Origin of the sequence: Arsenicicoccus cauae, from assembly GCF_043162025.1 — a bacterium.
Taxonomy (GTDB): Bacteria; Actinomycetota; Actinomycetes; order Actinomycetales; family Dermatophilaceae; genus Arsenicicoccus; species Arsenicicoccus cauae.
Genome location: NZ_CP171001.1, coordinates 1624733 through 1739173 on the forward strand (window position 1 = coordinate 1624733; position 114441 = coordinate 1739173).

The following is a 114441-nucleotide window of genomic DNA, read 5'->3' on the forward strand; positions in this document are numbered from 1 at the left end:
CTGGCGCCGGGACCGGGCTGGGGCCTGCTCGACGTCACCGGCACGCCCAAGGCGCCGCTGGCGGCCCTGACCGCGGTGCTCGCCCCCGTCGCGCTGCTGCTGCTCGACCGCGGGCTCGACGGGCTGCTGCTCGAGGCGGTCAACGACACGCCGCTCCCGGTGCGGGGGGCGCTGCGCCTGCAGGCCCTGGACCTCGAGGGCGACCCCGTCCTCGACGCCGAGCTCGAGCTCGTCGTCCCGGCGCGCGGGCACGCCCAGGTCGAGGTCGAGGAGGCGCTCGGCGGCTTCCGGGACCTCGGCTGGGCCTGGCGCTTCGCGCCCGCCCCCGCCTACTCGGCGGTCCGGGCCCGGTGGGACACCGACGGGGCCGGCGAGGTCCGCGCCGAGCGCTGGCTGGTCCCGCCGGTCGTGGCTCACACGACCACCGACTAGGCTGTGACCGCGTCCCCGAGGCGGACGGTGCAGACCCCTTCCCGAAAGGACTTGATGGTGTTGGCTTCCAAGCGCGTGCTCACCGGGACCCTGGCGGCCGTGGTCGCCGCCACCGGGCTCCTCGCGGGGTGCGACCAGGGCTCCCAGTCCCGCGCCGCCGCGATCGTCGACGGCCAGCCGATCCTCGAGTCCGACGTGCAGACCGCGGCCCGCGAGTTCAACGGCGGATCGTCCCAGGTCACGCAGCCGGTGCAGCCGGCCAACGTCGTCGGCCTGCTGACCTTCGGGCGCTATGTCCTGCCCGCGATGCAGCAGTCGGGCAAGGGGATCTCCGACGACGCCGCCAAGAAGATCCTGGACAAGGTCGACAACCCCTCCCGGCCCACCATCGACTTCGTGCGCACGGCCCTCGCCCTCAACAGCATGGACCCGGCCACCGAGCAGCGGGTCGTCCAGCAGCTCAAGCAGGCCGACATCGAGCTCAACCCGCGCTACGGCTCGCTCGACCGCACCACGCTGCAGATCGGTGACGAGAAGCGCAACTGGCTCGTGGCCGACGCGGCCGGCGCGCCCACCCCCTCGCCCACGCCCTGACATGACGACGAACGGCGATCTCGGGCGGCCCCGCCGCGGCGAGCGGCTGCTCGACCTCGTCGCCGTCATGGACCGGCTGCGGTCCCCGGGCGGGTGCCCGTGGGACGCCGAGCAGACCCACGACAGCCTCGCGCCGTATGCCGTCGAGGAGGCGCACGAGCTGGCCGAGGCCATCGCCTCGGGCGACCGTCAGCACCTCGTGGAGGAGCTGGGGGATGTGTTGCTCCAGGTCGCCTTCCACGCCCGGGTGGGCGAGGAGCACCCCACCGACCCCTTCGACGTCGACGACGTCGCCGGGGCCATCATCAGCAAGCTCGAGCGACGCCACCCCCACGTCTTCGCGGACGCCGTGGTGCGAGATGCCGCCGAGGTCGAGGCCGGCTGGGAGGCCATCAAAGCCCTCGAGAAGCCCGACCGGTCCGGTCTGCTCGACGGCGTCCCCGCGTCGCTTCCGGCGCTCGCCCTCGCCGCCAAGGCGGCCTCGCGGCTCGAGCGGGCCGGACGCGGCGAGCTCCTCGCCGAGGCCGTGGCACCCGTCCCCGTCGGCGAGGCGGGGACGGACGACGTCGGGGCCGCCCTGCTCTCCCTCGTCCTCGAGGCACGCACGCGGGGGATCGACGCCGAGCAGGCCTTGCGGAGCACGGTCCGGCGGCTGGCGGCGCGCGCCGACGGCGACGCTTGAGCGGCCGGGCGGACGGCATACGGCCGCCTCCTGTCCACCGCTCGGACGGCGGCACGGTTGGCCGCACCCCGGCGCGCCCCCTGCGGCGCTCGGGATAGGCTCGAGCCGCACCGATCACCATCGATCAGGAGAGTTCTTGTGGCCAACATCGAAGCAGTAGGCGCACGCGAGATCCTCGACTCGCGTGGAAACCCCACCGTCGAGGTCGAGGTCGCCCTGGAGGACGGCACCATCGCGCGGGCCGCGGTCCCGTCCGGGGCCTCCACCGGGGCGTTCGAGGCCGTGGAGCGTCGCGACGGCGACAAGGGTCGCTACCTCGGCAAGGGTGTCGAGGACGCCGTCAACGCCGTGCTCGACGAGATCGCGCCGCGGGTCCTCGGCTACGAGGCCACCGAGCAGCGCCTCGTCGACAACGAGATGCTCGCCCTCGACGGCACCGACAACAAGGGATCGCTCGGCGCCAACGCGATCCTCGGCGTCTCGCTCGCCGTCGCCAAGGCCGCCGCCGAGTCGGCCGGCCTGCCGCTGTTCCGCTACGTCGGCGGCCCCAACGCCCACGTCCTGCCCGTCCCGATGATGAACATCCTCAACGGTGGGTCGCACGCCGACTCCAACGTCGACATCCAGGAGTTCATGATCGCCCCCATCGGTGCGCCCTCCTTCAAGGAGGCCCTGCGCTGGGGCGCCGAGGTCTACCACGCCCTCAAGTCCGTGCTCAAGGAGCGCGGCCTGGCCACGGGCCTCGGCGACGAGGGCGGCTTCGCCCCCAACCTCGAGTCCAACCGCGCCGCGCTGGACCTGATCCTGGACGCGATCCGCGCCGCAGGCTACGAGCCCGGCACGGACATCGCCCTGGCCCTCGACGTCGCGGCGTCCGAGTTCTACCAGGACGGCTCCTACGCCTTCGAGGGCGGCACCAAGTCGGCGGACGAGATGATCGCCTACTACGCCGAGCTCGTCGGGGCCTACCCGCTGGTCTCGATCGAGGACCCGCTCAACGAGGACGACTGGGACGGCTGGAAGTCCATCACCGAGCAGCTCGGCGACAAGGTCCAGCTGGTCGGCGACGACCTGTTCGTGACCAACCCCGAGCGCCTGCAGCGTGGCATCTCCAGCGACACCGCCAACGCCCTGCTCGTCAAGGTCAACCAGATCGGCTCGCTCACCGAGACGCTCGACGCCGTCGACCTGGCGCACCGCAACGGCTACCGCTGCATGATGTCGCACCGCTCCGGCGAGACCGAGGACGTCACCATCGCCGACCTGGCCGTCGCCACCAACTGCGGCCAGATCAAGACCGGTGCCCCGGCCCGCTCCGAGCGCGTCGCGAAGTACAACCAGCTCCTGCGCATCGAGGAGGAGCTCGACGACGCGGCCGTCTACGCCGGCGCGGGCGCGTTCCCGCGCTACCGGGGCGCGGGCGCCTAGTCTGGGGCCCATGCCGTCCAGCAGCTCCCGAGGAGGGACGTCGCGCCCCGCGCGACGTCCCTCCTCCGGTGCAGCCGCGGGGTCGTCCCGACGCCCTGCCGGCGCCGGCGACCGGCAGCGGCGGCCCGCCGGGAGCACCCGTCGGCGAGCCGGTGACGACGGTGGCGCGGGCCGTGGTGGTGGTCCGGGTGGTGCGAGCGGGCCGGGTGGGTCGCGTGGATCGGGCGGGCGGCTGCGGCCCGCGACGCTGCGACGGCTGCTCGGCCTGGCCGCCATCGTGGTGATGCTCGCGATCATGCTCGTCCCCACGCTGCGCCGCTATCTCGAGCAGCGCGACCAGATCGCCACCCTCGAACGCTCCATCGTCGAGCAGCAGCGCCAGGTCGACGCCCTCGTCCGCGAGCGCGCCCGGTGGGACGACCAGGCCTTCCTCGAGCAGCAGATCCGGTCCCGACTGCACTTCGTCAAGCCCGGCGAGACGTCCTACACCGTGCTGGACCCGCAGTCGGGCCGGCGCACGTCCGTCGATGCCCAGGTGGTCGGCGTGGACCTCGACGCCGAGCAGCTCCCGTGGTACTCCAAGGTCTGGACCTCGTTGTCCAGCGCCGACCGGCTCGGCCTCGACCCCACCGTGGCCCCCGCCGAGGGCGGCTCGACGCCCACACCGCGGCCGACGATCTCGGACACGCCACGCCCCGGCGCCACCCCGTCCGGCAGCGCCACCAGCGGTCGCACCACGCCTGGTGCCTCGCCCACGCGCTGACGCCGGGCGCCCGACATACCTCCTCTCCCGAAGGCCGAGGCCACCGTATGAGCACCGAGTCCACCACGCCCGCCGCGGGTCTCGCCGACGACGACGCGGCCGCCGTGCACGCCCAGCTGGGGCGCGAGGCGCGCGGCGTCGTCGAGGTCGCGCACCGTTGCCCGTGCGGGCGCCCGGACGTCCTGCGCACGCGGCCGAGGCTGGCCGACGGGACGCCCTTCCCGACCACCTACTACGCCACGTGTCCTCGGCTGACCGGCGCGCTGTCGACCCTCGAGGCCCATGGCGTCATGCGCGAGATGACCGAGAGGCTGCAGGACGACGAGGCGCTGGCCGAGGCCTACCGCCGCGCGCACGAGGCCTACCTCGCGGACCGGGCCGAGCTGGGCGCGGTGCCCGAGATCGACGGGATCTCCGCTGGGGGCATGCCTACCCGCGTCAAGTGCCTCCACGTGCTCGCGGGCCACGCGCTCGCCGCCGGCCCGGGGGTCAACCCGCTCGGCGACGAGGCCGTCGAGGCCGTGGGGCAGTGGTGGGCGCCCGGACCGTGCGTCGTGCCGACCGAGGACGGCTGGGAACGCCGGTGAGCCCCGTTGCCGGGACGGCCGGCGAGGTGCGCCGCGTCGCGGCCGTGGACTGCGGCACCAACTCGATCCGGCTGCTCGTCGCGGACGTCGACCTCACCGCGCCGACCGCACCCGTCCTGCACGACGTCGTGCGCCGCATGGAGGTCGTCCGCCTCGGCGAGGGCGTCGACCGGACCGGCCGCATCTGCGAGGCCGCCCTGGCCCGCGCCCTCGGACGGTCGCGGGAGTATGCCGAGCAGTGCGCCGAGCTCGGCGTGGCGGACGTGCGCTTCGTGGCGACCTCGGCCGCCCGGGACGCCGGCAACGCCGAGGACTTCGCGGCCGGGGTGGTCGCAGCCTTCGCCGAGCACGGGCACGACGGCGTCGCTCCCGAGGTGATCAGCGGCGCCGAGGAGGCCGAGCTGTCCTTCCTCGGCGCGACCGGCGACCTCGGGGCGGCGGACGTCCCCGGCCCCTACCTCGTCGTCGATCTCGGCGGCGGGTCCACGGAGCTCGTGCGCGGCACGGCGGACGGCGTCGTCGAGGCGGCGATCTCGGCGGACATGGGGTGCGTGCGGCACGTCGAGCGCTACCTGCACCACGACCCGCCCACCGCCGAGGAGCTGGCCGTCGCCCTCGCCGAGGTGGACCGGCAGCTGGACCTGGCCGCCGCCACCGTCGAGCTCGCCGGGGTCCGCACCCTCGTCGGCGTCGCCGGCACCGTCACGACCGTGACCGCACACGCGATGGGGCTGACGGCATACGACCCCGAGGCCATCCACCTGTCGAGGCTCCCCGCCGACCAGGTCCGCGCGGCCTGTGCGGACCTGCTCCACCTCGACCGCCGCCGCCGCGCGGCGCTGCCGTTCATGCACCCGGGGCGGGTCGACGTCATCGGGGCCGGCGCGCTGATCTGGGGCCGGGTCGTCGACCGAGTGCTCGCCGCCGGTGCGGACGACCTCGTCGTGACCTCCGAGCACGACATCCTCGACGGCGTCTGCCTGCGCCTGGCGGCCGACACCGACTGACGGTGGCACCTCGCCGCCGGGCCTACACTGGGGGGACCACGTGCTCCGGGGTCGGTGCAATTCCGAGCCGGCGGTGACAGTCCGCGACCCGACCACCTCTCCGAGGTGGGCGGTTGACCTGGTGGAACTCCAGGACCGACGGTGAAAGTCCGGATGGGAGGCAGCACGCGGCGCCCTGTCTGCGCCCGCTCCGGTCCAGGGACCGGCGCGGATCCGGACCTGGCGCACGTCCGTCGACCGACGGTGACCCCGGCGCAGCCACGCAGCATCGGCACGGGAGTCGACCGGAGGTGAGGATGACCCGACACGCGAGGCACACCTGGCTGGCGCCGCTGGCGCTCGGCGCCGTCCTGCTCGCCGTCTGGGCGCTGGTCGCGGCGTTCGCCGGGCTGCCGGCCTTCCTGCTGCCCGGTCCGCTCGACGTGGCGACACGTCTGGTGGGCATGCTGGGCGGCCCCGTGGTGTGGCCCTACGTCGCGCTCACCCTCGCCGAGGCGCTCGGCGGCTGCGCGCTCGGCGCCGCTGTCGCCCTGCCCCTGGCCGTGCTGGTCCACCGGTCGCGCTGGGTCGGCGCCGCCGTGACCCCCTTCCTCGGGGCCACCCAGGCGATCCCCGCCATCGCCCTCGCCCCGCTGCTCGTGCTCTGGGTCGGCTACGGCCTGACCGCGATCATGGGCCTGTGCTCGCTGATGGTGTTCTTTCCGATCCTCATCTCCTCCGTCGTCGGCCTGACCCACGTCCCGCGCGAGGTCGTGGACGCCGCCCGCATCGACGGCGCCGGCAGCTGGGACCTGCTCCGGCACGTCGAGGCGCCCCTGGCCCTGCCCAACGTCCTCGCCGGCCTGCGCAACGGCTTCACCCTGTCCGTGACCGGGGCCGTCGTGGGCGAGATGGTCATGGGCGGCGAGGGGCTCGGCACCCTGCTCACGCTGCAGCGGGACGCGGTCGACACGGCGGGCATGGTCGCCGTCATCGTGATGCTCTGCGTGATCGCAGCCTCGGCATACACCCTGCTCCTGGTCGTCGAGCGACGCTCCACGATCGTCGCCGACGTCCGTGAGACCCCTCGCGGCTGACCGGACCTCACCCACCCGCACTCCCGCACCCCCGCATCCCCGAGAGGACCACTCCCCGTGACCATCACCCGCCGATCCCTGCTCACCGCCGTCGGACTCACCTCGGTGCTGGCGCTGGCCGCGTGCGGCGGCAGCGGCGACCCGGTGGTCCGCTCGTCCACCGCCGGTGCGCCGACCGGCACGCCCGCGAGCAGCAGCACCGGGGGAGGGAGGGCCACGGTCGGCCTCACCTACATCCCCAACATCCAGTTCGCGCCGTTCTACGTGGGGATCGAGCAGGGCTCCTTCCGGCGTCGTGGCACCGACGTCACCGTCCGCCACCACGGCGCGCAGGAGGGGCTGTTCACGGCCATCGCCTCCGGGCAGGAGGACCTGGTCATCGCGGGCGGCGACGAGATGGTCGAGGCCCGCGCCAAGGGTCTGGACCTGGTGGCCGTCGCTTCCTACTACCGGAGGTACCCCGTCGAGCTGATCGTCCCGGCCGACTCCCCGATCAAGACACCCGCCGACCTCGAGGGTCGGTCCCTCGGGGTGCCCGGGCGGTATGGCGAGAGCTGGCTCGGGGCCCTGGCGATGTTCAAGGCCGCGGGCATCACCGAGCGGGACGTGCGGGTCACCGAGATCGGATACACCAGCCAGGCCGCGCTCGCGACCCGCAAGGTGGACGCCGTCATGGGCTACGCCAACAACGACACGGTGCAGATGCGGCTCGCCGGGCTCGACGTGCGCTCGATCCCGCTCACGGCGACGGGCGAGGTGCCGCTCGTGTCCATCTCGCTCGTGACCACCCGGGACTACCTGCGCGCCAACCCGGACCGTGTCCGCGCGGTGGCCGACGGGATGCTGGACGGCATCCAGATGATGGTCTCCGACCCGGAGCAGGCCATCAAGGACTCGGCGCGGCACGTGCCCAACCTCGCCGAGGCCAAGGCCGCCGCCGCGGCCCGAGCCACCCTGGACGCGACGGTCACGGTCATGCGCACCAAGGACGGGGCGGTCAGCGGCAGGCTGGACCCGGCACAGTGGAAGGCCATGTCGACGTTCATGCGCTCGCAGGGCCTGATCCCCAAGGACGTCCCCGCGGGTGACGCGGTGGCGACGGGCTACGTCTCGCGCTGACGCGAGCCTGCTGCCGGTCCTGCTGCCGCTCATCCTCCCCGGCCGGCTCCTCGCTAGCTCTCGGACCAGGTCCACCGGATGCCGTGCACGCCCGGCGGTGCGGGATGGCATCCTGCCGGCATGGACCTGCTCCCGCACCCCGGCACCGGCGACCTGCATCCCTCGCCCGTGCCGCCGGGCACGGGCTGGCCCGGGGATCCCGCGCGGCCCCGCACCCCGCGTGCCGCAGCCGCGACGGACGTCATACGGCTGGCGGGGTCGGCCCGGTCCCTCGATCAGCTCGACGCGAGAGTGGCCGTCTGCCAGGCCTGCCCACGCCTGGTCGGGTGGCGCGAGCAGGTCGCCCGCGCCAAGCGGGCCGCGTTCGCCGACCAGCCCTACTGGGGCCGCCCGGCGCCGGGGTGGGGAGACCCGCACCCGCGCGCGCTGATCGTCGGGCTCGCCCCCGCGGCGCACGGCGCCAACCGGACCGGCCGGATCTTCACCGGGGACCGCAGCGGGGACTGGCTGTATGCCGCCCTCCACCGCGCGGGCCTGGCCAGCCAGCCCACCAGCGTGCACGCGGCCGACGGCCTCGAGCTGCATGGCGTGCGCATCACGGCCCCGGTGCACTGCGCGCCCCCGGACAACCAGCCCTCGACCCTGGAGAAGGCCACCTGCGCACCGTGGCTGGATCGTGAGATCACCCTCGTGGAGCGCGATCTCGAGAGCCTGCTCGCCCTCGGCGGCATCGGCTGGGCGCAGGCGATCGGCGCCGCGAGACGGCTCGGCTGGGCCGTCCCGCGTCCCGCGCCGAAGTTCGGCCACGGCGCCGAGGCCACCCTGATCACCGCGCGGGGCAAGGAGATCCGCCTCGTCGGGTGCTACCACGTCAGCCAGCAGAACACCTTCACCGGCCGCCTCACCGACGCGATGCTCGACGAGGTGATCGCGCGGCTGTGAGCCGGGGCCGGTTGTGCTCGCCGGCCTTGGTGCGCCCGGCCGAGACGATGCCGGGACGTTAAATCGTTCAAGCGCTTCATCGGCCCCGGCCGTGCGGCGTGGACCTGCGGCGGGATCCCCGGGGACGGACTCCTGGAGGCACAGAGGTGATTAGATGCAAGAGGTGCGTGGCCGAGGTCACGCGACGCACAGCGATGACAACGGCGTCCTCGCACGACAACCCGACGTCCGCCATCACCGCAAGGAAGGCACCCATGCCCCATCCTGTCGACCCGACGACGACCGACGCCTGGCGTGAGCTCTCCGACGCCCGCGACGACCTGGAGCCCGACCTGCGCGGGTGGTTCGCCTCCGACCCGGACCGGGCGCGCCGGATGAGCCTGGACGCCGGCGACCTGCACGTGGACCTGTCCAAGAACCTCGTCGACGACCAGATCCTCGCCGAGCTGGTCCGGCTGGGCGAGCAGGTGGGGCTGGCCGAGCGGCGCGCCGCGATGTTCGGCGGGGAGCGGATCAACGTCACCGAGAAGCGGGCCGTCCTGCACACCGCGCTCCGGGCTCCCCGCGGCACGGTCGTCGAGGTGGACGGCACCGACGTCGTGCCCGAGGTGCACGAGGTTCTCGACCAGATCTACGCCTTCGCCGACAAGGTGCGCTCGGGGGCGTGGACCGGCGTGACCGGACGGCGCATCAAGAACGTCGTCAACATCGGCATCGGCGGCTCGGACCTCGGCCCCGTCATGGCCTACGAGGCGCTCAAGCCCTACGGCCAGGAGGGGCTGGAGCTGCGCTTCATCTCCAACATCGACCCCACCGACGTCCACGAGAAGACCGCCTACCTCGACCCCGAGGAGACGTTGTTCATCGTCGCGTCCAAGACCTTCACGACGCTCGAGACGCTCACCAACGCCCGCCTCGCCAAGAAGTGGCTCCTGGACGGTCTGGCCGAGCGCGGCGCCATCCGCGAGGGTGACAGCGACCAGGCGCTCGCCGCGATCGCGCAGCACTTCGTCGCTGTCTCGACGGCGCTGGACAAGGTCAGCGAGTTCGGCATCGACCCGGCCAACGCGTTCGGGTTCTGGGACTGGGTGGGCGGGCGCTACTCCGTCGACTCGGCCATCGGCACCTCGCTGGTCGTCGCCATCGGGCCCGAGCGGTTCGCCGAGCTGCTCGCCGGTATGCACACGATGGACGAGCACTTCCGCACCGCGCCGCTGGAGCGCAACGTCCCCGCCCTCATGGGTCTGCTCAACGTCTGGAACTCCAACTTCCTCGGTGCCCACACCCACGCCGTGCTGCCCTACGCGCAGTACCTCCACCGCTTCCCGGCCTACCTGCAGCAGCTCACCATGGAGTCCAACGGCAAGGGCGTGCGGTATGACGGGACGCCCGTCACGACCGAGACCGGCGAGATCTGGTGGGGCGAGCCCGGCACCAACGGCCAGCACGCCTTCTACCAGCTCATCCACCAGGGCACCCGCCTGGTGCCGGCCGACTTCATCGCGTTCGCCAACCCCTCGCACCCGCTGAAGGACGGCGCCCAGGACGTCCACGAGCTGTTCCTGGCCAACTTCCTCGCCCAGACCGCGGCGCTGGCCTTCGGCAAGACCGCCGAGGAGGTCCGCGCCGAGGGCACCGAGGAGTCCCTTGTCAGCGCGCGCGTCTTCGAGGGCAACCGGCCGACGACCTCGATCATGGCGCCGGCCCTCACCCCGTCCACGCTGGGTCAGCTGATCGCGCTCTACGAGCACATCACCTTCGTCGAGGGCGTCGTGTGGGGCATCGACTCGTTCGACCAATGGGGCGTCGAGCTCGGCAAGAAGCTCGCCAAGGAGGTCGGCCCCGCCATCGAGGGCGACGCCGACGCCCTGGCCGCCCAGGACCCGTCCACGCGGGGGCTCATCGAGTACTACCGCGACCACCGCGGCAGCTGACGCGCTCGGCATACGTCCGGGCGAGCCCTAGTCTGGACCCGCCCTCGTAGCCCAACGGCAGAGGCAGGCGACTTAAAATCGCTCGAGTGCGGGTTCGACTCCCGTCGGGGGCACCATGGCCGGCACAGCGGGCCCTGCAGGCCGCCTGTCGGGAACTTTTCCGGTCGCTGTGACGTCATGGTGAGGGAGACCGTCGCCCCGAGCGTGACGGCCCGATCATTGGGAGACATCACGATGAGCAACCCGATCTTTGATCGCGTCGACCGGGAGGCGCAGCGCGGCTACGCCGGGTTCGGCCAGCAGGAGCGCACGCCCGACCTGTCCGCAGGCCAGCTCCAGGACATGTATGCCGCCCCGTCGGTCACCCCCGTTCACGAGCGCCGGGTGACCCTCGACGACGTGATGATGAAGTCGCTGCTGTTGTTCGGCATCGTCGTCGGCGTGGGCGCGGTGTCGTGGTTCGCCGCGGCGGCCGCCCCCGCGACCGGCATGGCGCTGTGGATGGGTGGCATGTTCGGCACCCTGATCCTGGGCCTGGTCATCGCCTTCAAGAAGGTCATCAGCGTCCCGCTCATCGTGGGCTACGCCGTGCTCGAGGGCCTGTTCGTCGGGGCCATCAGCCAGTTCTTCAACGCGCAGTGGGAGGGCGTGGTCCCGACCGCCGTCCTCGCCACGCTCTGCGTCTTCGGCGCGATGTTCGCCGGCTGGAAGGCCGGCTTCATCAAGGTCACCGACAAGTTCCGTCGCATGATGGGCATGGCCCTGATCGGCTACGCGATCTTTGCCCTGATCAACCTCGTCGCCGCCTTCATGGGCGTCGGCGGCGGCTGGGGCTTCGGCGGCAGCGGCATGCTCGGTATCGGCATCTCGCTGTTCGCGACCGGTCTCGCGGCTTTCACCCTCGCGCTGGACTTCGACTCGATCGACAACGCCGTCCGCTCCGGGATGCCCGAGAAGTACTCCTGGCTGCTCGCCCACGGCCTGGTCGTGACCGTCATCTGGCTCTACATCGAGATGCTGCGCCTCCTGGCGCGCCTGCGCGACTGAGCATGACGCCCGCCCGTCTGCCTGACGAGGTCCGGGTCGAGCTGGAGCGCGTGGTCCGGCGGTGGCAGCAGCTGCCGCTGGACCACGCGCTCCGCGCGTCCGGGCCGGTGCGCGCCCTCGCCCAGGCGCTGGCCGACGAGGTCGCCGACGCCGAGGCCCGACCCCGCGTGACGCTGCCCGAGCTGGGGCCGGCGACCCTGCTGCACCAGTTGCAGGTCTGCGTGTACGACGCGAGCCGGTATGCCGCCGCCCGCCTGCATCCCGAGGAGCGGCAGGCGGGCGGCATACGCGATCTCGCGGAGCGTCTCGCGCAGGTGAGGCGCCAGATCAGCTGAGGCGCTCGTAGATGATGGCCATGCCCTGGCCACCACCCACGCACATGGTCTCCAGGCCGTAGGTCAGGTCGCGGGCCTGCAGCGAGTGCAGCAGGGTCGTGGTGATGCGGGCGCCCGTCGAGCCGAAGGGGTGGCCCAGCGCGATCGCCCCGCCGTTGACGTTGAGCTTGTCGAGGTCCATGCCGAGGTCGTCGGCGCTCGGCAGCACCTGCGCCGCGAAGGCCTCGTTGATCTCGTAGAGGTCGAGGTCGCCGATGGTCATGCCGGCACGGGCGAGGGCCTGGCGGGAGGCCTCGACCGGGCCGAGGCCCATGATCTCGGGGGACAGGGCGCTGACGCCCGTAGAGAGGATGCGGGCCAGCGGCGTGAGGCCGAGCTCCTTGGCCTTGTCCGCGGCCATGACCACGACGGCGGCGGCGCCGTCGTTGAGGGGGCAGCAGTTGCCCGCCGTGATGGTGCCGTCCTCGCGGAAGACGGGCTGCAGGGTCTGCATCTTGTCGAGGGTGACGCCCGCGCGGGGGCCGTCGTCGGTGTCGACCACGGTGCCGTCCGGCAGGGTGACGGGGGTGATCTCCTCCGCGAAAAAGCCGCTCTTGATGGCCTGCTCCGCGAGGTTCTGGGAGCGGACGCCCCACTCGTCCTGGCGCTCGCGGGAGACGCCGCGAAGCGTCGCGACGTTCTCGGCGGTCTGGCCCATCGAGAGGTAGATGTCGGGCAGCAGACCCTCCTCGCGCGGGTCCGTCCAGGTCGTGTTGTCGGCCGCGATGCGCTCCATGCGCTCCTGGGCGGCCGCGAAGCGGGGGTTCTTGGTGTCGTCGGCGGAGCCGCCCGCCCCCGCGAAGTCCCGGTAGCGCGAGACGCACTCGACGCCCCCGGACACGAAGACCTCGCCCTCCCCGGCCCGGATCGCGTGGAAGGCCATGCGCGTGGTCTGCACGGAGCTGGCGCAGAACCGGTTGACGGTGGCGGCGGGCACGTGGTCGAGGTCGGCGAGGATGGCCACGACCCGCGCCATGTTGGCGCCGTGCTCCCCGGACGGCTCGGCGCAGCCGAGGTAGAGGTCGTCGATGAGCGATCGGTCCAGGCCGGGGACCTTGTCGAGCGCAGCGCGCACGACGTGGGCCGCGAGGTCGTCCGGGCGGACGTCCTTGAGCGAGCCCTTGAAGGCCCGGCCGATGGGGGTCCGTGCGGTCGAGACGATGACAGCGTCCTGCATGCGGCACTCCTTCGTGTCGTGCGGGTGCCTTACCCGCAGGTATGCCGAGAGGTTAGCCCGGCTGCGGCTCGTCGGTCACGCTCGCGCCAGGCGGGGTGGCCGACGTCACCTGGGCCTTGCGGAGCCGACCCACGTCGGGGCGGCGCAGCCGTCGCAGGACGGCACGTCGGGTCCGGGTGGTCCGCGACGTCCCACCGCCGGTGGCGTCCGAGGCGGCCTCGGCGCTGACCTCGGTGCCCGGGTGGGCCACGGCATGGACGGCGGCCACGTGCAACGGTCCCACGCCCTCGCCGCGCGCGACCTCCGGGGGGCGCTCCGACTCGGGCCACAGACCGAGGGCGGCGGCGACGGACGGCAGGATCGCCGACGCGGCCCGCGCGTAGCCGGCCGCCGAGGGGTGGAACTGGTCCTTGGAGAACATCAGGGCGGGCTCGGCGAGGAAGTCCGGACCGATGAGATCCCCGAGCGAGACCGTGCGGGCGCCCGCTTCGACGGCGGCCACCGTCTGGGCGGCCGCGAAGTCCCGGGACCACCGGCTCACCAGCCACCGCAGCGGCTGGGGGAGCGGCTCCACCGTGCCGAGGTCCGGGCAGGTCCCGACGATGACGGTGGTGCCGAGGGCCCGCAGCGCCGTGATGGTCTCGGCCAGGTGCGCCATCGCCTCGGGGACGTCCTTGCGGTGGGTCACGTCGTTGCCCCCCACCACGACGACCACGACGTGCGGCCGCGGTGCGCGAGCCAGCAGGTCCTCCAGCTGGGCGGGCAGGTCGGTCGACTCGGCGCCCACGACGGCGGCGTTGGTGAGGCGGACGGGCTGCCCGGCGATCGCGGAGATGCCGTGCGCGAGCGTGGCGCCGATGGTCTGGCGCCGGTGGTCGACCCCCAGGCCCGCGGCCAGCGAGTCGCCCAGCACACCGAGCTCGATGGGGTCGCCGAGGCCGGCGCCGTAGACGTCGGAGTCCGGCGGCGCGGACTCGAAGGGCTTGCCCACGACCCGCCGCACCATGCGCGCCTCGACCTTGAGGATGCCGTAGCCAACCGCCCCTACGCCGGCCACCCCGGCCAGGCCGTAGCTCCCGCCGCGCGCGATCCTCGTGCCCAGACCCAGCGTCCCCACCCCGTTCAGCCCGTCGATGTCCCGTCCAGGCTAAGCAAACTCGGTTACCGGTGCGTAATGCCCGACGCGCATCACCTGGCTTCTCCGAGTTCGGCTCCCGTTCACGTCGGGGTGGCCCCCGTGATGCTCGGCGCGAGTCGAATGGTCGTCTGGCGCCGGCGACTCCCGCCGTTGCGGCCACGACGGGCAGGGGGCTCGATGGACAGCGCAGGACCTCCGCGGCGCGCCGACGAGCACGTCACCGCCCTGCCGGGGTGGTGGACCACCGTGCAGCAGGCCGAGCAGCAGGCCCTGCAGCTCACGCGGGGGACCGACGTGCTCACCGCCGCGACCCACGTCGTCGACGGCATCGCCCTCGTGACCGCGCAGGTCCTCGGGCCGCACCGCTGGGCCGGCGCCGGGCTGCGTGACCACGACCGCTGGGCCGTGATGGCGCGCGACGCCGTCGCCGACCACGAGGCGCGGTATGGCGGGCGGCTGTTCGTCTTCCCCGGCCAGTGCGCCCTCGCCGGCGCGATGACGGCGCGCGAGGTCCTGGACAGCACCGTGATCGACGAGCTCGTCGTCCCCGGCCACCCCAGCCGCATCGACCCGCAGGCCCGGATCGAGGGCCTGGACTTCGTGCGGCCGGTCTACCGCCAGGGGCAGGTCGTCCTGACGCTGCGCCCGATCGGGCCGGGTCTGTTCACGCCGTTCGAGCGGCCGCGGACGGCCGGGGCGCTGCGCCCGAGCATCTGACGCGCCCGAGCATCTGACGCGCCGGAGCGTCTGACGCACCCGACCGCTCGGCGCGCGGGAGGGGCCGACGGTCGACGTAGGGCCACGGGGCCTATCCAGGTTCGTCCCCCTTTGCCAGACTGCCAGGACACGCCCGATCGAGGAGGATCCATGGCAGACGTGCTCGTCTGCGTCGACTGCACCGGCGACGTCACGACGGTGACGATGACCAGCCCGAGGCAGCGCAACGCCCTGTCGTCGACATGATGGGCGCGCTGCGCGACGCCCTCGCCGAGGCGGGCAGCACCGACACCCTCGCGGTGGTGCTGGCCGCGGAGGGCCCGGTGTTCAGCGCCGGCCACAGCTTCCTCGACATGGTGGGAGCCAGGTCGGAGGACGTGACCGAGCTGTTCGAGCTCTGCACGTCGCTGATGGACACGGTCCAGGCGATGCCGCAGCCCGTGATCGCCCGCGTGCACGCCCTCGCCACGGCCGCCGGCTGCCAGCTCGTCGCGACCTGCGACCTGGCGGTGGCGGCCGAGACGGCGGGCTTCGCGCTGCCGGGAGGCCGCGGCGGGTTGTTCTGCCACACCCCGCTGGTGGCGGTGGCGCGCAACGTCGGTCGCAAGCGCGCCCTCGAGATGGCCTTGTCCGGCGACGTCGTGGACGCGGGCACCGCCCTGGAGTGGGGTCTGGTCAACGCGGTCGTCCCCGAGGACGAGCTGGACGAGGCGGTGGCCGCCCTGGTCGCTCGCGTGACCCGTGGCAGCGCCGCCCAGCGTGCCGCCGGCAAGCGGCTCTTCTACGCCCAGGTCGGCCGGGACCAGTCCGAGGCCTACGCGATGGCGATTGCCGCGATGGCAGACGGCGCGGTGGGGGTCGACGGCCAGGAGGGGATGACCGCCTTCCTGGAGAAGCGGCACCCTCGCTTCACCAGCACCCCGCAGGGCTGATCGGCCGCCTGGGTCTGGACACGTCAGGCCGGACCCCTCAGGCCCGACGGCTCAGACGCGCAGGTCGAGGAGCATGGTCTCGGCCGTGCCGTCGTGCCCCACCGTGCGATAGCCGAGCCGGCCATACAGGTTGACCGCCTCGTTGCCGTCCTCCACCGACAGGCTGGCGCCGGCATACCCCGCGGCCCGCAGCCGGTCGGCGAGCCGCTCCATCAGGGCCTGCCCGACCCCCTCGCGGCGGTAGTCCTCGAACACCGTGACGCTCACCTCGGGCATGGTGTCGGCGACGTAGCCGTAGCCCGGGTCCTGCGCCGAGAACGTCCGGGCCCACGCGACGCCGACGGTCTCGGTGCGCGTCTGGGCGACCACGCCGAGGTCGCCGCCGCGGTGCCCGAAACCGGCGAAGTAGTGCGCCATCCGGGGGTTCTCGCGGACCTCCGCACGGCTGGTGCGGTGCCGCAGCCAGTTGACGTTGACCCACGTGGCGACCTCGAGGAGCTCCTCGTCGGCGGTCGTGGCGTCGCGCCACTCCAGCTCGTCCAGCAGGGAGGTCGGGTCAGGCTGCGGGGCGTCGTCCATGGCGCGCACGATAGCCGAGGGCTCAGGCCCCTCCGCGCTGCAGCGTCACGAACTCCCGTGGCGAGTAGCCCGTCGCCGTGCGGAAGTCGCGCGAGAAGTGCGCCTGGTCGGCGTACCCCAGGTCTGCGGCCACGTCGGCGAGGCTGCCCTCGTGGTGCCGCAACCGGTCGGCGGCCTCGTGCAGCCGGCGACGACGGACGAGCCACAGCGGGGTGAGCCCCAGCCGGCGCTCGGTGAGGCGCTGCAGCGTCCGCTCGGACAGGCCCACCCGCTCGCACAGCTGGGTGACCGTGAGGACCGAGCCGTCCTCCTCGACGGTGCGCACGACGTCGTTCACCAACCGGTCCTCGACGCCCGGGGGGCACAGGCGGGCGACCCGGTCCTCCACCAGCCGGCGGCCGACGGCGTGGGCTGCCTCGTCGCTCGGGTCCTCGCTCATCACGGCTCGCAGCGCCTCGGGCAGGTCCCCGAGCAACGGGACGGTGGCGAGGTCGACATACCGGTCGGTGATCCCGCTGACCGGCCCGCCCAGGAGCGGCGCGCCGGCGGCGGGTGCGAGCATCACGCCGAAGGCCCACCCGCGTCCCTCCAGGACGGTGATCGACAGGCCTCGCCGCGGGCCGACGAACCGTGCGTAGACCGACGACACGACGGCCAGGGTGACGGGGTACTGCAGGACCTTCTGCTCCCGGCGCCCTCGCTCGGGCCGCTCGGGCTGGTCGGAGTGGTCGGGCTGGTCGGGATCCTCCGGCACGTCCCACACCGGCACCCAGTAGCGCCTGATCCAGCCCTGCAGCTCGTCCGGCGGGAGGTAGCGGCTGATCACGAAGCTGTCGTCCGCCGGGTCGCGCAGGTGCGCCCGGTCGATGTCGTCGGTCGCCCGGCCCGGCTGTCGGGAATCGTCAAGACGGCCCATGCCCGCCGAGCCTAGCGTCGGGGTGCCCGGTCCAGACGTGCCCCGCCGTCTCGACTCCCCATCTGCCGAGGAGACCCTCATGACCACCACCACCCACCCGACCACCAGGACCGACGACAACCCCACCCTCGCGAGCTGGCGGCAGCACGCCGAGCCCTTCACGGCGGTCGTCGTGGCGGTGACCGACTGGGACGCCGCCAGCCCGTGCGAGGGATGGACCGCCACCGACGTGGTAGACCACGTCGTCCAGACGGAGCGGGACTTCGTCGAGGGATGCGGCCTGGCCCTGCCGGTCACCGCCGAGGGATCCCCGTCCCACCGGTGGGCCGCGCACGAGACGGCCGTGGCCGCCCTGCTGGCGGACCCGGCCGTGGGGGACCAGGCGTTCGACGGCCATTTCGGCCCCACGACCGTGGGCGCCACCCTCACCCGCTTCTACGGCTTCGACCTGCTGGTGCACCGCTGGGACATCGCCCGCTCCCAGGGCCGTGACGAGGTCCTCACGGACGCCGAGCTCGACGAGATCGACGCCGCCGTGGACGGATTCGGCGAGCACGCCTACGCACCCGGCATCTTCGCCCGACCCGTCGAGGTTCCCGAGGGGGCGGACCGGCGTGCCCGCGTCCTGGCGCGGACGGGCCGCCGAGCCTGACGTCCGTCCACAAGGGCATGGTGAGGCGCCCGCCGAGGCGCCCCACCTGTGGATGAGCCGGAGCCCTCCCGGGGTCACCGGTGCAGGCTGTCCGGCATGCCTACCTGTGACGACTCGGCCGCGTGGACCTACCGGACCCTTCGTGGCTACTCGGACCCTCCGCTGCACGACGTCGCGCGGTTGCTCGACCTGGCGGCGCGCTGGGTGGAGGACGTCGTCGCCGACGCCCTGCGCTCCGAGAAGGTCGAGCAGGCGCTCACGATGCGGGAGGTCCGCGTCCTGCTCGTATGTCGCCCCGCCGGCACCTCGATCGGCGAGCTGCGCGAGCGGGAGCCGCTGAGTCGTCAGGGCCTGCATTCTGTGGTGCGGCGGCTCGTCGACGCCGGTCTGCTCGTACGTGACTGGCACGACACGACGGGGGACCCCATCGTGCGTCCGACCGGATCTGGGGCACGCCTTGCCAGACGTCTCAGGATCGCCCTCTCCATGGCGCTCGAGGACGCGGGGCCCGGGCTGCATCACGGTTCCCGGGGCCTCCTCGAGGACCTGCAGACCCTGGTGGACGACCGTCCTCTGCACGTGGCGCCGCCCAGGCCGCGGCGGGCGCGGCGCGGCCCCGGCGGCCCGAACTCCCGCCTACGACCCGCACCGTGACCCGGCGACTCGATGTAGGCCTCTGAGCCTGTGACCGAGGGTTGGGTGGTGTCACGCTGCGGAGGGGGAGTGGGGGCTGTGCGGCGACGAAATCGTCAGGAGCGTTGACGCGTGTGGTCAGGGCTCCTGACGATGCGTGAGCGGAGCAGCAATTCCTGCGCTCACGGGGAGTGTGGTCTGCGTGCACTCCGTGTCCGGCTGCTGGTCAGGCGCGTGGCGGCTCGACGGACGTCTGGGCGGGCAGGTCGTCGGAGGAGACCAGACCCACGGGGCAGGTGTAGCCGTTGGGTCCGTGGTTGCAGTAGCCGCCGGGGTTCTTGTGGAGGTACTGCTGGTGGTAGTCCTCGGCGAAGTAGAAGGGCCCCGCGTCGTCGGCCGACCGCAGCTCGGTGGTGACGTGGCCGTGGCCGCGCGAGGTCAGCAGCTCGTCGAAGGCTCGCACGGCAGCGCGGGCCTGGGCCTCCTGCAGGGGCGTGGTCCAGTAGATCGCCGAGCGGTACTGCGTGCCGACGTCGTTGCCCTGGCGGTTGGCGGTCGTCGGGTCGTGGTTCTCCATCAGCGTGGCGACGAGGCGGTCGGCGCCGACCTGGCCCGGGTCGTAGGCCACGAGAACCATCTCGGTGTGCCCGGTGCGACCGGTGCACGCCTCCTCGTAGGTCGGGTTGGGGGTGAACCCGCCCATGTAGCCCACCGCCGTGCCGACCACGCCGGGCATCTGCCAGAAGATCCGCTCCAGCCCCCAGAAGCAGCCGCCTGCGACATACAGGATCTCGGCGGGGGAGCCGTCGGTGGTGGTCCAGGGGCCAGCGAGTGGGGCATCGAGGACCGTATGCCGCGCCGCCAGCCCGCCCATGGGGGTGTCGCGCCCGGGCAGTGCCTCGGCGGGGGTGACCATGACGGGGGTGGGGCGACCAAAGATCATGCGTCCAGTCTCGCACGCTCACTGCGGGGCGTCGGGCGCTGCCGCGGGGATGGGGCGGCGCAGCCGCTCACGGATGTCGATCAGCGCCTTGGCGTGCTCCTGCAGCGCGAGGTCCTCGGGTCGCTGGGGGTTCCAGGAGCGCACGTGCTGCTTGTGGCCGTGCTCGTCGAGCGCCACGAGGACCATGGTGCAGTGCGTCGTCGTGCGCATCTCACCGGTGCGGGGGTTGCCGGAGCGGACGTGCACCGAGACGTGCATCGAGGAGTGGCCGGTGTAGATCAGGCGCGCCTCCACCTCGACGAGGTCCCCGATGAGCAGCGGGCGGTAGAACCGGACGCCGCCGGCGTAGACCGCGATGACGCTGCCCTGGTGCCAGCGCTCGGCGACCAGCGTGGCCGCCTCGTCGATCCAGCGCATGACGATGCCGCCGTGCACCTTGCCGCCCCAGTTGACGTCGGTCGGCGCCGCCATGAACCGCAGCGTCTCGCGGCAGGCGTCCGTGTCGTCGGTGTAGCGCTGCCGCTCCATGTCGGCCTCGATGGCACGCCTCCCCTCGATGCGGCTCACCGCCAAGGCCTGCTGCTCGCGCTCCCAGTCGTCCTGCGGCACGAACTCCGGCACCGCGGCGGGCCGCCCGTCCTCGCCCATGGACACGAAGACGAGCAGGCACTGCGTGTTGATGGTGAGCCGGCCGTCGCGAGGGTCGCCGGAGGAGACGGTCGCCACGATGTGCATCGACGAGCGCCCGGTGTGGACCACGCGGGACTGCACCTCGACCAGGTCCCCGACCTCGACCGGGCGGGTGAAGTGGATGTTGCCGACATACGCGGTCACGCAGTAGGTGCCGGACCACCCTGCGGCACAGGCATATCCGGACTTGTCGATCCACTCGAGCATGCGCCCGCCCCCCACCCGGCGCCGGACGTTGCCGTCCGTCGGGGCCGCCATGAATCGGAGGGTCACGCTGCGCTGGGTGCCGGGCATGGCCCCCAGGCTAGTGACGCGGAGCCGGAGGGGCCGCGCGACGTCCACCAGGGCCGGGGTGGATAGCCTGCGGGCATGTCTCGCGTGCTGTGCGTCGATGTCGGCTCGACCTTCACCAAGGCGGTGGTGGTCGAGACGCAGACCGGTGAGCTGGTGGCGCGGGCCGATACGCTGACCACCGTGACCACCGACGTGCTCGACGGCTACCGGACCGCGCGCGGGCTGGTCGAGGCGCAACTCGTCGACCCGGCGCTGGGCGGGGCGGGGTCGATCGACGACGTGCTGCTGTGCTCCAGCGCGGGTGGGGGGCTGCGGCTCGCGGTGGTGGGCTACGAGCGGACGGTGACCGCCGAGGCGGGGCACCGCGTGGGCCTGTCGGCCGGCGCCAAGGTCGTCCACGTGAGCGCGGGCGAGCTCGACGCGCAGGGCATCCGCGACCTGCGGGCCAGCCGTCCGGACGTGGTCCTGCTCGTCGGCGGCACCGACGGGGGCAACGCAGAGGTGCTGCGGCACAACGCGACTCGCCTGGCGCGGGCCCGCGTGACCATGCCCGTCGTGGTCGCCGGCAATGCCGCGGCGCGCGACGAGGTCGTGGCGATCCTGCAGGAGACCGGCCGCCGCGTGGTCGCCACGGACAACGTCGTCCCTCGCATCGGCGTCATCGCGCCGGAAGGGGCGCGGGCCGCCATCCGGGAGGTGTTCCTGGAGCACGTGATCGGGGGCAAGGGGCTGTCGCGGGGGCCGGAGCTGGCGCGGCTGGTGCGCGCCGCGACGCCCGACGCGGTGCTGAGCGGCGTCGAGGTGCTGGCGGCGCTGCACGACGGCGACGTCCTGGTCGTCGACGTGGGCGGCGCAACGACCGACGTCTACTCCGTCATCGAGCCGCAGGGGGAGGACGCGACGCTGCGCAAGCACGTCGTCGGCACGCTCTGGGCGATGCGCACCGTCGAGGGGGACCTCGGGATGCGCTGGAACGCCCCCACCATCGTCGAGGCGGCCCCCGGCGAGGGGCTCGCCGTGAGCGAGAGCCTGAGCGCGTATGCCGACCGCGTCCACGCCGACACCGGGCACCTGCCGGTCGACGCGACCGAGCGCAGGCACGACGCCGAGCTGGCCCGCCTCGCGGCCACGATCGCGGTGCGCCGCCACGCCCGCCCGGACCGTCCCACCGGCGACATCGCCCTCGTGCTGGGGTCGGGCGGCGCGCTGCGGCACGGCGGCCAGCCGGGGGGGAGCACAGCGGGGGATAGCACAGCAGGGGAGGTGCTCGGCGCGGTCACGAGCGACTGGGCCGGCGGCTGGCGGGTGCCCGACCAGGCCCGGACGGCCGTGGACGTGGACTACGTGCTGTGCGCGGTGGGGCTGCTCGCGGGGGTCGACGAGGCGGCGGCCCGCCGGGTGGCAGCGCGGCTGCTGCGGTAGGGCGGTCGGCATACGGCCCGGAGAACCCGAAGATCGTGAGGGTCTGGTCCAAGAATCGTGGACCAGACCCTCACGATCGTGGGAGAACGAGGAGGTCAGGCTGTCATACAGTCATACAGTCACGCCTGATAGGGCTTGGCGTCCTTGATCTTGACCGAGATGGTCTTGCCGTTGGGGGCCTCGTACGAGGCCGAGTCGCCCTTCCTCTTGCCGTTGATGGCGGCGCCGAGGGGGGACTTCTCGGAGTAGACCTCGAGGTCCTCGTCGCCGGCCATCTCGCGGCTGCCGAGCAGGAACGTCAGGTCGTCGCCGAACAGGTCGACGGTGACGACCATGCCCGGCTCGACGATGCCGTCGTCCGCAGGGGCCTCGCCGACCTTGGCGGTCTCCAGCAGCTGCTTGAGCTGGCGGATGCGGGCCTCCATCTTGCCCTGCTCCTCCTTGGCCGCGTGGTATCCGCCGTTCTCCTTGAGGTCGCCCTCGTCACGGGCGGCCTCGATGCGCTTGGCGATGTCGGTGCGGCCGGGGCCCGACAGCTGCTCGAGCTCACCCTTGAGGCGGTCGTAGGCCTCCTGGGTCAGGAAGCTCTGCTGAGCGGTCGTCTCGGTCACGATGATGTCTCCTGGTCGGTATAAGTCAGGGTCCGGACCACGCGACGAGGCTCCGGGGAGCCGCGCGTCAGGTCCAGACCCGCACGAGTAAGCGACCAGTGTACCAACTGGGCCCAGACCGTGCTCGAACCGGCCCGGACGGCCCTGATCAGACGGCGTCGAAGGGTGGCTCACACGCGCGTGCAGAGCTTGACGGTGCCGGTCACGGCTCGCGAGGTCGTGCGCAGGGTGGTGCGGGTGCGCGTCGTGTCCTGCCGGTCGTCCGCGGTCACCCGCACGTGGGCCGTCCCGACCGGCGCGAAGCGCACGTCGAGCGCCTCGACCTCGCAGGACACCGTCCAGCCCCGCGGCCGGGTCACCTCGAAGTCCACCATCACCGACCGGTCGTCCGCGACGCGGTAGTTGATGACCCGGTGGGTGATGACGTCGGTGGCGTTCTGCACACCGATCCAGGCGAGGAGCGCGACCGCCGGGACGAGGACGGCCGCCGCGATCCACCACCACCGGCGGGAGCCGAGCCGGGGCACGACGGGCTGCTCGAGCTCCTCGTCGTAGTCCCGCTCGTCCACGTCCGGGTAGGCGTCGTCAGGCACGTCGGCTCCTGCAGGTGGTTCGGGGCACAATGGGGGTCACCCACCACCGTAGTCCCGCCGGAAGGACCCCTCGTGACCGACACCGCCCGTGGCCCGCTGCGGCTCATGTGCGTGCACGCCCACCCCGACGACGAGTCCAGCAAGGGCGCGGCGACCATGGCGCGCTACCGCGCGGAGGGGCACGAGGTCCTCGTCGTCACCTGCACCGGCGGCGAGCGCGGGGACGTGCTCAACGACAAGCTCAAGGACGACCCGCACATCCAGCGCAACCTCCCGGAGGTGCGCCGCCAGGAGATGGCCAAGGCGCGCGAGATCCTCGACGTGCAGCAGGTGTGGCTGGGCTTCGTCGACTCGGGGCTGCCCGAGGGGGACCCGTTGCCGCCGCTGCCGGACGGGTGCTTCGCCCTCGAGTCCCTGGACGTCACGACCGAGGCGCTGGTCCGGGTCGTCCGGGAGTTCCGTCCGCACGTCATGACGACCTATGACGAGAAGGGCGGCTACCCGCACCCCGACCACGTCATGACCCACGTGGTGGCGATGGCGGCGTTCGAGGCGGCCGGGGACGCCGACCGCTACCCGCACGCGGGCGAGCCCTGGCAGCCGCTCAAGATCTACTACAACCAGACCTTCTCCAAGGCGCGCATCACGGCCTTCCACGAGGCCATGCTGGCGGGCGGGCACAAGAGTCCGTACGACGACTGGCTCAAGGGGTGGCGCGACCGCCCCGAGCGGACGGTGACCACCAAGGTCCACGTCGCGCAGTACTTCCCGATCCGGGACGCCGCCCTCATGGCCCACGCCACCCAGGTCGACCCGGACGGCACGTGGTTCCAGGTGCCGCTCGCGATCCAGGAGCAGTCCTGGCCCTACGACGACTTCGAGGCCGCCCTGTCGTACGTCCCGGTCGAGGCCGGTGAGGACGACCTGTTCGCCGGCCTGGGCACGCTCGAGGAGGCGGACGCGCTGGCTCGTCGCAGCGACCTGTCCATCGCCTACGACGGCCGCGTGGCCCTCGAGAGCGAGCACGAGCACGAGCACGAGGAGCAGGACTCATGAACCCCGGTGGCGGCGGCAACGACCTCTACAACCAGATCGGACCGGGCTTCGCAGCCTTCGTCGTGATCTTCTTGCTGGCGCTGGCGATCTGGCTGCTCGCCCGGAGCATGAACGGCCACCTGCGCCGGGTGCGCTACCGCGAGGCCGCGGAGCAGCAGGCCGAGCGCGACCGGCAGGCCGAGCGCGAGCAAGGGGCCGAGGGCGGGCGGCAGGAGTAGCCTCGGCACCGTTCGTGCCGCGCCGCCCTCCAGCACGCCGTGCGCGCCGAGCTGGCACAGCCCGCCGAGTCACCGGTCAAGGAGGTTCCCGTGCGCAGCGCCGTCGGCAACCCGCTGTACTCCGCCTACGAGCGTCGGCTGCTCAGCCAGCTGCCCACCGCGGGGCTGCCGCGGCACGTCGGCGTGATGCTCGACGGCAACCGTCGCTGGGCCCGCGCCAAGGGCGCCGACACGGCCGAGGGGCACCAGGCCGGGGCGGACCGGATCGAGCACCTGCTGGAGTGGTGCGACGAGGTGGGCATCGAGTTCGTCACCCTGTGGCTGCTGTCCACCGACAACCTCAGCCGTCCCGAGGCCGAGCTCGCACCGCTGCTGCGCATCATCGAGACCACCGTCGCCGCGCTCGCCGAGCAGCAGCGCTGGCGCATCCGGCTGGTCGGGGCGCTGGACCTCCTGCCCGCCGAGACCTCGACCGCGCTGCGCAGCGCCGAGCAGGCCACGGCCGAGCTCGACGGACTCGTCTGCAACATCGCCGTGGGCTACGGCGGGCGCCGCGAGATCGCTGACGCCGTCAAGGATCTCCTGCGTGCGCAGGCCGCCCGGGGCCGCACGCTGGAGCAGATCATCGAGTCGCTGGACGTCGACCAGATCGCCGACCACCTCTACACCAAGGGGCAGCCCGACCCGGACCTCGTGATCCGCACCTCGGGCGAGCAGCGCATCGGCGGCTTCCTGCTGTGGCAGTCGATCCACAGCGAGTTCTACTTCTGCGAGGCCTACTGGCCCGACTTCCGTCGGGTGGACTTCCTGCGGGCCCTGCGGTCGTATGCCGACCGCGAACGGCGCTACGGCTCCTGATGGTTCGCGCGAGACTGGGGTGTCCCCATACGGCGGTCCCCGACGACGCCAGGGGTCTGCGCGGGTGAACTTCCGCTGAACCCGGGCGCGCCGCGGCGAGATCTCCCGCGCGACCTCGGCGAGCCGCACGTACCGTGGCGGGCATCCGGCGCATCCAGCGCACGGATGGGAAGGCCTTGACGTTGAGGGAGCCACACGTGCTCCGGACGGGGGCCGGACCCGGCGCCCCGGCGTCAGGGTCGGCCTCCGGACCGAGAGCGAGCGCGACGGCACCGTCGCGCGTGGGGAGTCAGCGTGACGCAGACCAGCCATGACGAGACGTCCGCGGACCAGCGGGGCGAGGGCGGCGCCGACGTCCGGGGCGAGGGGGTCGCCGAGGTCGCCGGGGATCTGGCCGCCGTCCAGGGCGCGGTGGCGAAGGGTTGCCGCACCTACGTGATCGACACCTCCGTGCTCCTGTCCGACCCCCGGGCGATGCTCCGCTTCGCCGAGCACGAGGTGGTGCTGCCGGTCGTCGTCGTGACCGAGCTCGAGGCCAAGCGGCACCACCCGGAGCTGGGCTACTTCGCCCGGCAGGCGCTGCGGCTGCTCGACGACCTGCGGGTCAAGGAGGGGCGGCTGGATCACGCGGTGTCCGTCGGCGAGGACGGCGGCACCCTGCGGGTCGAGCTCAACCACACCGACCCGCGCGTCCTGCCGGACGGGTTCCGGCTGGGCGACAACGACACGCGCATCCTCGCGGTCGCCAAGCACCTGGCAGACTCCGGCCGGCACGTGACGATCGTCAGCAAGGACCTGCCCATGCGGGTCAAGGCCTCGGCGGTCGGCCTGGACGCCGAGGAGTACCGCCACGAGTGGAAGGTCGACTCGGGCTGGACGGGGATCGTCGAGCTGGAGGTCGCCCCGGAGCAGCTGGACGCGCTCTACGAGAACGGTCGCGCCGAGATGCCCGAGGCCAAGGACCTGCCCGTGCACACCGGTCTGGTGCTGTCCTCAGCCCGCGGCAGCGGCCTCGGCCGGGTCGGGGCGGACGGTGCGGTGCGCCAGGTGCGTGGCGACCGGGACGCCTTCGGGCTGCACGGCCGTTCCGCGGAGCAGCGGATCGCCCTGGACCTGCTGCTCGACCCGGACGTCGGCATCATCTCCCTCGGCGGCCGGGCCGGCACCGGCAAGAGCGCCCTTGCCCTGTGCGCCGGGCTCGAGGCCGTGATGGAGCGCCGTCAGCACCGCAAGGTCATCGTCTTCCGCCCGCTCTACGCCGTCGGCGGCCAGGAGCTCGGCTATCTCCCCGGGACCGAGAACGAGAAGATGGGGCCCTGGGCGCAGGCGGTCTTCGACACCCTGGGCGCCGTGGTGTCCACGGAGGTCGTGGAGGAGGTCATCGACCGCGGCCTGCTCGAGGTGCTGCCGCTCACGCACATCCGCGGGCGCTCGCTGCACGACGCCTTCGTCATCGTCGACGAGGCCCAGTCGCTCGAGCGCAACGTCCTGCTCACGGTCCTGTCTCGCGTCGGCCAGAACTCCCGCGTCGTCCTCACCCACGACGTCGCGCAGCGCGACAACCTCCGGGTGGGGCGCCACGACGGCGTCGCCGCGGTCATCGAGACCCTGAAGGGGCACCCGCTCTTTGCCCACGTCACCTTGACCCGCAGCGAGCGCAGCCCCATCGCCGCGCTCGTCACGGACCTGCTGGAGGGCCTGGACATCTGAGCGCGAGCCGCCCGACCCGACGTCCCCTCACGGGGAACCCGTGCAAGGCGTGCCTAACCTCAGGCGTACCGTGGGCGGCATGAGGCCCACCGACACGCTTCAGTCCGTCCCCCTCCGGCGACCGGTGCGCCTCACCCTGGTCGGGCTGCCCCTCGGGGCGCGTCGTCGGCTGGCCGAGCTGGGCCTGCGCACCGGCGCGACGGTCGAGGTGGTCCACCGCACGGCCGGGGGTGGTCGGGTCGTGGCGGTGGCCGGCGCCCGCATCGCTCTGGACCGGGAGACGGCGCGCGGCATACAGGTCCTCGGGGAGCAGGAGGTGCCGGTCGTATGACGCAGGCCCCGCCCCACGCCGGGGCCGCCACCTCCGGGCACGGCGCGGCCGCCGCCGGGCACGACGTGGTCACTCCGGAGCACATCACGGCCGCCGGCGTGCCCAGCTGCCACAGCGACGCCGGTGGACCGGCCGCGGCCCCCGGGGCGCCGGTCGTCGCCCTGGCCGGCTCGCCCAACGTGGGCAAGTCGACGTTGTTCAACGCCCTCACGGGCGCCCGCCGCCACGTGGGCAACTGGCCCGGCACCTCGGTGGAGGTGGGACGCGGGGCGTGGCGGGTCGGCCCGTCCGCGGCCCCACGCCGCGCCGCGAGCGAGGGCGAGGGCGAGGGCACGGCTGGCGAGCTGGACCTCGTCGACCTGCCCGGCGCCTACAGCCTGGACCCCGCCTCCCCGGACGAGGAGCTCACGCGTGCGCTGCTCGTCGACAAGCCGCCCGCCGAGCGCCCCGACCTCGTGGTCGTCACGGTCGACGCCGCGCACCTGGCGCGCAGCCTCTACCTTGTGGCGCAGGTCCGCGAGCACGCGTTGCGGGTCGTGGTGGCCCTGACCATGGGCGACGTCGCCGAGCGGCGCGGCATCCACGTCGATGTGGACCGACTGGGGATCTCGCTGGGCGTGCCGGTCGTCCCCGTCGACCCCCGGCGTCGCACGGGGCTGGACACCCTCGCGCACGTCGTGGTCGACACCCTGGATCGCCCGGTCCCTGCCGTGCGGGCGGTGGACGGCATACGGGACCGACACGCCCACGACCAGACGGACAACCCCGACGGGGAGGACCTGGTCGGGCCCGTGGACTCGCTCGACTCCGCCGACCACGAGCTGCTGCTGGCCGACGACCGGTTCGCGTGGGTCGAGTCGGCCCTGGAGGGCGCGGTCAGCCAGGGTGACGAGGTCCGGGTCGGGTGGACCGACCGGGTCGACGGGATCGTGACGCACCGCCTCTGGGGGCCGCTGGTCTTCCTGGCGGCCATGTGGGTGGTGTTCCAGCTCACCACGACCGTCGCGGCGCCGATGCAGGACTGGCTCGACGGATTGTTCACCGGCCCCGTCAGCGACGCGGCAGGGTGGCTGCTCGGTCGTATCGGCTTGGGGGAGAGCCCGGTTCGCGGCTTCGTCGTGGACGGGCTCATCGCCGGCGTCGGGATGCTCCTGACCTTCGTGCCGCTCATGGCGCTGATGTTCGCGCTGCTGTCGCTGCTCGAGGACTCGGGCTACATGGCCCGCGCCGCCGTCGTCACCGACCGGCTGATGCGGTCGATCGGCCTGCCGGGGAGGGCCTTCCTGCCGCTGGTGGTCGGCTTCGGGTGCAACGTGCCGGCCATCGCCGCCACCCGCACCCTGCCCAACGCGCACCACCGCGTCATGACCTCGCTGCTCGTGCCGCTCACGTCGTGCACCGCGCGGCTCACGGTCTACGTCCTGCTGGCGACGACCTTCTTCCCACGCCAGGCGGGCACCGTCGTCTTCGCGATGTACCTCCTGTCCATCGTGCTGGTCGTCGGGCTCGGCCTCGCGCTGCGCTCCACGGTATGGCGCCGCGTCGGCGACGAGCCGCTGATCCTCGACCTGCCGCCCTATCAGCTCCCGCACCTGCGGCTCATGGCCACGCAGACCTGGGTGCGGCTGCGGGGATTCCTGCGGACCGCCGGCGGCATCATCGTCGCCACGGTCGTCGCGATCTGGCTGCTGCAGGCCACCCCTATGCCGGGCAGGGGGTCCTTCGGCGAGGTGCAGGCCGCGGACTCCGTCTACGCCGCCGGTGCCTCCGCGGTCGCTCCCGTCTTCGCGCCCGCCGGCTACGGCGAGTGGCGGACCTCGTCCGCGCTGGTCGTGGGCTTCGTCGCCAAGGAGGCGGTCATCTCGTCGTGGGCGCAGACCTACGCGGTGTCCGAGCCCGCCAGCGAGCGTGAGCCCGGCCGGCTCGGCGAGGTCATCCGCGAGGACCTGGAGCGCTCGTCGGGCGGCCACGGGACGGCGGCCGCGCTCGCGTTCATGGTCTTCCTGCTGGCCTACACCCCCTGCGTCGCGACCCTGGCGGCGCAGCGGCGTGAGATCGGTCTGCGCTGGACGGGGTTCGGGCTGGTGGTGCAGCTGACGATGGCCTGGGCGCTGTCGGTCCTGGTGTTCCAGGTCGGGCGGCTGCTCGTATGACGGGCGGGCCGCTGCAGCAGGTGCTGGCGGCGTTCGGGTCGGGGGCGCGGTCGCTGGACGAGATCTCACGCCGGACGGGGCTCTCCCGGGCATCGGTCGACGCTGCCGTCGACCACCTCGTGCGGATGGGGAGGGTCGAGGCGCGCGAGCTGGCCGCCGGCTGCCCCGACGGCGGGTGCGGGACGTGCGCCTCCGGCTCGGCCGACGGGGCCGCCGGCTGCGGCGCGGACGGCCCGTCGCGGCGCCGGTCGGGACCGGTCCTCGTCGAGCTGACCCTGCGCCGCCCCCTTCGTTGAGCCGCCCTGCTCGTCGAGAGCCTTGGAGGCGGGGGAGGGCCGTGCGGGTGGGTTCAGAGCTTGCGCAGGAGCACCCGCCGCACCGAGTGGTCCTCGCCCTTGGTGAGGACGAGGTTGGCCCGCCCGCGGGTGGTCATCACGTTGTCCTCGAGGTTGGGGCCGTTGATCTCCTCCCAGATCCGCAGCGCGGTGGCCCGCGCCTCGGCGTCCGACAGGTCGGCGTAACGCCGGAAGTATGACGCCGGGTCGGCGAAGGCCGTCTGCCGCAGCTTGAGGAAGCGGTCGACGTACCAGGTCTTGATGTGGTCGATGCGGGCGTCGACGTAGACCGAGAAGTCGAAGAAGTCCGACACGGCCAGGCCCAGCCGCCCGTCACGCCTCGGCTGTGGGGCCTGCAGGACGTTGAGGCCCTCGACGATGAGGACGTCTGGCTGCTCCACGACGACCTGCTCGCCGGGGACGATGTCGTAGACGAGGTGGGAGTAGACGGGTGCGGTCACGGACGGCGCACCGCCCTTGACCGCGGCGACGAACCTCAGCAGGGCCCGGCGGTCGTAGGACTCGGGAAAGCCCTTGCGGTGCATCAGGCCCCGCTCGGCGAGGACGGCGTTGGGGTAGAGGAAGCCGTCTGTGGTGATCAGCTCGACCTTGGGGGTGGTCGGCCAGCGCCGGAGCAGGTCGCGCAGCAGGCGGGCGGTGGTGGACTTGCCGACGGCCACGGACCCGGCGACCCCGATCACGAAGGGTGTCGGTGGCGGCGTCGACTCCATGAGGAAGCTGCTCGTGACCCGGTGCAGCTGCGAGGTGGCGTCGACGTAGAAGGACAGCAGCCGCGACAGGGGGAGGTAGACCTCCTCGACCTCCTGCAGGTCCAGCGGGACACCGGTGCCCTGGATGCGGGCCAGGTCGGCGGCGTCGAGCGAGAGGGGGTGCCGGTCCCGCAGCCGGGCCCAGGCGGCTCGGTCCATCTCGACGTACGGGGTCGAGACCGGCGCGACGGCAGCATTGGACGACACCCGGACATTGTGGCCCATGAGCACGTATGACGCTCCGTCACCTCACGACCGCGGGTTTCGCGCGTGCGTGGGCCCGGGGCCGGATATCGTGGCCGGCATGTGTGGAATCGTGGGATACGTCGGCCCCCAGGTGGATGGCAAGGCTCAGCAGGTCGTCCTGGAGGGGCTGGCCCGGCTGGAGTACCGCGGCTACGACTCGGCGGGCCTCGCCCTCGTCGGTCCGGACGGGGTCTCCTCGGCCAAGAAGGCCGGCAAGCTCGTCAACCTCACGACCGAGCTGGAGGCGCACCCGCTCGGTGCCGCCAGCACCGGCATCGGCCACACCCGCTGGGCCACCCACGGCGGCCCCACCGACCAGAATGCCCACCCGCACCGCGGTGGCGAGGACCTCAAGGTCGCGGTCGTCCACAACGGCATCATCGAGAACTTTCACGCCCTCAAGACGCAGCTCGTCGCCGAGGGCGCCGAGTTCCGCTCCGAGACCGACACCGAGGTCGCCGCGCACCTGCTGGCCAGGGCCTACGACGGCGATCTGACGGCGGCCATGCTCGACGTGGTCAACCGTCTCGAGGGCGCGTTCACGCTCCTCGCCGTGCACGCGGACCACCCCGGCACCGTGGTGGCGGCCCGTCGCAACAGCCCGCTGGTCATCGGCCTCGGCGAGGGCGAGAACTTCCTCGGGTCCGACGTCGCGGCCTTCATCGGCTACACCAAGTCGGCGATGGAGGTCGACCAGGACCAGCTGGTCGTCATCACCCCCGACGACGTCCAGGTCATCGGCTTCGACGGGACGCCCGCCGAGGGCAAGAGGTTCGAGGTGACCTGGGACGCCGAGGCGGCGGAGAAGGGCGGCCACGCGTCCTTCATGGAGAAGGAGATCCTCGAGCAGCCCAAGGCCATCGCCGACACCCTGCTCGGACGCACCGACGAGGACGGCAAGCTCGTGCTCGACGAGATGAACATCGACCCCGACCGGCTCAGGGCCATCGACAAGATCATCATCGTGGCGTGCGGCACCGCCTTCTACTCGGGCCTGTCCGCCAAGTACGCCATCGAGCACTGGACCCGCATCCAGACCGAGGTCGAGCTGGCGCACGAGTTCCGCTACCGCGACCCGGTCGTCGACGACCGCACCCTGGTCGTGTCCATGTCGCAGTCGGGCGAGACCATGGACACGCTCATGGCGGTCAAGCACGCCAAGGAGCTGGGCGCGCTCACGGTCTCGATCTGCAACACCTACGGCGCCACCATCCCGCGCGAGTCCGACGCCGCGCTCTACACCCACGCCGGGCCCGAGATCGCCGTCGCCTCGACCAAGGCCTTCACCGCCCAGATCGCGGCCTGCTACCTGCTCGGCCTCTACCTCGCGCAGCTGCGCGGCGGGACCTACGCCGAGGACGCGCAGGCCGTCATGCGCGAGCTCGCCGAGATCCCCCAGCACGTCGACACCGTCCTCGGCAGCATGGACCGCGTCCGCGAGATCGCCCGCTTCATGTCCGACACCCGCTCGGTGCTCTTCCTCGGTCGCCACGTCGGCTACCCGATCGCGCTCGAGGGCGCGCTCAAGCTCAAGGAGATCGCCTACATCCACGCCGAGGGCTTCGCGGCCGGCGAGCTCAAGCACGGTCCGATCGCGCTGATCGAGCCCGGCCAGCCGGTGTTCATCGTCATGCCCGCGCAGGACAGCCCCTATGACCTGCACGCCAAGGTGGTCTCCAACATCCAGGAGATCCGCGCGCGTGGCGCCCGCACGCTGGTCATCACCGAGCGCGGCGACGAGGCGGTCCGACCGTTCGCGGACGAGGTCATCGAGGTGCCGCGCACCAGCGTGATGATGATGCCGCTGCTGTCGATCATCCCGCTGCAGGTCTTTGCCTGCGAGCTCGCCACCGCCAAGGGCCTGGACGTCGACCAGCCGCGCAACCTCGCCAAGTCCGTCACCGTCGAGTGACGGCGGGCGCCGGCATACGAGCAGGTCGTCCATGATCCTCGGCGTGGGGATCGACGTCGTCGACGTCGATCGGTTCGCGCGCACCCTCGAGCGGGCTCCCGGGCTGCTGGAGCGGTTGTTCACGCCCGAGGAGCGGGGCCTGCGCGCCGAGTCGACCGCCGCCCGGTTCGCTGCCAAGGAGGCGCTCGCCAAGGCCCTCGGCTCGCCCGGGTCGCTCAGCTGGCAGGACGCGACCGTCGTGCGGGGCGAGCACGGACGTCCCTACTGGCAGGTACGCAGGAGCGTCCAGGATCGGATGGACCTGCTCGGCGTGACTAGGCTGCACCTGTCCCTGTCCCACGACGCGGGCGTGGCCTCGGCGTTCGTCATCGCCGAGGGGTGACACCCGACCGGTCCCGCCCCGGTGCCCTGCAAGGAGGTCCGCGATGATCCAGGCCTGGTCGGTCGACGACGTCCGCGCCGCGGAGGAGCGCGCCATGGCGCAGCTCCCCGACGGTGAGCTGATGCAACGGGCCGCGACGGGTCTGGCCCAGGTCGTCGCGGCGCGCCTCCCGGACGACACGAGCACGCAGCCGCTCGTCGTCGCCCTCGTCGGCGGGGGCAACAACGGCGGCGACGCCCTGTGGGCCCTCGCCCACCTCGCGGACCTGGTGGGGGAGCCCCTCGACCTGGTCGCCGTCCTCACCTCCGAGCACCGCCACGAGGAGGGCCTGCGCGCCGCGCGCCGGGCCAAGGTCGAGATCGTCGACGCGACCAGGGGCGGGTCCAAGGGCGGGTCGAAGGCCAGGCGCCGGAGCAAGGCGCTGGACCACGCGGTCGAGGCCCTGGCCGTGGCCGACGTCGTCCTCGACGGCGTCCTCGGGATCGGTGGCCGACCCGGTCTGCCCGACCTCGTCACCGAGCTGCTCGAGGCCATCGGTGCGGACGCCCACGTCATCGCCGTCGACGTCCCGTCCGGCGTGGACCCCATGGGCGAGATCGTCGGCGGGGCCGGGGTGTTCGCCGACGAGACGGTGACCTTCGGCTGCGCCAAGCCCGTGCACGTCCTCGGCACGGCGAGCCGGTGCGGCATGCTCACCGTCGTCGACATCGGCCTGGACCTCGGACGCGACCATGCCTCCGCGTCGGCCGCGCGCACCGCGCCCGCGGCCGAGCGGGTCGACCACGACGACGTCGCCGCGCTGTGGCCCGTGCCCGGTCCCGAGGACGACAAGTACTCCCGCGGCGTGGTCGGGGTGGTCGCCGGCGGCGAGGTCTACACCGGCGCACCCCTGCTGAGCGTCACCGCGGCGGTCTGCGCGGGGGCGGGGATGGTGCGCTACGTCGGCCCGCCCGGCCCGACCCAGCTGGTCCGTGCCGAGGTGCCCGAGGCCGTGCACGGGACCGGGCGCGTCCAGGCCTGGGTCGTCGGCCCCGGCCTCGACGCCCATCCGCACTCGTGGGACCAGCTGGGCCTGGCGCAGGTCGAGGCCGCCCGCCGCGCCCTCGACAGCGAGCTGCCCTGCCTGGTCGACGCCGGCGGGCTGGACCTGCTCGACGGTCCGCGCACGCACGCCGGTGCCCGCACCCTGCTCACGCCTCACGCCGGTGAGCTGGCCCGTCTGCTCGCGCGGCTCGACCCCGAGGCGTCCGGGCTCGACCGCGAAAGGGTCGTCGTCGAGCCCTTGCGCTGGGCCCGGCGCGCCGCAGAGCTGCTGCGGGCCACGGTGCTGCTCAAGGGATCCACGACGTATGTCGTCCCGCCCCCCGCCTCCGGGCTGGCAGTCCGGGCGCAGGCCGACGCCCCGGCGTGGGCCGGCACAGCGGGGTCCGGAGACGTGCTCGCAGGGCTGGCCGGGACGCTGCTCGCGGCGGGCCTCGACCCGGTGGACGCCGGGTCCCTCGCCGCGCTCGTGCACGGGGTCGCGGCCCACGACGCCAATCCCGGCGGCCCCGTCCGCGCGCTCGAGATCGCCCAGCAGGTGCCCCGCACCGTCGCGCGCCTGCTGGCCCGCGCCGCGGAGGTGGGGTGAGCGATGGCGCCTGACATGACGCCGGTCGGCCGGTTGACCGGGCTCGGGCTCGGCCTCGGCGCCGTCGCGGCCGGAGCCCTCGCCGGCGTGCTGTCGCGGGCCCACGCGATGGCCCCGGAGACGGGGGAGACCTACGAGCACACGCCGTCGCACGAGACGGTCGTCGTCGTCGAGGACGGCACGGTGCTCCACGTCGAGATCGACGAGCCCGACCCCGCCACGGCGGTGGACGGGCGACCCACCGTCGTCATCTCGCACGGCTACACCCTGTCCACCCGGGCCTGGATCTTCGTCCGGCGCCGGCTGGTCGCGGCGGGCTACCGCGTCGTGCTGTGGGACCAGCGCGGCCACGGCCGGTCGGGGCAGGGCGCCCGCGACTCCTACCGCATCGAGACCTTGGGTGGGGACCTCAAGGCCGTGATCGACGCGACCTGCCCAGAGATGCCGTTCGCCCTCGTCGGCCACTCGATGGGCGGGATGACCCAGATGGGTCTGGCCCGCCTCTGCCCCACCCTCGTGCGCGAGCGCTGCGTCGCCGTGGCCTTCGTCGCCACGAGCGCGGGCGGGGAGGGGGAGCTGAGGGTGCAGCTGGGCGACCTGCTGGGTCGCGCTGCCCAGCGTGTCGGGCCGTTCGCCCTCGCGCCGCTGGCCGGGCGCCAGGATGCCGTCGAGCAGGCCCGCCGCCTCGCCCGCCAGGCCGAGGACTTCTTCACCTACCGCTACTCGTTCCACTCGCCCGTGCCGCCCAGCCTGCTGCGCTACGCCGCCGACATCATCATGGCGACGCCCATCGAGGTGATGCACGGCTACCTGCGCACCCTGTCCGAGCACGACGAGCGCAAGGCGCTGGCGACCTTCGCCGGGATCGAGGCGCTCGTGATCAACGGCACCCACGACCTGATGACCCCGCCACGCCACAGCGACGAGATCGTGCGGCTGCTGCCAGGAGCGGAGCACGTCCTCGTCACCGACGCCGGGCACCTGATCATGCTGGAGTACCCCGATCTCGTGACCGACGAGATCCTGGCGATGCTGGACCGGGCCGAGCGGCACCGGGCGGCCGTCGGCGGCCTCGCGTCGCGGGAGGCGGTGCCCGTCGGCACGACCGCGCAGACCCGCGGCCGACGCCGCGAGGTCACCGACCTCGTGCACAACCGCGCCACCCTGCGGCGCGAGCAGCAGGCCCGGCGCCGCGAGCAGGTCGCCCGCGCCACCGAGCAGGTCGTCCGCGCGACCGAGCAGGTCGAGCGTCAGGCCCGCAAGGTCCGGTCCGTCGCCGGCCCCATCACCTCCGCCCGCCCCGGGAAGGAACGTCGTGACCCCTGATCACGCTGAGCCGCACGCCATCTCGCTGCCCACCGCCGCGTCGACGCAGGACCTGGGGCGCCGTCTCGCGGGGCTTCTGCGGGCGGGGGACCTGCTCCTGCTCACCGGTGACCTCGGCGCCGGCAAGACCACCCTCACCCAGGGCCTGGCGGAGGGGCTCGGCGTGCGGGGCCCGATCACCTCGCCGACCTTCGTCATCGCCCGGGTCCACCCCTCGCTGGTCGGCGGGCCGCGGCTGGTCCACGTGGACGCCTACCGTCTGTCCGGGGCGCTGGACTTCGACGACCTCGACCTCGACGCCACCGTCGACGAGTCGGTGACCGTGGTCGAGTGGGGGCACGGGGTGGCGGAGCTGCTGTCCGAGGACTACCTCGAGCTCGAGCTCACGGGCGAGACCACCCGCACGGCCCGGCTCACCGGCCACGGGCAGCGGTGGGCCGGTCCGGACGTCCTCGCGGCGGTCCGGGACCTGGCCGGACCCACGCGAGGGATGGGGTGACCGCGCCGGGTGGCGTGCGCTGAGCCCGTGCCCCGTCTTGACGTGCGTGCGCCGTCTCGAGCTGCAGCACGAGACGCGCGATGGCAGCCCAGACGGGTAACGGTCGCCCAGACGGGCGACCCCTCCGGGCGCACTCTCCTCCTCGACAGGACACCCGTCAGCACCCGACGCGCCCTAGCCTGAGCCGTATGACGACCCTCACCGCCCTCGGCCACGAACGCTTCGTCTCCCTCACGACCTTTCGCCGCAACGGGAAGGGCGTGGCGACCCCCGTGTGGGTGGCTCGCGACGGCGACGCCCTCGTGGTCATCACGCCGGAGGGCACCGGCAAGCTGCGCCGCCTGCGCCGCGACGACCGGGTGACCCTGCGACCCTGCGACCGGCGGGGCCGGGTGGCGCCGGACGCCCCCACCGTGGAGGCCCGCGCCACCGTCCACGACGACCCCTGGACCGTGCAGCGGGTCATGAGCACCATGGCCGCCAAGTACGGCCTCGAGTTCAAGGCCTTCATGCTCGTCGAGCGGATCATCAAGCGCGGCAACCCATCTCGCATCGTCATCGACATCCGTTGAGGTGAAGCGGGCTTGATGTAGCAGTCTGACGTCGTGCTCGCCCGTCTCGGATTCCCGCCCATCGGCCACCATCGCCGGTTCGTCGTCGCCATGGGCGTCGACGCCGTCGGCAGCGGCGTCTTCATGCCCATCTCGGTCCTGTACTTCCTGCGCACCACCGACGTGCCGCTGGAGCAGGTCGGGCTCGCCCTGTCCGTGGCCGCGGCCGCCTCGTTGCCCGTCGTGCTGCTCGTCGGTCACCTCGTCGACCGCTACGGCGCCAAGCGGATCCTGCTGGCGGCCAACGCGATCCAGGCGGCGGGATACCTCGGCTACCTGCTCGTCGACGGCTACCTCGGCGTGCAGCTCGTGACCGCTCTCGTCGCGATGGGTCAGGCGGCGTTCTGGGCGTCCTACTCGCCCATGGTCGCGGCGATCACCCGGCCCGGCGAGCGCGAGCTGTGGTACGGCTTCCTCGGCGCGCTGCGCAACGTCGGCTTCGCGGTCGGCGGCCTGTTGGCCGGGGTCGCCATCTCCGTCGGCACCCCCACCGCCTTTCGCGCGATGGTGGCGGCCGACGCGGCGTCATACCTGCTCGCCCTCGGCCTGCTCCTCGGGGCGCCGGCGCACGATCGGCGAGCCGCCGCGGACCGCGCCGACGAGGACGGGCGCGCCGGCGCCCTTTCCGGGCTGTCGACGGTGCTGCGGGACCGGCCCTTCCACACGCTGATCGTCGTCAACACGATCTACGCCCTCGCGGGTCTCGCGCTCAACTACGCCATGCCCGTCTATGCCGTGGAGGTCCTGCGGCTGCCCGGGTGGGTGACCGGCGCGATCTTCACCCTCAACACCGTCATGGTGGGCCTCGGGCAGGGGCTGGCCGTCCGGTCCATGCGGGGGCACCGTCGGCACCGGATCGTCGCCGCGGGGCACCTTGCGTATGCCGTCGGGTTCGTCCTCATGGCCGCGGCCGGGCTGCTCGCCCCGGTCCTCGCCGCCGTGGGCGTCCTGGTGTCGGCCGGCATCTACACCGTCGGGGAGCTGCTGGCCGGGCCGGTCCTCACCACGGTGGCGGTGGACAGCCGGCCCGAGCACCTGCGAGGTCGTTACCTCGCGGCCTACCAGCTGTCGTGGAACGTCGCCTCCGTCCTCGGGCCGGTGGGGTTCTCGTGGCTGCTCGCCCGCGGATCCCTGCCCGTGTGGGTGGTCCTCACGGCCGTCGCCCTGACCGGGGTGGCGCTCGCCCCCGTGCTCGGTCGCTCTCTGCCGGTCGCCGCAGCCCGCGTCACCAACGACGCCACGTGAACCTGCCGGGGGCGAGGGCATCGGCCTGCGGTACGCAGGCCGGTCGATGCCCTCGCCCCCGGTAGGGTTGGGGGTGCTGCTGGCCATCGACACCTCCACCACCGCCATCACCGTGGCGCTGCATGACGGCGCGCGCGTGCTGGCCGAGAGCAGCGTCCTGGACGCGCGGGCGCACGGCGAGCTCGTGGCCCCGGGCATCGTGCAGGTCCTGCGACAGGCCGACCTGACCCCCCGCGACGTCGACGCCGTCGTCACCGGCACCGGCCCAGGCCCGTTCACCGGGCTGCGCGTCGGGATCGTGACGGCGCGGACCTTCGCCCTCGCCCGGGCCGTCCCGGTCCACGGCTTGTGCTCGCTGGACGCCCTGGCGCACGAGGCCGCGCACGGGCCCCTGCGCGGGGTGGAGCGGTTCGTCGTCGCCACCGACGCGCGCCGCAAGGAGGTCTACTGGGCGGGCTACCGCATCGAGGAGGGCCTGCCCGTGGCCGAGTCGGCGCCGGACGTGTGCCGCCCGGCCGACCTCGCCCCCCGGCTCGACGGACGTCCCGTCGTCGGCCGTGGCCCGGTGCTCTATCCCGACCTGCTCGGGGAGCCCGTGGCCGGCGCCCCGCTGGACGTGTCCGCCGGCTGGCTCGCCGACCTCGCCGTGCGCCGCCTGGCCGCAGGTGCGTCCCTCGACGACACCACCCCGCTCTATCTGCGGCGCCCAGACGCCGTCCCGTCCGTCGCCCCCGTCACGGTGGTCTGATGCTGCGCGAGCTGCGCTGGACCGATATCCCCCGCCTCGCCGCTCTCGAGCGCGAGGCCTTCGCCGACGACGCGTGGAGCGAGCAGACCTGGTGGGCCGAGCTCGCCGAGCGCCCGCGGCGCGACTACGTCGTCTGGGACGACCCGTCGCGTGGCGGTGTCCTCGCGTATGCCGGGATCGACGCCGCAGGTGACGTGGCGGACGTCATGACGATCGCTGTGGCGCCCGGGGCCCGGGGGCTCGGGCTCGGTCGCCGGATGCTCGACGAGCTCGTGGTGCGGGCCCGGTCCCGCGGCGCCGAGGCGCTCCTGCTCGAGGTCCGCGCCGACAACGCCCCGGCGCGAGCGCTCTACGACCGCAACGGGTTCGAGGTCATCAGCGTGCGACGTCGCTACTACCAGCCCGGTGGGGTGGACGCCCTCGTGATGCGGCGGCACCTTCCCGGCATACGACCCGACCACCTCGCCACCCAGGGAGAGCGCGCATGACCCGCACCGACGAGCCCCTCGTCCTCGGCATCGAGACCTCCTGCGACGAGACCGGGGTCGGGATCGTGCGCGGGGGCACCCTGCTCGTCGACGCGATCGCGAGCAGCGTCGACGAGCACGCGCGCTTCGGCGGGGTCGTCCCCGAGGTCGCGTCGCGCGCGCACCTGGAGGCCATGGTCCCCACCATCGAGCGCGCCTGCCGCGAGGCGGGGGTGCGGCTGGAGGACCTCGACGCCATCGCCGTGACCTCCGGGCCGGGGCTGGCGGGGGCGCTGCTCGTCGGCGTGGCCGCGGCCAAGTCGCTGGCCGTGGCGCTGGGCACGCCGCTCTACGGCGTCAACCACCTCGCCTCCCACGTGGCCGTCGACACCCTGCAGCACGGCCCGCTGCCCGAGCCGACCCTGGCGCTGCTCGTCTCCGGCGGGCACTCCAACCTCCTGCTCGTCCCCGACATCACCGACGACGTCCGGCACCTGGGGCAGACCATCGACGACGCGGCCGGCGAGGCCTTCGACAAGGTCGCGCGCGTGCTCGGGCTCGGCTTCCCCGGCGGGCCGCACATCGACCGGGCCGCCCGCGAGGGGCAGGTGGTCATCGACTTCCCGCGCGGGCTGACGGCCGCCAAGGACCTGGAGCGGCATCGCTTCGACTACTCCTTCTCCGGGCTCAAGACCGCCGTCTCGCGGTGGGTGCGCGCCAAGCAGGAGGCCGGCGAGCACGTGCCCGTCGCGGACGTGGCCGCGAGCTTCCAGGAGGCCGTGGTCGACGTGCTGACCCGCAAGGCCCTGCTCGCCTGCCGCGAGCACGGCGTGGCCGACCTGGTCGTCGGGGGTGGCGTCGCGGCCAACTCGCGTCTGCGCGCCCTCGCCCAGGAGCGGTGCGACGCGGCCGGGGTGACGCTGCGCGTGCCGCGGCCGGGGCTGTGCACGGACAACGGCGCGATGGTCGCGGCCCTCGGGGCGCAGATGGTGATGCGTGGCCGGGAGCCCTCGGACCTCGGCCTGCCGGCCGACTCGTCGATGCCGGTGACGGTGGTCTCGGCCTGACCTAGCTGTACTGATCGGACACGTTGATCGATCGCGAAAAAGGCGGCGGGTTTCCACATGCGGTCTGCGGACGGTGCTGGTTGTACTGGTGCAGTCAGCCGGGGAGGGCGTCGCGGCGATCCTGTTCGCTGGTGTAGCAGCGGGCGTAGGCCCACCCGTCGGCTATCGCCAGTGGAACGGTCGAGAGACCTGGAAGCGGGCGGCGATCAGTTGAGGGGTCTGTCCGGAACTTTGTGTAAGTGACCCTTCCGCATCAGCCCGTGTTGACGGGCAGGAGGGAGGCTGCGCGTCATGGACGAGCAGCATGTACAGGGTAGGACCGGCCGCGTGGGCCGGGAGGTAGAAGTGGCGGACGCGTCGACGCTGGTCACCCCGGAGCAGGCGGTGGCGCCGGACGTGGAGGCCTTGGCGGGTGAGCTGGTCGCGTCGGCGAGTCGGCGAGGTCTGGACCTGACCGGGGAGGGCGGGTTGTTGACGGTGTTGACCCGTCAGGTGCTCGAGGCAGAGCTGACAGCGCATCTGGGCTACGACAAGCACGAGCGTGGCCGTGGTGAGGGCAACGCCCAGGACGGGTCGACCCCGAAGACGGTCAGGACCGAGATCGGGAAGGTCACCGTGGACGTCCCGCGGGACCGGGCCGGTACGTTCGAGCCGCAGATCGTCAAGAAGGGCCTTGCGAGCGAGGGTGCGAGAAGTGCCGGTCGAGGGGTCGGCGATGGTCGTAGAGACGACGAAGCTCGTAGTCATGGGTACCTTACGATCCCCGGACCAGGGGGGCCTGACCCCGGTTCTTGGACACGCTGAATCCAGCACCTGGTGCTGGGGAAGCGAGATGATCCAGGAATCATGGCCAGGAAGAACTACTCCGAGGAGTTCCGTCGTCAGGCCGTCGACTTGTACGAGTCCACCCCAGGCGCCACGGTCCGCGGCATCGCCGAGGACCTCGGCATCGTGCGCGGCACGCTGCGGCACTGGCTCGAGGTCTACGGGACCGGCAAGAAGACCGCCGTCGATGGGACGTTGACCTCCAGCCCATTGCAGTCCAAGACGACCACGACGACGAGCCGGTCTGCGCCCGAGGGTGAGACGCCGGAGCAGAAGATCGCCCGGCTCGAGGCAAGGGTGAACGAGCTCGAGGTCGAGACCACCAAGCTGACCACCGAGCGGGAGATCCTCCAGCGGGCGGCCAAGTATTTCGCCGGGGAGACGCGCTGGTGAGTCGCTTCCAGTTCGTCGCCGACAACTCCGCCACCTTCGAGGTGAAGCGACTGTGCGAGCTCGTCGAGGTGACGCGCTCATCGTTCTACGCCTGGCTCCAAGCAGCCCCGGCACGCCGGGCGCGTGCCCAGGCCGATGCGGATCTCGCGCAACGGATCCGGACCATTCACGCCGAGGACAACACCCAGGGTGCGCCGCGGATCACCGCCGAGCTGAACGACAACGCCCCCGCCGGCGGTGAGCGGGTGAACCACAAGCGCGTCGCCCGGGTGATGCGGGCCGAGGGCATCTGCGGCTATGTGAAGAAGCGTCGGGTGCGGACCACGATCCCCGAGCCGTCGGGACACAAGTACCCCGACCTGCTCAAACGGGACTTCACCGCCGACGCGCCGAACCGGCGCTACGTCGGCGACATCACCTATCTGCCGTTGGCAGACGGGACGAACCTCTACCTGGCCACCGTCATCGACTGCTACTCCCGGCGGCTCGCGGGCTGGGCGATCGCCGACCACATGCGCACCGAGCTGGTCGAAGACGCCCTGAGGGCAGCTGCCGCGACACGGGGCAGCCTCAAGGGCGCGGTGTTTCACAGCGACCATGGGTCGGTCTACTGCTCGAAGGCCTACGCGAAGCTGTGCCGGAAGCTCGGCGTCACCCAGTCCATGGGTGCCGTCGGGTCGTCGGCCGACAACGCACTCGCGGAGTCGTTCAACGCCACGCTGAAGCGCGAGATCCTCCAAGAAGCCGCCTGCTGGACCGACGAGCTGGCCTGCCGCCGGCAGGTCTTCAAGTGGCTCACCCGCTACAACACCAAGCGACGCCACTCCTGGTGCCGCTACACCTCACCGGTCGCCTACGAGACCGACTTCACCGCTACGCTGCCGACAGCTGCGTAATCACACCCCGTGTCCAAGATCCGGGGGCAAGGCCCAGGTGACAGAGACATCCCGTCCGACACTGGCAACAGACATGTGCTTGAGCGGAGCGGTGTTCGATCCCGTGCAGGTCATGGTGACGTGCGCGTTCGCGAGGGGCCGGGCGGTCTGCTTGTCGAGGCGCCGGGCGGGCTGAATGCCGACGTGGGAGGAGGGGTCAGTGCAGGTGAGGAGCACGCGGTCACGAGGGAGATGCCGGCGATCAGTAGCCCTGATAAGTCGCGCATGATCAGATGCTCCCACCCTCGTGACCCAGCCATCCCGGGGATGCGTCGTCTCCTCGCGTCAAACGCGATGGGTCACCTTCGCTGATAGATCTCGCGGCGTCGTCTCAGCCCGGATCCACCGGCGTTGGTTCTTGATGGCGTGTTTGTGGTGATTGTTGTGGGTGTTGGCGCGTGGGCGTGACTGGTCTGCCGGTCTGCACCGGCTTTTCCACGTCGGTCCTTGGTTGCGCCGTGGTTGGCTGGGTGGTCAGGTCGTGGCTGCGGCTGGTGGTCCGGTTGCGGTGGCCCACAACGATTCCCATCCGTCCGCCCATGGCCAGTGGGTGGGCAGGTGCAGGACGAGCCGTCGTCCGGTGGCCGCGATCCGGGCGGGAATGTTGATGACCCGGGTCCGCAGGGTGGCCCAGCGGGCGGTGCGCATCGAGGCGGCGACGGCGGTGGCGCGGGCGATGTTGAACGCGATCACGGCGCAGGCGAGCCAGGCTGCGTTGGCCGTGTACTTCCCCGATGGCAGGTGTGCCAGCGGGCCGTCCTTGAGCTCGGCGATGACCTGCTCGACCAGGGCATGGTCGCGGTGACGCTGATCGGCCTCGACGATGTCCAGGGTGCTGTTGGTGATGAAGGCGTGGTGGCGGTAGGCCGCGAACAGCTCTCCTCGCTCGGTCCCATCCGATGCCAGGGGTTGAAGTCCGCTTGACCCGACGCACGCAGTCGACATTGCACGTGCTCGTGCTTGCGTCGGGAGGTGAACGCGACGAACGGGACCTCGGCAACCTCGGCGTCGGAGACCCACCGCTGCTCGGCTTCGTCGAAGACCGCGTTCGGGTACTCGATCGCCTGCCAGGCTTCCTCGCCGATGCCGGCGATCGCGGTCTTGACCTGCGGGTTCATCCGGGCGGTGACCGAGAACCACGCCCGGTGCCGGATCGCGGTCCCCACGAACGCGTGGCAGTAGTAGGCGGAATCGGCGCGGGCCAGGACGGTGCCGCCGACCCCGGCGGCCCGGGCCGTGCGCAGCGCCTGTGCCAACAGCCTGCCCGAACCGGTGTGGGACGCGACGTTCCCGCGGCGCAACCAGGCGCGGACGATCACTGGCGCCGAGGTCGCACTGCTGATGGTGGCCAGCTGCAGGTTCAACCCCCGCACCCCGCAGTAACCGAACGCCGCGGCCTGCTTGGCGTAGCCGTGGACCTCGCGGACACTGTCGTCGACATCGACGAACGCGATCTCCTCGGCATCGCTACCGGCGATCAGGCCGGGCGCCCGCGTGGCGAGCCCGGCCAGCAGCCCGGCCCCGATCCTGTCGAGCTGCTGGACGTGGCCATGGGTGAAGGAGCGCAGGAAGGTGCCCAGCGTCGAGGGCGCCCGCACCCCGACGAACAACCGGCCCATCCCGCCGTGGCGGAGCAGATCGAGGTCATCGATGCTGTCCGCACCAGCGAGCATCCCGCCGACCACACCGGCAGCCTTCATGCCAGCGTTCGGCGAGGGCACCGTCAACCCGTCCAGCAGGTCATACAGACCCCCGGACTCCGCCAGCCGCAACGCGGGGACCAACCCAGCAGCCGACACCAGGTTCGGGTCATCGAAAACCGGACGGATCGTGTGAGAAGGTTTCACTTACGAGGTGCCCTTCGTGAGGCGACTGGACAAGGAACTCGACACTCCCAATCCTGTTGCACCACAAGGGCACTCTCACGTTACGACGCGCCCAACCCCACACCCGAACGGTGGATCAGGGCTCAGGCGAGCACGAGGACCAGGGGCACGTCGTCGTTGCTCTCGTAGATGACGCGGTAGTCCCCCGTCCGGACGCGCCACTCGCCGTCGCCGCCGACCAGTTTCGTCGCTACCGGTGGGCGGGGGTCGGTGGCGAGGAGTTCGACTGCGGCTTGGACGCGGCCGCGGGGGGCGTCGAGCTTGCGTAGCTGGCGGGTCGCCGACGGGTTGGTCTCGCGGACGGCGAGCTGGGGGTGGGCACGTTGGTACTTCCCTGATTCCCCTTTCGGGATACCACGGGGCACCGCTCCCACTGACCAGACTTCTGCGGGGCTGTCCGACGTAAGCCACTGGCCTACTCCGAGTCCTGCGAAACATCCGACGCCATAGCCTGGCCATGTATGGACCAGGCTCTGGCGTCGGATATTGGAATCTAGGGGTAGTTGACGTACTCAGCATCCTGGAATCGTTGGAGGGTTTTATCCGGCACTACTCCCTGCCCGAAAACCCTCTGAACGCGATCACGGTACAGAAAAGCGCTGGAACCAGCATGATGAAACCGAACGTAGCATTCTTCATGAGGAAGGCAGCCACGGCCATTGTTGAGAAAACAATTCCCAAGGATATGGCCGTTGATTGTCTAGACCTATTCATTCCTTACCTCCTATAGGCCGTCACACATAACAGTGGCAGCCGCGGTTATGCCCAACCCGACGGCAATTCCCACACCGGTTGACGCGCCAGCGGCGGCGATGGCGAGCCCGACGTCGGCAGACAACAAGCCCATACCCATGTTGCAACCCCAGGACTCTTTTGAAGGCCAGGTACCGCTCGTGTCAGTGGCGTTGCAGGGGGCGCCGGCGGCGTAGAGGCTCTTCACAATTCGGGGTGTAGGTGTGGTCTGAATCCGCCGGCTTCGAGGAGTGCGCGGGCGATGTAGTTGGTGAGGTTGCGGAAGCCGAGGGCCAGGCCACGCAGGTGCTCGAGGCGACCGTTCACGGCTTCGGTAGGTCCGTTGCTCGTGCGCGGCCGGTCGAAGTAGGCCAGGACGTCGCAGGCGCGTCTGGTCAGGGTGCGGCCGAGCTTGCGCAGTTCTACCAACGCCTCAGGCACACTGTCGGCGAGGGCGTCGATCACGGAGCTCATCTCGACGCGGCCGGCTGCCCGGTCGGGGTGACGGTAGGCGGAGATCATGCGCTGGTAGATCCCCCAGGTGCACTCGACTTGCACGTGCCGGTCCCCAGCGAAGAGCTTGTCAAGGCGCTCGTGCTGGCGGTCGGTGAGCAGGTCAGCCCCGGTGTGCAGGGTCCGCCGCTCGGTGTAGAGCGGGTCGCCCTTGCGTCCGCGGTGTCCGTGCAGTTCCTGCTGGACTCGGCGGCGGCACTCATCGAGAGCGTCCCCGGCCAACCGGATGACGTGGAAGGGATCCATAACCGTGACGGCGTCCGGCAGCTCCTCGGTGGTGGCGGTCTTGAAGCCCGCGAACCCATCCATGGCCACGACCTCGATCCCATCGCGCCAAGCCTGGTCCCGCTCGGCCAGCCAGTCCTTGAACGCCTTCTTCGACCGACCTTCGACCACGTCCAGCAGGCGTGAGGGCCCGGTGCCGTCCCGGACCGGGGTGAGGTCGATGATCACGGTGACGTACTTGTCACCGCGCCGGGTGTGCCGCCACACGTGCTCATCGACCCCGACGACCTTGACACCGTCCAGGCGGGTCGGGTCCTCGATGAGCAGACGCCGGCCCTCAGCCAGGACCGCGTCGTTGGCGGTGTTCCACGCCACGCCCAGTCCTTCGGCAACTCGGGCCATCGACAGGTGGCCGACGACGATCCCGACCAGACCCCACCGCAGGCCGGCGCGGGAGATCTTGGCCCGCGGCGGCGCCGCAGCGGTGGTGTCCTGACGCCACACGTGCGAGCACTCCTTGCAGCGGTAGCGGCGCACGGTGAGCACCAGCGTGGTAGGGCGCCACCCGAACGGCTCGTGCGCCACCTCCCTGCTCACCGTGTCACGGGGCACGCCCTGGCAGCCGCACCGCCTGCACCAGTCGTCCGGCTCCACGACCCGGCACGCCAGCACGGACCGGTCAGGCTCGAGCAGCTGGCCGGTGACCTCCAGACCGAGGCCGTCGAGGCGGGTGAAGGTAGTCAGGTCAGGGCGCGTGAAGGTAGCGTCAGGCATGTCGAGGTCTTCCGGACGGGTTGTGTGAGAACTCCCATCATCGGAAGACCTCGACCCTCACCCCGACACCGACGCGCCGCCCCAGGTCGCACCACAGCTACACCCTCATCTGTGAAGAGCCGGCGTAGAGGTAGGGGTTGGTTTCGTAGGCTGTGGTGTCGGGTTGGGTGAAGCGGCCGGTGGTGGGGTCGTACCAGCGGGTGTCGGTGCGGTACAGGCCCGTGGCGTCGTCGTAGAGCAGGCCGTGGAACTGGATGCGGTTGGCTTTTGCTCCGTCGTAGTGCTCGTCGGCGACGCGCCATTCTCCGTAGGGGGAGTACCGGTAGATCGCGGCTTCGATGCCGTTGTCGCCGGCGGCGAGGCTGGTGACGGTGCCTTGCCGGTCGGTCAGGTAGTAGGCGCCGCCGTCGTTGGCCCAGTTCTGGCCGCTGGGTGCCCACTTGTAGCCCAGGGGCTTGCCGGAGGGGGACAGCAGGTACTTGGTCGTGCCCGAGGATCCGGTGCGGGTGGTGTCCAGCCCGATCGAGGACCGCTGCTGGGTGGCGTCGTGGTTCCACCAGAGCAGGTTGTCCTTGGTGGAGACGTTGCAGTACTGGAACTGGTAGCCGAGCTTACTTGTCAGATTCATCTGAGGGGAGGCTTTGCCTCTTTCGTTTCCGTGATTCCTGGAGACGCCTTTCCGTCTCGCCATTGAAGTCCGGATCATCTTTGAGGATGTTCTTAAATAGGCGCACGATCAGAAAAAGGCCCACAATTATGATGATCATGTTGGCCACAAGTCGAGCATCGGCCCAATCTGGCCCCCGCAGGAGGACGAGGACGGCTATGAATGCGACGATCAAAATGCCGCTCCACGCGGTCATGTAATTCCTCATGAGGCTATAGTGGCTCTCCGACTTTGAGCGGGGTGTCCTGACCTGAGGGGGCTCGTGGCCCCGGTCATGCTGTTGGTCTCTACTCCTTCAGCAGCAACGAGGCCACGAGCATGATCGACAGTACGTCAGTGCTGTTCGGGCTGGAAGACGAGTTCGTCGTCACCAGTCTCGAGCGGCTCAGCAGCAGCGACCTGAGGGTCGTGATCGAGCTGCGGGAGCGGGGGGCGCCCTGCCCGGGGTGTGGTGTCCTCACCGCGCGGGTCAAGGAGCGACCGTTGGTGCGGGTGAAGGACCTTCACGCGTGCGGGCAGGTGGTCGAGCTGTGGTGGCGCAAGCGGCGCCTGACCTGTCCCGAGCCGCTCTGCGGTACGGGTTCGTTCACGCAGCAGTCCGAGGCGATCCCCGCGAGGGCGCGGCTCACCGGCCGGCTCCGCGAGGCGATCGCGACCGAGATCGCGTCGGGGAACCGGGCGGTCGATGAGGTCGCCCGCTCCCATGGGGTGTCGTGGCCGACGGCGCACCGGGCACTGGTGGCCGCGGCAGCCAGGTGGCTACCGACGCCTGAGCCGGTGCGCGTGCTCGGGATCGACGAGACCCGCGCGAGGTCGGTGCGGTGGGTCCTGGCCGACGCCGGCTGGCGGCGCAGCGACCCGTGGCTGACCAGCTTCGTCGACGCCGACACCACCAGCCCCGGCCGGATGCTCGGGTTGACGCCGGGCCGCTCTGGGGCGTGCGTGCGCGACTGGCTCGCCGAGCAGAGCCCCGCGTTCCGCGACGCCATCGAGGTTGTCGTCATCGACACCAGCGCGCCCTACGCCTCCGGCATCCGGGCTGCTCTGCCCGACGCGAAGATCGCGGTCGACAAGTGGCACCTGGTGGCCCTGGCCAACACCGTCGTCACCGAGGTCCGGCAGCGGGTCACCCGTGAACGCTACGGGCGGCGCGGCACCACCGCCGAGAAGGTGTGGGTCAACCGGCACCTGCTCCTGACCGGGTACGAGCACCTCTCCGCCAAGCAGCGGGCCCGGCTCAAGGCGACCTTCGCGGGCGAGGACCCCACCAACGAGATCGGCGCAGCCTGGGGCGTCAAGGAACGCCTGCGACTCCTCCTGGCCGAGTCAGAGGAGCACCGGATCCGGCACCGGCTGTACGAGTTCTATCGGGACGCCGCGAGAGCGGACATGCCCGAGACCACCCGGCTCGCCACCACGATCGAGACCTGGTGGCCGGCCATCCACGTCGCGTTGACGATGGACGTCACCAACGCCCGCACCGAAGGCTTCAACCGGATCATCAAGAACACCAAGCGCGTCGCCTGCGGCTTCCGCAACTTGGACAACTACCAGCGCCGGATACTCTCAACCATCGCGCTCACCCGAGCACGACGAGACGCAGCATGACCCGGCCCGCCCCGCGGAAAGTCGAAGAGCCGCTATAGTACGCTCCTACTTCTCGATGACGTGGCCGTACTTGGCGGACGCGAATGCGCCTACGGCACAGCCCGCCATCCCACCGAGGATCCCACCTTCGAGCGCCCCCCAAACGCCTAGCCACAGGAAGTGCGTGGCTCCCCACTCCGCCCCTATGGTCCCCCCTGCAATACATCCCCCGATAGCGCCGGCCCAGTCTGAAGCGTTGTACGGGAGTGTCAGAACAACGGTGGGTGGGGGTTCGGCCTGACGCGCTGAGCGGTGCTCGGCGGGAGAGCAGGCAGCATGACGAACACGATTGGGGTCGTGGACCTCAACGATGACGACAGGCAGGCGCTGGCGCAGCGTCTGGTGGACCAGGCCCGCGCTGAAGGAGTCGACCTGGTCGGCCCCGACGGTGTGCTGACGGGCCTGACCAAGCAGGTGCTGGAGACCGCTCTGGAGGAAGAGCTGACCGAGCACCTCGGCTACGAGCACTCGGATCGGCACGCGAAGCCAGCGCCGGTCGACGGGGGCGGGAACGAGCGGAACGGCACCCGATCGAAGACGGTGCTCACGCAGATCGGGCCGGTCACGATCGACGTTCCGCGGGACCGGGACGGCACATTCGACCCGAAGATCGTCCGGAAGCGGCAACGCCGTCTGGACGGCGTCGATCAGCTCGTCCTGTCCTTGTCGGCGCGCGGGCTGACCACCGGTGAGATCGCGGCGCACTTCGCCGAGGTGTATGGCGCGTCGGTGTCCAAGGACACGATCAGTCGGATCACCGAGAAGGTCGCCGCGGAGATGTCTGAGTGGCAGCACCGGCCCCTGGACCGCGTGTACCCGGTGATCTTCATCGATGCTCTCGGGGTGAAGGTCCGTGACGGGCAGGTCACCAACAAGCCCTTCTACATCGTCATCGGCGTGACGACCGCCGGGGAGCGCGACATCCTCGGGATCTGGGCCGGCGACGGCGGGGAGGGCGCAAAGTTTTGGCTGAACGTGCTCACCGAGATCAAGAACCGCGGTGTCGAGGACGTCTGCATCGCCGTGTGCGACGGGCTGAAAGGACTGCCCGAGGCGATCACCACGACATGGGAGCTCGCAGCCGTACAGACGTGCGTCGTGCACTTGATCCGGAACACGTTCCGGTACGCGGCCCGCCAGCACTGGGACGCGATGGCCAAGGACCTGCGGCCCGTGTACACGGCCGTCAACGCCGAGCAGGCCGCCGCACGGTTCGAGGACTTCGCTGCCACGTGGGAGCCCGTCTGTCCCGCCGCGATCCGCATGTGGCGCAACGCGTGGAGCGAGTTCGTGCCCTTCCTCGACTACGACGTCGAGATCCGCAAGGTCATCTGCACGACCAACGCGATCGAGTCGTTGAACGCCCGCTACCGGCGCGCCGTCCGTGCGCGAGGGCACTTCCCGAACGACGCCGCCGCGTTGAAGTGTCTCTACCTGGTGACCCGTTCCCTGGACCCCACCGGGAGAGGCAGGGCACGATGGGTCATGCGGTGGAAGGCACCCCTGAACGCCTTCGCCATCACCTTCGAGGGACGCATCACCCCCTCTACCACCTAAGAACGCCGGGCACCCCGCCCACCGATAATCCGACAGTCCCCGCCATAGCCCAAGTTGACTAGTGATGCGGGATGGAACCTCGGCGCGCCGGGTCACCGCGACAAGCGGGGAGGATGTCGGAGGCCCTCACACGATGCATCTGGCGGGGCCTTGGGCCGAACAGCTTCGATGCGTAGCGAATCCGTGTCGACGGCGTTGAGCAATGATCAGAACCTGTGGATGGCTCTCGGCGAGGTGACGTAGAGGAGACGTACCTCCCGAGCAAGATCGAAGCCCATGCTCAAGTTCGGATCGTGGTCGGCGTTGACGCGCCGGCTCGGGAAGGTACGTCCATGTTCAAGATAGTCCACGAGGAGAACGGGTCCCAGGAGCACGTCCCGGCGGCCGTCGGTGGGTCGTTGCTCGACGAGCTCGCCCGCGACGGTGCGCGGCAGATGCTCGCGGCGGCGCTTCTGGCCGAGGTTGCCGCCTACGTCGAGGCACACCAGCACGAGGTCGATGAGGACGGGCACCGGCTGGTGGTCCGCAACGGCTTCCACGACCCGCGGGAGGTCGCGACCGCGGCTGGGGCGGTGCCGGTGCGTGCGCCGCGGGTCAACGACAAGCGCATCGACGAGGCCACCGGGGAGCGGAAGCGGTTCTCCTCGGCGATCCTGCCCGCATGGGCGAGGAAGTCCCCAGGCGTGGCCGAGGTGCTCCCGCTGCTCTACTTGCACGGCCTGTCCTCCGGCGACTTCGTGCCCGCGCTGGAGCAGTTCCTCGGCTCCGCCGCAGGCCTGTCTGCGGCCACCATCACCCGCCTCACCGTCCAGTGGCAAGACGACGCCAAGGCGTTCGGCAACCGGTCGCTCGCCGAGAGCGACTACGTCTACCTGTGGGTCGACGGCATCCACCTCAAGGTCCGCCTCGAGCAGGACAAGGTGTGTCTGCTGGTGATGATCGGCGTCCGCCTCGACGGCGCCAAGGAGCTCGTCGCCCTGTCCGATGGATTCCGCGAGTCCTCGGAGTCGTGGGCCGACCTACTCCGCGACTGCAAGCGCCGCGGGATGCGCGCACCGGTGCTGGCCGTCGGGGACGGTGCATTGGGGTTCTGGAAGGCGCTGCGCGAGGTGTTCCCCGACACCAAGGAGCAGCGCTGCTGGTGGCACAAGCTCGGCAACGTTCTCGCCGCCCTGCCGAAGTCGGCGCACCCCGGGGCGAAGGCCGCCCTGGCGGAGATCTACAACGCCGAGGACAAGGACCACGCGCGGGCCGCAGCCAAGGCGTTCGCGGCCAACTACGGCGCGAAGTGGCCCAAGGCCGTCGCGAAGGTCGTCGACGACCTCGACGTCCTACTCGCCTTCTTCGACTTCCCCGCCGAGCACTGGATCCACCTACGAACGACGAACCCGATCGAGTCGACCTTCGCCACCGTCCGGCTCCGGCAGCGGGTCACCAAGGGCCCCGGCTCCCGCGCCGCCGGCATCGCCATGGCGTTCAAGCTCATCGAGTCCGCCCAGGCCCGCTGGCGCGCCGTCAACGCACCCCACCTCGTTGCGCTCGTCCGTGCCGGCGCGGAGTTCAGCAACGGCAAGCTCGTCGAACGACCCGACGAATCAGGAGGTCACGCTCACGCCGCCTGACACATCAATCCACAGGTCTTGACTATTCCTCGACGGCGTTCGAAAACTGAGCAGTTTCGGCGGTCGAAGAGTGAGCGGTTTTAGTCTAGGGATTCTCACTCGGCCTTGATGCTGGGTAGGGTGTCGACGCCTCGGTCGCGGAGCCGGTGCCGCCGTCCTCGCGATGAAGACAATGTGCACGCGCCCGGCCATGCAGGGCGCCCCGGTCAGCCTCCGCCTGAAGCTGTTGGACAGCCGTTGCCCTCGGCCCCAGGAATACTTCTACGACGTACACCTGGACGACGCCGGACTGGTTGCGACCCGCGACTCCCAGACCTGCGATGACGTTGATTTCCGCTGCGACTCGACCCAGTGGACCCGTCATCTGCTCGGCATGCCCGCCGGGACGGCCAACGGCCAGGCGGCCGTCCCTGATCGCGTCGCAACTTTCTTCGACGCCTACCGCGCCACACTGGACTCCAGGTCTGCCTAGCCCCGATCGTTCACGGCGCGTCTGGTCGTGATGGGGCCCGGATGCGCCGAAGTGCTCCCTGACCAGGGCAGACTTGGACTTGTCTAAGGTCCCAGGTCGCCCAGCAGAAAGCACTCGGTAGGTGAAGCGTACGTCGTGGTCCGCAGGGTTGGTAGTCACCGGTGATGGTGTCGGTGTCGTCGGGCACGCCGGCGCAGCGGCGGCACGCATGGTGGCGGACAGGGTCGGTCTGACCAGCGGCTTGTCAGGGGCGATGGCGCGGCGGGACTTCCTGCCGGTGCACGACCGGGGGCGGGTGTTGGTGGACGTCGCCACGATGCTCGTCGATGGTGGTGAGGCGATCAGTGACATCGCTGTGCTGCGCGACCAGGAGGGGGTGCTGGGCCCGGTGGTGTCTGCGCCGACGGTCTGGCGGACCTTGGACGAGGTCACCCCGGGTCGGATGAAGAAGATCGCCGTGTCCAGAGCCCGCACGCGTCGGCACGTGTGGGCGAGCATCCCGGGCGGGGTGCCGGAGTCGACCGCGGCCGGGCGTGGGCTCGGTCAGGTCGTCGTGCTCGACGTGGACGCGACGATCGTGATCGCCCACTGCGAGAAGGAGAACGCGGCGGCGACGTTCAAACGGACCTTCGGGTACCACCCGATCGGGGTGTGGTGCGATAACACCTCCGAGTTCTTGGCCGCGACGCTGCGGGCGGGGAACGCGGGCTCGAACACCACCAGCGATCACGTCGAGGTCCTCACGGCGGCGATCGCTCAGGTCCCCGCCGCCCACCGCAAGCACCTGTTGATTCGTTCCGATGGGGCCGGGGCGTCACACGGCCTGATCGACTGGCCCACCTCCCAGAACGAGATCCGCGGCCGCAGCGTGGAGTACAGCCTCGGCTTCCCCATCCACACCGCAGTACGCGAGGCCATCACGAAGGTGCCCAAGACCGCGTGGACCCCTGCGGTCGAGGCCGACGGGAGCGTGCGTGAAGGCGCCGAGGTCGTCGAGATCACCGGCCTGCTCGCCAGGGACTTCGCGACACGTTGGCCGGACCGGATGCGGGTCATCGTCCGGCGTGAACGCCCCCACCCCGGCGCTCAGCTGTCCTTGCTCGAAGAAGCAGACGGGTACCGGTACCAGGCGTTCGTGACGAACACGAAGGTCGGGCAGCTCGCCCACCTGGAGGCCCGCCACCGTGCCCACGCCCGCGTCGAGGACCACATCCGCCACGCCAAGGACACCGGCTTGGGACGCTTGCCGTCGCGGGAGTTCGCGATCAACCAGGCGTGGTTGACGTGCGTGATGCTCGCCGCCGACCTGGTCGCCTGGACCCGCCTGCTCGCCCTGCACGGTGACGCCGCTGGGTTGAGAGCATGTGAGCCAAAGGCCTTGCGGTACCGGCTGTGGCACGTCCCCGCACGCCTGACCAGAGGTCAACGACGACGACGGCTACGCCTGCCGACCTCCTGGCCCTGGACCACAGCGATCGTCGCCGTGTTCGCGAACATCGCAGCCATCCCCGACCCCGCCTGACCAAGCCGCCCACCCCACGACCCGAAAGACCATCGGAGAACCGCAGCCCGGCAGCGCCAGCCGGCACCCTGCCGCGCCCCGCACCGGAATCAGAGTCGAAGCCTCACCCGAGCACCAACTCAGGAACCCGGTGAAAGACCGGGGCTAGGGCAGACGAAGCGCACCCGTGCAGCCCGACGCGGTCGATCAACGTGTCCGGTCAGCACACCTACCCGCAGCGGGCCAGGCCGCGGCGCACCTTCAGCTCGACGACCCGCTGGGCCGCGCGGCGCACCAGCCCGGCGAACGCCCGGTCCCGTCGGCTCTCCGCCAGCAGGGCGCGTGACATCACCCTGCCGTCCCGGGCGATCCCGGTCACGGCGACGTCGCCGCCGGCCCGCACGAAGCGCACCGCGCGCTCCCCGGTGGGGATGTGCTGGATGGCCTCCGCCCCGCCCAGGTCGTCGGTGGCCACCACCCCGTCGTAGCCCAGCCGCTCGCGCAGGACCCCCGTCACCACCGGGCGAGAGAACGCCGCCTGGGTGGCCGGGTCGATGCGCCGGTAGCGCGCGGTCGACATCATCACGACGTCGGCCCCGGCGGCGATCCCGTCCGCGAACGGCTGCAGGTAGGCGTCGTCGGCGGTCGTCTGGGTGTCGTCGATGCCCGTGGCGGAGTGGTCCGTGTTGGCGCGGACGCGGCCCAGCCCGGGGAAGTGCTTGAGCGTCGCGCCGACACCGGCGGCGTGCAGCCCCGCGACGACGGCCGACACCGGCGTCGAGACCGCGCCGGGCTCCGTGGCGTACTGCCGGGACAGGCCGCCGATGGGGGCATTGGCCCGGCCGAGCTCGGGGGAGACGGTGTCGGCGACGGGGGCGAGGTTGAGGTTGACGCCCGCGGCGCGCAGCTCGCGCCCGGCGTCCGTCGCCAGGGCGCGCAGCTCGTCGGGCGGCAGCGCGGCCTGCTCCACCGCGGACGGCAGGCGCCGGAAACCCTCGCCCTTGAGCTGCTGGACCCGCCCGCCCTCCTGGTCGGCGGCGACGAGCAGGTCGAGCCCGTGGCCGGACTCGTCGGCGGCGCGCTGCAGGCGGCGGCTGACCTCGGCGACCTGGCCACGGTCGCGCCACCCGCCGATGAAGAAGGCGTTGCCGATCGACCGCTCCGCGATCGCTCGGCGCGCGTCGTCCTCGCGCCCGCGCGCGATCCCGACCATGACGAGCTGCCCCACCCGCTGCTCGGGGGTGAGTCCCTCGACGATGCGGGCGGAGCAGGAGCCCTCGGCCGTATGCCGGGAGCTGCCCGCGGCCGCGGTCGGCGTGGCGGAGACGTCGGGCGTGGCTGCCCCGGAGCCCGGCGAGGCCCCGCGGCGGGGGAACCCCGTGACGTCGAGGACGGGCGCGGTGGTGCGGGCCGTGGCGGTGCCGGTCGTGCTCGGCGGCGTCGGCTTGCCGGCGGGGGCACCGGGCTGTGCCTGGACCGAGGCGGGGGTCGAGGCGGGGGTCGAGGCAGGGGTCGAGCACCCGGCGGCCAGGGCGAGGGCCGCGGCGACGAGCAGAGCCCGCGCGGGGGTGGGGGCGAGGGTGGGGGCGGCGTGCGGGGACATCGGGCCCGACGCTACCCGGGCGCGGCCGTGCCCGCCCGGCGTGGCCGGGGGACCGGCATGATGGGGGCATGAGCCGCGTCTACGTCCTCGGGTCCGTCAACGTCGACCTCACCACCACGGTCCACCGGCTGCCCCGCCCCGGCGAGACGATCGTCGGCGGGTCCACCCGGCGCACGGCGGGCGGCAAGGGCGGCAACCAGGCGGTCGCGGCGGCGGCAGCGGGCGCGGAGGTCGTCATGGTCGCGGCCATCGGTGGGGACGAGGCGGGCGCGGCATACCGTGATCGCTTGCAGGACAGGAGGATCGACGTCTCGCACGTCCGCGTCGTCGAGGGCGAGCCGACGGGTCACGCGTTCATCACCGTGGACCTCGAGGGGGAGAACGTCATCGTCGTCAGCCCCGGCGCCAACGCCGAGCTGCTGCCGCACCACATGGGGGTCCTCGACACGATGGCGGCGGGCGACGTGCTGCTGGTCAGCCTGGAGGTGCCGATCGAGACGGTGACGGCGGCGGTGCAGCGGGTGTCGACGCGGGACATCCGCGTAGTGGTCAACGCCGCGCCCTACCACCACCTGCCCCTCGACGTCGTCGAGGCGGCGGACCCGCTCGTGGTCAACGAGCACGAGGCGCTGGAGCTGGCCGACGACGGGGCCTTCCCCGCGTCGCTGCTGGTGACCTTCGGCGCGGCGGGTGCGTCCTGGATGGGGGTGGAGCACCCGGCGACGCCGGTCCCGCCGGAGGAGGTCGTGGACACGACGGGTGCGGGCGACGCGTTCTGCGGGGCGCTGGCCGCCCACCTGGCGCTGGGGGCGACCCACGAGGACGCGGTGGCCGGGGCGCTGCGGGCCGGCGCCGACGCGGTGCGGCACCGGGGGGCTCAGCGCGACGCGCTGCTGTGAGCCGAGCCGCAGCCGTCAGACCGGGGTCACGTGCAGGGCGACCGGCCGGCCGGACTGGCGGGTGAGGACCAGGGTGGCGCGGCCGTCGCCGCGCAGCTTGAGGGAGCGCCGCAGGCGGTCCGGGTCGGCGTCGACGCCGCGCTTCTTGAGCGTGAGGTCGCCGATCGAGCGCTCGCGGCACCACGCCCGGATCGCCTTGTCCTGCAACGGGATCTCGTCGAGGATCCGGTAGGTCCGGGCCCACGGCACCCCCACCTGCCCGCCGTCCGGGGACCGCACGTAGCCCACCCCCTCGTCGAGCTCCGCGCCGCCGGTCAGGGCCTCCAGCGCCCCGACCAGCCCGGCGCGGATGACCGCGCGGTCGGGCTCGTGGAGCAGCTCGCCCCGGTCGCTCCCCGGCGCGGGGCCGTCGTCGGGCAGGTCGGCCTCGGTGACCACGTGCGCGGAGCCGAGGGTGGCGGCGTCGCCGTCCATCACCAGCGCGGTGCGGCCGGCCCACCGGGCCGCGTCGCCCCACCACAGCACGCACTCGACCACCTCGCCGCGCCACGAGACCCACTGCGCCTCGGCCCCGACGGGGCGGGCGGCGTGGGGGAAGGCGGGGGACAGCTTGGCCCCGGCCGCCCGCACCCGACCGGCCACCTCCTGCACGAGCTCCCAGGAGGGGGCGAGGTCGTCCAGGCGGAAGGTCCGGCGGGTCCGCCCGGTCGCGTCGGCCACCCCCGGCGTGCGGCGGGCCGGGTCGAGCCAGACGGCCGTATGCCGGCCCGCGCCCACCCCCTCGTCGGCCACCTCCTCGGCGCGGGCGCACCGCACCTGCGGGGCGGGCGTGCCGGCAGGCAGGGGGACCTGCGCGAGGTTGTGCCCGGCCAGCTCGGCGGTCACGGGGTCGGCGTCCACGGCGAGGACCTCGAGGCCGGCCTCGGCCATGGCGGCGGCGTCCAGCCCCAGGCCGCACCCCAGGTCGTGCACGGTGCGGATCCCGGCCGCCACCAGGCGCTCCGCGTGCTGCCGGGCGACCTGGGGGCGGGTGGCCTGCTCCAGGCCGTCGGGGGTGAGCAGGAGCCGGTCGACGGCGTCGCCGAGCTTGGCGCGTCCCCGCTGCCGCAACCGGCTCTGCGTCAGCACCGCCGCCACCAGCTCCGGGGAGTGGCCGTCGCGGCGCAGGGCGGTCGACGTCGCGAGCGAGCTGGCCTCGGCATACGGCCGGAGTCCCTCGAGCAGCGCGAGCCCCTCGGGGGAGGTGAGCGCGCGGGTGGTGGCGAGGTCCATGGGGGCCATCCTCCCCCACCGGCGGGACAGCCGCTGGCACTCGACTTGACCGAGTGCCAGCGGCTTCCTAGATTGTGAGTTAGCACTCTCGGTAGGCAAGTGCTAAGGGTCGACCCCCGCGACGGCGGCCCGACGCACGACGGCACCGGAGTCCATACATCTGTCCACTCTCGACATTCCCGAAGGGGAGGTCACCACAGTGTCGGTTTCCATCAAGCCGCTCGAGGACCGCATCGTCGTCAAGGCCGTCGAGGCCGAGCAGACCACCGCGTCCGGTCTCGTCATCCCGGACACGGCCAAGGAGAAGCCCCAGGAGGGCGAGGTCCTCGCCGTGGGCCCCGGCCGCATCGACGACAAGGGCAACCGCGTCCCCGTCGACGTCGCCGTCGGCGACAAGGTCATCTACTCCAAGTACGGCGGCACCGAGGTCAAGTACGGCGGCGAGGAGCTGCTCATCCTGAGCGCCCGCGACGTCCTCGCGATCGTCGGCTGACGCTCGCACGCACGCAGCACTGACTCTGGGAGCCCCGGCCCGAGCCTTCGCGGCTGGGGGCTGGGGCTCTCGTCATACCTCTCGACTGACAAGGAAGCTCATGGCCAAGACGCTGGAGTTCAACGACGACGCGCGCAAGTCCCTGGAGCGCGGCGTGGATGCCCTCGCCAACGCGGTGAAGGTCACGCTCGGCCCCAAGGGGCGCAACGTCGTGATCGACAAGAAGTGGGGCGCCCCCACCATCACCAACGACGGGGTGACCATCGCTCGCGAGATCGAGCTGGACGACCCCTACGAGAACCTCGGCGCTCAGCTCGCCAAGGAGGTCGCCACCAAGACCAACGACATCGCCGGTGACGGCACCACCACCGCGACCGTCCTCGCCCAGGCCATGGTCAAGGAGGGCCTGCGCAACGTCGCCGCGGGGGCCGCCCCGGCCGGGGTCAAGCGCGGCATGGACAAGGCCGTCGACGCCGTGTCCGAGCGCCTGCTCGCCAACGCCCGCGAGGTCTCCGGCAAGTCCGAGATCGCCGCCGTCGCCTCCCTCTCCGCGCAGAACGACGAGGTCGGCACGCAGATCGCCGAGGCCTTCGACAAGGTCGGCAAGGACGGCGTCATCACCGTCGAGGAGTCCTCCACCGCCAGCACCGAGCTGGAGTTCACCGAGGGCATGCAGTTCGACAAGGGCTACATCTCGCCGTACTTCGTCTCCGACCCGGAGCGCATGGAGGCCGTCCTCGAGGACGCCTACGTCCTGATCAACCAGGGCAAGGTCTCGGCGATCGCCGACATCCTGCCGCTGCTCGAGAAGGTCGTGCAGGCCGGCAAGCCGCTGCTGATCATCGCCGAGGACGTCGACGGCGAGGCGCTGTCCACCCTGGTGGTCAACAAGATCCGCGGCACCTTCAACGTCGTGGCCGTCAAGGCGCCGGGCTTCGGCGACCGCCGCAAGGCCATGCTCGCCGACATCGCCATCCTCACGGGCGGCCAGGTCGTCGCGGAGGAGGTCGGCCTCAAGCTCGACCAGGTCGGCCTCGACGTCCTCGGCCAGGCCCGCCGCGTCGTGGTGTCCAAGGACGACACGACGATCATCGACGGCTCGGGCGACGCCTCGGCTGTCGACGGTCGCGTGGCCGAGATCAAGGCCGAGATCGAGCGCACCGACTCCGACTGGGACCGCGAGAAGCTCCAGGAGCGCCTCGCCAAGCTCGCCGGCGGCGTCTGCGTCATCAAGGTCGGCGCCTACACCGAGGTGGAGCTGAAGGAGAAGAAGCACCGCATCGAGGACGCGATCTCCGCGACGCGCGCCGCGATCGAGGAGGGCATCGTCGCCGGTGGCGGCTCCGCCCTGGTCCACGCGGTCCGCGCGCTCGACGACCTCCAGCTGGAGGGCGACGAGCTGACCGGCGCCAACATCGTGCGCAAGGCCGCGGCCGAGCCGCTGCGCTGGATCGCCGAGAACGCCGGGCGCGAGGGCTACGTCGCCGTGTCCAAGGTCGGCGAGCTGGAGCCCGGCAACGGTCTGGACGCCGCGACCGGGGAGTACGTCGACCTGGTCGCCGCCGGGGTGATCGACCCCGTCAAGGTCACGCGTTCCGCGCTGCGCAACGCCGCGTCCATCGCCTCGATGGTCCTGACGACCGACACCCTCGTGGTCGAGAAGCCCGAGGAGGAGCCCGCCGCTCCCGCCGGTGGCCACGGTCACGGTCACGGCCACTGAGCCGAGCAGGACGGACGCCGCGAAGGCCGCCCACCCCGAGGGGGTGGGCGGCCTTCGCGCTGTAGGTGGTGCGGGGCGGCGGGATCTCCGCCGACGAGCAGGCGCCGGGGTCAGGCGATCGCGATCGTGGTGTAGTGCGACTCGCGCTCGTCCTCGGTCATGCCACCCCACACGCCGTAGGGCTCGCGGACCCGCAGGGCGTGCTCGCGGCACTGCTCGAGGACGGGGCAGGCGACGCACACTGCCTTGGCCGCGCCGTCGCGGTTGCGCCGGGCGGGACCACGCTCGCCCTCGGGGTGGAAGAACACGTCGGGGTTCTCCCGCCGACAGGAGCCCTGCAGCTGCCAGTCCCACTGATCGGCGACGGGTCCGGGGAGTCGGCTGATCTCGGCCATGTGTGCTCCTGTGCAGGGTTGCGCCGTCGATGACCGGACTGTCACGCAGGTCACACCATGCGAGCACTTCGCACAATGATCAAACGTATGACATACTCCCGAGTAACCCGGGGTGACCCGTGAGCCCTGACCAGCGACGCCGCGTGGTGGCGGGGGCTGCTGCTGCGAAAGACCGTACCTGCGTGATTGCACCTGCGACAAGGGGCATCACGGGTAATCCGGGTCGCCTTCTCGCTCCGTGGGCGACGGTGAAGCCCGACGCAAAAGACTCGACACACGATGTGCAAACCTGGCAACTCTGTGTCAATTTCGCGCCGGTCGGGTGGACTCGGGGTGACCGGCGGGTGGACGCGGGCTGACGGGGTGACCCTGGGGATCGTTGCACCTGGTTGACAGGTCGACGGGGGTCGGCGAGCGTGACGGCGGATCGGACGGCCCCGTGGCTGCGACGAGGATGGATATTGCACATGGCTGCTAGCACCGGCGCCTCGCGGCGTCCCAGCGGGTTCGAGAGCCTGACGGTGGCCGTGGTGGCCGAGATGGTGGGAGTCGCCCCGTCCACCCTGCGCACGTGGGCGCGACGCTACGGCCTCGAGCCGTCGGGCCACCGGTCCGGTCTGCACCGCCGCTACTCCGAGACCGACGTCGCGCGGTTGCGCTTCATGAGGACCCTCACCCAGTCCGGTCTCACGTCGCGGGACGCCGCGAGACGTGCCCTGGACGCGACCACCGAGGAGCTCGCCTCCACCGCCTCGCGCGTCCACCCGCCGGAGGGGGAGCCGGCCCTCGTCCCGGGACAGGCGGAGTCGTCCGCACTGCGGGGCGGCTACCTCGGCCGGGGGGCCCAGGGCAGCGAGGTGGCGGCGCCGGTCATGACCCTCCTTGGCACGTTGGGCAACGGCGACGCGCAGGGCAGCACGGCGCTGCTGCGCCTCGCCCAGCGGGACCTCGGGGCCGCCCGCACCTGGGACGAGCGGGTGCTGCCCGCCCGCAACGCCGCGTGGATGCTGGCCCCCGCCGCCCAGGGACGCGCCGACGCGATGCTCGCGTCCGCCACCGCCGGCGCGGTCGGCGACGTCCGGCTGCGCCGCAGCCCTCGCAACCTGCGGCCGGTGCATGTGGTGTCGCTGCCCGGGTTCGACGACCCCGCCGCCCGCCTCCTGCTGCGCGCCGCCCTGGCCGAGCGCTCCATCGCGGTCAGCGACCTCCCGCCGGACGGCTCGACGGCGTCCCCGGCCTCGTCGGCGTCCTCACCCCCGTCAGCGTCCTCACCCCCGTCGGCTCAGTCGGCTCGCGCCCTGGGGGACGGTCCCCTGGGCGGTGGCGGTGGCGGTGTCGGCGGCGTCGCGGGTGCGGGGGCGGTGGAGGGGGTTCTCGTCGTCTACGTCGGGGAGGGTGCGGTCGCTGCCCAGCTCGCCGGACGACTGCGCCAGTCCGGGCGCGCGGGTGAGCAGGTCTACTGGGGGGAGGGCTGGCTGCACTGGCCGGGCCAAGAGGCCACCATGGCCGACGTCGTGCGAGCCGTGGAGAGCAGGTGCTGCGCCCCGACGGGGTGACCTTGCTGAGGGTGATGACCGGTGCGCGCACGGCCAACGGCCGGGAGCATGCGGGGGATCAGGCGCCCCGGCGGCGGACCGGGTCCGCCCGGTCTCGGTAGGGTCTGTCCTCTTGGGGAGATTGCGACGGGTTCGATGATTTCCCTGCACCTGGATGCTTTGGTGAGCCAAGATAACTCTTGGTAGTTGAATTGACCCGACCGGAGGCCCGCATGACGACCGTGATGGTGTGCGACGACGCGCCACTCACCCGCGAGGTGATGATGCGCCGCATCGGCTCGCTGCCCGGCGTGACCCGGGTCTGCGGCGCGGCCTCCGGCGAGGAGCTCCTTGCGAAGTACGCCACCGAGCAGCCTGCGCTGACGCTCACGGACCTGCGGATGCCCGGCATGGGGGGTCTGGACGCCGTCAAGCGACTGCTGGCGCTGCGCCCTAACGCCCAGATCATGATGATGACGCTGGCCGAGGACATCGACGGCGTGGCTCGCGCCCTGGCCTACGGCGCCAAGGGCTACGTCATGAAGGACTCCACGCGCGAGGAGCTGGCCGTGGCCCTGGCGCCGTTCATCGGCGAGGCGATGCCGCGCTCAGGTGGTGCCGGACGTCCCGGCGTGGCGGCGACGCTCACCGCGCGCGAGCTCGAGGTCCTGCGGGGGATGAGCCAGGGGCACAGCAATGCCGAGATCGGCGCCGAGCTGTACCTCACGGAGGACACCATCAAGACCCATGCCCGACGGCTCTTTCGCAAGCTCGACGCCTCGGACCGTGCTCACGCCGTCGCCATCGCCTATCGCACCGGGCTGATCAGCTGACCTGACGCGCTTGGTGGCTCCGGCCGGGCCGGGCGGTTACTCTGGGGGAAGGTACGCCCGCGAGGCGGCCTTCGCCGTGTCCGCGACCCGCCCGACGAGGGGTTGGTCCCTCGCTCCCGAGGAGGTGTCGATGAGCGTCCCCGACCCCCGTGACCAGCGGCGCCTACACGTCTACGCGGGGGGTCCCGCCGCCCTCGGCCGTGGCGCCGGTGCGCACGCGGCCACGCAGGAGGTAACGTCCGGGGATCCGGGGCCGATGTCACCCACGGGGCCCGCAACGCGCTCGGCCGACGTCGTGTCGGCCGCAGCGCAGGGTGAGCCCGCCGCCCTGCAGGCGCTGCTCACCGACGTCCGACGCATCGCCTTCCGCTACTGCCGCGCCCGCCTCGGGGCCCTTCCCGCCGGTGTGCAGGCAGCCGATGATGCAGCTCAGGAGGTGTGTGTCGCCGTGCTCCAGTCGTTGCCCCGCTACGAGGACCGTGGCGCCCCCTTCGAGGCCTTCGTCTACGGCATCGCCTCCAACAAGGTCGCCGACGCGATGCGGTCCAGCCTGCGCGCCCCCGAGCCGACCGACGAGCTGCCCGACGAGGTCGACCTCGACGCCGGCCCGCTCGACACGGTGCTCGTCGCTGAGCGCTCGGCCGACACCTGGGCCCTGCTCGACCGTCTGGGCGAGACCCAGCGCGAGATCCTGACGCTGCGCATCGCGGTGGGCATGTCCGCCGAGGAGGTCGCGGCCTCCCTCGACATGACTCCCGGTGCCGTGCGGGTGGCCCAGCACCGCGCCCTGACCCGGCTGCGCTCCATCATGGGCGCCCCGGCCGAGGGGGAGGATCGCGGTGACCCGACGACCGGACGGCTCGCCTCAGCCCTCCCTGCGCCTCGTCCGCGACGACGACGAGCTGGTGCAGCGGATCGCCGACCGCGACCAGCTCCCCGAGCACGACGACCCGGTGCTGGACATGCTCCAGGGCTGGGCCGCCGACATCGACGAGGACCTTCCTGCGGACCTCGTCGACGACCTGCCCCGACCTCTGCCGTCCAGGCGCACGGTCCTCGTCACCCGCGCGGGGGTCGCGGCCGGCGTGGCCGCCGTCGTCCTGTCCGGCGTGACCGTGGCCGCCGCAGCGAGCGAGGGCGGGCTGGTGGGCTTCGTCAGCAAGGTCGAGCGCGGCGTCGAGAAGGGCGTGGCCGCGCCTCGGCCGGCGGACGCCGCGGTGCTCGCAACGGCCGACGTGACCAGCCAGGGTCCGGACGGCAGGTCGGTGCGCACGGCCCTGGCCCTCGCGTCCCAGCGCCTCGGGGCAGGGGACCGAGACGGAGCCGCCGCCGTCCTGAGCCTCGTCGAGGACCAGCTCCGTCGTGACCCCTCGCTGCTCGACGACGCCGACCAGGCCCTGCTCGCCACGGTGCGCCAGGACCTCACGGCGACCGACTCCCGCGGCGACCACCTGGTGCTCGCCGACCCGCCGAGCCCCGCCTCCACCTCGGCAGCGCGTCCCGGCATCCGCTCACCGGGGCGCCCCGACGGTGCCCCCGCCGCGGCCGGGCCGGTCACGAGCCGTCCCTCCACGCGTCCGAGTACGTCGCCCACCGGCCCTGCGCCGAGCGGCACCCCCGCGACCGGCGCCCCGACGTCCCCCGCGTCCCCGACCCAGGCACCCACGTCGCCGCGGCCCACCACCCACCCGACCCAGCCGACGCCGACGCGCCCGACGTCTCCCACCACCACGCCCACCTCGCCGACGTCGCCCACCTCGATCCCGTCGACGCCGACCACGTCCCCGACTCTCACGGTCCGGCCGACCTCCACGCCCACGCCCTCGGCGACGGCCACCGGGACGGCGCGCGTCGGGTCGGTCCCGGCGACCTCCGTCCGTGCCCGCACCTCCGGCACCTCGCAGCGCCGCACGTCCGGGGAGCAGCGATCGCAGATCGCGACGCGGGAGTCCAGGACGAGCCGCGGGGGCGGCAGCGGCGGCGAGCAGCGCTGAGTCGGTGACGCACGCCCGGCCCCGGCTGACGGCATACGAGCCACCGGGTCACCGCCGATAGACTGGCGCCATGAGCCTCGAGGAAACCCGCGCCGTGCCCGACAAGTTCGCCACCCTGGGGCTCACCTATGACGACGTCCTGCTGCTGCCCGGGGAGACCGACGTCATCCCGAGCGAGGTCGACACCACGACCCGCCTGACCCGTGAGCTCACCATCCGCATCCCGCTCGTGTCCGCCGCGATGGACACGGTCACCGAGGCGCGCATGGCCATCGCCATGGCCCGTCAGGGCGGCCTCGGCATCCTGCACCGCAACCTGTCGATCGAGGACCAGGCCTACCAGGTCGACCTGGTCAAGCGCACCCAGACGGGGCGCATCAGCAACCCCGTGACCATCGGCCCCGACGCCACGCTGGAGGAGCTCGACCAGATCTGCGGGGAGTACCGCGTCTCCGGCCTGCCCGTCGTCGCCGAGGACCTGACCCTGCTCGGCATCTGCACCAACCGTGACCTGCGCTTCACCCCCGTCGCGGAGTGGGCCACCACGCTGGTGCGCGAGGTCATGTCGCCCATGCCGCTCATCACCGCGCCGGTCGACATCTCGCGCGAGGACGCCACGGCGCTGCTGCGCCAGCACAAGCGCGAGCGGCTCCCCCTGGTCGACGGGCAGGGCCGGCTTGCCGGTCTCATCACCGTCAAGGACTTCGTCAAGTCCGAGCAGTACCCCCTGGCCAGCAACGACGCCCACGGCCGGCTCCTGGTCGGCGCCGCCGTGGGCTACTTCGGCGAGTCCTGGCAGCGCGCGACCACCCTCATCGACGCCGGTGTCGACGTGCTCGTGGTGGACACGGCGCACGGCCACGCGCGCCTGCTCATCGACATGATCAAGCGCCTCAAGGGCGACAGCGCGACCCGGCACGTCCAGATCATCGGCGGCAACGTCGCCACCCGCGCCGGCGCCGCCGCGCTCGTCGACGCCGGCGTCGACGCGGTCAAGGTCGGTGTCGGCCCGGGATCCATCTGCACGACCCGCATCGTCGCCGGCGTGGGGGTCCCGCAGATCACCGCGGTCTACGAGGCGGCGCAGGCGGCCACGGCGGCCGGCGTCCCGGTCATCGCCGACGGCGGACTGCAGTACTCCGGCGACATCGCCAAGGCGCTCGTCGCAGGTGCCAGCTCGGTGATGGTCGGCTCGCTGCTCGCCGGCTGCGAGGAGAGCCCCGGCGAGCTGATCTTCGTCAACGGCAAGCAGTTCAAGACCTATCGCGGCATGGGCTCTCTCGGTGCGATGAGCTCGCGCACCAAGAAGTCCTACTCCAAGGACCGTTACTTCCAGGCCGACGTCACCAGCGACGACCAGCTCGTGCCGGAGGGGATCGAGGGCAAGGTCGCTTACCGCGGCACCCTGCAGGCCGTGGCCCACCAGCTCGTGGGCGGGCTCCACCAGTCGATGTTCTACGTCGGGGCGCGCACCGTGCCCGAGCTTCAGGCCAAGGGGCAGTTCGTGCGCATCACGTCCGCGGGGCTCAAGGAGAGCCACCCGCACGACGTGCAGATGATTGCCGAGGCACCCAACTACAGCGGCCGCTGACCTGCCCCTGCCCCTGCCCCGCACCACCCCTTCACCTCCACAGACAGGCACCAGACGTGACCGAGATCGAGATCGGACGTGGCAAGCGCGCCCGCCAGGCCTACACCTTCGACGACATCGCGATCGTCCCCTCCCGTCGCACCCGCGACCCCGAGGAGGTGTCGGTGTCGTGGCAGATCGACGCCTACCACTTCGACCTGCCGATCATGGCGGCGCCGATGGACTCGGTCGTCTCGCCGGCCTCGGCGATCGCCATCGGTCGCCTGGGTGGGCTCGGTGTCCTCGACCTCGAGGGCCTGTGGACGCGGTATGCCGACCCTCAACCCCTCCTCGACGAGATCGCCTCGCTCGGCGGGAGCGACGTCACGCGCCGCATGCAGGAGATCTATGCCGAGCCGATCAAGCCCGAGCTGATCACTGCGCGCCTCAAGGAGATCCGGGACGCCGGCGTCACCGTGGCCGGCGCCCTCTCGCCGCAGCGCACGCAGGAGCACTGGCGGACCGTCGTGGACGCCGGCTGCGACCTGTTCGTCATCCGCGGCACCACGGTCTCGGCCGAGCACGTGTCCGGCCGGGCCGAGCCGCTCAACCTCAAGCGCTTCATCTACGAGCTGGACGTGCCGGTCATCGTCGGCGGTGCCGCGACCTACACGGCGGCCCTGCACCTCATGCGCACCGGCGCGGCCGGGGTCCTCGTGGGCTTCGGCGGGGGAGCGGCCAGCACCACCCGGCAGACCCTTGGCATCCACGCCCCGATGGCCACCGCGGTGGCGGACGTGGCGGCGGCCCGGCGCGACTACCTCGACGAGTCGGGCGGTCGCTATGTCCACGTCATCGCCGACGGCTCGGTGGGCCGGGCTGGCGACATCGTCAAGGCCGTCGCGTGCGGCGCCGACGCGGTGATGATCGGTGCGGCGTTGGCGCGCGCGACCGACGCCCCCGGCCAGGGCTACCACTGGGGGTCGGAGGCGCGCCACGAGGAGCTGCCGCGCGGCGCTCGCGTGCACGTCCGCGGCGCGGCGCCGCTGAAGGAGCTGCTCTTCGGCCCCGCGCACACGGCCGACGGCACGACCAACATGATCGGTGCGCTGCGTCGCGCCATGGCCACGACGGGCTACAGCGACCTGAAGGAGTTCCAGCGGGTGGAGGTCGTGGTCAACCCGTACACGGCTCAGTGACGACGGGCGCAGCGGAGGTTGCGCCCGACGGAGGAGGGTGCGGCCGTAGCGGAGTCCGAGGAGCTGAGCCAGTAGGTATTCAGTGACGAAGGGCGCAGCGGAGGTTGCGCCCGACGGAGGAGGGTGCGGCCGTAGCGGAGTCCGAGGAGCTGAGCCAGTAGGTATTCAGTGACGAAGGGCGCAGCGGAGGTTGCGCCTAGGGGACGCTGTGGCGGACATGGGTGCGCTTGGAGCGCAGAAGTGTCACGTCTCGGCTGCCTGAATGTGCACTTTGTGCGTTGCGACCGCAGAAATGTCGCACCCGGGCCGCGTCCACGTGCACAACCTGCGCTCGGAGCGCAGAAATGTCACACGCAACCGCCCGCGCGGGGGGCGGCTGGGGCGTGAACGGGGCGCGCGGCATACGGCCCAGGTCGGTAGGGTCGGGGGCGTCGACCACCTCGAGCACCGGAGGACACTGTGAACCACCCGACCGTCGACCCGCAGCTGCTCCGAGAGGCGCGCGACCGCGCCCGCCGGGAGCACGAGGAGGCCAAGGCCTCGGGGCTCAAGCTCGACATCACGCGCGGCAAGCCCTGCTCCGCGCAGCTCGACCTCAGCGAGCGGATGCTGACCGTCCTGGCCGAGGGGGAGCACACGACGCAGGCCGAGGGTGACCTGCGCAACTACGGCGCGACGCAGGGGCTCACCGAGCTGCGCGAGATCTTTGCCCCGCTGCTCGACGTCCGCCCGGACCAGCTGGTGGTGCGGGACAACTCGTCGCTGTCGCTGATGCACCAGTGTGTGTCGGCGTCGTTCTTCCACGCGCCGCCCGGGGCGCCGGAGGGCACGGGCTGGGCGGGGCAGACGGTGCGGTTCCTGGCGCCGGTGCCGGGCTACGACCGGCACTTCACCGTGTGCTCGGAGCTGGGGGTCGAGCTGGTGACCGTCCCGATGACCCCCGACGGCCCCGACATGGACCTCGTCGAGGAGCTCGTCGCCAAGGACGCCACCCTCAAGGGCATGTGGTGCGTCCCCAAGTACTCCAACCCGACGGGCGTGACCTACTCCAGCGAGACCGTGCGGCGCCTCGCGGCGATGCAGACCGCGGCGCCGGACTTCCGCGTCTACTGGGACAACGCCTACGCCATCCACCACCTGCGCAGCAGCGAGGCGCAGCTGGACCCGATCCTCGAGGCGTGCGAGGCGGCGGGCAACCCCGACCGCGCGTTCGTCTTCGGCTCGACGTCCAAGGTGACCTTCGCCGGCGGTGGCGTGTCGTTCTTCGCCTCGTCCCCGGCCAACGTCGCGTGGTTCCTCGCGCGTGACGGCTTCCGCTCGATCGGGCCGGACAAGCTCAACCAGCTGCGCCACCTGCGGTTCTTCGAGAGCACCGAGGGCGTCAAGGCGCACATGCACAAGCACCGCGAGATCCTCGAGCCCAAGTTCGACGCCGTGCTGCGTCACCTCGAGAAGGACCTCGCCGAGCTGGGGATCGCCGAGTGGACCGACCCGGACGGCGGCTACTTCATCAGCCTCGACGTCGTGCCCGGCACGGCGGGAAGGGTCGTGGAGCTCGCCAAGGAGGCCGGGGTGGCGTTGACGCCCGCCGGCGCGACCTACCCGGGCGGCGTGGACCCGGACGACCGCAACATCCGCATCGCCCCGACCATGCCGTCGACCGATGACCTGGACACGGCGCTGCGGGTGCTCACGTCGTGCGTGGTGCTGGCCGCGGCGGAGTCGCTGCTGGCGGACGACGACGCCTGACCCGGCGCACCGTGACGAGATAGATCACGAGCAGCGCCGCGGCATACGCGACGGGGGTCGCGGGGTACGCCCCGTGGCCCCCGTACGCGCAGCAGCCCGCCACGGCGAGCGCGAGCCACTCCGGCCGCCCGACCATGACGGCCAGCGCCACGAGCGGCAGGGAGTACCACGCGAGCACGGGCGTGGTCGTGAGCAGCAGCGCGCCGTAGAGGTAGAGCGCGGGCAGCGCGGGTTCGTCCTCGCGGCCGCGGCGCCCGAGGACGGCCCAGGCCGCGACGCCGAGGCAGACCACGACCGCGACGACGTTGGCGACCGGCAGCGGCAGCACGAGGGTGAGCAGCGACGCGCGGTTCTCCCCGCCCTCCTCGGCGAGGTAGCCGTCGAGCGACCCCTTGATCGCGGGGCCGACCGCGAGGTAGTGCGGCAGATAGACCAGCACCACCAGACCGATGGCGGTCAGGCCCACCACGAGAGAGCGTCGTATGCCGCCCCAGACGCCGGCCGGGGACCCGTCCCCCCGGGTGAACCGCCACGGCGTGAACGCCGGCAGCACCACGAACGGCGTGAGCTTGACCGCCGCCGCGAGGCCGACGAGCCCCCCGACCACCAGCGCTGCCCGTCGGTGCACGGCGGCCATGACGGCGAGGACGATCAGCAGGGCGACGAGCACGTCCACGTGGCCGCCGTTGCCGGCCTCCAGCACGACGGTCGGCGACCAGGCCCAGACGAGCGCCTGGAAGGGGTCCCGGCCACGGGAGCGCAGGTAGCGCGCGACCAGCACCGACGTCGCCACGGCGAGCAGGGCCCCGCTCACCTGGAAGCCCTTGGACCCCCACGACCACGGCGTCACTGCCGACACCGCCGCGTAGTAGGCCTCGGCGACGGGCGGGTAGGGCGTGAGGAAGCGCGGGCGGCTGATGGGGGAGCGTGCGTCGTTGCGGGCGTACTCGAGCACCCCCTCGCGGTCCGCAGGCAGGGGCTCGGTGGTGATGCCGGAGGCCTCGTCGGGCCGCAGGCCCGGGAACAGGATCGGGTCGCGCAGGTGGGCGAGCCGGTCGTCGAACGGCACGTAGCGGTAGGGGTCGACGCCGTCCAGCTGCACCCGGCCGTCCCACACGTAACGGTTGAGGTCGGTCGAGCTGGCCGGGGGGAAGAACAGGCCGGGGAGCTGGACGACGAGCGCCAGGGCGGCGACGGCGAGCAGGGGCCGGCGCGCAGCGGGCGTGTCATCCGCGGGGCCGGCGTCGTCCGCGGGACCCGGGCGGCCGACGTGGAAGAACCAGCGCGCCACGAGCCCGAAGGCGATCCACGCGGACAGGGACACGAGCAGGTAGAGCCAGCGTCGCGAGTCGGTGTTGCCCACCGACAGGACGCCGAGGTAGGTCACCGTCAGGATCGCGGTGGCCCGCGCAGCTCGTCTCACGGCCCCAGCCTGCCAAACCCGGGCCGTCAACCAGGTGAGTGACGTGCGCGACAGCGGCCCGGGGGCCTGTCATGACTGCGTAGTACGGTCAGCGCATGAGCCTGTCGACGCCCGCGAAGCCCTCCTCCCTCCGCGCCGCCACCGGCAACCCCGTCGTGGGTGGGGCGCCCCGGCATACGGTCGACCAGGCGTGGATCGACCAGGTCAGCCGGGGGGTGGTCAGCGACGGGACCGTCCCCGCGGTCGAGCTGACGACGCCGCTGACGGGGGAGGTGCTGGGCACGGTGGCCCAGTCCTCGCGGGCCGACGTCGAGGCGGCGGTCCGTGCCGGTCGTATGGCGCAGGTGCGCTGGGCGCGGACCCGTCTGGGGGACCGGTCCCGCATCCTGCTGCGCTTCCACGACCTGGTCCTGGAGCACCAGTCCGAGCTGCTCGACCTCGTCCAGCTGGAGTCGGGCAAGACGCGTTTCCACGCCTTCGAGGAGGTCGCCGACACGGCCATCGTGAGCCGTCACTACGCGCGCCGCCTGCCCGGCTACCTCGCGGGCACGTCGGCGCAGGGCGGGCTGCCCTTGCTGACCACCGCTCGGGCCGCGCGCCGCCCCAAGGGCGTGGTGGGGGTCGTCGCGCCGTGGAACTACCCGCTGTCGATGTCGATCACGGACGCCATCCCCGCGCTGCTGGCCGGCAACGCGGTCGTGCTGCGCCCGGACAACCGGTCGGCCCTCAGCTGCCTGCGCGCCGTGCAGCTGCTGGAGGAGGCCGGCCTGCCCGACGGGGTCCTGCTGGTAGTGCTCGGCGACGGCCCGAGCGCCGGGCAGGCGGTCGTGGAGCTGACCGACTACGTGTGCTTCACGGGGTCGACTGCGACGGGACGCACGGTCGCCGCGACCTGCGCCGAGCGGCTGGTCGGCTGCTCGCTGGAGCTGGGTGGCAAGAATCCCCTCTACGTGGCCGCGGACGCCGACCTGGACCGGGCGGCCCGTGGCGCCGTCACCGCGTCCTTCGGCAGCGCCGGTCAGCTGTGCATCTCGGCGGAGCGGATCATCTGCCACGAGGCGATCGCCGACGACTTCGTCCGTCGACTCGTCGCGCTGGTGCGCCAGATGAGGCTCTCGGTCGACCTCGCCTACGGCGCCGACATGGGCTCGCTCGCCGGGCCGCAGCAGCTGGCCACCGTGACGGAGCACGTCGAGGACGCCCGCGCCAAGGGTGCGACGATCCTGACCGGCGGACGCACCCGCCCCGACATCGGGCCCTATGTCTACGAGCCCACGGTGCTGACGGACGTGACCGAGGACATGCTCTGCGCCCGCGGCGAGACCTTCGGGCCCGTCGTCAGCGTCTACCGCGCCCGTGACGACCGCGCCGCGATCTCCATGTGCAACGACACGGACTACGGGCTCAACGCGTCGGTGTGGACCCGTGACGTGCGACGCGGCAAGGAGCTGGCGCGCCGCATCGACGCGGGCACGGTCGGGGTCAACGACGGCTACGCCGCGGCGTGGACCGCCGTCGGTGCGCCCATGGGCGGGATGAAGCAGTCGGGTCTGGGCCGCCGCCACGGCGCGGAGGGGATCCGCAAGTACACCGAGGAGCAGAACGTCGCCGTGCAGCGGCTCGTCCCCGTGCAGGGCCCGGCCGGCGTCGACCAGGCGCTGTGGACGACCATGCTGACGAGCGGCCTGCGGTCCCTGCGCCTCACCGGCTGGCGCTGATGCCCGCGGGGTTTCTGCGCGGGACCGCGGGCTGGTCCGGCTAGGTTGAGCCGGACAGGGGACACGCCCGACCTGGGACAGTCCCGACCTGGTGCTGGAGGACGCCCCGTGAAGCTCGTCGTGCGTCGCGACCCCGTCTACGTGCGCCGTCGGCGCATCGTGGGCGTGACTGCGCTGGTGCTCCTGCTGCTGCTCGTGCTCGGCGGCGTCCGCGCCTGCCGGGCCCTCGTCGGTGGTGGGGGCGACGACCCCGCGACCGCCGCGCTGGCCGCGCAGCGCGCTGCCTATGACGTGTCGGGGACGCAGCTGGTCAGGCGGCAGACGATCACGGGCAACATCAACCCCAAGTCGGTGGCCGCGTCCCCGAGCGGCGTCGTGATCGCGCAGAACATGATGTACCGCCACACGCTCACGGCATACGGCGCCGACGGCCAGCTCAGGGCGACCGTCCCCGACGCGGTGGACCTCGGACAGTTCGGCGTCGCGGGCGCCAAGGGCGCCGTCAAGGGCGCGCCCGTCGAGGCGGCCTGGACCAGCGACGGCGCCAAGGCCTACGTGTCCAACTACTCGATGTACGGCCCGGGGTTCACCAAGAACGGCTTCGACGACTGCACCGCGACCTCGGGCGTGGACCGGTCCTATGTCTATCGCCTCGACGCGGCCTCCCTCAAGGTCGACCAGGTCATCCAGGTCGGCGCGGTCCCCAAGGTCGTCGCGCTGAGCCCCGACCAGCGGACCCTGCTCGCCACCAACTGGTGCTCGGGCACCTTGTCGATCGTCGACGTGGCGCAGGCCAAGGAGGTCGCCACCGTCAAGATCGGCGCCCACCCGCGCGGCATCGCGATCAGCCCCGACAGCACGACCGCCTACGTCGCCGAGATGGGCGGGGAGACCGTCTACCGCGTGGACCTGGCCTCGCGGACCGCCACGCCTCTGGTCAAGCCCGGCAAGGGACCGCGGGCGCTGGTCGTGTCGGCCGACGGCAAGCACCTCTACGTCACCAACAACGACGCCAACACCCTCGTGCGCGTCGACGTCGCCGCCGGCAAGGTCGACAGGTCCGTCTCCCTCGCGAGCCAGCCGCGGTCGATGGCGATGAGCCGCGACGGACGAGCGCTGTATGTCGTGAGCTACGGGGCCGCCGCCATGACCAAGGTCCGGGCCGGCGACCTCACCGTCCAGCAGGTCGTGGCCACCGATCCCAGCCCCATCGGCGTGACCTACGAGCCGACGCGCAATGCCGTGTGGGTGTCCTGCTACAGCGGGTCGATCCTGGTCCTCGACGAGGCCAAGGGCGGCACGCCCGCCCCGTCGCCCAAGGGCGGGCAGCCGACGGCGACGCCCTCCGGGCCCGCCCACGACTGAGGACCCTCGTGCACGGGGCGCCCAGCCGGGTCGCCTAGGGTAGGACGGTGATCCGCACCGCGCTCAAGCCCCGCTGGCTGGGGCTGCTCGCTCTCGTGGTGCTCGTCGTCCTCGCGTTCACCCGCCTCGGGCTGTGGCAGCTCGACGTCTCCAAGGACCAGGGAGCCAAGAAGGCCCTGGCCGAGGCCCAGGCCCAGCCCGCCGCCCCGCTGCACGAGATCGTCCGGCCGCACGCGGCGTTCGAGGGCGTCATGTCCAACCGCCGCGTCGAGGTGACGGGCGCCTACGACCCGTCCGGCCAGTTCCTCGTGCCGCAGCGACTGCTCGGGGGGCGCACCGGCTACTGGGTCGTGACGCCGCTCGACGAGCAGGGGACGCGGGCGCGTGTGGCCGTCGTGCGGGGCTTCGTGACCAGCCCGGCGGCGGCCCCGGCCGCGCCCCGCTCGACGGTGACGGTGACCGGGACGCTGGCGCCGGGCGAGTCGCCTTCCGACGCGGCCGTGCCCGCCGGCCAGCTCGGCTCCATCGACCTCGCGGTGCTGGTCAACCGGTGGCCGCAGGACCTCTACAACGCCTTCGTCCTGGCCGGGTCCGAACGCCCGGACCTCGCCGCAGGCACCGCCCTCGAGCGCATCCCCCCGCCCCAGCCGGAGTCCCAGCTCAACGTGCGCAACGTCGCCTACGCGCTGCAGTGGTGGGTCTTCGCGGCGTTCGCGGTCTACCTCTGGTGGCGGATGGTGCGTGAGGACCACCAGTCCGGCATACGACCTGATCCCACCGACGACAACGACGACCCAGCCCCCGAGGAGAGACCGACCGATGACCACCCGGCCCCAGCCCTATGACAACCCGGAGACCGTCCGCAAGGCGCTCACGCCCTTCAAGGTCATGGCCTTCGTCGTCGGCGTCGGGCTGCTGCTGCTCGTGCTCGAGATGATCCTCAAGTACGGCTTCGAGAACGATGTGCTCGACTGGTGGGCCATGCCGCACGGCTTCCTCTACATGATCTACATCGCGTGCACGGCCAACCTCGGGTTCGCCGCCCGTTGGCCGCTCGGCAAGATGGTCGGCGTCATGCTCGCCGGCGTGGTGCCCCTCCTGTCCTTCTGGGTCGAGCGCAAGGTGGCCCACGAGGTCGACGGTAGGCTGGCCGCGTGAGTGAGTCCCTCCAGGCCAAGCCGGTTCTCGTCGTCGACTTCGGCGCGCAGTACGCCCAGCTCATCGCCCGTCGGGTGCGTGAGGCCGATGCCTACTCCGAGGTCGTGCCGCACACCTGGTCCACCGAGCAGATGCTCGCCAAGGAGCCCTCGGCGATCATCCTGTCCGGTGGGCCCTCGAGCGTGTATGCCGACGGCGCCCCCCGCCTCGACCCGGCGCTGCTCGAGGCGGGGATCCCCGTGTTCGGGATGTGCTACGGCTTCCAGGCGATGGTGCAGGCGCTCGGCGGGACCGTGGCCCACACCGGCCTCGGCGAGTACGGCGCCACGCAGGCACAGGTGAGCGACACCACCTCGACGTTGTTCAACGGTCAGCCGGCCGACCAGTCGGTGTGGATGAGCCACGGCGACTCGGTGACCGAGGCCCCCGACGGCATGCGGGTGACGGCGGCGACGTCGGGCGCCCCCGTGGCGGCGTTCGAGGACGACGAGCGGCGGCTCTACGGCGTGCAGTGGCACCCGGAGGTGCTGCACTCGACCTTCGGTCAACGCGTGCTGGAGAACTTCCTGGTCAGGGGGGCCGGCATCGACACCGACTGGACCCCGGACAACGTGGCGGACGAGCTCGTCGCCGCGGTGCGCGAGCAGGTCGGCGAGGATCGCGTGCTCTGCGCCCTGTCGGGCGGGGTCGACTCGGCGGTCGCCGCGGCGATCGTGCAGAAGGCCGTCGGCGACCAGCTCACCTGCGTGCACGTCGACCACGGCCTGCTGCGCGAGGGCGAGCGGGAGCAGGTGGAGCGGGAGTTCGTCGAGGCGACCGGGGTGGACCTGATCGTCTACGACGCACGGGAGCAGTTCCTGACCGCGCTGGCGGGCGTCACCGACCCCGAGACCAAGCGCAAGATCATCGGTCGCGAGTTCATCCGGGCGTTCGAGCAGGCGGCGCGTGACGTGGTCGAGGACCGCGGCGACGAGGAGCACCCCGTCAAGTGGCTGGTGCAGGGCACTCTCTATCCCGACGTCGTCGAGTCCGGCGGCGGCGAGGGCGCGGCCAACATCAAGTCCCACCACAACGTCGGCGGCCTGCCCGACGACCTGCAGTTCGCGCTCGTCGAGCCGCTGCGCACGCTGTTCAAGGACGAGGTGCGCCAGGTGGGCCTCGAGCTGGGCGTGCCCGAGGCCATCGTGTGGCGCCAGCCCTTCCCGGGGCCGGGGCTGGGCATCCGCATCATCGGAGAGGTGACGGCCGAGCGCCTGGAGATCCTGCGCCGCGCCGACGCCATCGCCCGCGAGGAGCTGTCCGAGGCCGGGCTGGACCGCGAGATCTGGCAGTGCCCCGTCGTGCTGCTCGCCGACGTGCGCTCGGTGGGTGTGCAAGGGGACGGCCGCACCTACGGCCACCCGATCGTGCTGCGACCCGTGTCCTCGGAGGACGCCATGACCGCCGACTGGTCGCGAGTGCCGTATGACGTCCTCGCCACGATCAGCAACCGCATCACCAACGAGGTGAGCGAGGTCAACCGGGTGGTGCTCGACATCACGAGCAAGCCGCCGGGCACCATCGAGTGGGAGTGACCCCGGGCGCGCACCCACCCCGGGCGTCGAGGGGCGACGAAACGGGGTTGTTCGTGCTGGTCAACCCCCCATTTGCCTCCTCGCAACGAGAGTGAGGGCGAGGTGAGGTGAGGGCGCGGGTGGGCGGCGCCCCCGGTCAGCGGTCGAGAGCGGACGCGGCCATCTCGGAGAGGTGCTCGATCGTCTCGATCCCGTGCTGCTGGGTGCTGACCTCGCAGCTGACGGCGGCCATCAGCAGCTCGTGCCCGGCCGCGGTCTGCACGCGCCCGGCCGAGGTCACGACCCAGCCGTCGGAGCGGGGGAGCCAGCCGTTCTTGAGCTGGGCCTCCTCGTGCGGGTTGGCCGCCGAGATGCCCCAGTCCTGCTCCTCCGACACGCGTCCGAGCAGGTCGAGCGCATAGTCCCGGCTGGCCTGGTTGAGCGGTCCGTCGGTGCGGACGAGGTTGCGCAGCAGGCGGACCTGGTCGGCGGCCGTGGTCGTGGTCAGGCCCCAGCGGTAGGCCGTGCCCGGCTCGGTCTCGGTCATCCCGAACCTCTTGTTGGCGGCCCGCACGCCCTCGTGCTGCCCGACGCGTCCCCACAGCGTGGTGGTGGCGTTGTTGTCGCTGTAGACGATCATCGAGGAGGTCAGTGCGCGGTCGGAGCCGCTCAGCTCCTGGCCTGCGTCCTGGCGCTGCAGCAGCAGGGTGAGCAGCACGTCGAGCTTGACCATGCTGGCCGTCTCGCACCGCTGACCCGGGTTGTGCTGCACCTGGCGGCCGTCGCTGAGGTCCACCGCGACGATGCCGACGTGGCCCTTGCGGCCCTTGAGGTAGGCACCCGCGGCCGCGTCGAAGCCCGCCTCGGTGACGCCCTCCGCCGCCGGGGTGGAGGTGGACGATGCAGCGGGGCTCGTCGTGGGTGCGGCCGCCGAGCTCGACGGTGAGGCGGCCGTCGTGGACGATGCGGCGGTGGTGGGCGACGCGCTGGTCGAGGACGGGCTACCGGCGGGCCGCTCGTCGTCGGTCGGGGCGATGACGGTGTGGGTGACGGCGGGGGCCGTGACCGTCACCGTCGAGGGGGTGGCAGCGCCGGACCCGCCGCACCCGCTCAGCCCGGCGGCGGCGAGCCCGAGGGCCAGGACGAAGGGGGGAGTTCGGTGCGGCACCCGCTCATTGTGGGTGAATCCTGAACCAGTCCCCTCATTGCGCCCGCGTGTCGTCGCCTGCGACCGGCGCCGAGACGAGTCGGGAGTGACGGCTCAGTGGGCGTGCGCGCGCATCCGGGCTGCCGCGGGCGCCTCGGAGAGCAGCGGCCCGTCGGGCGAGACCGACGCGGGCAGGTAGGCGCACGTGGGGTCGGAGGCAAGCGGGTCCCCGGTGACGGCATACGCGTGGGAGCGCGACCCGCCGCACACCTCGCGGAACTCGCACACCCCGCACTTGCCGACGAACTGCTGCGGGGTCCGCAGCGACCGCATGATCGGCGACTCGCGATAGATCTGCGGCAGGGGGGTCTCGCGGACGTTGCCGGCGCGGTGGGGGAGGAAGCCCGACGGGTAGACCCACCCCTGGTGGTCGATGAACACGAAGCCGCGACCCGAGTTGACGTCGATCGGTGGCCGGGCGGGGCGCTCGCGCACCTCGCGGTCGCCGAGCAGCTCGGCCGTGGCGAGCGTGAGCCGGCGGTAGAGCTCGCCCCGCGCCCCGAGGTCCGCGCCGTCCCGCTCGGCCGCGAGGCGCTGCAGCACGACGCGGCGGTAGTGCGGCGCCTCGGTGGTCTTGATGCCGATGAAGCGAGAGACGTCGACGAGCCAGTGCAGCACGTCCTCGACCTCGTCGGCCGTGAGGGCCTCCAGCTGCTGCCCGCGCCCGGTGGGGACGAGGAAGAACACGCTCCACAGCTTGGCGCCGAGGTCGAGGACGGTCGTGAGCAGCCGCGGCAGCTCCAGCACCGTCGAGCGGGTGACGGTCGAGTTGATCTGCAGCCGGAAGCCCGCATCGGTGACCATCCGCGCCGACTCCAGCGTCCGCTCGAAGGTGCCCTCGAAGCCGCGGAAGGCGTCATGCGTCGGAGCCTGCGCCCCGTCGAGCGAGAGGGACACCGCCTTGCCGCCGGCGTCGCGCAGCTCGGCCAGTCGCGCGGTGGTCAGGTTGGGGGTCGCCGAGGGCGACAGGGCCATGGACAGGCCGAGGGAGGTGCCGTATGCCGTGAGCTCGGCGAGGTCAGGGCGCTCGAAGGGGTCGCCGCCGGTGAGCACGACGAGGGGGTAGGGCTTGGGGAAGGACGCGATCTGCTCCAGCAGGGCACGGCCCTCGTCGAGGGTCAGCTCGAGGGGGTCGCGGCGGGTGATCGCGTCGGCGCGGCAGTGCAGGCACGCGAGCTGGCAGGCCCGGGTGACCTCCCAGATCGTGATGAAGGGCTTGTCCGCGACGTCGTGCCGCTGGTGGCGGACGGCCTTGGCGAGGTCGGGACCGGGGGAGCTCATCGCAGGGGCCTCTCGGTGAGGGTGGTGACCGCCTGCAGGGCGGAGGTGACGCAGCCGCTGATCCCCGCGCCGTCGTGGGAGGCGCCGGCGACGACGACGCCCGGCAGGTCACGGGCCAGGGCGGCGCGGGCCGTGGCCAGCCGCTGCTGGTGCCCGACGACGAGCTGGGGTGCCGTGTCGAGCCAGCGGTGCAGCCGCGTCTCGACGGGCTGCGCGTCCAGGCCGGTGAGCTCGCGCAGGTCGGCGAGCAGCAGCTCGATCAGCTCGGCGTCGGTGTGGTCGTCGACGATCGTCGAGCCGTCGCGGCCGGCGGACAGGCGCACGAGCGTGGTGTCGCCGCCGGACAGCTGGGGCCACTTGGAGGACAGGAAGGTCGCCGCCTTGAGGCGCAGCCCGAGCCGGCTCGGGATCATGATGCCGGTGCCGTCGGCGATGGGGCGGCACCGCTGCGCCGCGGCAGCGGGTAGCGCCACGAGCACCGAGGCCAGCGACGCGGACCGCACGCGGGCGAGCGGTGCGGCGGCGTCGGGGGAGGCGTCGGCCAGGACACGGGCGGCGACGGCGGCGTTGACTGCGAGGACCACGGCGTCGGCGTGGTGGTCCTCGCCGGAGGCGGTGGTCACGGCATACGACCCCTGCTCGGTTCGTCGCACGGAGGCGACGGGTGAGGACAGGCGCACGTCGACGTCCACGCCCTGGAGGAGGTGATCGGTGAGGGTGGACAGTCCCTGCGGCCAGGTCGCGAACATCGACGGCGCCACGCTCGGACCGGCCTTGCGCGTGCGCACCGACAGGGTGAGCGAGCGGCCGTCCCGCGCGACCGCCGCGAGCATGGGCGACGCCGCCTGCAGCGACAGCTGGTCGATGTCGCCGGAGTGCAGCCCACCCAGCATGGGGTCGACGAACGAGTCGGCGATCTCGTCGCCGAACCGCTCGCGCACGAAGCGCCCCACCGACATGTCACCCTCGACGCGGTGGCGACGCGCGACGAGCGGCTCGAGGGCGGCGCGGGCCAGCCCGGGGGCCGAGACGATCCCGGAGCGGACCACGGGCATCAGCTGGGTCGGTCCGGTGGGCCCCACGCCCTGCGGCAGGCGGCGCAGCCCGCGGCGGGTCGCGAGCCAGGTGGCGCCGGGGTTGGACCGGATCATCGAGTCCTCGAGACCGAGCTCGCGCACGAGGGCCGTGACGGCGGGGGACGCGAGGTGGACCGCCTCGGCCCCCAGCTCGCAGCGCCGCCCGGCGAAGTCCACGCTCCAGACCTGCCCCCCGACGCGGTCGCCGGCCTCGAGGACGGTCACGCGGGCGCCGGCTTGGGCGAGCCGGCGGGCGGCGAGCAGGCCGGTGACCCCCGCGCCGACGACGACGGCGCGGGCGGGGACGGAGCCCCCGGGGACGGAGCCCTCAGGGACGGAGGGCGTAGGGGCGTCGGGCATGAGATCAACCCTAACGAGCGCCTCCCCGGGGCGACGCGGCGGGCTTGGCCTTTGTCCCCGCATACGTCGTGTTTTTTGGTGCCAAGGCAAGATGGTCGTATGTCGTCGACCGAGACCGCGCCTCCCGCGCCGCCCGTGGCCCAGCTGCACGGGCACGCGCGTCGCTGGGCGCTCGCCGTGGCCGCCGCCGGACTCCTCGTCCTGCTCGTCACCGTCGCGTGGAACGTCTACGCCCCCTGGGGGCAGCGGCTCGACACCCGGGCCTTCGGCTCGATCGCCATCACCGAGACCTTCCGCCACCAGCACATCGGCACGGTCCTCGCGGCGGTCGAGGTGCGCGCCCTCGCCGCCGCGCTCGCCGTCTGCGTGGTCCTCGCGGCGTGGCGACGCCGGTTCGACCTGGCCCTGGGCGCCCTCGTCGTGGTGGTCGGCGCCAACCTCATGGCCTACCTCACCCGCACCCACCTCGTGCACCGGCCCGACTACGGGCTCGACCACCTCGGCCCGCTCAACTCCTCGCCGAGCGGTCACGCCGTCGCGTCCTGCTCCATCGCCATCGCCATCGTGCTGGTGACGCCGATGACGATCCGCCTGTGGGTCACCTTCTTCGCCGCGCTGTGGGCGAGCTGGGCCGCCCTCGGGGTCGTCGTCGTGCGGATGAACCGACCCGGAGACGTCGTCGCCGCGATCGCGCTCGTGGCCCTGTGGACGGGCGTCGGGGTCGGCGTCGCGGCCCTGGTCGCCGGTCGCCCCCACCAGCGCCGGATGCTGCGGGACTACCGCACGCAGGTCCGCGGGCTCGGGTGGCAGCGGACCCGGGAGACGCGCGTGTCCAACGCCCCCTACGGCCTGACCCTGCTGGTCCTGTCCGGGCTGTCGGCCGTCGTGGTGATGGGCGTGCTGCTCGTGTCGTGGGGGGTCGGCGTGCTGTCCAACCCCCTGGGCCTCGTCCTCGGCATCGGCTCGCTGCTGCTCATCGGCGGGCTCGTGGGTGGGCTCGTCGGCGCGACCTCGCGCGCCGTGGAGAAGTACCTGCGCTGAGCGTGCCCCGCGCTGGTGGGGCGGCCCCGAGGGGGACGACCGCCCTGTCTGTATGCCGCGCGCCCGGCCCCCTCGCGAGGGGGCCGGGCGCGCGGCATACGGCCTGGTGGGGCCGCTCAGCGAGCGGGGCCGTTCTTGGGCCGGACCGTCAGGGTCACGCTCGCGGGGTAGGTCTGGCGACCGGTCAGCGTCAGCGTGTGCGCGCCGACCGCCGTGCTGGTGGGCACGGTCCAGCGCAGCGTGCCGGCGCCGGTGGCGTCGACGGTGACCGTGCCGACGACCCGGTCGCCCCAGCGCACCGTGACAACGTCCCCGGGCTTCCAGCCGGCCAGGGTCAGGGTGACCTTCTGGCCGGGCTTGCGGACGGTCTCGTCCAGCGTGACCGTGCCGGGCTGGTAGAGGTGCAGCGCGGGGCGCACGCGCGCGACCTGCGGGTCGTGGTCGGAGGTCTGCACCGCGAACTCGGCGTTGATGTGCGCGACCTGCACGGACGTCGAGTCCTTGAGGTTGGCCGAGACGAGGACGTGGTCGAGGGTCTGGCTGATCCCGTTGAAGATGTAGGAGTAGCGCTCGTTCTCGGGCAGCGTCCACATGGTGTCGTGCAGCAGCGCCCCGTCGGCCGTGAGCGTCCGCATCGGCGCCGAGAACTGGTAGTCGTTGAAGTCGCCCCCGAGGATGACGTTGGCCTGCGGGTCGACGGCCTTGACCTGCTCGACGAACGCGCGCAGCGACTGCGCCTGCTGGGTCCGCTGCACCTCCGAGGCGCGGTTGGGCGGCTGGAAGCGCCCGTCGGCCGAGTCGTCGCCCCCCTTGGAGTTGAAGTGGTTGGCGACGACGATGACCTTGCGGCCGCGGTAGACGAACTCGCCGGCCAGCGGCTTGCGGGAGGCGTTCCAGGCCGGGTTGGTCGGGTCGACGCGACCGGGGCTGGCCGACAGGGCGGGGGTGTCCTCGAGGCCAGGGGTCGTGTCCTTGGTGACGGTGGTGGCGCTGGTCGCCGTGCCGCCCGGGCGCTCGACGAAGGTCACCCGCTCGGGGTTGTAGAGCAGGCCTACGCGGATGTTGCCGCCGGGCTGCCCGCCGTCGCGACCGTCCTCGGGGTCGATGACCGCGGCCTGGTATGCCGGACCGCCCGCCGCCCGGATCGCCGCGATCAGCTTGGCCTCGGTGGTGTCGGAGGAGGTGGTGCCGTCGCTGGTGGCGCCGCTGTCGTCCTGGATCTCCTCCACCGTGATGACGTCGGGGGAGCGCAGGTTGGTGACGACGGACTGGCCGAGCGCGGCGTACTTGGCGTCGGTGTCGGTGGGCTTGAGGTTCTCGACGTTGAAGGTCGCGACGGTGAGCTGGTCGTCGGCGGCGGGGGCCACGACGGTGCGCTGCAGGCCGTTGTCGGTGTGGGTGCCGAGGCGGGTCGCGGCGATGGTGTAGCCGCCATACGTGGACCAGTCGACCGGGCCGGTCGTCGCGCCGGTGAGGACGTCGCCGACGTTGGCGGCGGGGACCTTGCCGTCGACCGGCATGACGAGCATGCGTCCCGTGGGGGTGCGGTCGTAGTCCGCGATGTAGGTGCCGCCGCGCGGGGTGCGCAGCTCGTCCGGCTTGGTCTGCACGTAGATCTCGCCGTACTGCGGCTGACCGGGGCCGACGACGCGGGCGTCGCCGACGGTGACGAGCTCCCCCTCGTGGGACTCGTACCACTCGATGGCGGAGCGCCGGGGGTCCAGGGTGAGGTCCTCGACGTTGCCGCTCGGGGGCTTCGGGGCGTAGGTGTCGGGCAGGTCCGCCGGCAGGGTGAGGGCCTGGGGGAGGGCGTTGCCCCTGGAGAGGACGTTGACGACCGGCTGGGTGATCTCGGTCATCGACAGGTTGGGGGTGGTGGCGACCGTCTCGCCGCTGGACAGGGGGTAGTAGTCGGTGACCTGCCCGCTGACGAGGACCGCGTCGCCCTCCTTGACGGTGATGGGCGCCGAGGCGGTGTAGACGAAGACGCCGGTGGAGGCGTTGGCCTTGGCCGGGTCCTTGGTGGGCTGCTGGATCCAGAATCCCTTGGTGCGGCCCGCGGCGCGCACGCCCGTGACGACGCCGGGGACGTTGGTGACCGCCTGGCCCTTGAGCGGGGAGATGAAGCCGGGGCCCTGGATGTCCTGGATGGTCGTGCTGCCCGGGGTCGGCGTCGGGGTGGGGGTGGGGGTCGGCGTGGGCGTCGGGTCGGTGGGGCCGGTGCCGACGGTGACCTCGGCGGGGGTCGGCGCGCCGGACGTGTAGTCCTTGCTGTTGTCCCAGCCGCTCGCCGGCGCGGGGAGCGCGCGCGAGATGGAGGTGGCGTTGGTCGTGGCGGGGGCGGCGGCCACGACGTAGTCCGTCGCCGAGCCCCACCCGACGTAGTCCACGACGCCGGGGGCAGCGTCGCAGTCCGCTCCGCAGGCGAGGGCCGTGGCGGTGCTGACGAGGGCGATCCGGCCCGCGGTGCCGGACATCGCGATGGTGCCCTGGACGTCGGTGCGCGGCAGGGGGGCGGCGGCGGTGTTGGCACCCGGGGCCTCGGCCACCACATACGTGCTGCGCGCGGCGATGGTGCCGGTCAGGGCCGTGCGCTGCCAGGAGGTGCCGGTGGCGGAGGCGTACTGCACCGACCACCCGTCGAGGCTGACCGACTGGTCCGAGGAGTTGTAGAGCTCCACGAAGTCGTTGCGGTAGGGGGCGCCGGTGTTGCCGCCCCCGCCGAAGACCTCCGAGATCACGACGGGGCTGGCCTGGTCGACGGCCTGGGCCACGACCGGCCCGGCGGTGGCGGTGGCGGTGGTGGCGAGCAGGGCGACGGCGCTGATGCGGCTGACGGCGCGCAGGTGGATGCGCATGGTGGGGGCTCCTGGGCTGGGACGGGCGCGACGGTGGCGTCGCGGGGGGAGTGATCGAACGGTAACCCCGTGTGACCTCCCCTAGGGGGATCGGCAGGTGACCAAGCGGTGTCGCGCGGGTGAGCACTCGGAGTCGCCCGCTCATCCCGGTAGGCAGGTGTTGGTTTGCCACTTGACTTGTCAACCGTCTACTCGCGGCTGCCGGCGGTTGTGGCCCATTAGAGTGGACAAGGGGAACTAAGGCGTGCCACCCAGGTAGTCGTCAGGTTCAATCCTTCTGGGCCGGAAAACGATTTTCTCAAGGCCAATGCAAAGATTGTATGACGCAGGGCAGTTTCGGGCTCGATACTATTAGGAGCATGCGTGATGGGTGAAAGAGTGCGAGAGCTTAGGCTGGAGTGGTGCATGCGGGGAGATTCGATAATAGTGTTCCTACAGCGATGGAATCAGTGGGCGAATGCCGCATGCCGTGCAGCGAGCATCGTCTGGATATCGGTGGATGACGGTCCTCGCATAAAGTCAGAAGACGCGTGGTCTGAGTCGTTGAGGTCATGCTCTGAGAACACAATCGTAGACTTATCTACTCGTTTGGGAGAAGGGGGTTTTGTAACAGTCCTCCCTAGTCAATACATGGTCATTCGACTCGAGGTTGCGGAAATCGATCAATGGTCCGATAGTCAATTTCAGCTATACCGCGAAGCGTTGCGCGCCTCCACGTCTTGGGCGCCGATCCTGTTTGCCTACGCATATATCGTTGAGGGCGTAATCGTGAAGAATGGAAAAGCGTACTATGATGGACGCAGTGAGTGGGTCCCGAATCCCGCACAGCGGGGGGTCTTTTATGGCTTACCAGCTGCCCCTCCTTGGCTTACTTGGTATGGCCCAAGTTATGCGCCACTCATTGATCCTCCCCGCGGAGCCGTGGTGGAAGAATTGTCTGGCGGTTTGTGGGTCGCACTATCTCCGAACCCCATGTCGCGTCGTGAAATCGTGGCATCGTTTGGCGTCCATAATCCCGATTTTCGGGCTGTGGAGTATTACGACCATCCCCAAGACGTAGGCCCTAGTCAGCGGCCCGCAACGAAGGCGCCCGACGGCGTTGTCTTAGGACTGGTCTAAAAGGGTTTACGATGTCAGAGGGTGAGGCGGCCGAGCTCAGTGCTGGCTCAGATGTAAGGAAGGTCGTAGCGTTGTACGCGGTCTATCAGGGCACTCGCCTTCGGCCAGGGGGACAGTGAGGTTTTCTCACCAGAGGCGTGTGTTTGAGGTCGGTACGAGGCTGTGACCTGGGAGGACGGCGTGTCGGATAGGACCAGGTGGTGCCTGGTGGTCAGGCTCGGTTTCACTCCTGTCCCCGCGCCTGAACCGAGCCCCGCGTGCTGTCCTATCGTGCCACCCTGCCCGTCCCGTTGTTCGTCGTGCGTCGCGTGTCGGCGTGGCTGCAGGCCCACCGCCGGGCCCATGACAAGCGGCCGTGGCAGCGGGCCGCGACGTGCTGGACCCAAGCCGTCCTGGTCCTGCGCTGGTTGATCGACGCCACCGGCGGGGGCCTTGCCCCCGGATCTTGGACACGGGGTGTGATTACGCAGCTGTCGGCAGCGTAGCGGTGAAGTCGGTCTCGTAGGCGACCGGTGAGGTGTAGCGGCACCAGGAGTGGCGTCGCTTGGTGTTGTAGCGGGTGAGCCACTTGAAGACCTGCCGGCGGCAGGCCAGCTCGTCGGTCCAGCAGGCGGCTTCTTGGAGGATCTCGCGCTTCAGCGTGGCGTTGAACGACTCCGCGAGTGCGTTGTCGGCCGACGACCCGACGGCACCCATGGACTGGGTGACGCCGAGCTTCCGGCACAGCTTCGCGTAGGCCTTCGAGCAGTAGACCGACCCATGGTCGCTGTGAAACACCGCGCCCTTGAGGCTGCCCCGTGTCGCGGCAGCTGCCCTCAGGGCGTCTTCGACCAGCTCGGTGCGCATGTGGTCGGCGATCGCCCAGCCCGCGAGCCGCCGGGAGTAGCAGTCGATGACGGTGGCCAGGTAGAGGTTCGTCCCGTCTGCCAACGGCAGATAGGTGATGTCGCCGACGTAGCGCCGGTTCGGCGCGTCGGCGGTGAAGTCCCGTTTGAGCAGGTCGGGGTACTTGTGTCCCGACGGCTCGGGGATCGTGGTCCGCACCCGACGCTTCTTCACATAGCCGCAGATGCCCTCGGCCCGCATCACCCGGGCGACGCGCTTGTGGTTCACCCGCTCACCGCCGGCGGGGGCGTTGTCGTTCAGCTCGGCGGTGATCCGCGGCGCACCCTGGGTGTTGTCCTCGGCGTGAATGGTCCGGATCCGTTGCGCGAGATCCGCATCGGCCTGGGCACGCGCCCGGCGTGCCGGGGCTGCTTGGAGCCAGGCGTAGAACGATGAGCGCGTCACCTCGACGAGCTCGCACAGTCGCTTCACCTCGAAGGTGGCGGAGTTGTCGGCGACGAACTGGAAGCGACTCACCAGCGCGTCTCCCCGGCGAAATACTTGGCCGCCCGCTGGAGGATCTCCCGCTCGGTGGTCAGCTTGGTGGTCTCGACCTCGAGCTCGTTCACCCTTGCCTCGAGCCGGGCGATCTTCTGCTCCGGCGTCTCACCCTCGGGCGCAGACCGGCTCGTCGTCGTGGTCGTCTTGGACTGCAATGGGCTGGAGGTCAACGTCCCATCGACGGCGGTCTTCTTGCCGGTCCCGTAGACCTCGAGCCAGTGCCGCAGCGTGCCGCGCACGATGCCGAGGTCCTCGGCGATGCCGCGGACCGTGGCGCCTGGGGTGGACTCGTACAAGTCGACGGCCTGACGACGGAACTCCTCGGAGTAGTTCTTCCTGGCCATGATTCCTGGATCATCTCGCTTCCCCAGCACCAGGTGCTGGATTCAGCGTGTCCAAGAACCGGGGTCAGGCCCCCGTGCACCGACTCGCGCGTGGTCACGGCCTGTCCCAGGCCACCGCGTACTGGTACCTGCACGAAGCCATCACCGTCGTCGCCGACCACGCACCGACCCTCGAGGACGTCCTGGCCGTCCAGCTCGACACGGGCGCACCGTTCGTGTGCCTGGACGGCACCCTCATCCACACCACCCGCTGCTCCGCCCGTTCCACCAGCGGCGACGGCGCCGTCAAGGGGTACGACGCCTGGTACTCGGGCAAGCACCACGCCCACGGCGGCAACGTCCAGGTCCTCACTGAGTGTGCCAGTCTGAAGTGGGGGACTGTCCGGCTAACGGTGTAAGTGGCGTTTGCATGGTCAGCGGTCCTCCGCCGCGGGCATGCGGTCGGCGAAGGTGATGGCGAACGCGTTCAGTGCTGGCTTCCACCTAGTGACCCATCTTCTCTGTCCGGTGCCCTTGGGGTCCAGTGATCGGGTGACCAGGTAGAGCGTCTTCATCGCGGACTGCTCGTTCGGGAAGTGCCCACGGGCTCGGACCGCGCGCCGGTAGCGGGCGTTGAGCGACTCGATCGCGTTGGTCGAGCACAGGACCTTGCGGATCTCCTCGTCGTAGTCCAGGAACGGGATGAACTCCTCCCACGCGTTGTCCCACAACTTCTTGATCGCCGGGTAGGGCGTGCCCCACTTCTCGGCGAACTCCTCGTACCGTGCCCGGGCCGCCTCGGGGCTGGGGGCGGTGTAGATCGGCTTCATGTCGCGGGCGATCTGGTCCCAGTACTTCCTGCTGGCGTACCGGAAGGTGTTGCGGATCAGGTGGATGATGCAGGTCTGCACGATGGCCTGGGGGAAGGCCGCGTTCACGCTGTCCGGCAGACCCTTGAGGCCGTCGCAGACGATGAAGAAGACGTCCTTGACGCCGCGGTTGCGCAGCTCGGTCAGCACCGCGAGCCAGTACTTGGCCGACTCCCCGTCACCGTCACCGGCCCACATGCCCAGGATGTCCTTGTGCCCGTCCAGGTCGACCCCGATCGCGGCGTAGAACGGGCGGTTGCGGACCTGACCGTCGCGGACCTTGACCATGATCGCGTCGATGAAGATCGCGGCGTAGACCTTCTCCAGGGGTCTGGCCCACCAGGACTGCATCTCCTCGATCACCCGGTCGGTGATCCGCGAGATCACGTCCTTGGACACCGACGCGCCGTACACCTCGGCCAGGTGCGCGGAGATCTCCCCGGTGGTCAGACCCTTGGCGTACAGGGACAGGACTAGGTCGTCCAGGTCGGACAGGCGCCGCTGCCGCTTCTTGACCAGCTGGGGTTCGAACGTGCCGTCCCGGTCCCGGGGCACGGTGATCTGCACCGGTCCGCAGTTGTCGGTCAGGACCGTCTTGGTCCGGGTGCCGTTGCGGGAGTTGCCCCGGTTACGGCCCTCGACGGCGTGCTTGTCATAGCCCAGGTGCTCGGACAGCTCCTCATCCAGCGCGGTCTCGATGACCGTCTTCGTCAACGCCTTCAGCAGCCCGTCCGGGCCGGTCAGCGCCATGCCGGCGTCCTTGGCCTGGAGCACCATCTGTTTGATCACGGCCAGCTCGGCCGGCGTCAGCTCCCGCTCCGGACCCGCGTCCGGGATCGGCCCGAACGCCTCCCCGGGCGGTGGACCGCCCGGATCGCCCGGGTCCTGGCTCTTCTTCGGTGAAGGTGGACTCACAGCCACCAGTGTCTCGGTCATGACGACCCTCCTGCCCCAACCGGGGCGCTAGGGCCACTTACACCGTTAACGCGATAGACCCCCAAGCCCAGCACGAGGTGGAGCCGTCAAGCCAGTAAGTCCCCGGACTCGCCGGGGCGGTTCATGTGCGCGGAGCCGGCACCGATGTGGTCAGCGGTTGCTGTTGAGGCGTTGCAGTGCTTGATCGAGTTGTTCTGGAGGGTGCCATACGGGCAGGCGGAGCATGGTGGTGTGTCCATTGTGGGCGGAGAAGGCGTGTCCTGGGGTGAGTCGGACATGGTGGCTGGCGGCGTGGGCTGCGAGGGCGGCGGTGTCGGTGTGGGTGTTGACCCATAGGCCGGAGCCTCCGTCGATGGGTTCCCAGGTCCAGTCGGGGCGCCACGTGGTGAGCACGTCGGTGGTGTTGGTCAGGGCTTCGCGCAGCATGTCGATGCGTTGGGTGCGGGCTTGGGTGGTGTGGGTGAGCAGGCGGCAGGCGATGAGTTGGTCGCTGATCGAGGTGCCCAGGTCGAGTGACTTTCGTAGCTCGACGAGTGTGGTGATGCGCAGCCGGGAGGCTCGAATCCATCCGATGCGCAGTCCGCCCCAGAACAGTTTTGACAGGCTGCCGATCGTGATGAGCAGGTCGGGGTCCATGGCTTGGGCCAAAGGGGCGGTTGTGGTGGGCTGCCAGGCCAGGTCTGCCATGGAGTGGTCGTCGATGATGACCAGGCCGTGGCGGTTTGCGGTCTCGGCGATTGCTTGTCGTGTGGCGGGGCTGGTGGTGTGCCCGGTGGGGTTGTGGATGCTGGTCTGGACGTAGGCGAGGGCGGGGTGTCGACCGGCGGCGTGGTCGAGGTGGTTGATGTCGATGCCGTGTCGTAGGCGGCGGATCCCGCGAATGCGGGCGCCGCGTCCTCGAAGGATGGTCAGGGCTCCGCGGTAGGTGGGTTCCTCGACCAGGGCCAGGTCGCCAGTGCCGGCAAGGGCGCTGAGCGTGATCAGCGCGGCTTGCTGTGCTCCGGAGGTGATCATGATCTCCTCGCTGCTGGTGGGCATCCCGTCGCGGGTGAGGCGGTCGGCGAGGGCTTGGCGCAGTGGGGGGATGCCGGCGGGGAAGTATCCGTCGGTGGCGAGGTAGCTGTGCGACATGCCCGAACCGGTGTGGGACAGCACCTCCACAGCTGTGGGAGATGCTGGCAGGGCGCCACTGGACAGGTCGATGACATGACCGGGGGCGCGGGTGAAGGACAACGGCCGTCCGCTGGCGTGTCCCATCGAGTAGCCCCTGGTGGGGGTCACCCGGGTTCCTGAGCCCTGTCGGGCGACGGTGCGGTGATCAGCGGTGAGGGTGTCATAGGCGGTGGTGACCACGCCGCGTGAGACGCCCAGCGCGTGGGCGAGGCTTCGCTGGGGTGGGAGGCCGGCCCCCGGGGGCAGAGCGCCCACATCGATGAGTTCGGCGAGTGCTGCGGTCAGTTGGGTAGCGAGGCTACCGGCGCCGTCACTCCAGGTGCCGAGCATCCCGGCCAGTTCCAAGGCCGGTACGCGCCAGTCGGACATGTGTCCAGTGTTGCCTGCGCCGGTGTTGAAGGGCCAATAGGGCCTGATTGGCCCTTCGCGTGGGCTGGGTGGTTTGCCTAGCGTGGCGGGCAGACATCAAGCACAAAGGAGTGACATGGCCACCGTCGCGTTGTTGGGAACACTGGACACGAAGGCTGAGGAGTACGGCTGGTTGTCGCGGGAACTGTCTCGTCATGGTGTGGAGGTCCTCACCATCGATGTGGGATCCTTCTCGACCTACCCGCACGCCCATGTCTCGGCCGACGCGGTGCTGGCGGCGGCGGGGGTGGATCCCGACCAGGTCAGGGCGCGCCGTGATCGTGGCGAGATGATGACCGCCATGGGTCAGGGTGCAGCGACGCTGGTGCGTGAGCTGGCCCAGCAGGGAAAGATCCATGCGTTGTTGTCGGTGGCCGGGTCCGGAGGGTCGTCGGTGGCCGCACCGGCGATGCAAGCCCTGCCGGTCGGCTTCCCCAAGCTGCTGGTTTCAACGATGGCCTCTGGCGATGTGCGCCCCTACGTCGGTGACGTCGACGCGATGCTGATGTATTCGGTGGTCGACGTGGCGGGCATCAACTCCATTTCCACTCAGGTCCTGGGCAATGCGGTCGCAGCCGCCGCCGGAATGGCCACTGAGTACGAACGCAGGCTCGGCGATCAGACACAGGAGCACAAGCCGTTGATCGGCGTGACGATGTTCGGCCTCACGACCCCGGCCGCCGACGAGGCTCGCAAGCGACTGACCGAGCTCGGCTACGAGGTCTTGGTCTTCCACGCCACCGGGACCGGTGGACGGGCGATGGAGAAACTCATCGATTCCGGACTGCTGGCGGGTGTGTGTGACCTGACCACCACCGAACTCGCCGACGACCTGGTCGGCGGGGTCCTCAGCGCTGGCCCCGGCCGCCTCGAAGCCGCAGGGCGGTGCGGCTTGCCGCAGGTGGTCAGCCTGGGAGCCCTCGACATGGTCAACTTCGGCCCTCGCGACAGCGTCCCCCAGCAGTTCAACGACCGTCACCTCCTGGTCCACAACCCCACCGTCACCCTGATGCGCACCACCCGCGAGGAGATGGCAGAACTGGGTCAACGCATCGCCTCGAAACTGGCCCACGCCACAGGCCCGACGGAAGTGTTCATCCCACGGCAGGGCCTCAGCGGCATCGACATCGCCGGTGGCCCCTTCCACGACGAGGACGCCGACCGGGCACTGTTCGCCGCACTCCACGACGGCCTCCACGGCACCAACGTCCCCATCCATGAGCTGGACCAAGACATCAACTCCACGGGCTTCGGACGCGCCATGGCCGAGGCGCTGGATGCCATGATCCGCACGAAGTCCTAGCTCGTCCGCCCACCACAACCCTCGCAAACACACCACATGTAAGGAGAATCCATGTCTCGCCACGAGATCCTTGATCGTTTCCGCGCCCAGGTCGCAGCTGGAACCCCCATCATCGGCGGCGGTGCCGGCACCGGGATCACGGCGAAGTCTGCCGAGGCTGGCGGCATCGATCTGCTCGTGATCTACAATTCGGGCCGGTTCCGCATGGCGGGGCGTGGTTCGTTGTCTGGGCTACTCGCCTATGGCGATGCGAATGCCATCGTGATGGAGATGGCCAATGAGGTGCTGCCCGTGGTCAACAAGACCCCCGTGCTAGCCGGCGTGAACGGGACCGACCCGTTCCGTGTCATGCCCTACTTCCTGCAGCAGATCAAGGACATTGGTTTTGCCGGGATTCAGAACTTCCCGACGGTTGGTCTGATTGATGGCGTCTTCCGGGCCAACCTTGAAGAGACCGGTATGGGGTATGGCCTGGAGGTCGACATGGTGCGTCAGGCCCACGAGCTTGACCTGATCACCTCGCCCTATGTCTTCGACGAGGAGCAGGCCAAGGACATGGCCAAGGCAGGCGCCGACATCCTCGTGCCCCACATGGGCCTGACGACTTCTGGCAGCATCGGCGCCCAGACGGCGCTGACGCTGGACCAGGCAGTGGAGAAGGTTCAGACCCTGGCGGATGCAGCTCGATCGGTGAATCCCGACATTCTGTGCCTTTGTCATGGCGGGCCGATCGCCAACCCGGAGGATGCCCAGTACGTGCTGGACCACACGGACGGAATCGTCGGGTTCTACGGTGCCTCCTCGATCGAGCGATTCCCCACCGAGACCGGCATCAAGGAGCAGACCGAGAAGTTCAAGGCCATCACCTTCACCAAGTGACGCCCCGGTGCTCGACCGGCTCGTGGGTGGCGACAGACGCCGTCGCTACCCACGAGCCCCCACAACGCGGCCACTTTGGATGGGGTAAGTGGCTGGATAGGGTTGGGGCAGGCTTAGGGGTGGCTGCCCAGCGGTAGGGTGACGGACGTGTTGAGGACGACGGCCGCGATCGCGGCAGGCAAGCTCGCCCGGACGGCCTCGCGGCTGCGGGGTGGTGGCAGTGGCGGGTCGGCGCTCCCCGGGCTGGTGGCGGAGCGGATCGATCCCGGGTTCCTGCGGTCGACGCTCGGCGGGCTGCCGCGGGGGGTCGTCGTCGTCAGCGGCACCAACGGCAAGACGACGACCACCAAGATGGTCGTCTCCCTGCTGCGCGCCCACGGTCTGCGCGTGCTGACCAACCCGACCGGGTCCAACTTCACCCGCGGCGTGATCTCTTCGATGCTCGCCGAGCTGCCGCTGACCGGCCGCGTCGACGCCGACATCGCGGTGCTCGAGCTGGACGAGGCGCACGCCCTGAAGTTCGCCGAGGTCGTGACCCCCACCCACGCGCTGCTGCTCAACGTGGCCCGGGACCAGCTCGACCGGTTCGCCGAGATCGACTACACCGCAGGCCTGCTCACTCGCCTCGCGGAGCAGACCACGCGGGGCGTGGTGCTCAACCGCGACGACTCCTTCATCTCCCGCATCGACGAGCGGGTCCGGCCCGGCGCCGAGGTGCGGTGGTTCGGCGTGGACCCGTCCATCGCCGACCGGCTGCCCGAGCTGCAGGAGGCCGACGTGCGCTTCGCCGAGGCCGACGAGGTGCCGGCGGCCGGGCCGTCAGACGGCCTGCTCAAGCCGGTCGACGACCACTCGTTCACGGTGGCCTTCGGCGACGGCCACGACGTCGGGCCGGTGACGCTGCGTCAGCGCGGCCTCGCGGCCATGATCAACGCGACCGCGGCGACCTCGCTCGTGCGGCTGCTGCTGGGGGCGGAGTTCCGGCATACGACCGCTGCGGAGGCCCTGGCCTCGGTCACCCCACCGTTCGGGAGGGGCGAGGTCGTGGACGTCGACGGCCAGCCGCTCGAGCTGGTGCTGGTCAAGAACCCCGCCGGGTTCACCGTCGCGCTCGGCACCTATGGCACGACCCCGGTCGCGTCCATGATCGCGATCAACGACAACTACGCCGACGGGCAGGACGTCTCCTGGCTGTATGACGTGAGCTTCGAGTCCCTCCGCGATCTCGGCGTCGCCGTCACGAGCGGCGTGCGGGCCTATGACATGGCCCTGCGGTTGAGGTATGACGACGTGCCCGTCACCGCGGTCGAGCCCGAGCTCGAGGCGGCGCTGGACCTGTTCCTCGCCGAGCACCGCGACGAGCCCAAGCGGATCTTCTGCACCTACACCGCGATGATGGCGCTGCGCCGCGTGCTCGCCCAGCGCTACGACCTGCCGGACTTCGGCGAGGAGGCGAAGGCCTGATGAGCGAGTTCGCGAGCGCCCGGACGGCTGGGACCAGCAAGGGCACCGTCACCCTCGTCCACCTCTACCCGCGCGAGATGAGCATCTACGGCGACCTCGGCAACACGCGCGCGCTCGCGTCCCGGCTGCGCTGGCACGGCTATGACGTCGAGGTGGTCGGGCATGCGCCCGGCGACCGGCTGCCCGACGAGCCGCACCTCGTCGTCGGCGGCGGCGGCCAGGACTCCGGCCAGGCCCGCGTCGAGTCCGACCTGGAGCGGATCGGCGATCGCCTCAAGGAGCTCGCCGCCGACGGCTGCCCGATGCTCGCGATCTGCGGGATGTACCAGCTCTTCGGCAATGCCTTCGTCACCGTCGAGGGCCAGCGGCTGCCCGGCCTGGGCATCCTCGACGTCACGACGACCGGCAACGCCAAGCGCATGATCGGCGGCATCGTCCTGGACACGGAGTTCGGCGAGGTCGTGGGCTTCGAGAACCACTCGGGCTCCACGGTGCTCGGGCCGGACCAGCAGCCCTTCGGCCGGGTGCGGGCCGGTCAGGGCAACAACGGCAACGACGGCACCGAGGGCGCCATCACCGGGCACGTCGTCGGGACCTACCTGCACGGGCCGATCCTCCCGGCCAACCCCGCGCTCGCGGACGCCCTGGTCGGGTGGGCGGCGGAGCGGGCGACCGGCCGGGCCTTCGAGCCCGAGCCGATCGACGACACGTATGCCGACCACGCCCGCACCCGCCAGGTCCGCCGCCTCGTGGCCGGGACCCGTCGGCGCTGACGCCCTCTCGGGCGGGCGACCACACGGACCCGAGAGGTCACTTCTCGGTGCTTTCGGGGACGTTGGAACGTTCTCATCGCCCCGGGGGGTCACTTTTCGTCGTCTCGGCGGGGCCTGGCGGCGTGATGTGAGCTGGGGGCTCAGCTTGGGTCGTCTGGGGGTGCGTGGGCGGGCGCGGTCAGCAGGTGGCGGGGCGGCGGCCGGCATACCGGCCCTTGGTGAGCCACCAGACCAGCCCACCCAGCGCGCCCAGCGGCAGCTCGAGCAGGTGGGTGTAGATCGTGAAGAGCACGATGCCCGCGGCAGCCGGCGCGTGCGCGGCCCCGAAGCCGACCAGCGCGATCGCGGTCCCGGCCTCGGTGACGCCGACCCCGCCGGGCGTCACGCCGACGGCGGTCAGCAGCCGGCCGATGGCGAACGCCGCGAAGAAGTGCGCCAGCGACAGGTGCACCCCGGTGGCCCGCAGGCACAGCACGAACAGCGCGTACTGGAACCCGAAGAACCCGATCATCCCGAGGGTCATCGAGACCCAGCCGGTCTCGACCACGTGGCCGATGCGGGCGCGCAGGTCGGCCACCAGGGCGTCGACGCCCTGCCCCGGGCGGCGTCGGACCCGGCGCACCAGCGGCCCGATCACGCGGTCCAGCAACCGGCCGGTGGTCGTGGCCACGCGCTCCGAGGCGATGACGGCGACGAACCAGCCCAGCAGCCCGAGCCCGACGAGCGCGCCGACCGCGGCGCCGCGCGCCACGCCGGGGGGCATGGGTTCGCCGGCGAGCAGCAGGACGCAGATGCCGAGCACGGGCAGCGCCATCCGGCCGAGGACGTTCCAGACGCCGCTGACGATGAGGGAGGTGGAGATGTCACGGGGGGTGAAGCCCCAGGAGCGATACATGCCGTATGTCGCCGCCGCCCCCATCGCCCCGCCGCCCGGCAGCAGGTTGCCGGCCGCGGAGCCGGCGACGTTGACCATGAGCGCCTGCGGGTGCGTCAGCCCGGCCAGCGATCCCGTCAGCGTGAACGTGTAGCACCACAGCGCCGCGAGCATGAGCACGAACAGGCCGATGATGTTGGCCCAGCTGAGCGCGTCGAGGTGCGCCAGCAGGGCGGCCCACGACGTCTCGGCGAAGTGCGGCAGCCCCCAGGCCAGCAGCGCGATCGCGAGCCCCGTGCCGAGGACGGCCTGCAGGGCGGTGCGCCACCATGGTCGGCGCTGGTCGATGCCCTCTCCCCCCGGAGCCATGCTCAGCCCAGCCCGTCGAAGACGTCCCGGGCGACCGGCGACCCCGGCGGTCGCGAGGCGTCCACGAACCACTCGCGCCCGAAGACCAGGCCGTAGAGCGGGCGGGGGATCCGGAGGAAGGCCGCCAGGGTGCGGTCGCCGTCGTCCGCGGCGGCCTGGGAGGCGTGGGCCCGCATCGAGGCCCGCTTGGCGGCGATGTGCCGACGGACGTCGATGCGGTGGGTGATCTCGGCGCGGGCGGAGTAGGCGCGGTCGAAGGAGGCCCGGTCGAACTCGGGCGGGAAGGGATAGACGAGCGCGGCGAGGTCCAGGGCGCGGCAGATCGTGTCGCGCGGGACGGTCGCCTGCAGCACGTGGGGCGTGCCGGCGAGCTCGGCGGCCCGCGCGCCGACGTGGTGCACCTGGACGTGGTCGCGGTGACCGTAGCCGCCGTTGCGGTCGTAGGTCAGCAGCACGTCGACCGACTCCTCGCGCAGGATCCGCGCCAGGCGCTCGGCGGCCTCGTCGACGTCGGCGCGCACGAACCTCGTCATGCCCTCGGGGTCGGGGTAGAGCTCGGAGCCGGACCCGCTGTCGGCGTAGCCCAGCCACTCGACCCGTGCCACGCCGAGCGCTGCGCACGAACGCATGAGCTCGCCGAGTCGCCGCTCCCCGAGGGACCGGGCGGCGGAGCCGGCATACGAGCTGGAGGTCAGTCCGAGGTCACCGTCCGTGGCGGTGACCACGATGACCCGGTGCCCCTCGGCGGCGGCCCGGGCCAGGGTGCCGGAGGTGAGCAGGGCCTCGTCGTCGGGGTGGGCGTGGAACGCGAGCAGTGTGTGAGCCATCGTGGTCATCCTCTCGCATGGCAGGGTGGATGTCGTGAAGGTGGCCTTGCTGTCGGACTGCTATCTGCCGCGCCTCGGCGGCATCGAGGTGCAGGTCCACGACCTCGCGGGGTGGCTGCGGCGGGCGGGCCACGAGGTCGAGGTGTTCACCGCGACGCCCGGGCGGGCGGGGGAGCGGCACGGCGCGGTCGAGCTGGTCGACGGCGTCCCGGTGCACCACCTCGCGCTACGGCTGCCCGGCGACCTGCCGGTCAACCCATGGGCGCCGCCGGAGCTGCGACGCCGGCTGCTGGCCGGTGGCTTCGACGTGGCGCACGTGCACATGGGGGTGGTGAGCCCGTTCGCGCGCGACGCGGTCGACGTCGCGCTCGCGGCCGGGGTCCCGACCGCGGTCACCTGGCACTGTGTGCTGGACGCGATGGAGCGGGTGCTCGCCGTCAGTGGGCGCGTGCGACGGTGGGCCGGGCGAGGTGTCGCGCTGTCGGCGGTGAGTCGTATGGCGGCCCGCCCGTTGCAGCGCCTCGCCCCAGACGCGCGGGTCACCGTGCTGCCCAACGGGATTGACGTAGACCGTTGGCGATCCTCCACAGCCGCAACGGTTCTCGGTCCGCAGGGTCACTGCGGCACTGACGGCGCTGGCGGCGCTGACGTCGACGGCGGTGAGCCGGTGCGGTTCGTGACCGCCATGCGGCTGGCCCGGCGCAAGCGCGCGGTCCCGCTGGCGCGCGTGGCCCGACGCGTGGACGACCTCGTCGGCGACGAGAACAACTGGGGCATCGAGGTGTTCGGCGAGGGGCCGCAACGCGGGCTGGTGCAGGCCTATCTGCGCACGCACGGCCTGACCGACCGGGTCCTGCTGCGCGGCAGGGTCTCTCGCGACGAGCTGCTCGAGTCCTACCAGGGCGCAACGGCGTACGTCTCACCGACGGTGCTGGAGGCCTTCGGCATTGCCGCGCTCGAGGCACGGGCCGCCGGGCTCCCAGTCGTCGGTCGGCGGGGCAGCGGGGTCGAGGAGTTCGTCGAGGACGGCGTGACCGGCCTGCTGGCGAGGGGTGACCGGGAGCTCGCCGCTCACCTGGCTACCCTGGTGCTGGACCCTGGTGCCCGGCACCGCCTGCGACAGGCGAGCCGGGCGGCGCCGCCCACGCAGTCGTGGCCGACGGTGGTGGGCATGGTGGAGGCGGAGTACGCGCGAGCCGGGCGGCTCGCGAGGAGGCGGAGGACATGACCGGGGACCAGCCAGGCCTGCTCAGCGAGGACGAGTACGGCCGCATCGTGCGCCACGGACGGGTGCTGGACTCGCCCGTGCAGGTCGACGGCTACGACCATGAGGGCCGGCGGCGCGTCGCCCTCGACCTGCCGCACGGCGTCGCGCCGGAGGACCTGCTGCGCAGCCACGGGTGGGAGCCCGGCGCGCCCCTCGCGGCGGAGCGCTCGCTCGGCGACCCCCACGCCGTGGTCCTGTCCTACGCGGTTCGTCCCCGCCCGGAGGGGCCCGAGCCGTTGCCCGTGGTGACCACGCCGGTGGACGCCGGCATCGAGCTGGATCCCGACGAGCCGCCGTTGGTGCGCACGAGGGTCGCGGCATACGCCGTCGTGATCGGCCCGCTCGGGGTGCTGCTGGCCGAGGCGTCGGACCGCACGAATGCCGCGGGGGCGTGGGGGCTGCCCGGCGGCGGGGTGGAGCCGGGGGAGGACCCCGCGGCCGCCGTGGTGCGCGAGGTCTGGGAGGAGACGGGGCAGGACATCATGCGGCCCCGGCTGGTCGCTGTGCGCAGCCACCACTGGATCGGGTTGTCCCCCAAGGGAGTCCTGGAGGACTTCCAAGCCGTGCGGCTCGTCTATCGGGCCGAGCTCAGGGGCGGGACGCCGGTCGTCGTGCACGACCGGGACGGCACGACGGCCTCCGCCGCGTGGGTCCCGCGGGACGCGGTGTGGGGGGAGGAGCTGCGGCTGGCGCCGGCCTGGGCCGACCTGGCCGACCTGCTGCCCCCCGACCCGCTGCCCCCCGGCTGAGGAGGCTCCGTCAGCGGCCACGACGAGCGATGCCGACGGCACCGACGAGCAGCAGGATGACGCCGACGCCCACCACGATCCATGGGCCCTGGGTGACGAGGTCGATGGTGATCACCGCCAGCTCGCGCAGCAGCACCGAGGCCGCGCACAGCAGCCCGAGCAGGCCCACGACGATCGCCGGGGCATAGGGGCCGCGCGGCTGCGTGGTCGCCTCGAGCTCGGCGAGACGGCGCGCCTCGTCGGCGTCGATCGGGTAGAAGGGCTGGTCGGTCATGGTGCGACCTCCTCGATGATCAGGTCCCCGAGGCCGATCTGGCCCCTCAGGACGAGCACGGGTGTGCCGGTGCCGATGGTGGTGTCCGTCTCGCCGAGGTCCGTCCGGGACCCGTCGGGGTGGCGGACGACGGCGTCGCCCAGCCCGATCTGGGTCTTGACCCGCACGGGCATCCCCTGCGGGACGCGTACGGTCATCTCGCCCACGCCGACCTGCAGGCTGACCTCCTGGCCGTGCAGGCTCGCGCGGTCCACGGAGGTGAGGTCCAGGACGCCGCCGCCCGCGCCCACGCGGTATGCCGACGTGCCGTCAAGCGTGGTCGGCGCCCAGCGCTGGTCCATCGGGGACGACGAGATGGTCGTGCCCCCGTCGGCGACGTCCAGGCGCAGCGGCCCCCCGAGGGCCAGCGTGACGATGGCCAGGGCGAGGACGAGGGGGACCGTGAAGCCCCCGCGACGCCCGGCGAGACCCACCACCACCAGCAGCGCCGAGACGAGAGCCAGCGCCGCCGCCGCCGCGACGGCATAGGGGTGGTCGAGGTGGATGCGGCCGGTCTGGTCGGCCGCGAGGACCGCACCGATGCCGGCGGCGGCGAGACCGATGGCCGCCGCCGTGCCGGGCCAGCCGAGGGTGGGGCGGCGACGGCGCGCCGGGACATAGGCGGCGTGCGCGTGGACCCGCGTGGCTCCCGAGATGGGGTGCTCCGACGGTGACCCCGCCGGAGCCTCCGGCGCGGCGGGCCAGCTCATGGCAGGGCTGGAGGCCGGGGACACGGCTTCACCGGTGGCCCGGACGGCGTCGAGGCTCGTCCCGCTGATGGGGAGCTGAGTGGTCTCGGCCGCCGGCTGCGCGTCCCCGCCCCCGGCGAGCGGGTGCGCGTCCGAGACGTCCGGCGCGGTCGGGGCGCCCGGGGTGTCCGGGGTGTGCAGGGTGTGCGAGGTGGCGGTGCCCGTGGGTGAGATGGCGGAGGTGCCGCCCCCACCGGGCCGGGCCTGTCCGCGGCGGGTCCACCAGACGTAGCCGCCGGCCCCCAGCAGGACCAGCAGGACGATCCCGCCCCCGCGGCCCGCCGGTGAGCCGTCGTGCAGACCGAAGGCGTCCGTCACACCCCCCACGCTCACCAGCAGGGTGAAGGCCAGCAGCACCACCGAGTCGCCGTCGCCGTGGCGCAGCGCCTTCTCTAGCGGGATCTCGTCCTTGGCGTCCGCGAGCAGCAGGAACGCGACGAAGTAGGCCGGGAAGGCGATGCCACCCATGACGAGCAGCGCGATCGAGACGAGGCGGACGACGAGCGGGTCGACGCCGATCTTGTCGGCGACGCCGCCGCACACCCCGGCCACCCAGCGGTGGGACAGCCGGCGGCGGATGCCGGTTTCGCGCACACCGCGAAAGAACCGGTCCAGCGCGTCCGGCTGGCGATCGGTGACCTCGGGCGGGCCGGGTGGTGTGGGAGGCGGCTGCTGCGTCATACGGACAATCTCTCCCCCGGCGCGGGGACGATCCATGAGGGTCGCCCCTGAGCCCACCCTGACGATCCCCTGACCTGCGGGCTCGACCCTCGCCCGGGGGCGGCCGATGGGTGAGGATGGGGTCGTGCCCACCCCCTACGAGACCCAGCGCGTCGCGCAGCCGGAGCCGACGCCCCGGCTGCTGCGCCCCGTCGACAGCGGCTGGGTGGCGGGGGTCTGCGCCGGGCTCGCCGAGCACCTGCGCGTGCAGGTGGGGGTCATCCGCATGGCGCTCGTGCTCCTCACGGTGTTCGGGATGGGCACCGGCGTGATCCTCTATCTCGCCGTGTGGGCGCTCACCCCCCAGCGCCTCGGACCCGGCGGCACCACGCGCTCGGCGCCGACGATGCCCGGGGCCGGCGTCGCGGGCGGCGCGCCCCGTTGGCCGGCGCTGCGGCAGCGCCTCCTGCACGACGAGGCAGTGGTCAACCTCCTGCTGGGCCTCGCGCTGGTCGTCGGCGGGCTGGCCGTCGTCCTCACCCGGCACGGGGTGGACCTGCGGCTCGGCGTGACGCTGCCGCTCGCGCTCATCGCGAGCGGCGCCATCGTCGTGTGGACCCAGCTGGACCGCAGCGAGCGCGACCGCTTCCTGCAGCTGTCGGCCGCCGACTCGCGGGCCGGGCTGGCCCGCGTGGTCACCGGGGTCCTGCTGACGCTCGCCGGCGTCGTCGTGCTCGCCAGCCGCGCCCAGGGCATCGGCGGGCTCGGCGACGCGGCCCTGTCGGCGCTCGCCGTCCTCGTGGGGCTCGTCGTCATCCTCGCCCCCTGGGGCATCCGGCTCTGGGACGGGCTCAAGGCCGAGCAGGCCGAGCGCGTGCGGGCCACCGAGCGCGCCGACATCGCCGCTCACCTGCACGACTCCGTCCTGCAGACCCTCGCCCTGATCCAGCGCAAGGCCGACGACCCCACCGCGGTGCAGCGGCTCGCCCGGGCCCAGGAGCGCGAGCTTCGCTCCTGGCTGTATGGCGGCGGCGGCGCCACCCCGACCACCCTCTCGGCCGCCGCGGCCTCGGTGGCCCACGACGTGGAGGACCGGCACGGCGTGCCGATCGACCTCGTCGTCACGGGCGACGTCGACCTCGACGCCGACGTGTCCGCGCTGGTCAAGGCGCTGGGTGAGGCGCTCAACAATGCCGTGCGGCACGGCGCCGCCCCGGTGTCGGCCTATGTCGAGGCGGGCCCGCTGGGCGTCGAGGCCTTCGTCCGCGACCACGGGCCGGGCTTCGACCTCGGCGAGGTGCCGCTCGACCGGCTCGGCGTGCGCGGCTCGATCGTGGACCGGATGGACCGCCACGGCGGCACCGCGCGGATCCGCCGCCTCGAGGACGGCACCGAGGTCTCGCTCACCCTCCCACCACGACCCACCACCGAGGAGTCCTGATGCTTCCCCCGACGACCCCGATCCGTCTCGTCCTCGTGGACGACCACACGATGTTCCGGGCGGGTGTGCGCACCGAGCTGGACACCTCGCTGCCGGTGGTGGGGGAGGCCTGCGACGTGGAGTCGGCCGTCGCCGTCATCAAGGCCGAGCGCCCCGACGTCGTGCTCCTGGACGTGCACCTGCCCGGCGGTGACGGGCGCGGCGGCACCGACGTGATCCTCGGGTGTGCCGGGTGCACCACGGAGGCGGGCACGCCCGTCCGCTTCCTCGCGCTGTCGGTCAGCGACGCCGCCGAGGACGTCATCTCCGTCATCCGCGCCGGGGCCCGGGGCTATGTCACCAAGACGATCAGCGGCAACGACCTGGTCACCGCCATCCGCCGGGTCGCCGAAGGCGACGCGGTGTTCAGCCCCCGGCTGGCGGGGTTCGTGCTCGACGCGTTCGGTGCGGCCGCTGGAGAGATCGCGGAGGTCGACGAGGAGCTCGACCGACTGTCGGCGCGCGAGCGCGAGGTGATGCGGCTCATCGCGCGCGGCTATCAGTACAAGGAGGTGGCCAAGGAGCTGTTCATCTCCGTCAAGACCGTCGAGACGCACGTGTCGAGCGTGCTGCGCAAGCTGCAGCTGTCGAGCCGCCACGAGCTCACCGCCTGGGCGATGAACCGCCACCTCCTCTAGACCTACCGGGGGCGGGATCATCAGCCTGGCGAACGAAGGCCGGTCGATGCCCCTACCGGGGGCGGGATCATCAGCCTGGCGAACGAAGCCCGGTCGATGCCCCTACCGGGGGCGGGATCATCAGCCTGGCGAACGAAGCCCGGCTGATGCCCTTACCCCCGGCGGGTCAGGGCAGGGCCATGCGGAAGATGGTGCGCCAGGTCTGCCCGATCTGCCGGTGCAGCGGGCCCGTGACGTAGGGCAGGCCGTAGCGGTCGCAGATCTCCCGCACCCGCACCGCGATCTCGGCATACCGGTTGCTCGGCAGGTCCGGGAACAGGTGGTGCTCGATCTGGTGCGACAGGTTGCCGGTCATCAGGTGCATCAGCTTGCTGCCGGAGATGTTGCAGGAGCCGATCATCTGGCGGATGTACCAGTCGCCGCGGGTCTCGCCCTCGATCATCTCCTCGGTGAAGAACTCGACACCGTCGGGGAAGTGCCCGCAGAAGATCACGGTGTGGGCCCACAGGTTGCGGACGCAGTTGGCGGCGAAGGTGCCCGCGAGGGCCGCCTTGCCCGAGCCGGTCAGCGACGCGAGCGCCGGCGTGGCGACGTAGTCCTTGCCGGCCTGCTTGACGGCCTTGACACCGAGGGCCTTGAGGTCGGCGTTGAGCGCCTCGCGGGACTTGCGCCCCTCCTGGACGTCGACGAGCTCGAGGTCGTAGAACGCGATGCCCCACTCGAAGAACGGCGCGAGCACCATGTTGTAGACCGGGTTGAGCACGTTGTGCGGCTTCCACGGCTGGTCGGCGCTGATGCGAAGCAGGTTGTAGCCCACGTCGTTGTCCTTGCCCACGACGTTGGTCCACGTGTGGTGCAAGTCGTTGTGGGTGTGCTTCCAGCCCTTGGCCGGAGCCACGAAGTCCCACTCCCACGTGGAGGAGTGGATGTCCGGGTCGCGCATCCAGTCCCACTGGCCGTGGATGACGTTGTGGCCGATCTCCATGTTCTCCAGGATCTTGGCGACGGACATGAGGCCGACGCCGGCGACCCAGGCGGACTTGCGCTTGCCGGCGAGCACCAGCGTGGCGCGGCCGGCGAGCTCGAGGCTGCGCTGCACGCGGATGATCCGACGGATGTATGCCGCGTCGGCGGCCCCTCGCGAGGCGACGACATCGGCGCGGATCTGGTCGAGCTCGCGCCCGAGCTCGGCGACCTGCTCGTCGGTCAGGTGCTGGGCGTGGTCGGGGCGGCGCACGGGGCGTCCGCTGTCGGCGAGGCCGGGGTTGCGAGTGGGGATCGCGGGCAGTTGCTCGCGGGTGGGGGTGGCGCCGCCGGTGGTCGTGGCGGTGGGCCGCTCGGCCGTGGTGGTCATCTGAGCCTCCTCAGATCTCGAGATGGCAGGGCCCCGCGGCTGCGGAGACACAGGTCTGGATGGATTGTCCCTCGTCGCCGTGGACCTCGCCGGTGCGCAGGTCGCGCACCTTGCCGGCCCGCAACGGGGTGAGACAGGTGTGGCAGATGCCCATGCGGCAGCCGCTGGGCATCATGACTCCGGCCGACTCGGCGGCCTCGAGCAGCGTCGTGCTGCCGTCGACCTCGATCTCCCGGTCGGAGCGCAGGAAGGTCACGACACCGCCCTCCCCGCCCTGGCCGTCGAGGACGACGGGGGCGAACCGCTCGATGACCAGCGAGTGCCTGGCGTCCGCGTCGTGCCACAGGCGCTCGGCCGCGTCGAGCATCTCGGGCGGGCCGCAGGCGTATGCCGCACGCGAGGGCCAGTCGGGGCACAGCTCGTCGAGCGTGTCGGTCGAGGTGAGGTCGATGCGACCGCGCTCGCCGGAGTACCAGTGGACCACCCGCAGGCCGGGGTGAGCGGTCGACAGCTCGGCCAGCTCCTCGGCGAACAGCGCGTCCTCGGCGCTGCGGGAGCTGTGGACGAGCACGACGTCGGCGTCGTCGCGGCGGCCGACCAGGGTGCGGATCATCGACATGACCGGGGTCAGGCCGCTGCCGGCGGTGAGCATGAGCAGGGGGCGCGGGTGCTCGGGGAGCACGAAGTCGCCCTGCGGGACGTCCAGGTGCAGCACGTCGCCGGGGCGGGTGCGGTGGACCAGCGAGTCCGAGACGAGGCCCTCGGCGTGGACCGTGATGGCCGGGTCCTCGCCGGCCGCGGTGGTCAGGGAGTAGGACCGCCAGTGGCGAACCCCGTCGATCTCGACCCCGACGCGGGCCCACTGCCCGGCCATGTGGGGGTCCCAGCCGTGACCGGGACGGAAGTGGATGGTCGCCGTGTCGGTGGTCTCGGGGACGACGGACGTGACGACCCCGCGGAGCTGGCGGGCCGACGACAGGGGGTTGATCAAGGACAGGAAGTCCTGGGGGGTGAGCGGTGTCGTCAACGGCTTGGCGAGGGGCGACAGCACGGGGCTGACGGCCTTGGCCAGGCGATCGAGCGGACGCATGGACGGCATAGTCCAGTATTTCCCACCACAGGCCCCGGATACTCGTCGGCAGGCGCCTGATTCTTGCGGGTGGACTATCACGCGGCGATAGAATCCCGTCCCATGACTCCCCAGAGCCGCGCCGAGGCGCCGCCATGGTTGTCGTTGCCCGCTGAAGTCTCGGACCTCCTGCGCCCCCGCGTCGACGAGATCGTCGACCACATCATCAAGGCCGTCCCGCGTGACGTGCCGGACTACGCCCGCCCCATGGAGGGCCGCTTCGGGCAGGGGCTGCACCAGGGCGTCGCCATCGCCCTCGACCGGTTCCTCGACCTGCCGGGGTCGGACCGGCCGGCCCTCGAGCCGGACTCCAGACGGGTGTATGCCGGGCTGGGCCGCGGCGAGTTCCGGTCGGGACGCCAGCTGGGGTCGCTGCTCGCGGCCTATCGCTCCGGCGCCCGCGTGACCTTCCGCACCGCGGCCCAGATCGCCGTCCAGGCCGGTGTCGCGCCCGACGTGATCGTGCCCCTCGGCGAGTCGATCTTCGCGTACATCGACGAGCTGTCTGCCGCCTCGGTCGAGGGCTACGCCGACGAGCAGAACGAGCAGCTCGGCGAGGTGGAGCGGCGCCGCACCGAGCTCGCCCTGCTCATCCTGCACGGGCGGGCCTCGTCGGCCGGCATCGACCAGGCGGCGCTCGCGGCGGGCTGGGCGCTCCCGCCGATGCTGGCGGTGGTGGCCCTGCGCCGCGAGCAGGCCCAGGGGCTGCGTCTCGCCCTCGGCCGCGGCGCGCTGGTGGTCGAGCGGGAGGACGACGTCGTGGCACTCGTCCCGGCGCCCACGACCGAGCGTGCCAGACGCGACCTGGAGCGGGCGCTGCGAGGACGGGGCGCCGTGGTGGGGCCGACCCGTCCGTGGAACGAGGCGCCCGAGTCGTTGCGCCTCACCATGCTGACGATCGCCCGCCTCGAGCAGGCCGCCACACGTTCCGCGGTGGCGCCGGAGCGTCCGGACATCGTCTTCGTCGGTGACTACCTTGCGCAGCTCGCGCTGCACGCCGAGCCGGCCGTGGTCGCCGACCTGGCGCGGGTCCGGCTCGCGCCCCTGGATGCGTTCGCCCCCGCCACCCGCGAGCGTCTGGCCGAGACGCTGCTGCACTGGCTCGTCCACTGGGGGCAGCGGCAGCCGGTGGCCGACGCCCTGTCGATCCACCCACAGACGGTGGGCTACCGGGTGACCCAGCTGCGGGAGGCCTTCGGTCCCGCCCTGGACGACCCGGAGATCCGCTTCGAGCTGCTCCTGGTGCTGCGGGCCGGCCACCGCTAGGTATGCCGGCCGGCCCCACCTTCCCCGCCCCGGCCAGGATCGTGAGGGTTCCCTCCACCATCCTTGGACATCCTTGGACGAGACCCTCACGGTGTCGGGGAGGGGGCATTCCTGGGGAAACGACGGCGCCAGGTCGCGCGCGAGCGCAGACTCGGGGCGTGACCACGAGCACGACGATGGCCTACCGGCTGCGCCCCCGCTGGGTCGAGCGCACCAGGTGCCTCACCGAGGATCGTCCCGGTGACCTGACCCGGTTGCGCCGCGTCCTCGCCGCGGCCCGGTCGAGCGAGGTGCTGGTGCTCGACGGCACCAGCCGCGTCGACAAGCTCGCCACCGCGCTGCTCGCGCGCACCCGGCGAGGACCGGAGGTGCTGGTCGTCGACTGCTCCTGGAAGCTCGGCCCGGGACTTCCCGTCGCGCTGGCCACCCGCGCCGGGGTGCGGGCCATGGCCGGTCCGCGCACGACCTTCGTGGCCCTCACCCGGGAGGGTCGCGACCAGTTCCACCGGGTGCACCGCGTCGACGGCGACCGGGTGGTGAACGTCCCGTGGCACCACGGCCTGACTCCGGACGACGTCGCCGCCGGAACCTCGGGCAGCGCGGGCAGCGCGGGCGGCGAGGGCGTCGCGCACAGCGAGAGCAGCGAGGGCGGTGCGGACGGCGAGCGGGAGATCCGCCACGACGGGCCCGTGTTCAGCGGAGGGCGCACGGCGCGCGACTACCGCCCCCTGCTGGGCTGTGCCGCCGACCTGCCCGCGGGCACCGAGGTGGTCATCGCCACCATCCCCGGCGGGCTGCCCGCCGACGTCCCCGTCCCGGCCAACGTGCACGTGCGCACCGAGGTGGACCCCGCGGCGTTCCGGCGTGACCTGCGCCGCGCCTGCGTCGTCGTCGTGGCGCTGGAGCACCGGGACGACTGCGCCCCCGGGATCATGGTGCTGCTCGACGCGATGGCCCTCGGCAAGCTCACCGTGGTCACCGACACGCTGGGGGTGCGCGAGCACGTCGAGCAGGGCGTCACCGGGTTCGTCGTGCCGGCCGGGGACGTGGTGGCCCTCGGCGAGACGTTGCGCTGGTGCCTGGACCCCGCGCACGCCGCCGAGGTCGCGGCCGTGCGGCAGGCCGCTCGTGCGACGGCGCGGTCGGCATACTCCCCGGAGGGCCACGTGCAGGCCCTGCTGCAGCAGGTGGACCGGGCGCTCGAGCGGGCCCGGGCCCGTCGCGGTCAGTCCTCCCGCGCCGTGCCGAACACCTCGTCGTAGGCCGCGGCCACCACCGGGTCGGCGAACCGCTGCGCGTAGAGGGCCTGCGCGCCCTGCGTCTGGCGCTCGCGGACGATCGGGTCGACCAGCGCGGCGAGCGCCCGCGCCGCCTCGACGACGTCCGGGACCACGATGAGGCCGGGGCGGCTGTGCGTGGCGATGCCCTCGGCGGCCACCGGGGTGCTGACCACCGGGAGGCCGCGGGCGAGGGCGTCGAGCGTCTTGATCTTGATCCCGGACCCGAAGCGCAGGGGGTTGACTAGGGCGCACATGCGGGACAGCGCCTCGTCGAGGTCCGGGACGAAGCCGTGAACCACGACCTGGTCGCCGTGGCGGGCCGCGTCGGCGAGCAGGGACTCATCCGCGTCCCGACCGATGACGTGCAGGCGGGCGTCGGGCTGCAGGGCGAGCAGCTCGTCCATCCCCTCCCGCAGGAACCAGCCGAGGCCGTCGTGGTTGTGCGCGAGCGACAGCAGCCCCACGAAGGCGAACTCGGGTCGGCCGTCCCAACGGTCGGGCTGGTGGGCCGACCGGCTGAGGCCGGGGATCGACGGCGGGATGGCCACGACCGCCGCGCCGGTCTCCTCCCGCAGGTGGCGGGCCTCCTCGGCGTTGAGCAGGACCGAGGTGGGGTTGGTGCGCGCGGCCCGCCGCTCGGAGCGGGCGACCCGGCCCCGCTCGAAGCGCAGCAGCGCTCGGCGCGTGAGGGGCGCCCGCGTGAGCCAGTGCAGCTGGGCGGGCACATTGTGCGAGAACTGCCCCAGGGGGTCGAAGTCCGCGTCGATCCGCTCGTCCCGCAGGACCTCCAGCATCCGCGTGTAGCGCACGCTGAACAGGTCGTCGAGGTAGAGCACCCGCCGGCCGCGGAACCTGCGGCCCGCGACGTGCTGCTCCATGCGGACGGTGTCGATGATCTCCAGGTCGGGGTCGAGGTCGGCGAGGGTCTGCTGGACGGTGGCGGCGACGCGCGGGCTGCCGAGGAAGGCCTCCTGCAGGCTCTGCCGTCGCAGGAGCACGCCACGCACGAGGCCGATGAGCTGGTCCGTGCGGCTCGGCTGGCCCATCTCGTGCACCTGCACCCCCTTGAACTCCGCGGTGCGCCGCAGCGGCGGCCCGACGTGGAGGTAGTGGATCTGGTGGTGCGGCAGCCGGGAGCGCAGGTGCCGCAGGAACCCGGCGATGACCATCGCCTTGCCGCTGTCCGAGGGGTATGGCGCCACGGCGCTGACCACGGCGACGGAGGACACGGGGCCGTCGTGCAGCGGCTCCGCGGGCGGCGTGAGCAGCTGGTCGTAGAGCGTGCGCAGGCGCGAGACCCAGACCGGCGCCGCGAAGGTGCTGTCGTAGCGGGCGCGCCCGGCCAGGCCGCACGCCTCGCGACGGCCGGGGTCGCGGGCGAGGTCGGCCACGGCGGCGGCGAGGGCGGCGGGATCGTCCGGGGGGACGAGGATCCCCGCGTCGTCGCCCACGATGTCGGGGATGCCGCCGACCCGGGTCGCCACGACGGGCGTGCCGGTCGCCAGCGCGGAGATCAGCGACGTGGGCAGGGCGTCCTCGTGGCTCGGGTGGACGACGAGGTCGGCCGCGCGCAGGAGGTCGTCCACGTCGGAGCGGTAGCCGAGGACCCGCACGCGCTCGTGCAGCTGGGGATCGACCTCCACCTCGGCCCGGACGGTGTCGAGCAGCGGCCCGTCGCCGGCCAGGGCGAGGACGAACGGCAGGTCGGCGGGCAGGAGGCGCACGGCGGCCAGGGCGACGGCGTGCCCCTTCTCCGGGCGCATGAGCGAGACGGTGACGCCGAGGAGGGTGCGGTCGTCGACGCCGAGCTCGGCACGCAGCGCAGCCCTGGCGCCCGTCGGGGACGGTGGCGCGGGCTCGCGGACCCCGTTGGGCACCGGGACGACGGGGGTGGGGGCGTGGAAGGACGAGTACCACGCGCGCTGCGCCTCCGACAGAGCCACCACCCGGTCGAACAACGTGGCCCGGGCCAGCACCGCGGCCCGGACCCGGGCACGGTGCGCTGCGCCGCGAGGGTCGGACTCGATGACGTGCAGGGTGGAGACGGCGGGCACGCCGACCAGCCGTGCGGCGAGGCCGCCCACGAGGTCTGCGTGCTTGAGGTGGGTGTGGACGACGTCACCGCGCTCGCGGCGCACGATCGCCGCCAGCCGCCGCACCGCGCCGAGGTCGTAGCGGCCCGCGTGGAGCTGGTAGACGGTCGCCCCCGCCTCGGCCAGGCGGTGCGCGTTGCGGTCGTCCTCGGCGTCGGACAGGCCGACCACGACGATCCGCAGCCCGGCGTCGGGGGCGGTGCGGGCGAGCTCGACGAGCACGTTCTCGGCGCCTCCTGCGCCGAGGGAGTGGATGACGTGCACGACGGTCGTGGGGGCGTCGGCTGGCTTGGGAATCATGGGTCCTCCCGGTCTCGTAGGGATCGAGGGGCTCGAGGGCGACGGGGACGGGCCGCGGCGATCATCGTGCGGGTGTGGGCCAGGGCCGCGCCGAGACCGGCTCCGGCCGCCATGGCCAGGGCTACCTCCGAGCGGCCCGGGCTCTCGCGCCACGTGGTCACCGTGCCCCAGCGGGTGCGAAAGAGCGTGTCCAGCCCGGCCCGGCGCACGGCCGCGTCCCCCGCGGCGGTGGCGCTCGTGGCGAGCCTGCCGGCCTGCTGCGGCGTCTCGGCCTCGGCGGTGACCGAGACGAAGCCGGACGCGGGGTCGCCCTGGGCGTCGACGGAGCGACCTGACGCGACCGAGGTCAGCACGGCGTAGGTGGGTGCGGTGACCTCGCGGGTGCGCAGCGACAGCAGGTAGGCGCTCGAGGACTGGGGCTCCAGGTAGCCGACGACGTAGGCCCGGCCGGGCTGCGGCAGGAGCGTGACCACCACCGCGGCGAGGGCGGCGCCGGCGGCGGCGAGGGGGACGGCATACGCGGGGTGTCGGTGCCGGACCGGCCGGGGGACCGGATGGGCACCCAGGGCCCGGGCCTGGGTGGCGAGGGCGGCGGCGAGCCCGACCACGAGGTAGACGACGCGCGCGTAGGTGAGGTGCAGGAAGACGCTCGCGGCGCACCAGGCGAGGATCCCGGCGACGCAGGCGGCGGCGTAGGGACGCAGCCGCGCGACGTCCGGGCTGGGCAGCGACGGCAGGGCTCGCAGCACCCAGCCCGCCTGCCACAGCGCCACGGCGATGATCGAGAGGAAGGCGAGCAGGCCGACGAGGCCGATCTCGGCCCAGAGCCCGAGGTAGAGGTTGTGCGGGGCGACGATGCGCTCGAGGTGCAGGTCGGTCGCGGACGCGTAGTCCGGGAAGCGGGCGAAGTAGCCGCCGGGACCGACGCCGGTCACCGGGTTGTCCTGGATCATCTTGGTCGCGACGGTCTGGGTGGCGATGCGCTCGCGCACCGACCCGTCGACCGCGGCGAGCTGGCCGGACTCGGCGATCCCGAGCATCGACACGAGGCGGCTGCCGACGCCGGGCAGCACGAGCAGCAGGGGCACCACGACCACGGCGCCGCCGGCGAGCACCTTGCGGTCCAGCCCGCACAGCACGAGGTAGAGGCCGGCGCCGAGCAGGGCGGCGAGCATGGTCCCGCGGGAGCCGGTGAGGTAGACGCCGACGAGCAGCGCGCCGATGCTGCCGAGGGGAACGAGGGCGACCAGGCGTCGACCGCGCTGCAGGCACTCCTGGACCAGGGCCAGCGCGAACGGCAGGCCGAGGACCAGGAAGCGTCCCCAGAAGTTCGCGTCGGGCAGCGGGCCGGCGTGCCGCTTGGTCACGACACCCACCCCCTCGGCCGTCGTGACGGTCTCGAAGCCGCCGAAGGTCGCGGTGTTGCCGAGCAGCCACTCGTTGGCGGCGCCCAGCAGGCAGATCGCCGCCATCGGCAGCACCATCGCCGCGGCCACGAGCCACCAGCGGCGCAGGCCGCTCGCGAGCAGGCACACGACCACGACGAAGACCAGCTCCTTGACCACCCCAAGGACCGCCGCCGATCCCCAGTCGGGCTCCACCCCGGTCCGCAGGAAGGCCACGCCGTCGAGGTCGGCCAGCTGGCTGGCCAGGGCCGTGGCCAGCACGTATGCCGAGACGGCGCCCACCGTGGCCCAGGGGACCGCCACGCGCTGGACGAGGCATCGCCCGACCACGACGAGCAGGCCCAGGGCGAGCAGGGCGAGGAAGGGCGACACGGGCACCCGCCCCTCGAGCACCCCGGACGTGCCGGAGAACTCCACCGCGACCATCCCGGCGAGCAGCAGCGTCGCGAGGGCGGACGACGGCAGCGCGGCTCGCGGCCGGTCGACGTCCGCGCTGCGGGAGCGCTCGAGGGTGGCAGGGGTCATGTCGTCTCAGGTTCGTGGGTGCTCGGCTACCGCCGACTGGTCAGTTGTCGTCATCGCGACCTCCGTCGGTCGAGGGTCGAGCCGGCCCCCGCCGCGAGGATGGCGGTCAGCAGCCCGGCGAGCAGCGCCAGCACGAGCTTGAGCGGCGTGGACAAGCCCCCCGCCTCGGGAGTCGAGGGCTCGGTGCTGAGGGGGGTGACGGTGTAGGGCGCCAGCACCTTGCCGATCTCGGGGGTTGCGGTGGACACGACCCGCTCCAGCGCGGACGTCACCTGGCCGGCGTCGCTGCCCGCGGACCGGACGGTGACGACGGCGCTCGGCGCCACGTTGCCCGCGGTGACCTCGACCGTCGAGCCGTCGGGGAGCCACCGCTCCTGGGAGTACATCTCGGCGGCGGTGGCGATGACCTGGCCGCGGCTCAGGCTGTCGAAGAGCGCGGCGCTGTCGTTGGCGCTGGCGACCTTCTGCGGCACGACGACCACGTCCATCGTGGAGGTGTAGGTGCGCGGCCGCGACAGCAGGAAGCCACCCACCAGGAGGGCGGCGACCAGGCCCGCGACGAGGGCGGGCAGCAGGCGTCCGATCCCGCGGCCGTTGGGGGTGTCGGTGGTCATGCGGTCTCCTTGGGGTCCGTGCCGGACGGGACGACGAGCTCGGCGTAGAGGTCGTGCAGGGCGCGGGTCCAGGCCTGCATGGAGAAGACCTGCTCCGCGCGGCGGCGCGCGGCCGCGCCGTAGGCGGCGCGGGTGCGCGGGTCGGACAGCAGCCGGGACAGCTCGGTTGCGAGCGCGGTCACGTCACCCACCGGTACGACGCGGCCGGTGACGCCGTCGAGGACGACGTCGCGGGTGCCGCCGGCGTCGGTGGCGACCACGGGGAGCCCGCAGGCGGCGGCCTCCACGAGGGCGGTGGGCAGCGCCTCCGTGAAGGACGCGGAGACGACCCCGTCGACCCCGGCCAGCAGGTCCGGCACGTCCTCGCGACGTCCGAGCAGGTGGACGCGACGCCCGAGCCCGAGCTCGTGGACGCGCATCTCGAGCGCCGACCGGTGCGGGCCCTCGCCCACGACGAGCAGGTGGGCGTCGGGATGGTCCTCGACGACCCGGGCCCAGGCCTGGACCAGCGGCACGTGACCCTTGGGCTCGCGCAGGGCCGCGACGACCGCCCAGACCGGCGCCCCGTCGGGGACCGGGACGTCCTGGGGGAGCCGGCGCCGTGCGGTGGTCCAGCGGTCCACGTCGATGCCGTTGGGGATGCACCGCCAGCTGGCCGTGGCCGGGCCGTAGTGGCGGGCGTAGCCGTCATACGCCGCCTGGGAGACGAGGACGAGGCGGCCGAGGCGGGCGGGGACGAGGACCGAGAGGGCCTCCTTGACCCGGTCGGCGCGGGACCCGAGCTGCGGCTCGAGGTGCAGCGTCGCGACGCAGGGGACCCCGGCCAGGCGGGCGGCGAGCGGCACGAGCGTCGCGGAGTAGCCGAGGTGGGCGTGGACGACCTCGGCGCTGCCGGCGCGCAGGGTCCGGGCCAGCCGCAGCACGCCGAGCGGGTCCAGCAGGCGGCGCACCCCGAGGTAGGTCGGCGCGAGCCCCACGGCCTGGAGGCGACCGAGCATGGCGTCCTTGCCCTCGCGCC

Annotated in this window: 99 protein-coding genes, 1 tRNA gene, 4 pseudogenes and 1 riboswitch (2 of these 105 only partly in view); of the genes and pseudogenes, 69 read left to right on the plus strand and 35 right to left on the minus strand. The window is 72.0% G+C overall.

What is annotated here, in order from left to right; translation table 11 throughout:
- From ACF3NS_RS07645 to ACF3NS_RS07710, 14 genes are all read left to right on the plus strand, one after another.
- A protein-coding gene (locus tag ACF3NS_RS07645) for a hypothetical protein (RefSeq protein WP_392468987.1) crosses the window boundary here: on the plus strand, positions 1-432 show its end. Its footprint begins 1866 nt before the window's first position; only the last 432 of its 2298 coding nucleotides appear in the window; its start codon lies off the left edge, out of view; the stop codon is at positions 430-432.
- Positions 433-492: 60 nt separating this feature from the next.
- Positions 493-1026 (plus strand): hypothetical protein, encoded by a 534-nt coding sequence (locus ACF3NS_RS07650; protein WP_392468989.1) that lies wholly within the window; start codon positions 493-495, stop codon positions 1024-1026.
- A gap of 1 nt (position 1027) precedes the next feature.
- Positions 1028-1708 (plus strand): MazG family protein, encoded by a 681-nt coding sequence (locus ACF3NS_RS07655; RefSeq protein WP_288800013.1) that lies wholly within the window; start codon positions 1028-1030, stop codon positions 1706-1708.
- Positions 1709-1846: 138 nt separating this feature from the next.
- Positions 1847-3136 (plus strand): phosphopyruvate hydratase, encoded by a 1290-nt coding sequence (gene eno, locus ACF3NS_RS07660; RefSeq protein ID WP_288800014.1) that lies wholly within the window; start codon positions 1847-1849, stop codon positions 3134-3136.
- Between the two features lie 10 nt (positions 3137-3146).
- Positions 3147-3899 (plus strand): septum formation initiator family protein, encoded by a 753-nt coding sequence (locus ACF3NS_RS07665; protein WP_392468991.1) that lies wholly within the window; start codon positions 3147-3149, stop codon positions 3897-3899.
- Positions 3900-3946: 47 nt separating this feature from the next.
- Positions 3947-4486 (plus strand): DUF501 domain-containing protein, encoded by a 540-nt coding sequence (locus ACF3NS_RS07670; protein ID WP_392468993.1) that lies wholly within the window; start codon positions 3947-3949, stop codon positions 4484-4486.
- Positions 4487-4512: 26 nt separating this feature from the next.
- Entirely contained in the window at positions 4513-5493 is a 981-nt protein-coding gene (locus tag ACF3NS_RS07675) for an exopolyphosphatase (RefSeq protein WP_392469097.1), read from the plus strand.
- 38 nt (positions 5494-5531) lie between these two features.
- A riboswitch (FMN riboswitch) is annotated at positions 5532-5662 on the plus strand.
- 127 nt (positions 5663-5789) lie between these two features.
- Entirely contained in the window at positions 5790-6569 is a 780-nt protein-coding gene (locus ACF3NS_RS07680) for an ABC transporter permease (protein WP_154593276.1), read from the plus strand.
- 57 nt (positions 6570-6626) lie between these two features.
- Positions 6627-7688, plus strand: coding sequence for an ABC transporter substrate-binding protein (locus ACF3NS_RS07685; RefSeq protein WP_392468996.1), 1062 nt, complete (start codon positions 6627-6629; stop codon positions 7686-7688).
- A gap of 120 nt (positions 7689-7808) precedes the next feature.
- The gene (locus tag ACF3NS_RS07690; RefSeq protein WP_392468998.1) at positions 7809-8630 is read left to right on the plus strand and encodes a uracil-DNA glycosylase; all 822 of its coding nucleotides are present in this window, start codon (positions 7809-7811) and stop codon (positions 8628-8630) included.
- Positions 8631-8884: 254 nt separating this feature from the next.
- Positions 8885-10564, plus strand: a complete 1680-nt coding sequence (gene pgi / locus ACF3NS_RS07695; protein WP_154593274.1) for a glucose-6-phosphate isomerase — start codon at positions 8885-8887, stop codon at positions 10562-10564.
- A 40-nt stretch (positions 10565-10604) separates the two neighbouring features.
- A tRNA-Leu gene (locus ACF3NS_RS07700) sits at positions 10605-10680 on the plus strand.
- A gap of 61 nt (positions 10681-10741) precedes the next feature.
- Positions 10742-11611 carry a Bax inhibitor-1/YccA family protein gene (locus ACF3NS_RS07705; protein ID WP_288799115.1) on the plus strand — a complete coding sequence of 290 codons (870 nt, stop codon included), beginning with the start codon at positions 10742-10744 and terminating at the stop codon, positions 11609-11611.
- 2 nt (positions 11612-11613) lie between these two features.
- The gene (locus ACF3NS_RS07710) at positions 11614-11946 is read left to right on the plus strand and encodes a hypothetical protein (RefSeq protein ID WP_392469002.1); all 333 of its coding nucleotides are present in this window, start codon (positions 11614-11616) and stop codon (positions 11944-11946) included.
- On the opposite strand, the gene ACF3NS_RS07715 is transcribed toward ACF3NS_RS07710, so the two are convergent.
- Together ACF3NS_RS07715 and ACF3NS_RS07720 are read right to left on the minus strand one after the other, a co-directional pair.
- A complete protein-coding gene (locus ACF3NS_RS07715; protein ID WP_154593271.1) occupies positions 11939-13162 on the minus strand; it encodes an acetyl-CoA C-acetyltransferase in 1224 nt (407 codons plus the stop codon). The two genes, ACF3NS_RS07710 and ACF3NS_RS07715, sit on opposite strands and share 8 nt — an antisense overlap.
- A 52-nt stretch (positions 13163-13214) precedes the next feature.
- A complete protein-coding gene (locus tag ACF3NS_RS07720) occupies positions 13215-14279 on the minus strand; it encodes an SGNH/GDSL hydrolase family protein (RefSeq protein WP_288799117.1) in 1065 nt (354 codons plus the stop codon).
- Between the two features lie 198 nt (positions 14280-14477).
- Between ACF3NS_RS07720 and ACF3NS_RS07725 the strand changes: the two genes are divergently transcribed.
- Positions 14478-15017, plus strand: coding sequence for a hypothetical protein (locus tag ACF3NS_RS07725; RefSeq protein WP_392469004.1), 540 nt, complete (start codon positions 14478-14480; stop codon positions 15015-15017).
- A 245-nt stretch (positions 15018-15262) separates the two neighbouring features.
- Entirely contained in the window at positions 15263-15949 is a 687-nt protein-coding gene (locus ACF3NS_RS07730) for an enoyl-CoA hydratase-related protein (protein ID WP_230082815.1), read from the plus strand.
- 51 nt (positions 15950-16000) lie between these two features.
- On the opposite strand, the gene ACF3NS_RS07735 is transcribed toward ACF3NS_RS07730, so the two are convergent.
- Positions 16001-16528, minus strand: a complete 528-nt coding sequence (locus tag ACF3NS_RS07735) for a GNAT family N-acetyltransferase (protein ID WP_154593269.1) — start codon at positions 16526-16528, stop codon at positions 16001-16003.
- Between the two features lie 22 nt (positions 16529-16550).
- Positions 16551-17444, minus strand: coding sequence for a helix-turn-helix transcriptional regulator (locus ACF3NS_RS07740; protein ID WP_154593268.1), 894 nt, complete (start codon positions 17442-17444; stop codon positions 16551-16553).
- Positions 17445-17523: 79 nt separating this feature from the next.
- On the opposite strand from ACF3NS_RS07740, the gene ACF3NS_RS07745 reads away from it, so the two are divergent.
- Both ACF3NS_RS07745 and ACF3NS_RS07750 read left to right on the plus strand, forming a co-directional pair.
- Complete coding sequence (locus tag ACF3NS_RS07745) at positions 17524-18096, plus strand: maleylpyruvate isomerase N-terminal domain-containing protein (protein WP_288799078.1); 573 nt, start codon at positions 17524-17526, stop codon at positions 18094-18096.
- A gap of 96 nt (positions 18097-18192) precedes the next feature.
- Entirely contained in the window at positions 18193-18750 is a 558-nt protein-coding gene (locus ACF3NS_RS07750; protein WP_154593266.1) for a helix-turn-helix domain-containing protein, read from the plus strand.
- Positions 18751-18955: 205 nt separating this feature from the next.
- Here the strand turns inward: ACF3NS_RS07750 and msrA are convergent, their stop codons facing one another.
- Entirely contained in the window at positions 18956-19672 is a 717-nt protein-coding gene (msrA, locus tag ACF3NS_RS07755; protein WP_392469006.1) for a peptide-methionine (S)-S-oxide reductase MsrA, read from the minus strand.
- Positions 19673-19690: 18 nt separating this feature from the next.
- On the minus strand, positions 19691-20656 hold the full coding sequence (locus ACF3NS_RS07760) for an acyl-CoA thioesterase (RefSeq protein WP_154593265.1): 966 nt from the start codon (positions 20654-20656) through the stop codon (positions 19691-19693).
- A 75-nt stretch (positions 20657-20731) separates the two neighbouring features.
- Between ACF3NS_RS07760 and ACF3NS_RS07765 the strand changes: the two genes are divergently transcribed.
- Entirely contained in the window at positions 20732-22078 is a 1347-nt protein-coding gene (locus tag ACF3NS_RS07765; protein WP_288799080.1) for a glutamate mutase L, read from the plus strand.
- A gap of 119 nt (positions 22079-22197) precedes the next feature.
- On the opposite strand, the gene greA is transcribed toward ACF3NS_RS07765, so the two are convergent.
- Positions 22198-22689, minus strand: coding sequence for a transcription elongation factor GreA (greA, locus tag ACF3NS_RS07770; RefSeq protein WP_288799081.1), 492 nt, complete (start codon positions 22687-22689; stop codon positions 22198-22200).
- 170 nt (positions 22690-22859) lie between these two features.
- Positions 22860-23282, minus strand: coding sequence for a DUF4307 domain-containing protein (locus ACF3NS_RS07775; protein WP_392469008.1), 423 nt, complete (start codon positions 23280-23282; stop codon positions 22860-22862).
- Between the two features lie 105 nt (positions 23283-23387).
- Between ACF3NS_RS07775 and mca the strand changes: the two genes are divergently transcribed.
- From mca to ACF3NS_RS07810, 7 genes are all read left to right on the plus strand, one after another.
- Complete coding sequence (gene mca / locus ACF3NS_RS07780; RefSeq protein WP_392469099.1) at positions 23388-24338, plus strand: mycothiol conjugate amidase Mca; 951 nt, start codon at positions 23388-23390, stop codon at positions 24336-24338.
- A complete protein-coding gene (locus ACF3NS_RS07785; protein WP_288799083.1) occupies positions 24335-24556 on the plus strand; it encodes a hypothetical protein in 222 nt (73 codons plus the stop codon). Before mca ends, ACF3NS_RS07785 begins: the two co-directional genes overlap by 4 nt.
- A gap of 90 nt (positions 24557-24646) precedes the next feature.
- Positions 24647-25414 carry an isoprenyl transferase gene (locus ACF3NS_RS07790; protein ID WP_288799084.1) on the plus strand — a complete coding sequence of 256 codons (768 nt, stop codon included), beginning with the start codon at positions 24647-24649 and terminating at the stop codon, positions 25412-25414.
- A gap of 474 nt (positions 25415-25888) precedes the next feature.
- Positions 25889-27124, plus strand: coding sequence for a PhoH family protein (locus ACF3NS_RS07795; protein WP_230082837.1), 1236 nt, complete (start codon positions 25889-25891; stop codon positions 27122-27124).
- A gap of 79 nt (positions 27125-27203) precedes the next feature.
- Positions 27204-27455: a FeoA family protein gene (locus ACF3NS_RS07800; RefSeq protein WP_289032691.1), complete on the plus strand. Its 252-nt coding sequence runs from the start codon at positions 27204-27206 to the stop codon at positions 27453-27455.
- Positions 27452-29608, plus strand: a complete 2157-nt coding sequence (feoB, locus tag ACF3NS_RS07805; protein WP_392469012.1) for a ferrous iron transport protein B — start codon at positions 27452-27454, stop codon at positions 29606-29608. Before ACF3NS_RS07800 ends, feoB begins: the two co-directional genes overlap by 4 nt.
- Positions 29605-29904 (plus strand): FeoC-like transcriptional regulator, encoded by a 300-nt coding sequence (locus tag ACF3NS_RS07810; protein ID WP_154593259.1) that lies wholly within the window; start codon positions 29605-29607, stop codon positions 29902-29904. Before feoB ends, ACF3NS_RS07810 begins: the two co-directional genes overlap by 4 nt.
- A gap of 53 nt (positions 29905-29957) precedes the next feature.
- Here the strand turns inward: ACF3NS_RS07810 and coaA are convergent, their stop codons facing one another.
- Positions 29958-30938 (minus strand): type I pantothenate kinase, encoded by a 981-nt coding sequence (gene coaA, locus ACF3NS_RS07815; RefSeq protein WP_154593258.1) that lies wholly within the window; start codon positions 30936-30938, stop codon positions 29958-29960.
- Between the two features lie 79 nt (positions 30939-31017).
- On the opposite strand from coaA, the gene glmS reads away from it, so the two are divergent.
- The 10 genes from glmS to tsaD all read left to right on the plus strand — a co-directional run bounded on the left by glmS (position 31018) and on the right by tsaD (position 40846).
- A complete protein-coding gene (gene glmS / locus ACF3NS_RS07820) occupies positions 31018-32871 on the plus strand; it encodes a glutamine--fructose-6-phosphate transaminase (isomerizing) (protein ID WP_154593257.1) in 1854 nt (617 codons plus the stop codon).
- A 31-nt stretch (positions 32872-32902) separates the two neighbouring features.
- Entirely contained in the window at positions 32903-33253 is a 351-nt protein-coding gene (locus ACF3NS_RS07825) for a holo-ACP synthase (protein WP_154593256.1), read from the plus strand.
- A 43-nt stretch (positions 33254-33296) separates the two neighbouring features.
- On the plus strand, positions 33297-34883 hold the full coding sequence (locus ACF3NS_RS07830) for a bifunctional ADP-dependent NAD(P)H-hydrate dehydratase/NAD(P)H-hydrate epimerase (RefSeq protein WP_392469017.1): 1587 nt from the start codon (positions 33297-33299) through the stop codon (positions 34881-34883).
- Positions 34884-34898: 15 nt separating this feature from the next.
- Positions 34899-36209, plus strand: coding sequence for an alpha/beta fold hydrolase (locus tag ACF3NS_RS07835; RefSeq protein WP_392469020.1), 1311 nt, complete (start codon positions 34899-34901; stop codon positions 36207-36209).
- Positions 36199-36708: a tRNA (adenosine(37)-N6)-threonylcarbamoyltransferase complex ATPase subunit type 1 TsaE gene (tsaE, locus tag ACF3NS_RS07840; protein ID WP_375804510.1), complete on the plus strand. Its 510-nt coding sequence runs from the start codon at positions 36199-36201 to the stop codon at positions 36706-36708. The genes ACF3NS_RS07835 and tsaE overlap by 11 nt, the downstream gene beginning before the upstream one ends.
- Positions 36709-36896: 188 nt before the next feature.
- Positions 36897-37280 carry a PPOX class F420-dependent oxidoreductase gene (locus ACF3NS_RS07845; protein WP_392469023.1) on the plus strand — a complete coding sequence of 128 codons (384 nt, stop codon included), beginning with the start codon at positions 36897-36899 and terminating at the stop codon, positions 37278-37280.
- Positions 37281-37313: 33 nt separating this feature from the next.
- Entirely contained in the window at positions 37314-38564 is a 1251-nt protein-coding gene (locus ACF3NS_RS07850) for an MFS transporter (protein ID WP_392469025.1), read from the plus strand.
- 73 nt (positions 38565-38637) lie between these two features.
- A complete protein-coding gene (tsaB, locus tag ACF3NS_RS07855; RefSeq protein WP_392469028.1) occupies positions 38638-39312 on the plus strand; it encodes a tRNA (adenosine(37)-N6)-threonylcarbamoyltransferase complex dimerization subunit type 1 TsaB in 675 nt (224 codons plus the stop codon).
- On the plus strand, positions 39312-39800 hold the full coding sequence (gene rimI, locus ACF3NS_RS07860) for a ribosomal protein S18-alanine N-acetyltransferase (RefSeq protein ID WP_154593252.1): 489 nt from the start codon (positions 39312-39314) through the stop codon (positions 39798-39800). The genes tsaB and rimI overlap by 1 nt, the downstream gene beginning before the upstream one ends.
- Positions 39797-40846: a tRNA (adenosine(37)-N6)-threonylcarbamoyltransferase complex transferase subunit TsaD gene (gene tsaD / locus ACF3NS_RS07865; protein WP_154593251.1), complete on the plus strand. Its 1050-nt coding sequence runs from the start codon at positions 39797-39799 to the stop codon at positions 40844-40846. The genes rimI and tsaD overlap by 4 nt, the downstream gene beginning before the upstream one ends.
- A 1-nt stretch (position 40847) precedes the next feature.
- On the opposite strand, the pseudogene ACF3NS_RS07870 reads toward tsaD, so the two are convergent.
- Positions 40848-41012 (minus strand): annotated as a pseudogene (locus tag ACF3NS_RS07870) (IS481 family transposase); the annotation flags it as partial.
- Between the two features lie 242 nt (positions 41013-41254).
- Here ACF3NS_RS07870 and ACF3NS_RS07875 point away from each other — a divergent pair.
- Positions 41255-41515: pseudogene (locus ACF3NS_RS07875) on the plus strand (transposase); the annotation flags it as partial.
- 177 nt (positions 41516-41692) lie between these two features.
- Positions 41693-42960, plus strand: a protein-coding gene (locus ACF3NS_RS07880) for an IS3 family transposase (protein WP_392465388.1) whose coding sequence is annotated in 2 segments (ribosomal slippage) — positions 41693-42044 and positions 42044-42960 — 1269 coding nt in all. Because the reading frame shifts where the segments join, the coding sequence is not laid out codon by codon here.
- A gap of 513 nt (positions 42961-43473) precedes the next feature.
- Here ACF3NS_RS07880 and ACF3NS_RS07885 read toward each other — a convergent pair.
- The 4 genes and pseudogenes from ACF3NS_RS07885 to ACF3NS_RS07900 all read right to left on the minus strand — a co-directional run bounded on the left by ACF3NS_RS07885 (position 43474) and on the right by ACF3NS_RS07900 (position 47757).
- A pseudogene (locus tag ACF3NS_RS07885) lies at positions 43474-44846 on the minus strand (IS1380 family transposase).
- Positions 44847-44968: 122 nt separating this feature from the next.
- Complete coding sequence (locus ACF3NS_RS07890; RefSeq protein ID WP_392469032.1) at positions 44969-45250, minus strand: type II toxin-antitoxin system RelE/ParE family toxin; 282 nt, start codon at positions 45248-45250, stop codon at positions 44969-44971.
- 571 nt (positions 45251-45821) lie between these two features.
- Positions 45822-47129 carry an ISL3 family transposase gene (locus ACF3NS_RS07895; protein WP_392469034.1) on the minus strand — a complete coding sequence of 436 codons (1308 nt, stop codon included), beginning with the start codon at positions 47127-47129 and terminating at the stop codon, positions 45822-45824.
- Positions 47130-47226: 97 nt separating this feature from the next.
- On the minus strand, positions 47227-47757 hold the full coding sequence (locus tag ACF3NS_RS07900; protein ID WP_392465360.1) for an RHS repeat-associated core domain-containing protein: 531 nt from the start codon (positions 47755-47757) through the stop codon (positions 47227-47229).
- A gap of 357 nt (positions 47758-48114) precedes the next feature.
- Between ACF3NS_RS07900 and ACF3NS_RS07905 the strand changes: the two genes are divergently transcribed.
- The 4 genes from ACF3NS_RS07905 to ACF3NS_RS07920 all read left to right on the plus strand — a co-directional run bounded on the left by ACF3NS_RS07905 (position 48115) and on the right by ACF3NS_RS07920 (position 54616).
- A complete protein-coding gene (locus tag ACF3NS_RS07905; protein WP_289032526.1) occupies positions 48115-49404 on the plus strand; it encodes an ISL3 family transposase in 1290 nt (429 codons plus the stop codon).
- A 315-nt stretch (positions 49405-49719) separates the two neighbouring features.
- Positions 49720-51000: an IS256 family transposase gene (locus tag ACF3NS_RS07910; protein ID WP_241443677.1), complete on the plus strand. Its 1281-nt coding sequence runs from the start codon at positions 49720-49722 to the stop codon at positions 50998-51000.
- A 332-nt stretch (positions 51001-51332) separates the two neighbouring features.
- A complete protein-coding gene (locus ACF3NS_RS07915; protein ID WP_154592268.1) occupies positions 51333-52622 on the plus strand; it encodes an IS256 family transposase in 1290 nt (429 codons plus the stop codon).
- A gap of 593 nt (positions 52623-53215) precedes the next feature.
- The gene (locus ACF3NS_RS07920; protein ID WP_311966528.1) at positions 53216-54616 is read left to right on the plus strand and encodes an IS1380 family transposase; all 1401 of its coding nucleotides are present in this window, start codon (positions 53216-53218) and stop codon (positions 54614-54616) included.
- A gap of 208 nt (positions 54617-54824) precedes the next feature.
- On the opposite strand, the gene ACF3NS_RS07925 is transcribed toward ACF3NS_RS07920, so the two are convergent.
- Positions 54825-56198 carry a glycoside hydrolase family 3 N-terminal domain-containing protein gene (locus ACF3NS_RS07925; RefSeq protein ID WP_154593248.1) on the minus strand — a complete coding sequence of 458 codons (1374 nt, stop codon included), beginning with the start codon at positions 56196-56198 and terminating at the stop codon, positions 54825-54827.
- A 68-nt stretch (positions 56199-56266) separates the two neighbouring features.
- Between ACF3NS_RS07925 and ACF3NS_RS07930 the strand changes: the two genes are divergently transcribed.
- Positions 56267-57097, plus strand: coding sequence for a ribokinase (locus tag ACF3NS_RS07930; protein ID WP_154593247.1), 831 nt, complete (start codon positions 56267-56269; stop codon positions 57095-57097).
- A gap of 15 nt (positions 57098-57112) precedes the next feature.
- Here the strand turns inward: ACF3NS_RS07930 and ACF3NS_RS07935 are convergent, their stop codons facing one another.
- Positions 57113-58369 carry a methyltransferase domain-containing protein gene (locus ACF3NS_RS07935; RefSeq protein ID WP_392465365.1) on the minus strand — a complete coding sequence of 419 codons (1257 nt, stop codon included), beginning with the start codon at positions 58367-58369 and terminating at the stop codon, positions 57113-57115.
- 199 nt (positions 58370-58568) lie between these two features.
- Here ACF3NS_RS07935 and groES point away from each other — a divergent pair, with 199 nt between their 5' ends.
- Both groES and groL read left to right on the plus strand, forming a co-directional pair.
- On the plus strand, positions 58569-58862 hold the full coding sequence (gene groES / locus ACF3NS_RS07940) for a co-chaperone GroES (protein ID WP_019285526.1): 294 nt from the start codon (positions 58569-58571) through the stop codon (positions 58860-58862).
- A 100-nt stretch (positions 58863-58962) separates the two neighbouring features.
- Positions 58963-60582, plus strand: coding sequence for a chaperonin GroEL (gene groL / locus ACF3NS_RS07945; RefSeq protein ID WP_154593244.1), 1620 nt, complete (start codon positions 58963-58965; stop codon positions 60580-60582).
- A 110-nt stretch (positions 60583-60692) separates the two neighbouring features.
- Here the strand turns inward: groL and ACF3NS_RS07950 are convergent, their stop codons facing one another.
- On the minus strand, positions 60693-60977 hold the full coding sequence (locus tag ACF3NS_RS07950) for a WhiB family transcriptional regulator (RefSeq protein ID WP_154593243.1): 285 nt from the start codon (positions 60975-60977) through the stop codon (positions 60693-60695).
- A gap of 467 nt (positions 60978-61444) precedes the next feature.
- Between ACF3NS_RS07950 and ACF3NS_RS07955 the strand changes: the two genes are divergently transcribed.
- From ACF3NS_RS07955 to ACF3NS_RS07985, 7 genes and pseudogenes are all read left to right on the plus strand, one after another.
- Positions 61445-62533 carry a MerR family transcriptional regulator gene (locus ACF3NS_RS07955; RefSeq protein WP_392465367.1) on the plus strand — a complete coding sequence of 363 codons (1089 nt, stop codon included), beginning with the start codon at positions 61445-61447 and terminating at the stop codon, positions 62531-62533.
- Between the two features lie 212 nt (positions 62534-62745).
- Positions 62746-63345: a response regulator transcription factor gene (locus ACF3NS_RS07960; protein ID WP_154593242.1), complete on the plus strand. Its 600-nt coding sequence runs from the start codon at positions 62746-62748 to the stop codon at positions 63343-63345.
- Between the two features lie 256 nt (positions 63346-63601).
- A pseudogene (locus ACF3NS_RS07965) lies at positions 63602-64096 on the plus strand (sigma-70 family RNA polymerase sigma factor); the annotation flags it as partial.
- A gap of 88 nt (positions 64097-64184) precedes the next feature.
- Positions 64185-65339, plus strand: coding sequence for a hypothetical protein (locus ACF3NS_RS07970; protein ID WP_392469142.1), 1155 nt, complete (start codon positions 64185-64187; stop codon positions 65337-65339).
- A 70-nt stretch (positions 65340-65409) separates the two neighbouring features.
- Positions 65410-66930, plus strand: coding sequence for an IMP dehydrogenase (gene guaB, locus ACF3NS_RS07975; protein WP_154593240.1), 1521 nt, complete (start codon positions 65410-65412; stop codon positions 66928-66930).
- Between the two features lie 56 nt (positions 66931-66986).
- Positions 66987-68108, plus strand: coding sequence for a GuaB3 family IMP dehydrogenase-related protein (locus ACF3NS_RS07980; protein ID WP_288799191.1), 1122 nt, complete (start codon positions 66987-66989; stop codon positions 68106-68108).
- Between the two features lie 459 nt (positions 68109-68567).
- Entirely contained in the window at positions 68568-69857 is a 1290-nt protein-coding gene (locus tag ACF3NS_RS07985; RefSeq protein WP_288799017.1) for an aminotransferase class I/II-fold pyridoxal phosphate-dependent enzyme, read from the plus strand.
- Here ACF3NS_RS07985 and ACF3NS_RS07990 read toward each other — a convergent pair.
- Positions 69799-71280, minus strand: coding sequence for a glycosyltransferase family 87 protein (locus tag ACF3NS_RS07990; RefSeq protein WP_392465372.1), 1482 nt, complete (start codon positions 71278-71280; stop codon positions 69799-69801). The genes ACF3NS_RS07985 and ACF3NS_RS07990 overlap by 59 nt on opposite strands.
- A gap of 95 nt (positions 71281-71375) precedes the next feature.
- Here ACF3NS_RS07990 and ACF3NS_RS07995 point away from each other — a divergent pair, with 95 nt between their 5' ends.
- The 5 genes from ACF3NS_RS07995 to guaA all read left to right on the plus strand — a co-directional run bounded on the left by ACF3NS_RS07995 (position 71376) and on the right by guaA (position 77095).
- Positions 71376-72998, plus strand: a complete 1623-nt coding sequence (locus ACF3NS_RS07995; protein ID WP_392465374.1) for a succinic semialdehyde dehydrogenase — start codon at positions 71376-71378, stop codon at positions 72996-72998.
- 108 nt (positions 72999-73106) lie between these two features.
- The gene (locus ACF3NS_RS08000; protein ID WP_288799014.1) at positions 73107-74363 is read left to right on the plus strand and encodes a YncE family protein; all 1257 of its coding nucleotides are present in this window, start codon (positions 73107-73109) and stop codon (positions 74361-74363) included.
- 47 nt (positions 74364-74410) lie between these two features.
- On the plus strand, positions 74411-75208 hold the full coding sequence (locus ACF3NS_RS08005) for an SURF1 family protein (protein ID WP_392465375.1): 798 nt from the start codon (positions 74411-74413) through the stop codon (positions 75206-75208).
- Complete coding sequence (locus ACF3NS_RS08010; protein WP_392465376.1) at positions 75183-75521, plus strand: DUF3817 domain-containing protein; 339 nt, start codon at positions 75183-75185, stop codon at positions 75519-75521. The genes ACF3NS_RS08005 and ACF3NS_RS08010 overlap by 26 nt, the downstream gene beginning before the upstream one ends.
- Positions 75518-77095 carry a glutamine-hydrolyzing GMP synthase gene (gene guaA, locus ACF3NS_RS08015; RefSeq protein ID WP_392465379.1) on the plus strand — a complete coding sequence of 526 codons (1578 nt, stop codon included), beginning with the start codon at positions 75518-75520 and terminating at the stop codon, positions 77093-77095. The genes ACF3NS_RS08010 and guaA overlap by 4 nt, the downstream gene beginning before the upstream one ends.
- Before the next feature lie 136 nt (positions 77096-77231).
- Here the strand turns inward: guaA and ACF3NS_RS08020 are convergent, their stop codons facing one another.
- The 3 genes from ACF3NS_RS08020 to hemG form a co-directional block, all read right to left on the minus strand.
- Positions 77232-78242 (minus strand): serine hydrolase, encoded by a 1011-nt coding sequence (locus ACF3NS_RS08020; RefSeq protein ID WP_288799007.1) that lies wholly within the window; start codon positions 78240-78242, stop codon positions 77232-77234.
- Between the two features lie 93 nt (positions 78243-78335).
- Complete coding sequence (locus ACF3NS_RS08025; RefSeq protein WP_392465382.1) at positions 78336-79562, minus strand: TIGR04053 family radical SAM/SPASM domain-containing protein; 1227 nt, start codon at positions 79560-79562, stop codon at positions 78336-78338.
- Positions 79559-80998: a protoporphyrinogen oxidase gene (gene hemG / locus ACF3NS_RS08030; protein WP_392465383.1), complete on the minus strand. Its 1440-nt coding sequence runs from the start codon at positions 80996-80998 to the stop codon at positions 79559-79561. The genes ACF3NS_RS08025 and hemG overlap by 4 nt, the downstream gene beginning before the upstream one ends.
- A gap of 99 nt (positions 80999-81097) precedes the next feature.
- On the opposite strand from hemG, the gene ACF3NS_RS08035 reads away from it, so the two are divergent.
- Entirely contained in the window at positions 81098-82039 is a 942-nt protein-coding gene (locus ACF3NS_RS08035; protein ID WP_392465385.1) for a phosphatase PAP2 family protein, read from the plus strand.
- A 116-nt stretch (positions 82040-82155) separates the two neighbouring features.
- Here ACF3NS_RS08035 and ACF3NS_RS08040 read toward each other — a convergent pair whose 3' ends face one another.
- A complete protein-coding gene (locus ACF3NS_RS08040) occupies positions 82156-84897 on the minus strand; it encodes a lamin tail domain-containing protein (protein WP_392465386.1) in 2742 nt (913 codons plus the stop codon).
- 1581 nt (positions 84898-86478) lie between these two features.
- Positions 86479-87746 (minus strand): IS3 family transposase gene (locus ACF3NS_RS08045; RefSeq protein WP_392465388.1). Its coding sequence is split into 2 segments (ribosomal slippage): positions 86479-87395 and positions 87395-87746, totalling 1269 coding nucleotides; the frame shifts between segments, so codons are not numbered across the junction.
- A gap of 47 nt (positions 87747-87793) precedes the next feature.
- Between ACF3NS_RS08045 and ACF3NS_RS08050 the strand changes: the two genes are divergently transcribed.
- The gene (locus ACF3NS_RS08050) at positions 87794-88144 is read left to right on the plus strand and encodes a hypothetical protein (protein ID WP_392465390.1); all 351 of its coding nucleotides are present in this window, start codon (positions 87794-87796) and stop codon (positions 88142-88144) included.
- 15 nt (positions 88145-88159) lie between these two features.
- Here ACF3NS_RS08050 and ACF3NS_RS08055 read toward each other — a convergent pair whose 3' ends face one another.
- Together ACF3NS_RS08055 and ACF3NS_RS08060 are read right to left on the minus strand one after the other, a co-directional pair.
- Complete coding sequence (locus ACF3NS_RS08055; protein ID WP_392469100.1) at positions 88160-89371, minus strand: IS256 family transposase; 1212 nt, start codon at positions 89369-89371, stop codon at positions 88160-88162.
- Positions 89372-89680: 309 nt separating this feature from the next.
- Positions 89681-91072, minus strand: coding sequence for a PLP-dependent aminotransferase family protein (locus tag ACF3NS_RS08060; protein ID WP_392465392.1), 1392 nt, complete (start codon positions 91070-91072; stop codon positions 89681-89683).
- A 115-nt stretch (positions 91073-91187) separates the two neighbouring features.
- Here ACF3NS_RS08060 and ACF3NS_RS08065 point away from each other — a divergent pair, with 115 nt between their 5' ends.
- The 4 genes from ACF3NS_RS08065 (at position 91188) to ACF3NS_RS08080 (ending at position 95530) form a co-directional block, all read left to right on the plus strand.
- Positions 91188-92414 (plus strand): Tm-1-like ATP-binding domain-containing protein, encoded by a 1227-nt coding sequence (locus tag ACF3NS_RS08065; protein WP_392465394.1) that lies wholly within the window; start codon positions 91188-91190, stop codon positions 92412-92414.
- A gap of 51 nt (positions 92415-92465) precedes the next feature.
- Positions 92466-93293 carry a phosphoenolpyruvate hydrolase family protein gene (locus ACF3NS_RS08070; protein ID WP_288800027.1) on the plus strand — a complete coding sequence of 276 codons (828 nt, stop codon included), beginning with the start codon at positions 92466-92468 and terminating at the stop codon, positions 93291-93293.
- A gap of 147 nt (positions 93294-93440) precedes the next feature.
- Positions 93441-94757, plus strand: a complete 1317-nt coding sequence (locus ACF3NS_RS08075; RefSeq protein WP_392465396.1) for a MurT ligase domain-containing protein — start codon at positions 93441-93443, stop codon at positions 94755-94757.
- The gene (locus ACF3NS_RS08080; protein ID WP_288800025.1) at positions 94757-95530 is read left to right on the plus strand and encodes a type 1 glutamine amidotransferase; all 774 of its coding nucleotides are present in this window, start codon (positions 94757-94759) and stop codon (positions 95528-95530) included. The genes ACF3NS_RS08075 and ACF3NS_RS08080 overlap by 1 nt, the downstream gene beginning before the upstream one ends.
- A gap of 178 nt (positions 95531-95708) precedes the next feature.
- Here ACF3NS_RS08080 and ACF3NS_RS08085 read toward each other — a convergent pair whose 3' ends face one another.
- Both ACF3NS_RS08085 and ACF3NS_RS08090 read right to left on the minus strand, forming a co-directional pair.
- On the minus strand, positions 95709-96773 hold the full coding sequence (locus tag ACF3NS_RS08085; protein WP_392465400.1) for a lysylphosphatidylglycerol synthase domain-containing protein: 1065 nt from the start codon (positions 96771-96773) through the stop codon (positions 95709-95711).
- A gap of 2 nt (positions 96774-96775) precedes the next feature.
- Complete coding sequence (locus tag ACF3NS_RS08090) at positions 96776-97600, minus strand: PIG-L deacetylase family protein (protein ID WP_392465403.1); 825 nt, start codon at positions 97598-97600, stop codon at positions 96776-96778.
- Between the two features lie 34 nt (positions 97601-97634).
- Between ACF3NS_RS08090 and ACF3NS_RS08095 the strand changes: the two genes are divergently transcribed.
- Together ACF3NS_RS08095 and ACF3NS_RS08100 are read left to right on the plus strand one after the other, a co-directional pair.
- Positions 97635-98828 (plus strand): glycosyltransferase family 4 protein, encoded by a 1194-nt coding sequence (locus ACF3NS_RS08095; RefSeq protein WP_392465405.1) that lies wholly within the window; start codon positions 97635-97637, stop codon positions 98826-98828.
- Positions 98825-99616 (plus strand): NUDIX hydrolase, encoded by a 792-nt coding sequence (locus ACF3NS_RS08100; protein WP_392465408.1) that lies wholly within the window; start codon positions 98825-98827, stop codon positions 99614-99616. Before ACF3NS_RS08095 ends, ACF3NS_RS08100 begins: the two co-directional genes overlap by 4 nt.
- A gap of 10 nt (positions 99617-99626) precedes the next feature.
- On the opposite strand, the gene ACF3NS_RS08105 is transcribed toward ACF3NS_RS08100, so the two are convergent.
- Together ACF3NS_RS08105 and ACF3NS_RS08110 are read right to left on the minus strand one after the other, a co-directional pair.
- Positions 99627-99890, minus strand: coding sequence for a hypothetical protein (locus ACF3NS_RS08105; RefSeq protein ID WP_288800231.1), 264 nt, complete (start codon positions 99888-99890; stop codon positions 99627-99629).
- Positions 99887-101359, minus strand: coding sequence for a PspC domain-containing protein (locus ACF3NS_RS08110; protein ID WP_392465410.1), 1473 nt, complete (start codon positions 101357-101359; stop codon positions 99887-99889). The genes ACF3NS_RS08105 and ACF3NS_RS08110 overlap by 4 nt, the downstream gene beginning before the upstream one ends.
- Before the next feature lie 124 nt (positions 101360-101483).
- On the opposite strand from ACF3NS_RS08110, the gene ACF3NS_RS08115 reads away from it, so the two are divergent.
- Together ACF3NS_RS08115 and ACF3NS_RS08120 are read left to right on the plus strand one after the other, a co-directional pair.
- Positions 101484-102779: a PspC domain-containing protein gene (locus tag ACF3NS_RS08115; RefSeq protein WP_392465412.1), complete on the plus strand. Its 1296-nt coding sequence runs from the start codon at positions 101484-101486 to the stop codon at positions 102777-102779.
- The gene (locus ACF3NS_RS08120) at positions 102779-103456 is read left to right on the plus strand and encodes a response regulator transcription factor (RefSeq protein WP_154593220.1); all 678 of its coding nucleotides are present in this window, start codon (positions 102779-102781) and stop codon (positions 103454-103456) included. The genes ACF3NS_RS08115 and ACF3NS_RS08120 overlap by 1 nt, the downstream gene beginning before the upstream one ends.
- Before the next feature lie 166 nt (positions 103457-103622).
- On the opposite strand, the gene ACF3NS_RS08125 is transcribed toward ACF3NS_RS08120, so the two are convergent.
- Both ACF3NS_RS08125 and ACF3NS_RS08130 read right to left on the minus strand, forming a co-directional pair.
- On the minus strand, positions 103623-104810 hold the full coding sequence (locus tag ACF3NS_RS08125) for an acyl-CoA desaturase (RefSeq protein ID WP_288800169.1): 1188 nt from the start codon (positions 104808-104810) through the stop codon (positions 103623-103625).
- A gap of 10 nt (positions 104811-104820) precedes the next feature.
- Complete coding sequence (locus ACF3NS_RS08130) at positions 104821-105900, minus strand: ferredoxin reductase (RefSeq protein ID WP_392465414.1); 1080 nt, start codon at positions 105898-105900, stop codon at positions 104821-104823.
- A gap of 102 nt (positions 105901-106002) precedes the next feature.
- Here ACF3NS_RS08130 and ACF3NS_RS08135 point away from each other — a divergent pair, with 102 nt between their 5' ends.
- Together ACF3NS_RS08135 and ACF3NS_RS08140 are read left to right on the plus strand one after the other, a co-directional pair.
- Positions 106003-107205, plus strand: a complete 1203-nt coding sequence (locus ACF3NS_RS08135; RefSeq protein ID WP_392465416.1) for a PucR family transcriptional regulator — start codon at positions 106003-106005, stop codon at positions 107203-107205.
- Between the two features lie 158 nt (positions 107206-107363).
- Positions 107364-108467 (plus strand): glycosyltransferase, encoded by a 1104-nt coding sequence (locus ACF3NS_RS08140; protein ID WP_392465418.1) that lies wholly within the window; start codon positions 107364-107366, stop codon positions 108465-108467.
- Here ACF3NS_RS08140 and ACF3NS_RS08145 read toward each other — a convergent pair.
- The 4 genes in view from ACF3NS_RS08145 to ACF3NS_RS08160 are tightly spaced (at most 50 nt apart) and all read right to left on the minus strand, a layout consistent with a single transcriptional unit that may run on beyond the window.
- Positions 108431-110878, minus strand: coding sequence for a glycosyltransferase (locus ACF3NS_RS08145; RefSeq protein ID WP_392465420.1), 2448 nt, complete (start codon positions 110876-110878; stop codon positions 108431-108433). The two genes, ACF3NS_RS08140 and ACF3NS_RS08145, sit on opposite strands and share 37 nt — an antisense overlap.
- The gene (locus ACF3NS_RS08150; protein WP_392465422.1) at positions 110875-112809 is read right to left on the minus strand and encodes an O-antigen ligase family protein; all 1935 of its coding nucleotides are present in this window, start codon (positions 112807-112809) and stop codon (positions 110875-110877) included. The genes ACF3NS_RS08145 and ACF3NS_RS08150 overlap by 4 nt, the downstream gene beginning before the upstream one ends.
- 50 nt (positions 112810-112859) lie before the next feature.
- Positions 112860-113423, minus strand: coding sequence for a hypothetical protein (locus tag ACF3NS_RS08155; protein WP_288799405.1), 564 nt, complete (start codon positions 113421-113423; stop codon positions 112860-112862).
- On the minus strand, positions 113420-114441 hold the 3' portion of the coding sequence (locus ACF3NS_RS08160; protein WP_311966521.1) for a glycosyltransferase. 133 nt of this gene lie beyond the right edge of the window; the window shows 1022 of its 1155 coding nt (coding positions 134-1155); the start codon falls outside the window, past its right edge; it ends in the stop codon at positions 113420-113422. Before ACF3NS_RS08160 ends, ACF3NS_RS08155 begins: the two co-directional genes overlap by 4 nt.

What these genes read in the sequence shown, in the direction of transcription:
- ACF3NS_RS07905 (WP_289032526.1), top strand. Translation starts at nt 48,115, where the DNA reads ATGATCGACAGTACGTCAGTGCTGTTCGGGCTGGAAGACGAGTTCGTC.
- rimI (WP_154593252.1), top strand. Translation starts at nt 39,312, where the DNA reads ATGCTGCGCGAGCTGCGCTGGACCGATATCCCCCGCCTCGCCGCTCTC.
- ACF3NS_RS07950 (WP_154593243.1), bottom strand. Translation starts at nt 60,977, where the DNA reads ATGGCCGAGATCAGCCGACTCCCCGGACCCGTCGCCGATCAGTGGGAC.
- ACF3NS_RS08065 (WP_392465394.1), top strand. Translation starts at nt 91,188, where the DNA reads ATGGCCACCGTCGCGTTGTTGGGAACACTGGACACGAAGGCTGAGGAG.
- ACF3NS_RS08135 (WP_392465416.1), top strand. Translation starts at nt 106,003, where the DNA reads ATGACTCCCCAGAGCCGCGCCGAGGCGCCGCCATGGTTGTCGTTGCCC.
- ACF3NS_RS08035 (WP_392465385.1), top strand. Translation starts at nt 81,098, where the DNA reads ATGTCGTCGACCGAGACCGCGCCTCCCGCGCCGCCCGTGGCCCAGCTG.
- ACF3NS_RS07730 (WP_230082815.1), top strand. Translation starts at nt 15,263, where the DNA reads ATGGGCGCGCTGCGCGACGCCCTCGCCGAGGCGGGCAGCACCGACACC.
- hemG (WP_392465383.1), bottom strand. Translation starts at nt 80,998, where the DNA reads ATGCCCGACGCCCCTACGCCCTCCGTCCCTGAGGGCTCCGTCCCCGGG.
- ACF3NS_RS07760 (WP_154593265.1), bottom strand. Translation starts at nt 20,656, where the DNA reads ATGCCCGGCACCCAGCGCAGCGTGACCCTCCGATTCATGGCGGCCCCG.
- ACF3NS_RS07745 (WP_288799078.1), top strand. Translation starts at nt 17,524, where the DNA reads ATGACCACCACCACCCACCCGACCACCAGGACCGACGACAACCCCACC.
- ACF3NS_RS07670 (WP_392468993.1), top strand. Translation starts at nt 3,947, where the DNA reads ATGAGCACCGAGTCCACCACGCCCGCCGCGGGTCTCGCCGACGACGAC.
- ACF3NS_RS08090 (WP_392465403.1), bottom strand. Translation starts at nt 97,600, where the DNA reads ATGGCTCACACACTGCTCGCGTTCCACGCCCACCCCGACGACGAGGCC.
- ACF3NS_RS08025 (WP_392465382.1), bottom strand. Translation starts at nt 79,562, where the DNA reads ATGAGCTCCCCCGGTCCCGACCTCGCCAAGGCCGTCCGCCACCAGCGG.
- ACF3NS_RS07735 (WP_154593269.1), bottom strand. Translation starts at nt 16,528, where the DNA reads ATGGACGACGCCCCGCAGCCTGACCCGACCTCCCTGCTGGACGAGCTG.
- ACF3NS_RS07725 (WP_392469004.1), top strand. Translation starts at nt 14,478, where the DNA reads ATGGACAGCGCAGGACCTCCGCGGCGCGCCGACGAGCACGTCACCGCC.
- ACF3NS_RS07715 (WP_154593271.1), bottom strand. Translation starts at nt 13,162, where the DNA reads ATGCAGGACGCTGTCATCGTCTCGACCGCACGGACCCCCATCGGCCGG.
- ACF3NS_RS08055 (WP_392469100.1), bottom strand. Translation starts at nt 89,371, where the DNA reads ATGGTGCTCCAGGCCAAGGACGCCGGCATGGCGCTGACCGGCCCGGAC.
- ACF3NS_RS08155 (WP_288799405.1), bottom strand. Translation starts at nt 113,423, where the DNA reads ATGACCACCGACACCCCCAACGGCCGCGGGATCGGACGCCTGCTGCCC.
- ACF3NS_RS07830 (WP_392469017.1), top strand. Translation starts at nt 33,297, where the DNA reads ATGATCCAGGCCTGGTCGGTCGACGACGTCCGCGCCGCGGAGGAGCGC.
- ACF3NS_RS07825 (WP_154593256.1), top strand. Translation starts at nt 32,903, where the DNA reads ATGATCCTCGGCGTGGGGATCGACGTCGTCGACGTCGATCGGTTCGCG.
- ACF3NS_RS07665 (WP_392468991.1), top strand. Translation starts at nt 3,147, where the DNA reads ATGCCGTCCAGCAGCTCCCGAGGAGGGACGTCGCGCCCCGCGCGACGT.
- ACF3NS_RS07900 (WP_392465360.1), bottom strand. Translation starts at nt 47,757, where the DNA reads ATGAATCTGACAAGTAAGCTCGGCTACCAGTTCCAGTACTGCAACGTC.
- ACF3NS_RS07995 (WP_392465374.1), top strand. Translation starts at nt 71,376, where the DNA reads ATGAGCCTGTCGACGCCCGCGAAGCCCTCCTCCCTCCGCGCCGCCACC.
- feoB (WP_392469012.1), top strand. Translation starts at nt 27,452, where the DNA reads ATGACGCAGGCCCCGCCCCACGCCGGGGCCGCCACCTCCGGGCACGGC.
- ACF3NS_RS08040 (WP_392465386.1), bottom strand. Translation starts at nt 84,897, where the DNA reads ATGCGCATCCACCTGCGCGCCGTCAGCCGCATCAGCGCCGTCGCCCTG.
- ACF3NS_RS07925 (WP_154593248.1), bottom strand. Translation starts at nt 56,198, where the DNA reads ATGTCCCCGCACGCCGCCCCCACCCTCGCCCCCACCCCCGCGCGGGCT.
- ACF3NS_RS07915 (WP_154592268.1), top strand. Translation starts at nt 51,333, where the DNA reads ATGTTCAAGATAGTCCACGAGGAGAACGGGTCCCAGGAGCACGTCCCG.
- ACF3NS_RS07655 (WP_288800013.1), top strand. Translation starts at nt 1,028, where the DNA reads ATGACGACGAACGGCGATCTCGGGCGGCCCCGCCGCGGCGAGCGGCTG.
- ACF3NS_RS08105 (WP_288800231.1), bottom strand. Translation starts at nt 99,890, where the DNA reads ATGACCGACCAGCCCTTCTACCCGATCGACGCCGACGAGGCGCGCCGT.
- guaB (WP_154593240.1), top strand. Translation starts at nt 65,410, where the DNA reads ATGAGCCTCGAGGAAACCCGCGCCGTGCCCGACAAGTTCGCCACCCTG.
- ACF3NS_RS07935 (WP_392465365.1), bottom strand. Translation starts at nt 58,369, where the DNA reads ATGGACCTCGCCACCACCCGCGCGCTCACCTCCCCCGAGGGGCTCGCG.
- ACF3NS_RS08060 (WP_392465392.1), bottom strand. Translation starts at nt 91,072, where the DNA reads ATGTCCGACTGGCGCGTACCGGCCTTGGAACTGGCCGGGATGCTCGGC.
- pgi (WP_154593274.1), top strand. Translation starts at nt 8,885, where the DNA reads ATGCCCCATCCTGTCGACCCGACGACGACCGACGCCTGGCGTGAGCTC.
- ACF3NS_RS07930 (WP_154593247.1), top strand. Translation starts at nt 56,267, where the DNA reads ATGAGCCGCGTCTACGTCCTCGGGTCCGTCAACGTCGACCTCACCACC.
- ACF3NS_RS08125 (WP_288800169.1), bottom strand. Translation starts at nt 104,810, where the DNA reads ATGACCACCACGGCCGAGCGGCCCACCGCCACGACCACCGGCGGCGCC.
- ACF3NS_RS07750 (WP_154593266.1), top strand. Translation starts at nt 18,193, where the DNA reads ATGCCTACCTGTGACGACTCGGCCGCGTGGACCTACCGGACCCTTCGT.
- ACF3NS_RS07845 (WP_392469023.1), top strand. Translation starts at nt 36,897, where the DNA reads ATGACGACCCTCACCGCCCTCGGCCACGAACGCTTCGTCTCCCTCACG.
- ACF3NS_RS07785 (WP_288799083.1), top strand. Translation starts at nt 24,335, where the DNA reads ATGAACCCCGGTGGCGGCGGCAACGACCTCTACAACCAGATCGGACCG.
- ACF3NS_RS08120 (WP_154593220.1), top strand. Translation starts at nt 102,779, where the DNA reads ATGCTTCCCCCGACGACCCCGATCCGTCTCGTCCTCGTGGACGACCAC.
- ACF3NS_RS07710 (WP_392469002.1), top strand. Translation starts at nt 11,614, where the DNA reads ATGACGCCCGCCCGTCTGCCTGACGAGGTCCGGGTCGAGCTGGAGCGC.
- ACF3NS_RS07705 (WP_288799115.1), top strand. Translation starts at nt 10,742, where the DNA reads ATGGTGAGGGAGACCGTCGCCCCGAGCGTGACGGCCCGATCATTGGGA.
- ACF3NS_RS07960 (WP_154593242.1), top strand. Translation starts at nt 62,746, where the DNA reads ATGACGACCGTGATGGTGTGCGACGACGCGCCACTCACCCGCGAGGTG.
- ACF3NS_RS07740 (WP_154593268.1), bottom strand. Translation starts at nt 17,444, where the DNA reads ATGGGCCGTCTTGACGATTCCCGACAGCCGGGCCGGGCGACCGACGAC.
- msrA (WP_392469006.1), bottom strand. Translation starts at nt 19,672, where the DNA reads ATGATCTTTGGTCGCCCCACCCCCGTCATGGTCACCCCCGCCGAGGCA.
- mca (WP_392469099.1), top strand. Translation starts at nt 23,388, where the DNA reads ATGTGCGTGCACGCCCACCCCGACGACGAGTCCAGCAAGGGCGCGGCG.
- groL (WP_154593244.1), top strand. Translation starts at nt 58,963, where the DNA reads ATGGCCAAGACGCTGGAGTTCAACGACGACGCGCGCAAGTCCCTGGAG.
- ACF3NS_RS08070 (WP_288800027.1), top strand. Translation starts at nt 92,466, where the DNA reads ATGTCTCGCCACGAGATCCTTGATCGTTTCCGCGCCCAGGTCGCAGCT.
- ACF3NS_RS07795 (WP_230082837.1), top strand. Translation starts at nt 25,889, where the DNA reads ATGCTCCGCTTCGCCGAGCACGAGGTGGTGCTGCCGGTCGTCGTCGTG.
- coaA (WP_154593258.1), bottom strand. Translation starts at nt 30,938, where the DNA reads ATGGGCCACAATGTCCGGGTGTCGTCCAATGCTGCCGTCGCGCCGGTC.
- ACF3NS_RS08010 (WP_392465376.1), top strand. Translation starts at nt 75,183, where the DNA reads ATGACCACCCGGCCCCAGCCCTATGACAACCCGGAGACCGTCCGCAAG.
- ACF3NS_RS07895 (WP_392469034.1), bottom strand. Translation starts at nt 47,129, where the DNA reads ATGCCTGACGCTACCTTCACGCGCCCTGACCTGACTACCTTCACCCGC.
- ACF3NS_RS07955 (WP_392465367.1), top strand. Translation starts at nt 61,445, where the DNA reads ATGGCTGCTAGCACCGGCGCCTCGCGGCGTCCCAGCGGGTTCGAGAGC.
- ACF3NS_RS08080 (WP_288800025.1), top strand. Translation starts at nt 94,757, where the DNA reads ATGAGCGAGTTCGCGAGCGCCCGGACGGCTGGGACCAGCAAGGGCACC.
- ACF3NS_RS07680 (WP_154593276.1), top strand. Translation starts at nt 5,790, where the DNA reads ATGACCCGACACGCGAGGCACACCTGGCTGGCGCCGCTGGCGCTCGGC.
- ACF3NS_RS08100 (WP_392465408.1), top strand. Translation starts at nt 98,825, where the DNA reads ATGACCGGGGACCAGCCAGGCCTGCTCAGCGAGGACGAGTACGGCCGC.
- ACF3NS_RS07910 (WP_241443677.1), top strand. Translation starts at nt 49,720, where the DNA reads ATGACGAACACGATTGGGGTCGTGGACCTCAACGATGACGACAGGCAG.
- ACF3NS_RS07800 (WP_289032691.1), top strand. Translation starts at nt 27,204, where the DNA reads ATGAGGCCCACCGACACGCTTCAGTCCGTCCCCCTCCGGCGACCGGTG.
- tsaD (WP_154593251.1), top strand. Translation starts at nt 39,797, where the DNA reads ATGACCCGCACCGACGAGCCCCTCGTCCTCGGCATCGAGACCTCCTGC.
- ACF3NS_RS07835 (WP_392469020.1), top strand. Translation starts at nt 34,899, where the DNA reads ATGACGCCGGTCGGCCGGTTGACCGGGCTCGGGCTCGGCCTCGGCGCC.
- ACF3NS_RS08110 (WP_392465410.1), bottom strand. Translation starts at nt 101,359, where the DNA reads ATGACGCAGCAGCCGCCTCCCACACCACCCGGCCCGCCCGAGGTCACC.
- ACF3NS_RS08130 (WP_392465414.1), bottom strand. Translation starts at nt 105,900, where the DNA reads ATGCGTCCGCTCGATCGCCTGGCCAAGGCCGTCAGCCCCGTGCTGTCG.
- ACF3NS_RS08150 (WP_392465422.1), bottom strand. Translation starts at nt 112,809, where the DNA reads ATGACCCCTGCCACCCTCGAGCGCTCCCGCAGCGCGGACGTCGACCGG.
- glmS (WP_154593257.1), top strand. Translation starts at nt 31,018, where the DNA reads ATGTGTGGAATCGTGGGATACGTCGGCCCCCAGGTGGATGGCAAGGCT.
- ACF3NS_RS07690 (WP_392468998.1), top strand. Translation starts at nt 7,809, where the DNA reads ATGGACCTGCTCCCGCACCCCGGCACCGGCGACCTGCATCCCTCGCCC.
- ACF3NS_RS08145 (WP_392465420.1), bottom strand. Translation starts at nt 110,878, where the DNA reads ATGATTCCCAAGCCAGCCGACGCCCCCACGACCGTCGTGCACGTCATC.
- ACF3NS_RS08085 (WP_392465400.1), bottom strand. Translation starts at nt 96,773, where the DNA reads ATGGCTCCGGGGGGAGAGGGCATCGACCAGCGCCGACCATGGTGGCGC.
- ACF3NS_RS07765 (WP_288799080.1), top strand. Translation starts at nt 20,732, where the DNA reads ATGTCTCGCGTGCTGTGCGTCGATGTCGGCTCGACCTTCACCAAGGCG.
- ACF3NS_RS07810 (WP_154593259.1), top strand. Translation starts at nt 29,605, where the DNA reads ATGACGGGCGGGCCGCTGCAGCAGGTGCTGGCGGCGTTCGGGTCGGGG.